The organism is Pseudomonas sp. BIGb0558, assembly GCF_024807515.1.
Taxonomy (GTDB): Bacteria; Pseudomonadota; Gammaproteobacteria; order Pseudomonadales; family Pseudomonadaceae; genus Aquipseudomonas; species Aquipseudomonas yamanorum_A.
This window is the reverse complement of record NZ_JANUEW010000023.1, coordinates 1-96,993: the sequence shown is the minus strand read 5'-3', so window position 1 is coordinate 96,993 and position 96,993 is coordinate 1. Positions and strand designations below refer to the sequence as shown.

The window sequence follows — 96,993 nt, the reverse complement described above, 5'->3', positions numbered from 1 at the left end:
GTCGACATGGTTTCAACAATCAGCTGTCACCGATAGAGTTTGAAAAGCGTCACGCAATGAGCTTGCAAGGTGTCTAGAGAACCCGGGGCGATTCAATCTGCCAGGTTGTCCTCTACCTCTCTAAACGCCACCAATACTTGCTCCCGATACTTCGCAACCTGCTCGTCGTATCGAGCCCTTGCAGAGGCGAGATCTGCTTTCCTCCGACCACCATCAAATATCGGTAACGTCAGCGCCGTTCCCGCAAGGGGGCCTAGTAGAAAAGACCGAGTCGACCAGTCGAACAGATTCCCCAGCGATGACGACTCGAAGCCGGCGGCGGCATTTATGTTAAGCCGCGGGAAAAATGCTGATTTCGCCAATCCGATTTGTGCGTTAGCCGCGGCCATAGCTCTCTCGGCGGCAGCAATATCTGGACGGCGCTCCAGTAGGGCTGATGGTAACCCGATAGGCACCTGGGTCGCGATGGGCTCTATGGGTGAGTCAGGGAAGTCGAAGTCGGCAGGAGACTTACCCAACAACACTGCAAGACTATGTTCTGACGTCGCACGCAGCCGTGCGATCCCTACCGAGTCCGCCCTCGCGGTCGATAGTTCGTTGCGCGCTCGCGAGAGGTCAAGTTCGCTTATGTCGCCCTCTTTGAATCGCCCCTCTACTAATTTCAAGGTGTTTTCACGCAGGGTGACCGTACGACGAAATAGTCGAAGTTGGTTGTCGTACTCACGCAACTCGAAATAATTTTTAGCCACGTCAGCTTGGAGGGCTAACAGCACAGAACGATACAGCGCCTCGTTCTGTGCTTGATTAGCGAGCGCGGTGTTCACTTGTGAAGCCACCTTCCCGAACAGGTCTACCTCGTAAGAGGCTGTCGCCTGCGCCCGCCAAAGAGTCTGCGTGGACCCACTCGCATCGTCAGACAACAATTGTGAGGCAGGAGACAGGCGTTCACGCGTAGGACCAAATCCCGCATCTAGGGACGGGAACCATCCCGCTCGGGCTGATTGGGTCAAGGCTCTCGATTGCTGGACTCGTGCGGCAGCCGCCTTCAGATTCTGATTAGCCTCTGCGGCTTGCCGCTCCAGGTCGTTTAGCACCGAATCGCCAAAGACTAGCCACCATTCCCCACGATGCTCGGCATCGGCTGGTTCAGCGTTTTTCCAGGCGCTATCTTTGGGCAATGATGCTTGCTTCTGTTCAGTCGAAGCTTCCTTGAACGCCTGCGGAGTCGGGACGTCGGGGCGGTTGTATGTCGGCTCCACAGAGCATGCTGATAGAAGCGATAGCAGCGCTGAGGAAGTTAGCAGTCCAAAAATAGACTTTTTGGGTAATTGGATCATTCGTTTGGCTCCGATCATGCGTCCAATGCTTCCGTTGTCAGGTGAGGCGCGTCTTTTTGAGCCACGTGTACTTTGCCACCTGCCAGCGTACGCAGGACCACGTAGAAGACAGGTGTCAGTGCGAGACCGAACAGGGTCACGCCCAACATGCCGAAAAACACCGAGACCCCCATGGCTTGGCGCATTTCTGAGCCCGCCCCAGTGGAAAACACGAGTGGAACAACGCCCATGATGAAGGCGATCGAAGTCATGAGAATCGGCCGGAGACGCAAGCGGCTCGCTTCAATGGCAGCCTTCAGCGGCGTGTACCCGTCGTGCTCTAGTTCTCTGGCGAACTCGACGATCAAGATGGCGTTTTTGGAAGCCAAAGCGACCAATACCATCAACCCGATCTGGGTAAAGATGTTGTTGTCTCCTTGCGTGAGCCACACCCCCGTGAGTGCGCACAAGATACTCATGGGAACGATCAGGATTACCGCCAAAGGGAGGGTCAAGCTTTCGTACAGTGCGGCCAGTACGAGGAATACGAGCAGGACGCTGACAGGGAAGACCCACATACCGGCATTACCTGCCAAAACCTTTTGGTAAGTCAGCTCAGTCCACTCGAATTTTACGCCTTGAGGCAACACCTCGGCTGCAATGCGCTCTGCTGCTGCTTGGGCCTGGCCAGACGAATAGCCCGGCGCTGGGCCGCCGTTAATATCCGCTGCGGTGTAGCCGTTATACCGAACCACCATGTCCGGACCGTAGGTTGGGGTGATACGAACCAGAGACGATAGGGGCACCATTTCTCCACGGTCGTTTCTGGTTTTCAGCTGAAGGATGTCATCTGCTCGCTGACGAAACGGTGCGTCGGCCTGTACTCGTACCTGATATACACGGCCGAAACTGTTGAAGTCATTCACATACAAGGAGCCAAGGTATACCTGCATGGTCTTGAATACATCGGTAACAGACACGCCCAGCTGTTTGGCTTTCACACGGTCTAGCTCGACGTTTAGCTGCGGGAAGTTGATCTGATAGTTTGTCAGTGACCCACCAAGCTCCGGGGTCACTGCAGCCTTGGCCATGAATGCTTGAGCGGCTTTGTTAAGCTCCTCATACCCGAGGCTACCTTGGTCTTCCAGCTGCATTTTGAAGCCACCCAGTGTGCCAAGCCCAAGTATTGGAGGCGGTGGAAAGGCTGCGACATAGGCTCCTTTGATACTGGCGAACTTTTGGTTAAGGGATGCGACGATGGCCGCGGCGGACTCATCTTTCGATGTACGCTCGCTGAGAGGCTTGAGGGGGACAAAGACAATCCCTGCGCTAGAACTGTTCATGAATCCGTTAACGGACATGCCAGGGAAGCCGACTGCGTGAGCGGCGCCCGGCTGCTTCATGACTATTTCGCTCATCTGGCGAATCACTTCTTCCGTTCGGTCAAGAGAAGCGCCATTGGGAAGCTGGGCGATGGTGACCAAGTACTCCTTGTCCTGCATGGGAATAAACCCAGCAGGCACAACGTTCCCCATAACCGCCGTGAGACCCAGAAGAACCACATAAACAACCAGCATGCTGCCCTTGCGCTTAAGGATGCCTGTTACGCCTTTCGAGTATTGCTCCGAGCCACGATTAAACACCTTGTTGAATGCTCGAAAAAAACCGCCCAGTAGCTTATTCATCACCCGCGTTAAGGCGTCTTGCTTAGCGTCGTGGCTACGCAAAAGTAGTGCGCTGAGGGCTGGAGAGAGCGTGAGTGAGTTGAAAGCAGAGATCACTGTAGAGATCGCAATGGTCATCGCGAACTGCTTGTAGAACTGGCCCGTGAGACCGCTCATAAATGCCAACGGTACAAACACAGCAACCAACGTGAGTGCGATGGCAATGATGGGGCCGCTGACCTCTCGCATGGCTTTATACGTGGCGTCCCTCGGAGTCAGACCGCTGGCTATGTTCCTCTCCACGTTTTCAACCACAACGATGGCATCGTCAACGACGATACCAATGGCTAACACCATTCCGAAAAGCGACAGGGCATTGATCGAGAAGCCGAAGGCCAGCAATAACGCAAAGGTACCGATGATGGACACCGGTACAGCGATTAAAGGGATGATCGCTGTACGCCATGATTGGAGGAACACAATGACGACCACGACCACCAGCGCGATGGCTTCGAGCAGTGTTTCTATAACCGCCTGAATGCTCGATTTCACGAAGCGAGTGGGGTCGTAGATAAGCCTGTAATCCAGGCCTGGAGGGAAATCAGCGCTGAGATCTTTGAGTGCAGCGCGGATTTGATCAGAGATCTCCAGCGCGTTAGCGCCAGGCAATTGGTAGATGGCGAGGGAGACGGCGGGTTTGTTGTCCAGTAGCGCACGCAATCCGTATTCAGCCGCAGAGAGTTCGACTCGGGCGACATCCCGCAGATGAGTAACTGCGCCATTCGGGCTAGTTTTGAGAACGATGTTGCGGAACTCGTCGACGGTCTTCAAGCGACCCTGGGCATTGATTGTCAGCTGTACTGCAGTACCCGGCGAAGAAGGCGCAGCACCAACGGCACCCGCAGCAACCTGAATATTCTGTTCTTGAATGGAAGTGACAATCTCCGAGGCGGTGAGATTACGCTGTGCCACCTTCTGCGGATCAAGCCACACACGCATTGCGTAGTCACCTGCCCCCCACATATCGACACGGCCAACGCCAGGTATCCGCTCAAAGCGCGTTTTGACGTTCCGTAGGCCATAGTTTCTCAAATACGTTGTGTCGTACCGATCATTCGGCGACACGAGGTGCAGAAAAAGAACTAATGAGGAAGAGCTTTTGAGCGTAGTAACACCCAATCGTTGTACATCTTCGGGCAATCGTGGCAATGCTTGATTGACTCGGTTCTGTACCAACTGGGTAGCCAAGTCCGGGTCAGTTCCTAATGCGAAAGTTACAGTGATGGTCAGGTTACCGTCACTGTTCGCTTGGGACTGCATATACAGCATATTCTCAACGCCGTTAATTTTTTCCTCAAGCGGCGCAGCAACTGTCTCGGCAATGACTTTTGGGTTCGCTCCAGGATACTGTGCGCTGATTGTGACCGAGGGCGGAACGACCTCTGGGTACTCAGAAATCGGCAATTTAAATATTGCTATCAACCCTGCAAGCAGGATCACCACGGATAGTACGCCCGCAAAGATCGGACGATCAATGAAGAACTTTGATATGTTCATTACATGACTCTTTAAGTGAGGCGGCTACTTTCTCTCAGCGCTGCTTGAGGGTTAAAAAAGACAACAGGACGCTTAAGGATGCACTAGGATTTATAATCAATGCACGGACCAATAAATCCTAAGTGCCTGAGGGGCATTCATTGTTTATTGGTAAATTTTAGTTAGTGCTGTCGTGGGTCAGTGAGCGTTTCTAGCCTGAGCGTCACTTTGGGGAATTATCTTTCCTAGAACCTGCTCCCCTGGACGGACTCGCTGAATACCGCCTACCACCACCCGTTCGCCCTCTTCGAGTCCGGACGTGATAATGCGATCATTGCCTTGTAGATTTCCCAGCGCTACCGGGCGATAAACAATATGGTCATCCTTTCCCACGACCAAGACAAATCGCTTGTCTTGATCGGTGCCAATTGCCGCATCATCAATAAGAAGGGCCGCGTATGGTTCACTGCCGCCCACTTTTACACGCGCATATAGCCCCGGGACCATGGCGCCATCAGTGTTGTCAAACCGTGCACGCATGCGGATAGTGCCTGAGGTAGTGTCGAGTTCATTGTCTACGGATTGGATGACTCCTCGGCGCGAATACCCTGTCTCATCTGCAAGCCCTAGATCAACCGGAACAATAGCCTTATTGCCGAGTCTGTTGATGTACTTAAGATAAGTCTGCTCATCAGCGTTGAACTCTGCATAAATGGGGTTCACAGAGACAAGCATTGTTAAAGGCGCCGCGCCTGCCCCGGCGTTTACGATGTTTCCAAGTGTTATTTCTGCCCGCGATACGCGACCAGAAATTGGAGCTGTAATCTGGGTATGGCCGAGATCAATTTTAGCTGCATCCAGCGCCGCTTCAGCAGTCTTAAGATTGGCACTGGCCTCCAATGCTGCGTTGTTTTTTTCATCGTAGTCACGTTTCGCTATTGCATTTTCGGCAATTAGGCGCTGTGCCCTCTCCCAGTCGCTTTTCGTGTACGCGGCGCGAGCCTGAGCTGCTGCAACCTGCCCCTTAGCTCGTTCGACTTGTGCTTGGTAAGGTCGTGGATCGATGACGAACAGAGTGTCCCCTTTTTTTACCAATTGGCCGTCATGTATGTTGACGTCCGTTATGGTTCCTGCCACCAGCGGCCTAACCTCAACTTTTTCCACCGCTGCTAATCGGCCAGAGTAAGTTTGCCAGTCGGTAACCGTTTCTTTTTTAACGACCACGACATCTACCTCTTGGACTGGGGGCGGGCCGTCCTGTGCTACAGCTTTCTCTGAGTTATCGACCACGCCAAAGGCAACGACTCCGAAAATAATAAGTATACCTGCGGAATAAAGTGCCAGCCTAGTGCGGGGTTTAGAATTAGCGCTCATCATGACTCCAAGATTAACTCTGTTCTAGCTTAACTGTTGTGTGAATACCAAGTTCCGATGGCTCATTCACAGCAACATGAGGTGGCGTTTCTTAAAGCGCCAAGCTTTTTGGATCTCCAGCGATACCGATTTTAAAAGGTGTGCGGCACGATCGGATAATTATGTCGCCGATCGGTTTTCGCTGCCCGAGACGTGTTCACTGGTTGCGTTTTTTATTCTGCGTTCGATACAGACCCACCACAAGGTAATAACAGCGCATACCGCTAATAGTGGGAAAATCATATTGTTCATACCCTTCCAGCCAAGTGATTGCAATAGAGGGCCGGCGGCCAAAGTTGCAAATGCAGTGAACGTGTATCGAATAAACTCTGCCACTCCCTGCACCCTAGCCTTCTCGGAGGGATGATGCGAAGCAGTCAGTAAGACTGTGCCGCCCACAAACATAAAATTCCATCCCACGCCTAAAAAAAGAAGTGCAATATAGAATGCCGCCAAGCTGTCCGAACAATGTGCAATCAATCCGCAAGCTGCACTAAGTGCAATTCCCAAGAACAACATCGAAGGCAATCCGAATCGGGAAATCAGGCGTCCAGCAAATAGTGACGGCGCGTACATACCTACTAAATGCCATTGAATAATGCTGGCGCCATCATTTATTGAGTGATTGCTGGCGACAGCCGCCAGCGGTGTTGCAGTCATGATGAACATCATCACCACGCCGCCTATGACGTTATTCGCGAGTGCCGCTAGTGAAACTGGCTGTCGAAATATTGTAAGTAACTTGCGTGGCGGCTGTTCGTGGCCATGCAGCTCCAATGATTCTGGAAGTGAATCTTCATAGCCTAACCAAAGTAATGCTGCCGAGGCAATGCCGAGCAGGCATACCATCAAATAAGAACCGGCGAATAGGGTAGCGAATAAATGCGTGCTCCAACTCGCTAACAAAGGCCCAAGAATAGCGGCGATCACTCCGCCCGCAAGCACCAACGAGATTGCGCGTGCTTTGCGGTCGTCAGGTTCCGAATCTGTCGCCGCCAAACGGTAATACTGGGCGAAAGCTTGAAAGATACCGACGGCCGCTGTCCCGATGCAGAATAGCCAGAAAGAGTTCAGGAAGACCGCCCATACGGAAATCGATCCGCCTATTGCGCAGGTGAAGGCACCTAGCACAAATCCACGCCGTCTTCCGATCTTCTGCATCAGAGTAGAAGCGAAATATGTCGCAATGGCGCCTGCTACGGTGATCAGTGCAAAAGGCAGAGTCGCGAGCGATTTATCAGGGGCAAGCTGATATCCCGTCAAACCGGTCAATGTGAGATCGATCGCGATGGCCGCCGTGAATAATCCTTGGGCTATGGCCAACACAGCCACATTCGAGCGACTTGACGATTTTTCTGGCGCTGGAATGTCTTCCGACGACTTTGATGTACTCATTGCACCCGCCTCCAGCCAAGAAGATTTGAGGTGACAGCCCTTACAGCCATGACGACTCTCCCGTTGAGAAACGGGAGCATTCTCTATGTCACTTATGGCGGGAGAAAGGACTTACTTCCCTCCTTTTTGGCCGTCATGCTGCATTGGCCAGCGGATGTCACAGACAGGAACGCAAATAGCGAAGCGGGACTACAAGGCGAAAAATTAGGATGACGTTTTTTGAGGGTTTTTTGCTCTTTTCGCCATACGACTTTTAGAGGATCATCCGAGGCAAGCAGTACGAAAATCGCCAACAGGAGGCTGGCAGGGAATAGTAATTGTGAACAGGATCAATGATTTTTGGAGAAGGTAATTCCATGCGTGACATCGCTTTCCTGGTCTTTCCCGAGTTTCAGATTCTGGACCTTAGTGGTCCGCTGGCCGCCTTTGAAATCGCTAAAGAGATCGGGGTATCAGATCCCTACTGCTGTTCGGTAGTCTCGTTGTCGGGCGGTCCCGTTATGAGTTCGTCTGGTCTGGAAGTAAGGAGTCAGAAGATCAGATCAAGCCCGTACGATACGTTGATAGTGGTTGGCGGTAAGGCTTTTTCCAAACCCTATGACCTTCCCATGGTGTCGGACCACCTCGCTAATGCGGCCGCGAAAGGTACCAGGCGAGTTGCGAGTGTTTGCACCGGGGCTTTTCTATTGGCCTCGGCGGGCCTGTTAGACGGTCGCAGGGCTACTACACACTGGAGGCAGACCGCGCGACTGCAACGCAATTTTCCGAAGGTGCGGGTACAGCCCAATCATATATTTACGAAGGATGGTGGCATCTGGACGTCTGCTGGCATCTCTGCGGGAATCGATCTGGCGCTGGCCATGATTGAGGAGGATCTGGGAAATGCTGTTTCCCATGAGGTCGCCCGCGCCATGGTCGTGTACCACCGTCGGCCAGGAGGGCAGTCACAATTTTCGGCCATGGCCGATATGGAGCCGACGACGGATCGCATGAGGGAGGTGCTTTCCTACATGCGAGAGCATCTAAACGAACAGCTATCAACAGAGCATCTGGCATCAATTGCTTGCCTCAGCTTGCGCCAATTTGGTCGAGCCTTTCTGCTGGAAACGGGGGAAACACCCGCTAAAGCTGTGGAGCGTTTGCGTGTCGAGGTCGCGAGGCTGCGCGTTGAACGTGGGGCGGAACCGATCGAACTGATAGCACACTCGGTTGGCTTCAAGGATCCGGAGCGGATGCGCAGAGCCTTCATCAGAGTTATCGGGCACCCTCCTCAAAGCATCAGACGGCTGGCCGCACATCAGGGTGTTAGCGCTTATGAGGTTGCGGTTGAGGCTGAAGTGTCTTAACTGCACGCTCAGGGTTCATTGCGCTCGGCGCAATCCCCTTTGCAACGGCGTATTTGAGCGCTGTACCGAAAGTCTATTCCTCTTAAAGCCGCCTCATCAGTAGATTCTAATTTCGGAAGGAGAAACAAGTTCGACTAAACCGTATGGCGTAAATCGAGGGGACTAAGTCGTTTTGCAAAGCGCTAGTGACGCTTAAGCTTCAGCTTCTGGGTTTAGTGACCCCGAATGGTCGCGGTAAATCTCAAATCTACTAATGGGACAGTTATGAAAGAACTTTCAGGCAAACGTGCATTCATCACTGGCGCTGCACGTGGTATTGGCGCAGCTATCGCTATCGAGTTGGCAAAAAAAGGAGCTGATATTGCTTTCAGCTATGTTCGCTCTGGGGATGCGGCGGAGGAACTGGCCAGAGAAATTGAGGGATTGGGTGTTAAAGCCTTCCCTATCCAGGCCGATAGTGCGGATCCCCAAGCAGCTACGCGTTCTGTACATGAGGCAGCTAGGCTTTTAGGAGGGTTGGACATACTAGTAAACAATGCGGGGGTCGCTTTTATTTGCCCGCTAGAGACAATGCCGCTGGATCAGATAGACCAGATCATCGCCGTAAACATTAGAGCAGTGATCTTGGCTTCTCAAGCAGCCATTACCTATCTTGGAGAGGGCGGAAGAATCATCAATATCGGTTCCTGTCTGGCGGAGCGTGTGGCCTTTGAATCGGTCACAGTCTATTCCATGTCCAAGTCCTCCCTACTTTCCTTTACACGAGGACTTGCTCGTGAGCTAGGACCGCGTGGCATCACCGTTAATACTGTGCATCCTGGACCTACGGACACTGATATGAACCCAGCCGATGGTGATGGTGCCGATGCGATGAGGGCTCATTCAGCATTAGGCCGATACGGTACTGGGAAGGATGTCGCAGTGGCGGTCGCGTTCATCGCAAGCCCAAGCGCTAAACACATCACCGGCACCGGGTTAAGCGTGGACGGGGGCGTAAACGCGTAGTCCTGATTTATCTACCTACAGACTCTCTGACTAGTTACCCCAGGCACCTTGCTAGTAAGACTTAACGCCATTACGAGGCTAAAGAACTTGGTAGTTCGGGCTGATTTCCAGCAGTCATTCTAGTAAGGTGATTGGGGAACTTACATCTTCTTTGCGCGAGTACTTAGTTAGACGACCCACGTTTACGGTTGTTGAGGCGCCGTTAAAAGTATGAGAGACAAAACCCTCATTTCAATCGCACTAGTGATCAGCTCGGCCTTGAACCGATGTATCTATCGATAAGCACATGATCAATGCATGAAGTAATAATTTAAAAGATGAGCTAATCCAATTTATGGTTTCCGTATAAAGAGGCTTGAATCAATGAGCGTTTTGTTGACTCGCCGTAAGGTGATTTCAGGTATGGGACTTCTAGGTATCGGCATCCTGGCAGGCTGCGATACCCGAGGTGAGCTATCGCCCACAGGCAGCGAGATGATCACCATTTCTTCTGATACGCGTCTTGGTACTGCTTTTACGGAAACTAAAGCCGGCAGGATCGCAGGTGGTTGATCCCGGTACCGGTTTCTGATCCAGCATACTGAGGTGCACTGAATACCATCCACCGCCCTGCTGTAGTCCGTGAGAAATCGCTATTCGCGAGCGCTCACACACCCGGTGCGAATGGGGGCACGATTAGTTTTTTAGGCTGAAACTACCGTCCTAGATCCCAGGAAAAATGTTTTTGCCCCCCCCAAACGCGGAATTTTCTCAATACGCCGCTCTGAGTGACCTATTCTGGCGCCTTTTAAAATGTGCGCCGCCAAGCTGAGATTTCCCCACATCGGCTCAGGGTACCTCTAGCGGCGCTAATCGCCCCAACCTAGCGGACTTAGCTACACGGTGGCGACGTAATCGACTTGATGCCGCGCAATCCGACAGTCCCCCAACTCCCGCTTCACCCGCAAATGCTCCGGGTGCGTTGCATAGGCTGCCAAGGCCTCCTGCGAGTCGAACTCGCTGTACAACACAACATCACAGGCATAGTCGATGCGACTGAAATCCACCCCCACCTCGATTTTCAACAACCCGGGTATCCGCCCTGCCAGCCCTTCGAATTGCTCCTTGAGAAACAGACACGCCTGTTGGTTGCGCTCCGGCGTGTCGCCGGCCAGGTTCCACATCACAATGTGCTTGATCATCGTTGTCCCCTGCCGTTGTCTTCCTTGGGCGACATATCAACCTCTGGTCTTTTGATAAACATCCACGAACACGGCCGCCAACAGCACCGCCCCCTTGATCATCTGCTGGTAGTCGATGCCGATCCCCATGATGGACATGCCGTTGTTCAGCACGCCCATGATGAATGCACCGATCACCACGCCCACCACTTTGCCGACGCCACCGGAGGCTGACGCTCCGCCGATGAACACCGCGGCGATCACGTCCAGCTCGAAACCGGTGCCGCCTCGCGGGGTGGCACTGTTCAGGCGGGCCACGAAGATCAGCCCGGCCACCGCCGCCAGCACACCCATGTTGACGAAGGCAAAGAAGGTCACTCGCGCCGTATTGATGCCCGACAGCCGCGCAGCCTTGAGGTTGCCGCCCACCGCGTATACCCAACGGCCGATCACCGTGCGGTTCATGATGAACGTGTATACCCCGATCAAAATGCTCATGATCACCAGCACTGTGGGGATGCCACGGTAGGTGGACAGCAGGTAGCAGAAGTACACGATCAGCGCGGTGACCACGCCGTTTTTCAGGGCGAACACCACCATGGGCACGACGCTGCCACCGCTTTTCAGGGTGCGCAGGCGGCTGCGGTATTCAATCACCCAGAAGGCTATAGCGACGGCGATGCCCAACAACAGCGATGTGATGCGCAGGTGTTCGTTGCTGAACAGGTCAGGCACAAAACCGGAGCTGATGGCCGAGAACGCCGGCGGGAACGGTCCAATGGACTGCCCTTGGGAGATAGCAATGGTGGCGCCGCGGAAAATCAGCATGCCGGCCAGGGTCACGATGAACGACGGCATGCCCCACACCGCCACCCAATAGCCCTGAGCCGCGCCGATCAAGGCACCCGCCAGCAGGCAGATCAGGGTCACGGTGAAGAAGTCCAGACGGTACTGCACCATCAGCACCGCGGCGATCGAGCCGACCACGCCCACCACCGAACCGACCGACAGGTCGATATGGCCGCAGACAATGACCATCAACATGCCCAGGGCCATCACCACGATGTAACTGTTCTGCAGCAGCAGGTTGGTGAGGTTGAGCGGTTGCATCAGCGCCCCGCCGGTGGCCACCTGGAAAAACACCATGATGACGATCAGCGACACCAGCAGGCCGTATTCGCGCGCACCGCGCTTGAATAACGTCAGGTGGCCGGGTTTGGAAGAGAGAGGCAGGCTGGCTTCGCTCATTGGATCACCTCATTTTTCATGATTGCGTGCATGATTTTTTCCTGGGACGCCTCGGCGATAGCAAACTCGCCCACGAAGCGGCCTTCGTTCATCACATAGATGCGGTCACAGGTACCCAGCAGCTCGGGCATTTCCGAGGAGATCATGACCACCCCGCGCCCTTCGCTGACCACCTGGTTGACCACGCCGTAGATCTCGTACTTGGCGCCCACGTCGATACCGCGAGTGGGTTCGTCGAGGATCAGCACCTTGGGGTTGGAGAACAGCCATTTGCCCAGCACGACTTTCTGCTGGTTGCCACCCGAGAGCTTCTCCACCGACTGGGTCACGTCCGGGCTGCGAATGCGCAGCCGCGCGCGGAAGCCGTCGGCCACGGCGGTCTCGCCCAGCTCGTTCATCACCCAGCGTTTGGACACCGCGCCCAGGTTGGCCATGGAGGTGTTGTGGGTAATGCTGTCACCCAGCACCAGGCCGGCGCCCTTGCGGTCTTCGGTGGCATAGGCCAGGCCCTGCTTGATCGCCTTGCGCACGGTACCCAGGTCCACGACCTGGCCTTCCAGGTGCGCGGTGCCGCGCACATTGACGCCGTAGGAACGGCCAAACATGCTCATGGCGAACTCGGTACGGCCGGCGCCCATCAACCCGGCGATGCCCACCACTTCACCGCGGCGCACGTGAAAGTTGAGGTTGCGCACCCGGTCGCGGTCCGGCCGCTCGGGGTCACCCACCGACCAGTCGCGCACCTCGAACAAGGTCTCGCCAATGTTGGGCACCCGCGCGGGGTAACGGTCGGACAGCTCGCGGCCGACCATGGAACGCACAACCCGGCCCTCATCAATGCCGTCGGCGCGGCAGTCGATGACGTCAACCGTGCTGCCGTCGCGAATTACCGTGATCTCATCGGCCACCCGGCCAATTTCGTTGAGCTTATGGGAGATGATGATCGAGGTAATGCCCCGCCCCTTGAGCTCCAGCATCAGCTTGAGCAGGGTGTCGCTGTCCCTTTCGTTGAGGCTGGCGGTGGGCTCGTCGAGAATCAGCAGGCGCACGTCCTTGGCCAGCGCCTTGGCGATCTCGACCATCTGCTGCTGGCCAACACCCAGGTTGCCCACCAGCGTCTGCGGGCGGGCATCGAGGCCGACGCGGGCCAGCAGTTCACGGGCACGCAAGTGCGCCTGATCCCAGTCGATCACCCCGTGGCGGGCGATCTCGTTGCCCAGGAAAAGGTTTTCGGTGATCGACAGCATCGGCACGAGTGCCAGTTCCTGGTGAATGATGCAGATGCCCAGCGCCTCGCTGTCACGCAGGTTATGGAAGGTGCGCGGCGCGCCGTCGAACTGGATCTCGCCCTCGAAGCTGCCATGGGGGTAGACGCCGCTGAGGATCTTCATCAGCGTCGACTTGCCCGCACCGTTTTCACCGCAGATGGCATGAATCTCACCATCGCCCACCTTGAGGTTGACGCCGCTCAGCGCCTTGACCGGGCCAAACGCCTTGCGGATGTCGCGCATGTCGAGAATCGTTTTTGTCATTTTTTCTCTCCCGTGCAAGGGGCCGCCACCGGGGCGGCGGCCACGCCGCGTCGGCTATTGTTGCAACTGCGCCTGGGTGTAGAACTTGGTGTCATCGACCAGCACTTTCTGCCAGTTCTTGCCGTCGACCAGCTGCGGGGTGAGCAGTTGGGTAGGCACCACCATCGAACCGTTATCGTAGGACGTGGTGTCGTTGACGCTGACTGCCTTGCCGGTCAGTTCGGCGTCCATCATCTGGGCGGCCGCACCGGCCAGCGCACGGGTGTCCTTGAAGATGGTGGACGACTGGTCACCGCGGATAATCGACTTGACGCTGGAGACCTCTGCGTCCTGGCCGGTCACGATCGGCATCGCCGACTTGCCGCTGCCATACCCCACGCCCTTGAGCGACGACACCACGCCGTTGGCAATCTGGTCATTCATGGCCAACACAGCGTCCAGGTGGGTGGTGCTGTAGAACGCGCTGAGCAGGTTGTCCATGCGCGCCTGGGCCTGGGCGCCGTCCCAGTTCGGGGTGGCAACCTTGTCCATGGCCACCTGGCCGCTGCGCACCACCAGCTTGCCGTTGTCAATGTAAGGCTTGATCTGCGACATCACGCCCGAGTACACCACATGGGCATTGTTGTCATCGGTGGAGCCGGCGAAGATCTCCAGGTTGAACGGGCCCTTGCCATCCTTGAGGTCCAGCGCATCGACGATGGACTGGCCCTGCAGTACGCCGGTGCGGTAGTTGTCGAAGGTGACGTAGTAATCGAAGTCCTTGGAATTGCGGATCAGTCGGTCATAGGAGATGACCTTGATGCCCTTCTCTTTCGCCTGTTTGAGCACATCGGCCATGGTGGTGCCGTCGATCGGCGCCACGATCAGGCCCTTGATGCCTTTGACCATCATGTTCTCGATCTGCGAGAGCTGGGTGGGTGCCTCGTACTGGGCGTACTGCAGGTCGGTGTCGTAGCCCATTTTTTTCAGCGAGTCGACGATATTGGCACCGTCCGACACCCAGCGCGCCTCGGTCTTGGAGGGCATGGCGACGCCTATGGTGCCCTTGCTGCTGGTCTCGCTTTTGCCGCAGGCGCTCAGGGCGATGCCCAGTGCGAGTGCGGCGGCAATCTTGATAATCGTCTGCATGATGTCCTCTGCCTTGTTGTTTTTGTGTTTTAACAGGGACGCAAAGGCCCATCCGGCTCGACAACGGTCGAGCCGACGGGGTGTTTCGCGTACCGGGACTGTGGTGCGGGTTAGAACGCCAGGACTGTTTCCTGGCCGTTGGCATCAGCGGACTCGAACAGCGCTTCGAGGATCACGTTGATGTCGTGGGCCTGGGTGGCCGGCACGTTGGAAGGCGCGCCGGTGTACAGCGAGTGCATGAATGCGGCGGCCTCGCGGTCGAAGTACACCGGGTTGCCGATTTCGGCGATTTCCGGGGAGTAGACGGTTTTGCGCACCGCCCAGATCTCCGGAAAGCTGTTCTCGTTCCAGTGCGTCCAGCCCTGCTGGTGGCCGTTATTGCCATCGTGGTACAGCTTGTACGACGCCGGCATAGGCGTTGAATGCATTACGCCATGGGTACCGTAGGCGGTGATGTCCCAGCTCTCGGTCCAGGGCATCGGGTCCCAGGACATGAAGTCGATGGTCACCAGTTTGTCGTCGTAGTTGAGCACCGCGCCCACTGCGTCCTCGCGGGCCGAATCGCTCATCTGCCCGGCGAACTTGGTGATGCGCGCGTTCACCGACTTCGGCTTGCCGAAGTGCAGCAGAATGCGGTCGATGGTGTGGCAGCCAATCACGTAGAACGCGCCGCCACGGTCGCCCGGCTGTTTCATGTGGTTGGTGTCGGCCTCATCATGGGAGCAGCCGGCGTGGGCACGTACTTGCAGCACCTTGCCGATCTCGCCGCTTTGCAGCACCTGCTGCATTTTTTCCACCGACGGCGCGTAGCGCCAGCAGTAACCGACCTGGAACAGGCCACCGGTGCGTTCCACCGCGTCGACGATGCGCTGGGTGTCCTGGGTGCCACGCCCTGCCGGCTTCTCGCACAGCACGGCCTTGCCGGCTTCCAGCGCTTCGATGGCCCAGTCGGCCATCAGGTAACTCTTGGGGTGCACCAGTACCACGTGCACGTTCGGGTCGGCGAGGATCTCTTCCTTGCTGCGCGGTTGCAACTCCATGGCGTCGCAGAACGGCTGCAGCAGCGGGCTGTCATCGAAGGCACCCTGGAACTGCACATTGGCCAGGCGTTTGAAGGCCTTGACCCGGCCCGAGGTGTGCGGGTGGGTAATACCCAGGCAGGCGACGCCAATGGGGGTACCGCGCTCACGTTGATAAGACATGATGATTCTCCTTGGGGCGGCGACTCAGAGCTTGATGGTACGGCCGGTGGCCACCGACTCCACGGCGGCATCGGCCAGTTTCAGGGCCTTGAGGCCATCCTGCACGGTGGTCGGCAGCGGCTTTTTGTTTACCAGGGCATCGATGTAGGCATCCAGTTCCGACTTGTAGGCTTGCTGGTAGCGTTCCAGGAAGAAGTTCAGCAAAGGCTCGCGGGCGTCGGTGACGTCCTGGCTCCAGCGGCGAATGGTGGTGGGACGCAGGTTGTCCATCTGCAACATGCCTTTGGAGCCGAACACTTCAATGCGCTGGTCGTAGCCGTACACCGCGTTGCGGCAGTTGTTGATGTGGCACTGCTTGCCGGAAGCGGTCTGCATCTGCACCATCGCGGTGTCGTAGTCGTCGTACTTTTCCATCATCGCCGGGTCGATCAGGCGGCTGCCGATGGCGTTGATTTCCACCGGCTCCTCGCCCAGCAGCCAGCGACCGATGTCCAGGTCGTGAATGGTCATATCGCGGAAAATGCCGCCCGAGTGTTGGATGTAGTCCTCCGGGGCCAGGCCCGGGTCGCGGCTGGTGATGATCACCTGGCGCACGTCACCGATGTCGCCGGCTTCGATGGCCGCACGCATTTCGGCGAAGGTGCTTTCAAAGCGGCGGTTGAACGCCAGCATCACGCGGCCATTCAGGCGCTCCACTTCTTCCACCGCTGCCAGGCTCTTGGCCATGTCCAGGTCGATGGGTTTTTCACACAGCACCGCCTTGCCCTGGCGCACGGCGCGCAGCATCAGATTGATGTGGGTGTGGGTCGGGGTGCCGATGACAATGGCATCGACGTCGGGGCGGTCAATGGCCGCCTCGCAGTCGGTCATGGATTCGGCGCCCAGTTCGTCGGCCAGGCGCGAGGCGGCTTCGGCAAAGGGGTCGGCGACTACCACCAGGGTGGCGAACTTGCTGGCTGCCACGTTGGCGGCGTGGATTTTGCCGATGCGACCGGCGCCAAGCACTGCGATACCTACCATTTTTGTCTCTCCGCAAATGTTGTTGTTCGTTGTTGTGGCAAAGGTTGTCGCCATTTAGAAACGGATGTTCTCGAACTGGGCCATGGTGGTGTCGAAGGCACGCTTGGCCGCCACGTCCAGGGGTAACTTGCGCAGCTCGGCGCTGATCAGTTCCACGCCCCACGGGCCGCGGTAGCCGACATTGACCACCTGCTGAATGAACTCCGGCACGTCCAGTTGCCCTTCGCCGCACAGCTTGCGATGGTGGGTGGAGTCGTTGAAGAACGACTCGACCACTGCATGGTTGGCGTCGTCCAGCTCGATGGACTTGATCAGCTCAAGCGGGATCTTGCTGATTTCATCAAAGCTCATGCCGCCGCGAGCCACGTGCCAGGTGTCCACCAGCAGACCACCGTTGGGGCGCACGCCGTCGGTGACGGCGATGGCGCGGTCGATGGTGTTGACGCTGGAAAACGGCAGGAACTCAATCACCACGTTGGTGCCGTAGGGCGCGGCGCGGTCGCACAGGATGGCGAAGGCATCACGCATGCGCGCCACGTCCGGCGGGCCTTCTTCAAACAGGCCGCCAGCCACCTTCAGGCTGCGGGCGCCCAGTTCACCGGCGATTTCCAGCAGCTCGTCGCGAATCACGTGGGACGCGGCCAGCAGGTCGCCTTCCAGGTGCCAGTCGGTGAGGAACTCGACTTCCACGTGCTTGATGCCATTGTCCTTGAGGATATTGCGCACGGTGGAAATACCCAGCTTGGCGACGTTGTGCACCAGGTCCGCGTGCACCAGGCCCATGCCGCGCCAGCCGGCCTTGGCCGCAGCCTCTGCCCGCGCCTGCAGGGAAAACGGGCTGATCTCGCTGGCCGCGCCGGGGTAGGTGTCACCGGCCAGGGTCCAGTAGGCTGCAAGCAGTTCAACATTTTTATCGGGCATGTCGATCACTTTTGTTTGTCGTTGAAGATCGGGTCGGTCATTCAGGCCGGGGTCAGGACAAAGTCCCAGTTCACGGCCAGGTAAGGCACTTGCAGGTCGTAGCGCCGGGCGGTGGCCGCGTCGGTCTGCGTGGTGAATTCGGCAATCAGTTCTTTCTTCACGCCAAACACCGTGTCCTCGTGCAGGTACGGGCAGTCGGGCGTGAAGATGTGGGTAATGACCTGGTCAAAGCCGGGGGCGGTGACGATGAAATGCAAGTGCGCGGCGCGGTTAGGGTGACGCCCCAACTGGCCCAGCAGCTTGCCCACCGGGCCGTCGGCCGGGATCGGGTAGTGGCGTGGCTTGACCGTGCGGAAGGCGTAGCAGCCGTCGGCATCGGTGGTGAACAGGCCGCGCAGGTTGTATTCGGGCTGCAGGCCTTTTTGCTGCACGTCGTAGAAGCCATCGTCGTTGGTCTGCCAGATGTCCAGGGTGGCGCCGACAATGGGGTTGCCGTCGGTGTCCAGCACGCGGCCGCTGACCAGGGTGGGCTCGCCCTTGCCGTCCAGGCAAATATTGGCGCCGTTCTCGTAGCGCGGGGCGTCGGCCACGTAGAACGGGCCGAGGATAGTGTTGGGCGTGGCGCCGCTGGGGCGACGGTGGTTGATGGCGTCCACCAGCATGGTCACGCCCAGCACGTCAGACAGCAGGATGTATTCCTGGCGCCAGTCGGTGCACATGTGCCCGGTCCTGGTCAGGAACTCGATGGCCGTGAACCACTCTTCGTGGGTAGGCTCGATCTCCTTGACGGCGGCGTGCAGGTGACGGGTCAGCACCGACATCACTTCGCGCAGGCGTGGGCTCGCGGCGTCGGTGATGCGGGCGTTGACGATCTCGGCGGAACGTTCTTCCTCGAACAGTCCCCCCACCGGGCTCTCGGTGTTCAGGTGCGCAGTCATGGCTTGGTGTCCTTGATCAATATTGTGGAAGGCCGGCGGCTGTCATCAGCAGGCATTGGCTTGGGCAGTACGCCATTTGCTGCCGCCCAGGCGGTGTTGCATGAATTGTTCGATCTCTTCCAGGGTCATGCCCTTGGTTTCCGGCAGCCACAGGGTGCAGAACACGATCGAACCGATGTTGATCACAGCGAACAGGAAGAACGTCATGCCACCCATCACGCTGAGCATCACCGGGAAGGCAAAGGCGACGATGGCGTTGAAAATCCAGAACACGCCGACGCTGATGCCATTCATCAGGCCCCGCACGTGGGTGGGGAACAGCTCGGACATCAGCAGCCAGTAGATGGGGCCGATGCACATCTGCATGAAGAACAGAAACACCAGCACGCCGCCCAGGGCCAGGTAGCTTTGCAGCGGCGAGTGGGGCATGAAGTTCATGACCACGCCGAGGAAAATCTGCGCCAGCACCACCACGGTCAGGCCCATGAGCAGAATCGTGCGCCGGCCCATGCGATTGATCAACCACATGCCGATCAGTGTCGCGACCACGGCCACCACCCCGTTGCCGATGGTGGCAATCAGGGCCGCGCTGGTGCCCAGGCCGGTTTCCTTCAGGATCATGGGGGTGTAGTACATGAAGGCATTGACGCCGGTGAACTGGATGACGAAGCCCAGGGCGATGCCGATGCCCAGCAGCTTGAGCAACCAGGGCTCGTTGAGCTTGGACAGGGCGCTACCATGGCGGCGCTCCACTTCACATTGGGCGATGATTTCCTTGAGCTCGCGGTCCACCTCACGCTGAGTGTCACGGATGCCCAGCAGCGTGGCCTTGGCCTCGTCAATGCGGCCCTTGCTGACCAGCCAACGCGGCGAGGACGGTACGAAGTGCATGCCTACATAGAGCAGTGCCGCCGGAATCAGCGCGATGGCCAGCATATAGCGCCACACCAACGGGCTTTCGAACAGGTGCACCAGGCCGGCACTGGCAATGTAGGCCAGACACTGGCCGGACACGATCATCAACTCGCTCTGGCAGACCAGTCGGCCGCGATGCTTGGGCGCCGCCAATTCGGCGATCAGGACCGGCACCGCCGATGAGGCGCCGCCCACGGCGATGCCCAGCACGAAACGGGTGGCGACCATGGTCCACAGGGTTGGCGACAGGGCGGTGCCCAGCGCGCCCAGGGCGAACAGCACGGCCAGGGCCTTGAGCACGCCGAGGCGGCCATAACGATCGGACAGTTGGCCGGCGAACAGCGCGCCAAATGCGCCGCCGAAGATCAGGGCCGAGGCCACCAGGCCTTCAGACACGGGCGTCAGGCCCAGGCCGCCCTGGCTTGGGGCCAGTGACATGAATGGCAATGCGCCGGAGATGACCCCGGTGTCGTAACCGAACCCCAACGAGCCCATGGTAGTGATGGCGGCGATGCGCCAGAGGATTTTCGCGGACGCGCCAACAGCGGCGGTTTGGTTACTGGACATGAGGTCAACCTTTATTGAATTTATGTGTACGCTCAGTGGGGCAAAGAGTACTGCGATTGAATTGGAAAAAACATGCCGGTATGGCAAATGTGTTTTCCATCTAGTGGAAAACTGCGCCGCCCTCCTCCGGCGGCGCGAATCGCACCGCAAGCGCTCTAAAACCGGGCTTGCACCTTAAGGCCGGCAATCAGCGCGGCGTCCACCTCACGCACGCCCCCCGGGTTTTTCACGTATTGCAGGTTCGGCCGTACGGTGAGCCAGTTGGTCACGTGCACGCCGTAGTAGATCTCGCTGCTGGTCTCGTTGTGCTGCAGCGGGATATAGCCCGGATCGTCGTAATCGCTGACGCCGTTGGCCTGGTTCTGCAGGCGTGCGCGCTCGCGGTAATCGGCGTTGGTGTGTACCTGTGCGATACCGATGCCCAGGTCATCCAGGGGGCGGCTGTCTAACAGACCCTTGTAGACGATGCCGGCCTGAATGAAGTGGTCGACCTGGCTGGTGGCCTTGTCGTGGTGGGTAAAGTTGGCGAACACCGACAGGCCGCGGCTGCTGTCGCCGTCACGCGAAGTCAACTGCTGCTGCACCACCAGCCAGTAGCCATGGCGGCTGCCGTGCTCCTGGAAAGCATCCCCGGTCAGCGGCTGCGGATTGCCATTGCGGTCATCCAGCACGTCGTTGGCGTTGGCGCTGCTCTTGTAATAACCCAGTCGGTATTCGCCCGGCAGGCCGTTGAATTTCGGGCTCCACACCAGCTCGACCGGAATCAGCGCGCCTTGGGTGCCGCTGCCACTGAGCTTGAAGCCATTGCCCACTTCCAGGTTGGACGGGTTCTGCTCAAACATACCGATTTGCGCATACCACTCAGGGGCAAACTGATAGCGGGTCCGAATGGCCCACTGGCTGACCGGCCAGTTGTACCAGATGTCGCCGATCCAGTTGGCCGCCTGTGCGCCGCAAAATGGCGTGCTCTGGAAGTCGCACGGGAAGGTGTTGAAGTCCGAACCTTCGTCGAAGCGACCGGCCTTGATGTCCAGCGCCCCGTCGAACCAGGCCTTGCTCATCCACATCTCGGTCAGGCGCCAGGTCTGGCCGCGTCCGTACACTTCCTGAGACGAGGAATACCCGCCGACGCGGGGGTCAGCCACGCGGTCATTGGTGAGGTTGCGGCCGTCGCGTTCGGTGATGGTCAACTGGAAGCGGGTATTGTCCCAGCCCAGCAGCTTTTGCAGGTCGGTCTTGAGGCCCACGGCGTATTGCTCGGTCCAGCGTGCGGTGTGGTCCTTGTCGTAACCGCCGTGTGCGTTGGCGGCCATCTCCCCGGTGTAATTGAGCTGGACGTCCACTCCCTGTTCCAGCCAGTTGCTGCGTGCCCCGCCCCAGTCACCGGTCATCCAGTGGGAGTCGGCAGCGAATGGTTGATTATCGGCACAGGCCAGCCCGGAAATCAGCAGGCAAAGGCTGGCCGCAACCGTGCTCTTGGCAAAGTTTTTCATGCGTGACGTTTCCTTGTTGTTGGTTTTGTTGTTCAACGTGCAGGCGAAACAATGCCGGGCCCGGCAGCCAGGGCCTGCCCGGCCTTGGCGCCACGGATCATAGGGGGGTGAAGTGCAGGTGAATACCCGGCGAAAACTCAAATCTGAATTCCGCCAAGCGGAAAACTGTCTATCTAGTCCAATAGCGCTCGTATTCGTGTTTATTAAAATCGGCCAACAGGAATTCGATGAACACCCGCAACTTCGCCGGCATGTAACGCCGGCTCTGGAACGCCATGTTGATGGTAAGCCTTGGCAAATCCCAATCGTCCAGCACCGGGATCAACCGCCCCGCCACCAGGTCGGCGTTGATGATGTACTTGGGCTGCACCAATATGCCGCCCCCGGCCAGCGCCGCGGCGCGCACGATCTGGCCGTCGTTGGTTTCCAGAATCGGCTCGGTCTTGAACGCCGCCTCTTCCTTTCCACGGGTGAAGCGCATGGTGCGCGGCTGGTTGGCGTGGCTGTAGATCAGCAGGTCGTGGCCGGCCAGGTCTTCGATGCTCTTGGGTGTACCCATGCGCTGCAGATAGCCGGGTGACGCCGCCAGTACCCGACGGGTCTCGGCCAGGCGGCGAATGGTGATGTTGGAGTCCGGCTCGTATTCCTTGGTGCGAATGGCCAGGTCGATCTCGCTGTCGATGATGTCAAAGTAGCGGTTCTCCCCCAGCAGCTTCACCGTGATGTGCGGGTAAAGCTTGCGGAACGCCGGGATCAGCGGTGCGATGTGCAACATGCAAAAGGAGATGGATGAGGTGATCGTCAGTGTGCCCACCGGCTGCACCAGCGATTCAGTGAGCGACGCTTCGGCTTCCTTCAACTCACCCAGCAGGCTTTTGCAACTGGCATAGAACTGGTGGCCGGAATTGGTCAGCGCCAGGCGCCGGGTGTTGCGGTCGATCAGGCGGGTATTCAGGCGCTGCTCGAGCGCCACCAGGTGACGACTGGCCGCGGCGTTGGACAAGCCCAGTATTTCCGCCGCCTTGCTCAGGGTTCCCACTTCCGCGGTGAGTACGAACAGCTCCAGTTCGGTAAGACGATCCACTGTGTGCTTCCTTTTTATTTTTTCACAGGTGAAATAAAGAATTCCGCAAGCGGCCTTTTCTTACATCCTGCGGAACTATAACGTGCGGCGCAACAGGCTGAGAAGTGTGTCGCCCCTGAAGATGATGGCGGCGCCATCGCCACGACCGTTCAGGAGTGACCATGCGCAATTTGGACGAAATGACCATTACCCAGGCAGTGCTGGCCTATAACCGCGGTGCCAGCGATGCCCGATTGTACGAGGTGATGACCAGTCTGGTGCAGCATCTGCACGCGTTCGCCCGGGACATCAAGCTTACCGAGGGTGAGTGGCGCCAGGGCATGGCCTTCCTCGGCGACGTGGGCCAGGTGGCACCGGCCAGTGAAGAATTCGCGCTGCTGTCCAACGTGCTGGGCCTGTCCACCCTGGTGCTGGTACAGAACGAGCGCAAGCCGGCAGTCTGCACCCAGGCCACGGCCTTTTACACCGCCCCCGGGCCGCACGCCGAACTGCGCGACCTGGGCGCCGACATCAACCCACAGCTTGGCGGGCCCAAGGGCTACGTACAGGGCGTGGTGCGCGACGAAAAAGGCGGGCCGGTGCCCAATGCGCAGCTTCACCTGCGTGTGGCCGGGGTCGAGGCCCTGTTGCAGGCCGATGACCAGGGCCGCTACCACTTCAGCACGTCGTTGCCCGGCAGCCACCAGGTGCGTCATGACGGCCCGGTGAAGCAGCTGCTGGCGGTGCTCAACCGTCATGCATGGCGCCCGGCCCACCTGGCGTTTTCGGTGAGCGCCGCGGGTCATCAGCCGCTGACCACCCATGTGTATCGCGAAGGCGACCCCTACCTCGACTCCGACGCCCTGTTTGCCGTGCGGCCATCCCTGATTACCCAGTGGCAATGCCAACCGGCAGGCGCCACGCCCGATGGCGGGCACAGTGACGAGGTGTTCTACACCCTGACGTTCGATTTTGTCCTGGCCAAACAACCGCTCGGTTGATCACCGCCGCCCTGCCCGTCGAGGATCCCATGCACGACGACCATACCGTTATCGCCGCCCTGGAAGACCAGCGCTACCAGGCCATGCGCTTGGGCGATCTGGAGGCATTTGCCCGCCTTGCCCATGACGATCTTGTCTACGTCCATTCCAATGGCGTCAAGGACAGCCTGGCCAGTTACCTGGAAAAATGCCGCCAGGGCCTTTACCTCTATCACCGCATCGATCACCAGGTGCACGAGGTGCGTCGATCAGGCGACACCGCCCTGGCGTTTGGTGAAATGCGCGCCGACATCACCTCCCATGGTGTCGCCAAGACCCTGCACAACCGCACGCTGAGCGTCTGGCTCAAGACGGGCGAACGCTGGGGGCTGGTTGCCTATCAACCGACCCCTGTCGCTGCGCGCCCGGCCCCGGCACCTGTTGCCTCTACTCAAGGAGACCTGCCCCATGTCCACGCCCCCATTCGTCTATAACGGCCAGCCGTCGCGCGTCATTTTCGGCCAGGGTTCGCTGCAACAGCTGGAGGCGGAGATCGATCGCCTGGGCGCCAAGCGCGCGCTGGTGCTGTGCACCCCCGAACAGCGTGCCCAGGCCGAACACATTGCCCGGCTGCTAGGCGAGCGCGCCGCCGACATCTTCGACAAGGCGGTGATGCACGTGCCTATCGAGACCGCCCGTGAGGCGCGGGAAGTGGCGCGCAAGCTGGGTGCCGACTGCGCCGTGGCCATTGGCGGTGGCTCCACCACCGGCCTGGGCAAGGCCATCGCCATGGACTCGGGGCTGCCGATATTGGCCATTCCCACCACCTATGCCGGCTCGGAAATGACCCCGGTATACGGCCTCACCGAAAACGGTCTCAAGCGCACCGGCAAGGACCCCCGCGTGCTGCCCAAAACCGTGATCTACGACCCGGAGCTGACGGTCAGCCTGCCCGTGGACATGTCCATCACCAGCGGCATGAACGCCATCGCCCACGCCGCCGAAGGGCTCTACGCCCAGGATGGCAATCCGGTGATGTCGCTGATGGCCGAGGAAGGCATCCGCGCCCTGGCCGAAGGGATGAAGAGCATTTACAAAGACCCGGCCGACCTGGCCGCGCGTGGCGATTGCCTGTATGGCGCCTGGCTGTGCGGCACCGTGCTGGGCAATGTCGGCATGGCGTTGCACCACAAGCTGTGCCATACCCTGGGCGGCAGCTTCAACCTGCCCCATGCACAGACCCACACCATCGTGCTGCCTCATGCCATCGCCTATAACCAGTCGGCGGCACCGGCGCTGTCGCGCATCAGCCGCGCACTGGGGGTGGACAGCAGCCCGGCGGCGGCGCTGTTCGACTTGGCCAGTTCGCTGGGCGCCCCTACCCGCCTCAAAGACCTGGGGCTGACCGAGGCCGACCTGGACCGCGCCACCGACATCGCCCTCTCCAACCCCTACTGGAACCCGCGCCCTATCGAGGCCACGGCCATTCGCCAACTACTGCAGGACGCCTATGACGGCGTGCGCCCGCAGTAAGTCGGCGCATCAGTAAGGCATATTGAACGGGGTCACGATCTGCACCTGCGAGGGTGCGATCGGCCCCGTTTTCCATACCCGGTGGTACTGCAAAATGTGCAGGAACACATGGCGCGCATCCACCTGCAAGTTGTGGTCGATGATCGCGGCCATTTTCTCCTCTTGCAGCAGTTGGCGGTTTTCCTCGTCCAGGTCATGGCCGATGAACACGTCCAGCGGCCGGCCGGATTCGGCAAACGCATCGACGATCGCCTGATTTCCCCCACCCACGCTGTACACCGCCCGCAGCGCGGGGTGTTGCTTGAGTGCTGCACTGACCTTCTCGCGCGTGCGCTCGTAGACCCCATAGCCACCGCTGACATCCACCACACGCACATGCGTGGCATGCCCGCGCAGCCACATGCGAAAGCCCATCTCGCGTTCCTCCTCGCCGCGGAACAGTTCGCTGCCGATGACCACCGCCACCTCCTGGGCCTGCCGTGGCAACCAGCGCGACAGCAGATAGGCCGCCGTCTGCCCCGCCATGCGGTTGTCCATGCCGACGTAGCCAAGGCGCTCGCTATGGGGCAGGTCCGTCACCAAGGTCACCACGGGAATACCGGCAGCCATGAGCTGATTGACCGCCTGGTTCACCGCAGGCTCGTCGGCCGCCTTGAGCACCACGCCCTGGCTGCCGGTGTGCAGGCAGCGCAGCAATTGGTCATGCATGGCTTGGGGTTCGATTTCCTCGAACAGGTGGAAGCGCGGCGCGATGCGAAATGGCGCCAGGCTGCCCAACTGCTGGGTGATGGCCGCCTGCACGGCGGCGCTGAAGCGCTGGGGAGTGTGCATGATCACGTCGACATGGAAGGTGCGGCCCACGGCCAGGCCGCTCTGCTCCTGTGCCTCCAGTTCGCCCAGCGCCTGCTCGATGCGCCGCTGGGTCTGGTAATGCACGCTGCCGCGCTGGTGCAGCACGCGGTCGACGGTGGCCTTGCTGACACCGGCCTGGGCGGACAGTTGCTTGATGGAGAAGTGTCTGGCGCGTTGGAGGAGGCTCATGACGTGAGGTTTTCTTGAGGTCTTTTTGGGCATTGGAGAGGTTGTCGCAATGCTAGTCTCAGTTTCGCCGGGCGTCGAGCCACTGCACTCACAACAACAAAAACCAGGAGAACACCCCCATGCCAGAAGCTGACCTCAACCGCCCTTTCCAAGGCCAATATTTCGTGGTCACCGGCAGCACCCAAGGCCTGGGCGCTGCCGTGGCGCACACCCTGGCCAAGCGTGGCGCCGCCGGCTTGATCATCTGCGGCCGTCGCCAGGCCGAAGGCCAGGCCCAGGTGCAGGCGCTGGCCGCGCTCGATTGCCAGGCCCACTTCGTCCAGGCCGACCTGGAACGGGTGGAGGACTGCCGCGCCATCATCGAGGCGGCGCGCACCCACTTCGGCACGCTGCACGGGCTGGTCAACTGCGCCGGCATGTCCGACCGCGGCACCATCCTCGACACCTCCCCCGAACTGTTCGATCGCCTGTACGCGGTCAACGTGCGCGCGCCCTTCTTCCTCATCCAGGAGGCGATCACGCTGATGATCAGCCGGGGCGTGGCGGGCTCCATCGTCAATATCCAGAGCATCGTCGGCCACGGTGGCCCGGCCTACCTGTGCCCTTACTCCATTTCCAAGGGCGCGCTGGCGGTGCTGACCAAGAACGTGGCGTACAGCGCCTTGCGCAACCGCATCCGGGTCAATGGCCTGAACATCGGCTGGATGGACACGCCCCACGAGGACGAAATCCAGCGCCGCTACCACGGCGCCCAGGACGGCTGGCTGGAAAAGGCCGAACAGGCACTGCCCTTTGGCCGCCTGCTCAAGCCCGAGGAAGTGGCCCGCAGCGTGGCGTACCTATTGTCTGCCGAGTCCGGGATGATGACCGGCACCGTGCTGGATCTGGAACAGGGCGTGGTCGGCTGCGGTGACGATACCGCGCCGCGCCCCCAGGCTGCGCTGACCTTGCCGGGGGGTGCCTGATGAACAGTCCCTCTGCCTTTGTGCGCGCCGATGCCGTGCACCTGCCGGACTTCAGCCGCCTGTGCGAACAACAGGCACTGCCCGAGCACTACCCGCTGTGCGCCGAGGTGCAGGCCAACGTGCCGATTTACCACGCGCAGACCCTGCGCGACGCCGATCGCGGTGCTGCGCTCAACGAGTTGCACCAGCTGTTCAGCGCAGGCCCCGGGGTGATGGTGGTGCGCCAGGGTTACACCGACCTGGACGTGGTGGATCGCCACAGCCAGGTGTTCGAGGCTATCTTCGCCCAAGAGGCAGCCCAAGGCGCGGGGGCCGACCACTTTGCCAAGGCCGGCAGCAATGGACGCATCTGGAACGCCTTGCAAAAGGCCGCCCTGCATACACCGGCTTCATTCATCGAGTACTACGCCAATCCGCTGCTGGGGCTGATCGCCGAGGCATGGCTGGGCCCGGACTTCCAAGTCACGGCGCAGGTCAACGTGGTGCGCCCCGGCGGCCAGGCGCAGCAACCACACCGCGATTATCACCTGGGCTTCCAGGTAACGGAGATGATTGAGCGCTTCCCGCTGCCGTTGCATGTGCTGTCCCAGTACCTGACGCTGCAAGGCGCCGTTGCCCATTCGGACATGCCGCTGGAAAGCGGGCCGACCCAGTTGCTGCCCTTCTCTCACCAGTATCCGCTGGGCTACCTGGCCTGGCGTCGCCCCGAGTTCATCGAGTACTTCCAGGCGCACGCCGTGCAGTTGCCCCTGAACAAAGGCGACCTGCTGTTCTTCAACCCGGCGTTGTTCCACGCCGCCGGCACCAACCGCACCGCCGACCACCAACGCATGGCCAACCTGCTGCAGATTTCCTCAGCCTTCGGCAAACCCATGGAGAGCCTGGACCGCGAGCGCATGATGCTGGCGCTGTACCCAGGCCTGCTCGAGCGCGTCAACGACCAGGTACTGAACGCCGAACAGGTAGCTGCCGTGGTGGCCTGCACCGCCGACGGCTATTCCTTCCCCACCAACCTGGACACCGACCCACCGCTGCACGGCCTGGCACCGCAAACCGGGCAGCAACTGATGCTGGCGGCGCTGGCCGAGCGTTGCAGCGTTACTGCCTTTGCCGAACGGGTTGACCAGTTTCGCCACAAACGTCAGGCCTGAAAGGCTGGCCAGATCACACCAACAATAACGACAAACGGATCGACACCATGAAAAAGCAACTGCTCACCTTGCTGTTCAGTGTTTTGTTGTCCCCCCTGGCCCTGGCCGATGTGCGCATCGGCGTCAGCATCGCCCAGGTGGACGATGTGTTCCTGGCGCAGATGCGTGATTACATGGCGGCCCATGCCAAGCAGTTGGAAGGGGTCACCCTGCAGTTCGAGGACGCCCAGGGCGACGTGGTGCGCCAGCTGAACCAGGTGCTCAACTTCACCTCCCAGGGCGTGGAGGCGATCATCATCAACCCGGTGGACACCGCCGCCACCGCCAAGATCACCGATGACGCGCAAAACGCCCATATCCCGCTGGTATACGTCAACCGTCGGCCAGACGTGAAACACTTCCCCGAAGGCGTCGCGTATGTGGGCTCGGATGAGATCAAGGCCGGCGAGATGCAGATGCGCTACCTGGCGGACAAAATGGGTGGCAAGGGCAACCTGGCGATCATGCTCGGGCTGCTCTCCAACGACGCCACCCGCAACCGCACGTTGGGGGTCAAGACGGTGCTCAAGGACTACCCCAACATTCACGTGGTGGCGGAGCAGACCGCCGATTGGCAGCGCAGCAAAGGCATGGACCTGATGAACAACTGGATCGTGTCGGGCCAGAAGATCGATGCCGTGGCGGCCAACGCCGACGAGATGGCCATAGGCGCCGCCATGGCCATCCGCCAGGCAGGGTTGCAGCCGGGCAAGGACATTCTGGTGGGCGGCAGTGATGGCGGCCCAGCGGGTCTGGAAGCGATCAAGCGCGATGATCTGCTGGTCACCGTCTACCAGGACAACAAGGCCCAGGCAAACGGTTCGATCGACCTGGCCCTGCAGATGATCCGCAAGCAGCCGTACCAGACCGAACTGACTATTCCATACCAGTTGATCACCAAGGCCAATTACGAGCACTTCCTGAACCCTTGAGCCGCAGAGGCGATGGGGCAAGCACAGGCTTGCCGTGTGCGCCGGTGCCTGGGTCAGGCGATTGCCATCGTCGGTGGGTCGTCGAGGATTTCAATGTGGTCATACGCGCAGATGCCGATCATGTCCCAGTGCTCGGCGATGCGTCCGGTTACTTCAAGCTCCATACCGAAACCCAATTTTTCCGCCGTTTCACTGATGCTTTCGACATTCACAGTCGAGGTGGTGAGCACATTCTTCTTGGTGATGCCGTACACCCCAGTATCCGCTCTTGGCCGACAGCGTTCTGTCATGAATAGTTGCTGTGGCCAAGAGCTACCTTTCAGGAAGGGCAGCTAACGAGCTGTTACTCGGAAAATAATTCCGTGCCCTTTCCTACAGCGATGGCTCCATCATTACCCGTCACATTGGATCTTTCTTTATCAAAGTGCCGCTCTAGACTGGCTCCTACCGCTTGGCCAATCGGAAACAAACCCATGTCCGCCCCCGACTTCGACTGCCAACCCGATCTGTGCGGAAGTACCCTGAGGCTTAAACCTCTGGCAGGCAGTGATTTTGAAGGTATGTTTCAGGCCGCGGCTGATCCAGACATCTGGGGCGGCCATCCCGCCAGGGATCGCTATAAACGCGAGGTGTTCGAGGCGTACTTCGCCTCTCTACTCGCCACGAAGAAGGCGCTCGCCGTCATTGATATTGCCTCGGGGGATATCGTTGGCACATCAAGCTACTACACGCCGCCGGATCTACCGAACAGCATTGCCATCGGTTTTACATTTCTGGTGCGTGCGAAGTGGGGTGGCAATTCCAACCGCGAGCTTAAGCAGTTGATGCTGGAGCATGCATTCATGGCTTACGACATTGTCTATTTCCACATAGCGACTACGAACATTCGTTCGCAAACGGCCACGATGAAGTTGGGTGCGGTGCACTTGTATGACGCCGAACTGAAAATATCCGCCGCGCCTGCCTTGGCGAAGTGTTACGGACTAACGTGCGCTCAATGGAAGACGTCGCGGGGGTGAAAGGGGCGGTCACTCATCTATGGATGTTCCAACCCAAAACCTGCGGCTCGATGCCACTGGCGACTGTCCTTGCCCCCCCAGCCCCCCACGGCCGATGCCGACTTGTGGGAGAAACCCGGCGCCAGTCACCAGGATGTGGTTGCTTCCATGTTGGCGTGTGGTGAAAAAAATGGCTCCGGCGTTGATCCCAAGGCCAGTTTCCAAGAAATGGCCCAGCGATTTGTATGTATGAAGCGCGCGGGCTATATCCGGCGTGACGGTTTCGACATCTGTGCATTGCACCCCAAGGAGCCGTTGAAGGCCTGTGAGTCGGCGCAATGACGCCTATTGAAAACCCCGTAGGCTGAATTGCCCCCGGTATCTATAGGTACATCCAGCTGAATGCTTTCGACCAAGGATGTGTGCGCACATTGCCGATGAATCAAATAGCGTAGACAAACAACCTCAGGTCTTTCACATTCCATCTAAAACGGCTCAGGAAAAAGACATGCCTTCACGTTTGGCCTCCAGCTACCCAGATCTTCAACATGCATTGGACGCGATCATTCCAAGCAAAAAAATGGACGTGGCTACTCGTATTGTCCTCTGGACGGCAAGTGACGCCGGGCTAGATCCAGCCGAAATCATGGTCACGCTATCAAAGCTGGATCCAGTGCTGTTCGACAACCTTTGTGCTGAAATGGAGTTGCAGTATTTCAGACTCGCCGAGCTCGGAGATGAGATGCATCGACTGTTTTTCTGTAAGGCTCGAGCCTACAGCGCCAGCGCCTGGCTAGCTCGTGAGACGCCCTGCGAAGCCATTTACGAGTCGATCTTTACCACCGATAGACCGGTTGTTATTGCTGATTTTTTGTAAAAAAAGAACCTCCCAATCCTGTCCAATGGCGTCGTCTACATCGATTTAACCGATACCACATCCACGTACTTGTACTTCTTCCTGGCAGCTTTCACAGCCTCCTGCTCAGCAAGCAACGAGCTCAACGTATCGGCCTTGTGAATCAACTCGATCATTTTCCCCTCAAACTCGTTTCCAACACGCAACGTGACGCTCAGCCTGGGCGTAAATGCCTTCGCCACCTTCTTCTTGGCTGCTGGAACGACCACGGGTTTCGCAGGCACAACGTCTTCCACAGGCGCCTTTACTAGAGGGGCAGACACCTGCTCTTCGGGCTGAGGCGTACCAAATAGAGCACGACGCATTTCTTCTTCAGTTAATTCAGCGTTCATAGAACATCTCAAAGGGGACGATAATCAGCTCGATGTATTCTACTAGGATGGCTGCTCCAGCGTGTGCTCTGGAAGCCTGTGTGACCACTGTGAGTTCGGGCTACGCGCTCGCAATATTTCAGCGTGGTAACGGGCGTGCAGCCTATATTGCGCCCGCACGGACGGTAGCTTTAAGCTTGTCACAGCGATGAGGGGTAATTGTGCGCATCTTTTCCCGTCGGAGGTTCCCTGACAAGCTGCTCCTCCACCTATCGTCAGGTACGATCCTGACGACTCATCCACAACCGAGATCGTGTCATGCAAGATGGCTGCTGGCCCTTTCATCTCTTCGGAGCCAGTTTCGCCACGGAAGCCGAGGCGCAGAAATTTGTGTTTGAACATTGGGAGCCAGAGCCGCCTGAAGGCGCGAGCGAAGCCGAGTACGATGCGTGGGAAGAACGCAATCCAACCTGGCGACTAGCGGAAGATCTTCGGTTCTACATGGATTCAGACTTCGTTGAGCTCGCAGGCACTCCGGAGGACGTCATAGCGCAAATCCGCAGTCAATCCCAAAGACTGCGGCATGGCGTTCGTGGTGATTCTGCACCTGTCCCCCGATCATCAGAGTGTGGCGGACAAGATCATCCAGGAATCGACCCGTATGCCGGTGTCGCAGGTCAATGGCACTACGCCCATCGAAAAGAATCACGTGTATGTCATCTCACCAGCCCACCTTTTGACGATGAATGATGGCTATCTAGCAGTATCGCCATCCGTGCGCGAAGGCGGCTCGCATATTGCCATCGACCTGTTTTTCCGCGATCTGGCCGACGACAGCCTGGAGAAGATCTTTGACCTGTTCGGGCAGGCAGAAAACCAGCACCTGACGCATCAACGCGAGGGCCTCGGGATAGGCTTGTCCTTGGTTCGCCAACTGGTTGAGGCTCACGAAGGCTCGGTCAGTGTCCATTCCGAAGGGCCGGGTTTTGGCTGCACCTTCTCGATATGGCTACCGCTGTGCGAACAACAGGATCATCTGCCACCTGCTGACGCTGGACAAGATGACAATGACCGCCTGCACGGCGTCAAGGTATTGCTGGTGGATGACTCTGCCGAAGTGCTCGAAGTGCTAAATTTGTTGTTGGAGATGGAAGGCGCTCAGGTTAGCGCCTTCAATGACCCACAGACTGCGCTGGAAACAGCCCGCGATGCACAGTACGACTTGATCATCTCTGATATTGGCATGCCGAAAATGAACGGCCATGAGCTGATGCAGAAGCTGCGTACGCTAGGTCATTTGCGCCAGGTGCCCGCCATCGCCCTCACAGGCTACGGGGCCGGCAGTGACCAGAAAAAGGCGGCTGAGTCGGGCTTCAGCCCCCATGTCAGCAAACCGGTCGCCCACGACTCCTTGATTGATCTCATCGAAAAACTCTGTCGCTTACGGCGTTAAGCTGGGGCTATTCAGAAGGAATGACGGAAATTTTGCCGTTGCGCTCAAGGATCGCGAATTTGATCTGATGGATATCCACGATGCCTTGAGCGGATCGGGCGGCTTCGAGAATATCGCTTTCATCCAGACGCGCATGCTTGAGTCGCTCATGGAGCACCTTGCCATGCTCGACGACGATCGTCGGGCCGCCATCAAGCAGGCGGGAAAACCAACGTGAACGCTGTTTGACCAGCGACAAACCAATGTCTATCGCAATCAGCGTTGCGATCACCAGCACTGCATTGGTCAGCGAAAAGTCGTCGCCGAGCAATGCCTGTTGGGTCGCCTCGCCGATGACCATCAACAGCACCAGGTCGAAGGTGGTCAGCTCTGCAAGCGAACGCCGGCCAGCGATCTTGAACAGGATCATCAACACCATGTAGATAGCCGCTGCCCGTAACACCGAATCCATGATGCCCCCTAGGGATAGATGAACTGTGAGAAACCCAATGAGGCACCGGTTGGCAGCGAAACGCGCGTGGTAAAACTGCCCACACCGTCGCTGCGCACCGTCAGGTGCACGATCGCTTGTCCCGCGTTGTCACTGAGCACCCACAGCCTTACGCCCTCGCCTGCGGCACTTGCCTTGAGCGGCTGCGGTTGCAGCATTTCAACTTCAAAGCCGCGCAGCAATTCGCCGCTGATTTCCACTTCCAAGGGCTCGCGGGGTTTGCCTTCTAGATGGACGATCAACTTATCGGAAGAACCATTGCGCAGGAACCGCTGATACTCGACCCGCAGTTGCCCATCGGCACTGCGTGCCTCTGCGCTGCTCAGCGGCCCTTTGGAGAACAACCCTGCCAAGGTGAGCCCGATCAGCACAACCAAGCCGTACCAGCCCAATCGCTCGAAGCGCCAGACCTTGCGTTGCAAGACCATGTCTTCATCGACCGGGTAATTGCGGCTGTGCAGATCCCGATGAACAGGCTCCTTCATACGGTTCCTCTGACTCAGCCTTTACTGTGTTCTGGAGAGGACGGGCCTTTGGTGACGCCGCGCGGCCCCGCGATGCTCCAAATAGCCAACCCAACAAACGGCAAGACCACGACCACCGCCGTCCAACCCGCCTTGCTGCCTGTGCTGTTATCGCTGCGCCAAACGCTATTGATGACCCAAAGGTCCAGCAACAGCAGAACAATTATCAGGCCAATCCAGAAATAGGTTACTTGCATGACGCACCTCACTGCTACCGGTTATAGATCGTTAGGTTCGAGGGGCGGCGATGAGGTTCAGATTATTTGAAATGGCGGAACGTCGATCTAAAAAGGCGATAAGTCAAGCGCAAATGAATCGTTGAATTAATCGATATTTCAGAGAAAACCAATTTGATACGACGGCTTTGCAAGCGGGTCACACCACTATAGAGACCTGCTGATGAAGGATTTAAGCCATGCAATACAACAACACCCACACAAAAATGACGGCCTGCCGTCAGTTGGCCATGGAGCAGAATCAAAAGCTTTTCAATGAGGCCAATGCCCTAAGCAACAGTGCATTCGACTTGCTGGAGCATCCTGACTTCGACAGTGAAATGTTTGATGAATATCTGCGCCTTCGCGGCAAAGCCGAAGCGCTTTTCGGTGAGGCGATTGAACACCTTGGCGTGCTCAATGAGCATTTTCCAGCGCCCACGGCAAGCGTGGCGGCCGAGGGTGGAACAGTTGCCAGCCGCGAGAAGGAGGTTGCGTGATGAAAGATTCTCAGCGCGCGTGGGACCTGGCGATGGTGCTGATCGCAAACGGTAAAATCCCCTTCGATCCCGCCAATCCGAGCGGATCGGTAAAAATACTGTCGCGGCATTTGGACGCGCTGGAAACGGCACTTCACGAGGAGGCGATTCTGGCAGATACACCGTTGGCCCGAACGTTGGGCCACGAACACTTGCACATGCTCGGTGGTGGCAGGCCTGCGTTGGTGACTTCCTCCCGACCAAGCAGCGACGCTCGCCATACGAAAGATGCCACAATCCCATGACCGGGCATACCTAAGAGCAGGCGCGAACACGCTAAATCGACATCGCAAAGTTGTCCCTCTAGGGAGAGGAGATAGGGAGGAACTTTGCCGGTGTCATAAGCGAGCCATCCAGCACAGCTTTGAACTTAAGCTGAGCGCCATGATGTGACTGATATGGCGACAATATCCAAAGTGCATTGCAAAAGATCGGGGAGAACGCCGGATAGAACAAACAAGGCTTGTCCAATTGAAGGCACAAAGCACGCACTAACCAAACTGTCTCCTACATCCCGCCGCCAGTAGCTTTTTTGGATTTTGTCCGCGCGGTTCGGGTTCAGTACGCGCTGGACGACGCAAAGAATGAACTCCATACCACACAGTTCGTCAGATACAAATCCAAAACTATGCGTTCGCAGGTAAAATGGCATAATACGCCAATGATCGAAAAACCCTGTTTGCCGAAAGCTGGAGCTACTTATGGCGACGCGAAACGTTGTACTGACCCCTCACCAGGAACAGGTTATCCATGACCTGGTTCAGTCCGGCCGTTATCAGAATGCCAGCGAGGTAATGCGGGAAGGCTTACGACTATTGGAACAGCGCGTCGCCGAAGACACCGCCAAAATTGAGGCCCTACGTCAGGCGACCTCGATCGGCATCATGGACCTTGAGCACGGGTGCTTCACTCAGTTGAACGAAGGGGATCTGGAACACTACCTCGAGGGTTTGAGCCAGGACGCCACCCTCCCCGCGCGTGAAAAACACTGAGCGTGCCGCAGTATCGGATTTCCAACGCGGCGCGCGCCGACATTGTCGACATCCTCAGGCTCTCCCAAACGCAGTTCGGCGATCAAGCACGCCATCGCTACCAGGCGCTGATCCTCTCCGCGCTGCAAGCGATTGCCGACACGCCCTATCGCATTGGCAGCCACGACCGCGATGAGCTTGCACCGGGCCTTCGCAGCTATCACCTCATGTATTCACGCCAGCAGGCTAAACACCCCCGCGGGACGGTCAAAAACCCGCGCCATATCGTGTTCTATCGTATGGCAAACGACGACGTGATCGAAGTGATCGACGTCGTCAGACTCCTGCATGACGCCATGGACGTGCAACTGCACCTGCCCAACGACTGATCACCGACCTGGCGCCTACGGCTTAACCGGCCATGAACAACGAAGGTTAGGTGCTCGACCCCACATCACAACCTAAGTGCACTCGCTGTCAGCCGATTCGCTGGCCAATTGAAGCGGGAGGTTTTGGGTCTGACCGGACTATCGAGATCCCCGCTCTGAAACACGATATCCAACGTTGCGTACCACTTCCAATGCTGAATAGCAGCTTCTTAGGCGTTTTTCGTGGCCAGGCGCCTGGCATTACGCTCCATCTGCATATAAACACGTGGGTCGATGCCCCTGGCGACAAGTGCCCTGGCGACATCACGCAGAGCGCAAGCATCACGCAGGCTAATCTCAGGATAAGTATGGAGAGAAATACGAGGTTGCTTATAAGTGGATAAATCGCTAAATCACGTCTCACGAAACACTTCAACAAGATGATAATCAGCGGCAGCCCTATCTGTTATTCGTGGAAAATGACAGGGCAGTTGAAAGGGGATAAAAGGTGTGGGCAGTAGTGGGGTTACGTACGTAGTCGTCCACTGCGAAAGTTTGATGTCGAGCGTTACCAATCCCAGATTGGACCACAGCGCTTTTTAACGCTCTGGGCCAAGAGCAGACGTTCGATCCTAGTCGGGACGCGGCCCCTAGGAAATACCCACCGAGAAGAAGGCGTTTGTATCAGCCACACAAATCTCCTACCTCATGTTGTGGATCACCAAGATGAAGGTGTAATTCTTCTTCAAGACGACCACCAACTCCTCAACCCAACGCGATGCTACCGGGTCGAGCGCCGAACAGGGTTCATCCAGCAATTGCCCCCCCGTTCGGCGGCGATCGCCAATGAGATACACAGCCGTAGCTGCTGGCGACCGGAGATGGACAGGCCGCAGACCTTTAGCTTGCCCCTGACTTTATCCCACAGCGCGTCGCCGTGCGGGGGGGCTTGAGGCGGTCGCCCAGATCTCCCTAGTAACGATCAAGGCGCAGGCGACGGCAAGGTTGTCGAAAACACTCATAGACAACAAGTTCGGTGGTTGATACACCAGCATGTCCCAGGCCATTACCGACCCATTGTGGTCTTACCAGCCAGAACGAGCCGATCACGATCACCGGCACCATGACCGTGTACGGCCCATCAGAGCCAGCCTATACCTCGTAACCACAGTATGTTTTCTCGTCAGTGCGACCAAACAACGCCGGGGCACTATGCGACTCCCTAAATGAATTCCATGCAATTGCAGGATTTTTAAGCACACCGGCGGCCAATGCCGTAGCTGGTCAGGAAGCTGGTTGTTTGACCTTGATTACTACTCGATAGCTGAAATAAAATGGCAAGATAGTCCTGTTTTATTGAAAAATAAGGGTTTCCCGCCATGATTGAGCAACAGCTATCTGTCTCTGGCAAAGTCCCGGTATCGGGCTTGGCCCGGGAGTATCTGCCGGGCGCTCTCGAACCTCATATACACGACAATCATGCGCAAATCATGTACGCCGTCAAAGGCGCGATGACAGTGTTGACAGCCGAAGGCATTTGGGTGCTGCCGCCGCAACGGGCACTGTGGATACCTGCCGGGGTAAGCCATACTTTCAAGCATGCCCGCCCCGTTTCGCTACGAACAGTGTATGTACGCCATAACGCACCAAGTATCCCGAACTGGGCTCATTGTTCAGTATTGAACGTAGACACACTGGTGCGCGAGCTGATCCTGGCCTGCGCGCAATTGCCCAGTGAATATCTCGATGACAGCCGTGAAGCCCGCTTGGGGATAGTGCTGCTGGATCACTTGGCGTTACTGCAGCAGGATGCGTTTTACTTGCCTGAGCCCAGCGACAAACGAGCAGTGCGCGCCGCCAATATAATCAAGGAAAACCCTAACGACACCCGGCCGATTAAGGATATTGCTTCTGAGGTTGGCGCCAGTGCACGTACTCTGGAACGCTTGTTTTCAGTGCAAACCCGAATGGGGTTTGGGGCCTGGCGCCAACGTCTTCGGATGATGGTGGCGTTAGAAAACCTGGCAGCCGGCGAGTCCGTCAGCAGCACCGCCGCCACCATTGGCTATGAGAGTTCCAGCAGCTTTATCGCCGTGTTCCGTTCGGTATTCGGCTGCAGCCCGGCCAAGTACTTCGCCAAGCGTTGAGCCCGCGCTTACAGCAACGGAATGCTGTAGCTGACCATCAGGCGGGTCTCGTCCTTGTCGGCGCTGTCGTTGCCCCTGAACACAGCGCCACGCCACATGAACCCCAGGCCCTTGAAGGTGCCGGTAGGGATCACATAATCGATGCGCAAATCACGTTCCCACTCTGAGTTGCCGCGGCCTGCCGTGCGGATATTGGTGCCGTGCATGTAGGTCACGCTGGACTTCAAGCCCGTCAAGCCTAGGCTGCCAAAGTCGTAGGAATAGCTGCCGACAGTGGTCTGCTCCCCAGCGTTGACGAACTTCAGTGACTGCGAGTTGGTGATCAGATAGACCGACCGGCCTTGGCCTTGGTTGATGTGCGGGAAGTCACTTTCACCGGTGGTGCTCTGATACCCCAGGCTCACCGAGTGGCCTTGCAGCGAGTAGGTGAACATGGCGCTCCACAGACGGTTGTCGACCTTGCCGTTGTTGACGCCAGGGCCGTAGTACCCCGCCGAGACATAACCCTCGTCGCGCCCCGCCGCGCTGGAGTTCTTGCCATCAGAGGTACTGATGAATCCGCGCAGGTCCGTCTTGAGGTGGCCCACCGGCAGCTGCCAGTTGTGCACTAGGCCAAAGAAGTGCTGCTGGTAGAAGTTTTCCAAACTGCCGTAGTAGTACTGCAATAGCAGTTGCTTGTTGACGTTGTAATCCACGCCACCGTAGTAGAACTGATTGCTGAACTTGCCCTTGACCGGATCGTTGGCCCCGGCGATGGACATGCTCTGACCATTGCTGGAGTTACGGTCGAGTACCTGCTCGATTTTACCCGCGACGAAGCTGAAGTCCTGCAGGTCCTTGGAGTCCACCTGATAGCCACGGAAGGTCTCGGGCAACAGCCGACCATCTTCGTAGACCAGCACCGGCAATTTGGGCATCAAGTTACCGACTCTCAACGTGGTCTGGGAAATACGCAGCTTGCCGGTGACCCCGGTCTTGCTGAAATCATCGGCGGCATGGCCATCGTCCAGCGGGAAGACACTGCCCGGCGTGTTGTCCGAGTTTGCCTTGCCGGTACGGCCAGAAGCGTCCAGCCGCACGCCATACAGCTCCTGCAAATCCAGACCCAGGCCTACCACGCCTTCGGTAAATCCGGACTGGAAATTGAACATGAAGGCCTGGCCCCATTCCTGGTCCGTAGCGGCCTTGGCATTGCGAGTGTCCTGGTTGAAATAAAAGTTGCGCAGGTCGAGGGTGGCCTTACTGTCATCAATAAAACCCGATGCGGCCGCCTGTTGCGCAACGCCCAGTGAAACGGCCAAGGTCAGGTAAAGTTTGTTGTTCATGAAGGCTCCGGAAAGTGAACTAGGCTGCCCGTCGACCCTGTGATGCCAGCCGTTTTTTTGTTGTAGGCAAAGTGGTACTTATTCGACGGGAGCGCGCACGGTATCGACTTGGGAACCTTGAAAACAGCCGCCAAAACGGACAATCACCTTTTCACCTCCCGCAACAATATCCACTTTACGCACACGAGAATTTCCCACGCTCGTCATTCACCCAGCGCGATCATCCCGCCAATCCCAAAAATGCATTCGCAGCCTTACGCCCTCTTTGCCCACCCCGCCCGCTTCCAGGTAAAACGGCCAATAACGCGTGCGCCGAACCACATCGCACGCGCCACAGGCCTCGCAACTTCGCCCTCTTGCAGGGCTCGGTAAAAGATCCGATCAGCCTCGGTTTTGCTGAATACCTGGGCAAGATGCGCATAGAGATACCGATGCAAAATGACAGCCCGTACTATCGGCGCAGGGCCTACTATGGAAGCCGGGTACCCAGCAGGCACAACGGCCCAACGATTGTCGCGGGTCAGGTAGCGCAACGACTCGGCAAGCTCCCAGCGTCGACTGGTAGGCGATTGCCGCAGTACTAAGTCACTATGAAAAGCCATCAGGCTGATTCTCCGAAACCAAAGCGCCAGCGACCCCTTGCAGGCGATCGCTGTCTGTTTTGAGGGGCGAGCGTGCGCTACAGCACGCCGAACTGATGTTCTTCACGGTTGAACAACGGCCGCGACTTGAGGCGCACGCGGGCCTCTGCGAGGATTTGGCCACACGCCTCAATCAACGGATCCAGCATCTCGGGTAAGCGCCGTTGCAATGGCAGATGTCCGGCTTTGGATTTGCGCGAAATCTGCGCCAACGCCGCCAGCAGGTCCAGCTCATCGGGACTGATGAAGGGGGACCCGGGGCCCAGCAGATCGAAGGCCGGCGAGAGTTGCCCGGCCGCCTGCACCAGTGCCTCGAATACCGCGATTCGCGCAGGCTCGATCCCGATCCGCTCCAATAGCGCCTCGGCCTTTGCCGGCTCTCGCCAGCCCATGGCCCTGAGGCCTTTCAACAGACACTGCTCCACCGGCGAGCAATGGTTGGCACACACGATCACTCGCTTCACAGCACACTCCCGTCACGTTCCGACAACCAACTGAGTTTCTCCAACATCGGGTCGAACATCACCCGCACCGCGGCAACCGCAGCGTCCTCATCGCCATAAATAATGGCCTGGACCACGCGGGCATGGGCTTCAAGCCCCGGCTCATACAACTCGTTGTCGGCGAAGATCGCCAGGTACTGGCTATGGAACGAGGAACTGAACGAGCGGTACATCGACTGCAACACCACGTTGTGTGAAGCCACCGCCACCGCGCCGTGCAAGGCCTGGTCGCGGTCGACAAAATCATCCAGCTCATCGCTGATGCTGTACTCGCCACGCAGAGCCAAGGTGCGCCACAGCCGGCGAATGTCCTCCAGGGTGCGACGGCGAGCGGCGAGCCGGGCGGTCTCGGCTTCCAGCAGGTATTGCGCCTCCAGATGGTCACGGATGGCGATGCGGTTCCGGGTGCGGAAACTGTCGACGCGGTCCATCCGCGAGCGCACAAAAATGCCTTCACCGGCACGCAGTTCCAACACCTGCCAATTGATCAGGAACTTCACTGCCTCGCGCACGGCGAAGCGGCTGCCGCCAAACTGATCGGCCAACTCGCCCTCCGAAGGCAGGCGGTCGCCACGCCGCAAGGTTGCGTTGGATACCTGCTCGCGAATGCCATCGATGATCGAAGCGACCCAGGAGTGATTGCATAGACTGGCGTACATATCGTGCCTCCTGCGTTTTCACGCACGGTAAGACATCAGGACTTGTTCCTGATGTTGTAAAGCTCTGCGGCCACGGGAAATGCGCCGCTCCTGACGTCGCTGGCGTAGGCCACCACTGCCGCCTGGATCAATTCACGTTGCTGGCCATAACGCCGGACAAACCTGGGGGTCCACTCGAACATGCCGAGCATGTCATCCACCACCAGGATCTGCCCGTCGCAGGCCCGGGACGCGCCGATGCCAATCGTAGGTATGGCGACACCCTCGGTTATCTCCCGGGCAGCCTCTTCCACCACCCCCTCGATCACGATGGCAAAGGCGCCAGCATCGGCTGCTTCGCGCGCCTGGCGCAGCATCAACTGACGCTCCTCGAGGGTATGGCCACGAGTCTTGAAGCCGCCGGCGACGTTGACGGCCTGCGGCAGCAAACCGATATGGGCCATCACCGGAATGCCGCGTTGTACCAGGAACGCGATGGTGCGGGCCATGCCGTCGCACCACTCGACCTTGACCGCCTGGCAACCGGTTTGCTGCATCACCTGCACCGCTGCTTCATAGGCTGGACTCACGCCTCCTTCGTAGCGGCCAAAAGGCAAATCCACCACCACCAGCGCCCGCCGTGAACCGCGCATGACGGCCTGCCCATGCAGGATCATCATCTCCAGCGTCACCGCCACGGTGTTCGGCAAGCCGTGCACCACCATGCCCAACGAATCTCCTACCAGCAGGACGTCCACTTGGGCATCCAGCAACGCCGCGACAGGTGTGCTGTAGGCGGTCAGGCAGACGATTTTCTCCTGGCCCTTGCGGCGGACGATGTCGGGAACAGTGATACGTGTAGGGTGATCGTGATGGGACATGGTGTGGCCTTTGTAGGAGCGAGCTTGCTCGCGATGGAGGTTAACGATGACGCTGGCTGCCTGATTGACCGCGACGCCCCCTATAGGGGTTCGCTCCACTGGCTGACGAACTCGCTGGGAGACTGGCGTCGCTTGGCGGGCCGCTCTTTGGTTGGCGTACCGACGTAAATGAAACCGAGCAACTGATCCGCCTCGCCCTTGAGCCCCAATGCACTGCGCACATCCGGGTCATAAGCGTTCGGACCGGTCGCCCAGTAGCCGGCGAATCCAAGGGCATGCAAGGCATTTAACAGGTTCATGGCTGCCGCGGCGGTGGCCAGCATCTGCTCGATCGCCGGCACTTTGCTGGCGCTGGAAATATGCGCACCGACCGCAATGATCATCGGCGCGGCCGTGGCCTGGGCCCGAGACGCCTTGCCACTGTCCAAGGGTTTAGCCTTTAGGGCCGCGCGGGCAAATACCTCACCCAGCGCATGCAGTGCCTGATCCTGGATAGTGATAAACCGCCATGGCCGCTGCTGGGAGTGATCCGGCGCGCAAACCGCCGCCTCGAACGCCCGATTCAGCGTGTGGGCGTCCGGTGCCGGCAATCCGAGCGGCCAGTGGGACTGACGACTGAGCAGCAGTTGCAGCCCATCGTGTTGAGTGTCGGTGTGGAGCAGTAAGGAACCCATCTTGGCAACTCCTGAGAAGATAATGCCCAGGCAGTATGGAGATTGATTCTCATCTAGACTCATCACGTCACGCCAATTAGTCTCTCGATTGCGCCACGTTGCTGCCAGCCGTGCCGGGCTTGACGATCACCGTGACGGTGATCCCTGCCGCCAGCAACACCCCGGCCGGCAAGGGATCCAGGTGAATGCGTACAGGCACTCTCTGGGCCAGGCGCACCCAATTGAAGGTCGGGTTGACGTCGGCGATCAGCTCGCGGCTTTGCGGATTGTCCCGGTCGTAGATACCCCGGGCGATGCTTTCGACATAACCGCTCAGGTCTTCACCGCTCATCAGTTGCAGGTCTGCCCGATCGCCGACATGGATATGGGGCAGCTTGGTCTCCTCGAAAAAGCCGTAGACCCAGAACGAGTGCATATCCACCACGGCCATTTTCGCCTCGCCGATTTTTGCGTAGTCGCCGGGATGCACGTTGAGGTTGGTCACGTAGCCATCCGCCGCCGCCACCACTTGGGTGCGCGAGAGGTTGAGTTCTGCCGCCGCCAACTGCGCTTGCGCCAGTTGGTAATCGGCCAGCGCGGAATTGGCGAGGTTGCTGGCGTCTTCGCGGCTTTCACTGGAAATCACAAGGTTGTCCATGTCGGCACGACGCCGGGCATTGACTGCGCGCATCTCCCACAGCGCCTTGCGGGATGCGACTTGCGCCTGGGCCTGCTTGACCGCCCATTGGTAATGTTCGGGGTCGATCTGCATCAGCAGTTGGCCTTTGTGCACTTGCTGGTTATCCAGCACCGGGACCTTGACCACCACTCCCGACACATCGGCCGCGACGTTGATCACATCGGCGCGCACTCGCCCGTCTCGCGTCCACGGCGTGTCCATGTAGTGCAGCCACAACAGGCGTCCCAGCCACAGGGCGACGGCCAGTACGAGCAAGGTTGCGAGCAGACTGAGTAACTTCTTCATACGGGACTCTCAACGGTAAACGGTCAGCGCCAGCGCGCCGAAAATGCAGGTAAAGACACTCAGGCGCAGCAGCGCCGGGTGCCAAAAAAATCGGTACAGGTCGACCCCGGAACAGAGCATGCCGAGGGCCCAGGCCAGCGCCGCAGCAATGAAGAAAATCAAGGTCATGGTCGGCACATAGACGCCGTGGAAAGCGATCTCACGAAGCATGGGAGACTCCTGATGGCGCATGCAGGGCCAATGGCGATTGAGGGTCCAGTAACGAAGTACGGATGAAATGCAGGTAGCTTTCCACCCGGCGCAAGGCCGAGGTCTCGAAGTGCGCGGCAAAGGGTTCGCGGGTCTGATGCACGCACTCGATAGCGTGTTCGACGCTGGCCAGCGCCCGCTGCAAATGCTGCGGGCCGGGCTTGACGAACAAACGGATCAACGCCCGGCCCATGGCACGGATGGCCTGGCGCCAGGGCATGGATTCGGCATAGCAGGGATCGTCGGGCAACTGCGCTTGCTCGCGGCGCAACTCGATGATCGCGTGGCCCACGGCCAGCACCACGAACATCCAGCGCAGCAGGCGGTGCTGCACTAGTGGCTTGCCCGCCGAGAAGTTGTAGGCCTGGTTCAGCAGATCGCGGGTACCGCTTTCAAAACCGGATCCCAACGCCTGCAACGGCGCACTGATGGCGAATACCACCTGGCGGCGCAGGTCCTGCTCCAGTCGGCGCCACAGCCAGGGGCTATTGGGCGGCAATACGATGGCCCCCGCCGCCGCACAGACCAACATGCCAAAGATCATTGCGATGTAGTCATTGATCAGCCCATAGGGGTTGTAGATCGTCAAGTTGCCGGGCACCGAACTGGTGCCGAAAAACACCAGCATGCCCAGGCCATAACCGGCCCATTGCGGCCTTGCCAGCCAGAACGAGCCGACCACGATCACCGGCGCCATGACCAGGCACAGCAAGGCAAAACCATCGATCAGCGGGTAGACGAAAAACACTTCGAAAATCCCGATCACGGCCGCCAGCACGGTACCGCAGGCAATTTGAAACGACATGCGCTTGGGGTTGACGGAGAACGCCGACAGGCCAACGGTAAGCGCCGACACCAACGTCATTGCCGCACCACTGGGCCAACTGGTGCCGATCCACAAGGTGCTGAGCACCAGCAGCACCACCGCCGAACGCAACCCGGCAGCAATGGCTGCCAGCCAGTTGGTCTGTGGCTGGAAAGACTCGTCCCACTGCTCGCGTACATGGTTATGGTCGGCCAGGGACGCGTGGGTCTGGGCGTAACTGTGCAGTTCATCGACGAAGCGATAGAGCAGTTCGTAGGCGGTATGAAAATCCAGCAGGTCATCCGCCCCCGGCATCGTCTGCTCCAGTGCGGCACGCAAGCGGCGGACATGGGCCGGCAAGCCGCCTTTGTAAAGGTGCAGGTTGGCTGACAACTGCACGGCATCGCGGTCAGTCAAGGCATGCCCGGCGAAGGGTTTGAGCACCTCGACCAAATCGCTCAAGCCAGGGTCGATGGCCTGGACCACGGCCGCTCCACCGCGCAGATGTACCCGCTCAAGCAGTTGATGCAACGCGTTGAAACGGGTGGTGATCGCCATGAACTCGCTGTTGAGACGATTGAGCCGGCCATTGCGCCGCCGCATGTCCGGGTCCTCGAACACGGTGACGCTGCGCATCACTTCCAGGCCAACGGCTTCGGCGATAAAGCGCAGGTTGGCGCTTTCAAATGCCGCCTGGTCGGTGGTGTTGCGCAGGCCGCTGAGCACAAAGCCGGCGAAGCGGCCAAAGCGCTGGTACAGGGTATTGCGCATGGCGGCGCTGGCGGTATTGGGAAATACCGTGGCGCTGATCAGGCTCGCACACAGGATGCCCAAAGTGATTTCCAGCACCCGCCAGATGGCAGCCATGAACACTTGCTCCGGGTGCCCGACCACTGGCAGCCCCACCATCACCGCCGTGTAGCCGGCCAGTACAAAACCATAGGCGCGAAAATTGCGATTGCGCGCCGCCCCGGTGGAGCACACGCCCACCCACAACGCCAGGCCGGCCAGGAACAGCTCGGTGCTCTGGGCGAACACGGCCATCAACAGCACCATGAAGGATGAGCCCACCAAGGTGCCAATAAAGCGATAAATACTTTTGGCTAACACATGCCCGCTGTGAGGCTGCATCACGATAAATACCGTGGTCATCGCGGTACTCGGTTGCGGCAACTCCAGGCGCATCGACAACCACAGGGTCAGGTAGGACGCAATCAACACCTTGCCCAAGTAGAGCCACATCAGCCCGTCAGTGCGCGCCCAGTCCAGCATGCCACCGCGCCAGGGCAAGGCGACAAGCCAGCGGGCCAAGAGTATTGGGCGGCTCATCGATGCAATGCCTCAAGCCAGGCCGGGGTCTTGGCGGGTAGGGTTTTGCCGGCCGGTGGAGAGTCGGCGTCCGTCAACAATCCACCTCCCAGCGCCACCGCCAGAGCGGCGTGCGCCGTCAATTGAGCCGCTTGCAGACGTTGCTGGATCTGTTGCTGTTGGAACAACAAGGTCTGGGCATTGAGTACGCTTAGATAGTCGGTCAGCCCCCTGGTGTAGGCGATCATGGCGATGTCATAGGTTTGCTGGGCGCTGGCGATCGACTCGCCGACCGAACGCTGCTGTGCGTCCAGGGAACGGCGCCGAATCAACTGGTCGCTGATGTCCTTGAACGCATGGATTAAGGTCTGGTTGTACTCGGTGATGGCGATGTCATACCCGGCACTGGCTTGCCCCAACTCCGAGCGCAAGCGGCCGCCGTCAAAGATCGGCAAGGACAACGCGGGGCCCGCGCTGTAGTTGAATTTTTGAGCGGAAAAGAACGTCAGCATCCCGCCGCCGCTGGCCATGTAGCCGAGGCTCCCCGCCAGGTTGACATTGGGGTAGAAACCGGCGTGGGCCACGTCAATGCCACGGGCCTGGGCAGCGACAGCCCAGCGGCTAGCGACCACATCCGGGCGATGCCCCAGCAGTTGCGCTGGCAATGCGACGGGCAACGGGATGGCGTGTTGCAACGACAACGTCGGACGCAACAAGCGGGCGCCCTGCCCCGGACCCTTGCCTGCCAGGGCCGACAACTGGTTGTCGTCCAGGGCAATCGCCTCATCCAGCGCCTGGCGTTGCCGGCGGGTTTCACTCAGCGGCGAGCGCGCCTGGCTGACGTCCAGTTGAGTACCGATGCCACCCTTGAGCCGGCGCTGGGCCAGTTCGAAAATCTGCTCTTGCTGGGCCAGGGTCTCCAGCACGATATCGCGCTGGGCGTAGTGCAGGGACAGTTGGATATAGGCCCGCACGATGTTGCTTTGCAGTTCCAGCCGGGCCAGTTGAGCCTGCGCCGCACTGCGGTGCGCCAGGTCGACGAACTGCTCTGCGCGATTACGGTCCTGGCCCCACAGGTCCAGCGGGTAGCTGAAGCCGAGGGAGGCGCTGTTGTCCCAGGTGTGGCTGTCGGACAAACCGCCGGGGCCGTAGAACTGGTCGTCTGGCCAGCCTCGGCGCTTGAGTGCCATGTCACCGTCCACCTGCAATGACTCTTGCGACTCGGCAAGCCCGGCCAGCGCTCGGGCCTGACGCACTCGCGCCGCCGCCATGGCCAGGCTGGGGCTGCTGACCGTGGCCTGCTTGATCCAGCGGTTGAGTTGCCCGTCACCGTAGGCGCGCCACCATTGCGTCGCCGGCCAGCCGGCGTCGCTGTTGGCCGCAGCGATAGCCGCGCCGGAGGCCAATTCACTGACAGTGCGGGGGTGTTCCAAAGGTGCGATGCCGTGGGTGGAGATGCAGCCTGCCATCACGGCGCAGAGACACAGGGTGCAGCAGAAACAGAAGGTGGATCGAGGCACGCGGACTGACTCCCGAACGGCTGGGACATGAGGTCGGTGACTCTAGGGGCTTGCGTCCGGGTCAGTAAGTCATCACGAACGTGAATAATTGTTACGTAAATCAGGACAATAAATATCGTTTACAGCGATGTGTTACTTCATGTCACACTAAAAAACGTTCCCGCTGGAGAATAACGATGGACATTTTGCAAAATATGCGAACCTTCCGCTGCGTGGCCGAGACCGGTAGCTTCACCGGCGCAGCAGTGCAGTTGAATACCACCACTACCAACATTTCCCGGTCCATTTCCCACCTGGAAGCACACCTCAGGACGCGCCTGTTCAACCGCACCACGCGGCGCACCGCCCTCACCGAGTCCGGCAAGCGGTACCTGCTGCGCTGCGAGCAAATCCTGCAATCGGTGCTGGAAGCCGAACTGGAGGCCGGCGATGCCCACACCCGACCGACCGGCCAGCTCAAGGTGCATTCGATGACCGGCATCGGCCAGCACTACGTTGTGGATGCGATTGCCCGATACCGCAAGAACTACCCGGACGTGACCTTCAACTTGAGCATGAGCAACCGCACGCCAAACTTGGTGCACGAAGGGTTTGACGTGTCGATCGTACTGGCCATCGATCTGCCAGATTCCAGCCACGTGTCGCAAAAACTGGGAGCCACCTACAGCATCGTCTGCGCGTCACCCTCCTACGTGAAAACCCACGGCGCGGCGCAAAGACCCCAGGACCTGCTCAACCATGCCTGCCTGCGGCTGGTCAGCCCCGTCATTCCCCTGGAGGACTGGACATTCGACGGTCCCAACGGCAAGGAAAACGTCAGCATCGGCAGCTCCCCATTCCTGGTGGACTCCGTCGACGCCATGAAGGCAGCGATCAGCAACGACATGGGCGTGGGGATCCTGCCGGTGCACGCGGCGATCAAAGGGCTGCGCAACGGCACCCTGGTGCGAGTATTGCCAAAGTACCGCCTGGAAGAACTAAGCCTGTATGCCATTTATCCTTCCCGACAATACCTCGATGCTAAGATCAGGACGTGGGTTGAATACCTGAGAAGTTCATTGCCTGAAGTGCTGGCAGACCATAAAGCAGTGTTAAAAATACGCGACATGGTCAGTTTCGGTTGATGCTTAGGCATAAATGCATTTTTTGAAAAAGTATATGGACAACACTGATATTTCTTATCTCCAGCATTCTTTCTAGACTTGTTTATCGCCAGCGCAGGATGCGTGGCGACAAAGCTTTTTCCTCTAAAACTCACTGCCGGCAGCGCCCTGAACACCTCTTTACAGACCGTGAAGCCAGTCGCTGCTGCCTGTAGGAACAGGTCGGTACCATGAAAAACATAATGATGTTTTCACTGATGGCTTTTTCCACGCTGACACTTGCCCAACAGTCTTCCATCACACTTGAACCCACTAATCACACCACGACCCTAGATACACAAGAGTACACTTACGCAACCCCGCTCGATATTGCCAAAGTCATTAGTATGGAGGCGGTGCCGAATGTGTGTGAAGTAGTGCCGATGACCATGACGTATGAAGACAGTGCGGGCCGCAGGCATGTCTTGAACTATCGAGTGATGGGCACCGGATGCACCAACTGACCGATATTCAAAGACATGAAGCCAAGTAACCGCTAGCCGCGCCCGGCACATTGCACCAGGGTTCGACAGCCACTACGGGAACCTTGGCTTGTCCTAAAGGTGGTTTTCCCTGAGCCACCGCTTGCCCCACCTGCGCGCGTTCGCGTCCGCCTCCATCACGCCATACAGATCCCTGACTTGCCCAACCGGCTCATTGTCCAGCACATGGCGGATGCAATCGGCGATTTGGGTAAAGCCAATCTGGTTAGCCAGGAACGCCTGCACCGCCACTTCGTTGGCCGCATTGAGCAATGCCGGTGCCGTCCCACCCGAGTTGGCGACTTGGCGTGCCAAGGCCAAGCATGGAAAGCGCGTCTCGTCCGGCACTTCGAAATCCAGCCGCGCCACCTTGAACAAGTCCAGCGGTTCCACCCCTGAATCAATCCGCTGTGGCCACGCCAAGGCATGGCTGATGGGCGTACGCATGTCCGGGTTGCCCAGTTGCGCAAGCATAGAGCCGTCGACGTAATCCACCAGGGAATGAATGACGCTCTGCGGGTGAATCACTACCTCGACCTGAGAAGGTTTGGCGTCGAACAGCCAACAGGCTTCGATCAACTCCAGGCCCTTGTTCATCAGTGTGGCCGAGTCGACCGAAATCTTGCGGCCCATGGACCATTTGGGATGGGCACAAGCTTGGTCTGGCGTGACGCCCTGAAGCTGATCCATGGGCGTTTGTCGAAACGGCCCGCCCGAGCCGGTCAGCATGATCCGGCGTACGCCAGCGCTGGCCAGCCCCTGGCGCGAGTGCGACGGCAGGCACTGGAAAATCGCGTTGTGCTCGCTGTCGATGGGTAACAGCACGGCGCCACTGGTGCGCACCGCTTGCATGAACAGCGCACCGGACATCACCAGCGCCTCCTTGTTGGCCAGGAGGATTTTCTTGCCGGACTCGACTGCGGCCAGCGTCGCGTTCAAGCCCGCCGCACCGACGATGGCTGCAACGACCGTGTCCACGTCGCGGTGGCTGGCAACGAACTTCAAGCCGCTCTCGCCGCCCACGACCTGGGTCAACGAGCCGGCGTCGATCAGTTGCTGCTGAAGCACTTTCACCGCTTCCGGGGTAGGCACTACCGCATAGTCCGGACAGTGCAGCAGGCATTGTTTTTTCAAGTGGTCTAGTTGGCTGAAACCAGTGAGTGCGAACACTTTGTAGCGCTCAGGATGGCGTGCGATGACATCCAGCACATTGACCCCCACTGAGCCGGTGGCACCCAGCACGCTGATGGTTTGCAGGCGGTGGCAAGCGCCTTCGAGGGTCGCGGAAAAGCGCTCATGGCTGTACATCCCGTGTGTACTCCGGTTCGTGGCGATCACTTGCCGAATAACAGTTTTCGGAGCGGTAGCGATTTTTTTATCCGGTTTAGGCGACATAACTGGCAAAGCCCGATGTGAAGGAAACAAGTCGCCATTAACCAAGGAAAACCTGTGCCCCGTCATCGCCATCACGTCAACAAACATCGCAAAGGTGCCAAGCCTTTGCTCCCCCCTTCCCAGCACGGCACCAGAAGGCCTACACCCTGTTATTACGACTACAGGAAGAGCGAGTCAAAACGACTATTAAAATTTCAACTGATTAATTTTTAACCGATTAATAACTGGCACGATTTCTGGTCAGTGCACGCTGCCTCCCCATACACAACCTACGAAGAGATCCCTATGAGTAATGAATTCAACCATCGCCTGGCTGTTGTCACCGGCGCCAGTTCGGGCATTGGTCTGGCTGTCACTCAACGACTGCTTGAGCGTGGAGCCCAGGTGATTGCGATGTCGCGGCAAATTGGCGAACTGGGCCAGTTGGCAGAGCGTTTCGGCGACAAACTGGTCTGGCTGGCGGGGGACGTTACTCAGGCAGCCGATCAGGCACGCCTGGCACAAATGGCGGCATCCTTCGGCCCAGTGGATTTCCTGGTGCCCAATGCAGGGATTGTACAACTGGCCGACGGCCTCGACCTTACGGCCTTTGACCACCAATGGGCGGTCAATGGTGCGGGAGCGCTCAACACCTTGGGAAGCCTTCGCGGGCAGTTTTCCGCACAGGCATCGGTAGTGTTTATCGGAACCTTTCTGGAACAAGTGACCTTCCCTGGGCTGGCCGCCTACATTGCCTCAAAGGCGGCGCTGCGGGCTCAGGTGCGGACCCTGGCGGTGGAATTGGCGCCCCACGGTATTCGCCTGAACATGGTTTCGCCCGGCCCCACCGCCACACCCATCTGGGGCACCTTGGGGCTCAACGCCGAGGCCCTGGACTCTGTCGCTACCACCGTCAACCAGCGCCTGCTCAGCGGCCAGTTCCTTGAGGTAGGCGCGGTGGCCGATGTCATCCTGTTCCAGTTGAGCCAGGGCGCACGCAGTGTGTTTGGCCAGGACTGGGTGGTCGATGGTGGCTACACCCTGCGTTGAGGTTTCGTACGCAATGCGCGGCACGGGCCTGTGCCGCGCTCAGGCTACGGCGACGGGATCAACCCGCCCGTGGGTAGGTCAGGAACGCGTGGATGGCATCCACGATTGCCGCCTCAATGCGGACTGTATCTAGGTCATGGGGAGGATGAAGCACCGCCGTATGAACCAGTGATTCCGTCATACGCATCGTCATCCATGCCGCCAGCGCCAAGTCTGAATGTGCAACAGCATCCGGATGCTCTTGTAGCAGGCGTAGGATATGCCGATGAATATCCCCGCTCAAACCGGGCTCATCAGTGGGCCTTTCAAAAAAAGGTCGTTCCTTCTCCAATTGACGGTGCAATTCTGGCTCCATTTCATGTGCGGCCATGGCTGCCCGCACCAAACGAACCACCTCACCGCGTAAACCGTGCCCACCAGGTGCGGCGAGAATCGCCTCAATAGACTGCGCCATTTGTTCAGCATGACGGTTATGCAGCGCGATCAGTATCGACGCCTTGTTAGGGAAATACTGGTAGAGCGACCCGATGCTGACGCCTGCCTGCTGCGCAACCACATTTGTGCTCATGCCGGCGTAGCCGTGCTTGAGCAAAACACGAGCACTGGCTTGCAAAATGGCATCGACCATTGCCACAGAACGGCTCTGGCGAGGGAGTTTTCGAGGCTTTGTCAGGTGGGATTCAGGCATGGTCTGGCGCGAGTTGAGAACACGAGTGATGACTCGTATTGTTGATACTCCAGTGTCCCGCGTCAACAAGCAGACCTGACTTAAAGAGGAATACCATGAAAAGCATTTTGATTATTGGTGGCGGCTTCGCCGGTCTCTGGAGCGCCGCGTCCGCCGCTCGACAGCTTGAAGCACTGGGTGAAGCGGCTGACATCACCCTGATTAACCCTGATCCTTGGCACAGCATCCGCGTACGCAATTACGAAAGTGATTTATCCGATACCCAAGTCGATCTGGCGTCCGTATTAGCACCGATTGACGTAACGCTTTTAATTGGCAAAGCGACGTTTATTGATCACCGTAGTCAGGTTGTCCACACCGATGTGGAGGGCGACTCTCAAAGGCTGCACTACGACAAACTGATTTTGGCAAGCGGCAGTCACTTGATGCGCCCAGATACTGCCGGCGTGAACAAATTCACCTTCGATGTCGACTCTTATCGTGCAGCATTACGGCTTCAGCAACACATTGACAACCTGTCAACCATCTCTGTTAGAACCGGCCGCTATACCGCTTTGGTGATAGGTTCCGGGGCTACAGGCGTAGAGCTGGCTTGCGAGCTGCCCGCCCGCCTTCGCGCCTCAGCTCTCGCCAGTAATGACCCTTCGGCTGTAGAACAGGTGCGGGTAATACTCGCTGATCGGGGACCGACGATCGCAGGACGACTGGGCGGCGGACAACCTGTAATCGAGCGCGCTTGCCGTGAACTGGGTATTGAATTGATGACGAGTTTTGCACTGAGCAGCGTGGACAGAGAAGGTGCGCTTCTCACCGACGGCACCCGACTGCCAGCTGCGACTGTGATCTGGTGTGCCGGCATGCAGGCGAATGAACTGACCGAATGTATCGATGCCGATCGTGACACTCAAGGTCGATTGAAAGTCGACGACTGCATGCGAGTGATTGGCTCAGACAATGTGTTTGCCGCCGGCGATGTCGCACACGCTTTGATCGATGGCGAGCGCCCTTCAGTGATGTCCTGCCAGCACGCGCGTCCCATGGGCCGTTTTGCCGGTCATAACGCCGTCAATGAACTATTCGGTCTTCCCTTGGAGCCATTGAACATTGACTGGTACACCAACATCATCGACCTCGGCCCCTGGGGGGCTGTGTATACCCAAGGCTGGAGTCGCGTGGCTGTTGCTCAGGGCATGGAGGCTAAGAACACCAAATCCTTGATCAATCGCGAGCGCATTTACCCGCCTCGCTCAGGTACACGCGAACAGATCTTGGCAGCAGCGGCGCTGGACCTACAGCGACCTCCCCAGCTCAAACCAATCGGCTAAGCCGAGACGAGAGCCTGGTCGATTAATATCGTCAATGCCCTGCAGGTTCTGCAGGGATCCCCACTCCCTATCCAGCGCCAGCAAGTCCAAGTTGATCGTCCAAAAGCAGATCCTCGAACAGGTCTAGAAACTGAGGTGCCTATAAAGTCAGTGACGATTTAGTGAGTCTAAAGTTGTAAGGGCTCTACTACACGAAAATTGTCAGAGGGCCACCTTATCTGCGCAACTGAGTGACCAGCGCTAAAGCATCTGCGCCCGCCGCAAAACGCAGTTGTCCGGACGTATCGTTTGCCGCACGCCATACGCCTTCGGCTACGTCCTGCTCGGTGGTGTATTGACCGCTGCCCAACTCGGCGAAAATCGCCTGGGCCACTGGCGCGTAGTCTGCAGGAATCATCCCTGCCATGCGCTCGCCGGCGTTTTCGCTGAAGCGGGTAGTGGGGGCGTAGCCGGGTTCCACCAGCTTGGCGCCCACATTGAAGGCAGCCAGTTCCAGGGCCAATGAGCCGGTAAACCCTTCAATCGCCTGCTTGCTGGCGGTGTAGGCGGCGACCAGTGGCATGGGCGCCAGGGTGGCGCTGCTGGTGACGTTAATCACCACCCCAGAACGACGGGCGCGCATTTGCGGGATCACCGCCTGGGTCATGGCCATCGATCCGAAGGTGTTGGTTTCAAAAATCTCCCGCACTGTAGTCATAGGCGTGGCCTCCAGCGCGCCGAACAGGCCGATACCGGCGTTGTTGACCAACACATCAATCGTCCCGCTGGCCTCAATGGCGGCGGCGATGCTGTGGGGCTTGGTCACATCCAGCGCCAGGATGCGCAGGCGCTGCGAGACAGGCAACAGCGTGGCGTGTGGCGTGCGCATGGTGGCGATCACGTTCCAGCCTTGGGCGAGGAAGTAGCGTGCGGTTTCAAGGCCGTAGCCGGAGGAACAGCCAGTGATCAGGACGGTTTTCATGGGGTATTCCAGGCAGTGAATGTGGTGAAAACGATAACCCTACCCGGCTGGACTCACTATAATCAGCTGTCCACATTTCATTCGCATGAGTCCTTTTATGAGCGACCCACTGTCCGACGTCATCGCACTGCTAAAGCCGCGTGCGGTGTTTTCCAAAGGCATCAGCGGCGCCGGGACCTGGGGCGTGCGCTACTCCGAATTCGGCTTGCCAAGCTTTTGTGCGGTGCTGGAAGGCAGTTGCCGGCTGGCCGTTGACGGCCAGCCGGAACTGATCCTGGAAGCGGGGGATTTTTTGCTGCTGTCCAAGACACCCGCGTTCACCCTCTCGGGGTTCGCGCCAGTAGAGCCAATGCCGATGGTACCGGTGTATGGCAACGCCCAGCCCGATGAACTGCGCCACGGCGACCCCGACGCACCGGCCGATGTGCGCCTTTTGGGCGGACATTTCGACTTCGAGTCCCCCGACGCTTCCACGTTGGTAGCGATGTTGCCGGCGCGGGTGCATGTGCGCGGTGTCGAACGCTTGACGACGTTGGTGCGCCTGCTGCGGGAAGAGTCCACGGCACAGGCGGTCGGGCGCGAGTTGATCCTCACGCGGCTGGTGGAAGTGTTGCTGATCGAGGCCCTGCGCTCGATTCCGCCGGAGCAAACGCCCCAAGGCTTACTGCGCGGCCTGGCCGACCCTCGGCTGGCCAAGGCCCTGCGCCAGATGCATGGCGACCTTGCCTACGGCTGGACAGTCCCGCAATTGGCCCAGGTGGCCACGCTTTCCCGTTCGGCGTTTTTCAAACGCTTCATGACCACCCTGGGCCAGGCGCCGATGGCGTACCTGCTGGGCTGGCGCATGACTGTGGCCAAGGACCTGCTGCGCCGCACGCAATTGGGGATGATTGAGGTGGCTGAGGGCGTGGGGTATCGGTCCGCCAGTGCGTTCAGCACGGCGTTTACCCGGCATGTGGGGATGCCGCCGAGTCAATACGCAAGAGGCGTCAGCCGCTAGTTGTCAGGAACGACTCTCAAGCTCAGTCATTTGAAATACAGCAGCCTGAATCGAGTCCTTTGCCTGGACAGATCCGGCCGGCAGCATGTGGCCGTTTCTAAATCAGCATCAACCGATACCTGCTGCCAGTGTTGAACAGATCGAAGATACTGCGCGTCGAGTGAGGATATTTCTTAACCACGAAAACGCTTAAGGGATCGCGTTTATTGGTTTCGAGAACCTCGCTGTGCCCCTCGCCCGCTCATCGAAATGCCACCTACCGGGAAGGTTTGCCCACACAGCTCTTCAGTGCTGCAGATAAAGCGTCATCCATGCTGGAGCGGCGGGAAGGAACAGGGGTAAGCAGCACAATTTCCCGGTCGTAACTTCGATCGCCAACAGGCGTCATCGAGCAATAATGGGCGAGGTGCTCAAGACCACCCCATCGAGGAACAAGGCTTACACCTGCACCTTGCGCTACCAGCATTGCAATAGCCTCCAGCCCGTCGAGTTCCAGCAACGAGTCCAGGTGCAGGCCCTTGTCTTTCAAATACTGTTCCCCTCGCATCCCTCCCCAGGACAGTGGGTCATAACGTACATAGGGATTGCGCAGCAAGCACTCTTCGATTCCCTGCAATGGCGGTTCCGCCGAGAGCAGGACCAGTTCCTCTTTGAACAGCGATTGACTGCGCACGGTTTTCGGAAGCGCAAACGCAGGAGCCACCAGGATGGCAGCGTCCAGCTCATCTGCCAGCAGTTGTTGAAACACGGCGCTGGATGTTCCAGGACGAATGATGGGTTTGATGCGTGAAGCCTCTTGGGTCAACGAACGCAGAACCTGCGGTAAAAGCCCGGTCAGCACGGTTGAAATTGCGCCAATACGATAGGGGCCGGTCAACCCCGACGCATCGGCATCCCCCGCGAGCGCGCCGACCTCCAGCAGAATTCTTTTGGCGCGTGGCAGCAACGCCAGGCACGCCTCAGTCGGAGTCGCGGTATTGCCGATGCGTAACAGCAAGGTCACGCCCAATTGGCGCTCAAGAGCCTTGATCCGTTGACTAACGGCTGCTGCGGTCAAACCCTCCACTCGCGCAGCATCAACGATAGAGCCCCGTTCCACGGCGGTAACAAGGCTTTTGAGGTAACGGCTGTCCATAAAAATCTCTTTCGAACTGAGCAAAAACTATAGGTTTTAAATTGCACGGGCCGCTACACCATCATGGTGTTTTCTAAAACGGAGAAACCGTATGCAATCGCTCTTTCACTTGGCATTTCATGTACGCGACCTGAAAAAGGCAAAGGAATTTTACTGCGGGATGCTGGCGTGCGCCGAAGGCAGAAGCACCGAAACCTGGCTGGATGTCAGCCTGTACGGTCACCAATTGTCTTTGCACCTTGGCGAACCGTTCCCCGTCACTAATACGGGCCGAGTCGGTGAGCACATGGTACCGATGCCCCACATGGGCATCATCTTGCAGATGGCCGACTGGAACGCCCTCGCAGAGCGCCTGACAGCGCTCGATATGCAGTTTGTGATCAAACCCACTGTACGCTTTCCCGGTGAACCGGGTGAACAGGCAACGATGTTTTTCGTCGACCCGTTCGGCAATCCTATCGAGGTAAAAGGCTTTGCCGACTGGAGTAGCGTTTACGCAAAATAAACGTAGTGTTGTAGGCCAAAAAGAAACGCCGCCTTCCAAGGCGGCGTTTCTTTTGCGCTGAGTTTTACTTTATTGCATGGCTGAAGATTACGGGATCGACGTTTCCGCCGGAGATTACCACTGCAATATTTTTGCCTCGGAACGATTCCGGCGCGTTGAACAACAGGCTGGCAAACGCAACGGCTCCACCAGGCTCAACGACGACCCTGAACTCATCGAACAAAAAGCGCATCGCAGCCAGAACCTCTTCATCACTGGCAACCAGGACGCCAGCCAACCGATGCCGATTGATCGAAAATGGCAGCTCCGCAGGTATCGGCGCGAGTAACGCATCACAGATCGAAGTGGCTGAGCGGTCATTGGTTTCGCGCACGCCGGATTCGAGCGAGCGTAAGGTATCGTTAAATCGCGCCGGCTCCGCAGCCCACACCTGGGCGTGGGAGCCCAAAGCCTCGACCGCAAGACACGTACCCGCCGACAAACCTCCGCCCCCACAAGGCGCCAGAATAATATCCACTGCCTGGCTGCCAAGTGCCTCCAGCACCTCGAACGCGACAGTCCCCTGCCCTGCTATGACATGGACGTTATCACCGGGCGGCACGACGCAAAATTGGCCTTTTTGAGCGAGGCTCGCGGCGACCTCTTCGCGACTTTGGGTTTCCCGGTCGTACAAAATGATAGTCGCGTCCTGCTTTCTGGCCTTTTCGATCTTGTTCGCAGGCGCATCCACCGGCATGACAACAATGGCCGGGATATCGAGCATACGTCCGACCGTGGCGATGGCCTGCCCATGGTTGCCGGTGGAGTACGCGACCACACCGTCCGGGTACTGTTTCAAATCCAGTTGTGACAGGCAGTTGTACGCCCCGCGAAACTTGAACGCGCCGGTGTACTGCAGGTTTTCAAGCTTGAGGTGAACCCGGGCACCGACGCGCTCATCGAGCGCATCTGAACGTACCAGAGGCGTATTGCGAACAACGGTGCGCAGCCGGGCGGCGGCATCGATGACGTCTTGGGGGGTCGCTATAAATGACTGGCTCATCTTTAAACTCACTCTCTTCGTAACACTGCGTACGGCTGTTTAGTTATGAATCACTTTCGACAGAAACTCTTTGGCCCGCTCTGATTTGGGGTCAGAGAAAAACTGGCCGGAGGGTGAGTCCTCCACAATCCTGCCCGCGTCCATGAACACCACCCGGTTCGAAACTTTGCGAGCGAATCCCATCTCGTGAGTCACGATCATCATGGTCATGCCTTCAGCGGCAAGGTCCGCCATGATGTCCAGCACCTCGTTGACCATTTCCGGATCAAGCGCAGACGTTGGCTCGTCAAACAGCATGACCTCAGGGTCCATTGTTAACGCACGGGCGATGGCGACGCGCTGCTGCTGACCGCCGGACAGTTGCCTCGGGTACTTCCTCGCATGGTTGGCAAGACCCACGCGTTGCAGCAGCGCAATGGCTTTTTTCTCGGCAGGTTCGGGCTTGTGATGGAGCACATGAATTTGTGCCAAGGTCAGGTTTTCCAGAATTGTAAGATGAGGAAACAACTCGAAGTGTTGGAAGACCATGCCAACCCGCGCGCGAAGTTTCGGCAAGTCGGTCTTACGATCCCCTACCGACTGCTCACCCAGATAAATACTGCCTTGGTCAAAGGGTTCAAGCGCATTCACGCACTTGATCAAGGTCGATTTGCCGGAACCCGATGGCCCGCACAACACAATCACCTCGCCTTTTTCGACACTCAGGGAGCAGTCATGCAGTACTTTGACCGCACCGTAGGACTTGCTGACAGAATTGATGCGCAACATGGTCACCTCCAGAGTGAATTAACGGGTTATTTGGCGTCGTTGAATAAGCGCCACAGCACGGGTAGCCAAAAAACAAATCGCAAAGTAAACAAGCGCGACAAACAGGTACACCTCGACCAATCGGTTCTGCTGTTGGCCTATCTGCGTGGCAGCATGCACAAAGTCGGTGAGCGAAAGTACGTAAACTAGAGAGATGTCCTGAAACAGGACTATGGCCTGCAGTAACAATATCGGCAGTACGTTCTTTATGGCTTGAGGAATAATGACCAGTCGCAGTGTTTGCACGTACGTCAATCCCATTGCCTTCGCGGCGGCTTGCTGCCCTTTGGGGACGGCTGAAATACCGGCCCTCAGGATTTCACAGTAATAACACGCTTCAAAAATTGTGAAGGTGATAAGTGCCGATGTGAATGCATTGATTTGTACCGGGTTAGTTGCTCCCGTCACCCACGCTATAAAGTAAGGCGCCAGGAAGTAAAACCAGAAGATCACAAGTATCAGTGGAATCGATCGGATAAAATTGATGTATGCCCCGACAACGTTTCGTAGCCAGCGGTAGCCATACAGCCTGACGAGCGCGAGCGGTATGCCTAATAACAAACCCATTATGGCGCATGCAACAGTGAGCTGAAGCGTCAGGCCGAGTCCGTCCAGCAAGAGATAGCGCCAATTGTTCCAGATCATCGAAAAGTCTAGGGTTGCCATGGCAGGGCCTCCCCTTTTACCGCTTTAACCACGATGGGTGTGCTTTCACGGTCAAGACTTTTTTCGATAAACCGCATCACCCCTACCACGGTGAAATTGACGATCAAATACCCTACGGTAGCGGCCCCAAAGGCTTCGAAGGTATGGAACGACATTTCCTGCATTTCGCGGGAACGGGCAGTTAACTCCATCAAACCAATGGTCATGCCCACCGACGTATTTTTGACAATGTTGATCAGTTCGGAAGTGAGCGGTGGCATGACGACCCTGATGGCCTGGGGCAGCAAAACCAGCTGATAGGCTCTCCTTGTGTTTAAGCCAAGGGCTAAACCAGCACCGGATTGCCCGGGTGGCAAGCTATTGATACTGGCGCGTACTTGCTCGGCTATTCGGGCGGCGGCATAAAAACCCAGCGAGATCGCGGCAGTAATGAACGGCCCCCACGCCAGCGACTTTATCCATGACCCCATTGGCGCCGGAAGCAATTCCGGGACCACAAAGAACCACACGAACATCTGCACAAGTAAGGGAATGTCGCGAAAAATCTCGACGTAGATAGCACTGATAACGCGACAGGTGCCGGAAGGCAACGTGCGCATTACACCGAGGGTTGCACCCAGCGACAGGGCGATCAGCGCAGCGACAAGCGCTGTGACTATCGTCCAGTAAACGCCGGAGACGAGTCCGTTCAAGTAAGTAGCTGATCCATCAGGCCCAACGGCCTCAAAGATGGACCAGGCCCAAGGCAAGTTCATGTTTTTGTCCTCTTTATATTGAACTTCGGAACGCTGCCCAACGAAACGCGAGCTATCAGGCAGCGCTTATTTACCTTTGACTAATGGGGAATCGAGTTAAGTGTGTAAATGGCCTTCGCTTGATCATCGAATGACATACCAATACCGCCGAACCATTGTTTATACAGCGCTTCGGAACGGCCCGACTGATTAGAAAGCGCCAACGTCTCATTGATGGCCGACAACAGGCCTGAGTTATTGGGCGCTACCACAATCCCGTAAGGTAAATAAGAGAGTTGACGCCCGGTTACTCGATAAGCATCCGGCGTCGTGGCCCTTTGTTTAAGCCCATAAAGGATTACATTATCGGTAACGTAAGCATCTACCCGACCGGTAGAAACAGCGAGGAAACCCTCAGCCTGATCCTTGACCATCACAATCCGCATATTCAACTTTTTACTGGCGTTGATCGACTGAACGAGCGCCGCATTGGTTGAGCCTGCTGGCACTGCCACCGCCCTATTCGCCAAGTCTTCGATTTCGTGAATGGGCGATTCACTTTTCACCAGCAACTGATCGGACGAGGCCGCTGTTGCGAATGAAAAATCAACCTGAGCCGCACGCCTTAAGGTATGGACCATTGATCCACACTCCATGTCGATACTGCCGTTCTGTAACAACGGGATCGCCGTTGACAGGTCAACTGCGACCATCTTGATGTTCAAGTTCGGTAGCTGCAGTTTTTCCTTCAACGTGTCGACGACGGCGCGACAAAGATCGATCGTATAACCCACTGGTTTTTGCGATTGATCCAGATAGGAAAACGGAACACTCGACTGGCGATAACCAATGACCACTTCGCCGTTTTTCTTGATTCGCTCTAAAGCGGAGTCAGTGGTTTGAGCCTGGGTAACTGCTGGCAGGGCCAAACAAGACGCCAGTGTGATCGTGGCACACATAAAACGAGAATTACGCAACAGGCTCATGACGACCTCCTCTAGCCGCGGGACTGCGACGACAGTTGATGTTTATGGAAATCGGCCAGCTCTTGCATGCTGTCCAATTCCAGATCTGCTTTGGCGCCAACCGCATCTTCCGCACGGGAACCCAGGCTGCGGCCAGGACGGCGGATCCATACGCTGCTGATACCCAACTGGTTGGCCGGAATCACATCGGCGCGCAGGCTTTGCCCAACGTGCAGGATTCGCGAGCGCGGAATGCCCATGGCTTCAAAGTCGGCGAACGCAGCATCGAAATGGTGATGGTCAGGCTTGTAGGCTTTCACGCTTTCGGCGGTTGCGACCACGTCGGCTTTGAGACCCAGCTTGCGCGTGGAAAACGCCAGCGAGTGGTTATCGATATTGCTCAGCAAGCCAATTTTGAAGTGTTTGCTCAGGTAATCGAGCGAGTGTTTGGCGTCTGCAAAGCCTGGCCACAGCATTACCGAATTCGAAAACACAGCGCGTTCGGCATCGTTGGGTGGAATGGCGTAGCGCTCACAAAACTCCAAGTAGGCACGGCTCAGCACCTCTGGATAAAGCAGCGCTGGGCGAATGCGCTGCAACGACGCACGAGCACGATCGAATTCTAGAAGCAGTTGCTCCTCCGAAAGTTCGACTTGGTACTGGTCGGCGATGCTTTTGAACATCGCGATAATGGTCGGCTCCCAATCAATCAGGGTGCCGTACACGTCAAAGGTCAGGGCATCAAATTGCGTCATGTCGATCATTTTTTGTCTCCGGTTATTATCGATAATCGCTTAACAGCTATCGATAAGCTACTAAACCAGATTTTTTGTGTCAACATACAAATTCATTCACCGCCAAATGGACGCACCATGGACAAGCTGGCCGCCTTCGCTATCTCCGCTCAAGACCGGAGACAATCTGCATCGAGCGTGGTCGCCGATGCGCTGCGCGAGGCTATTTTTCGAGGGGTACTCAAGCGCGGCACCCCGCTACGTCAGGACGCCATCGCCAAACAATTTGCGGTAAGCCAGGTAACCGTGAGGGAAGCATTCAGGCTCCTCGGGGAGGAAGGCGTCGTCGACATAGTCCCGCGCAAAGGCACGGTGGTGTCTTCGCTGTCGGCGGAGGACATCGAGGAAATTGTCGAACTTAGGATCACCCTAGAAACACTGCTGATTGCGCGCGCGATTCCCCGTTTGACCTACGAGGATTTTGCCGCCGCAGAGGCAATCGTCAGTCAGTTAGAAGCGGCTCTCACCCTTGAAGACCAATTAGCACTCAACCTGGATTTTCACAGGCGGCTTTACGAAAAGGCTGAACGTCCACGCACGCTTGCCGTGCTGGATAAACTGCGTCTGGCGCTGGAGCCTTATCTGCGTTTGTTGTGGACGAAAAGCACGTACAAGGCCAACTCTCAGGCAGATCATCTGGAACTGTTGGCCTTGTGCAAAACACAGCAAGTAGGTGCAGCGATCGAAGTTTTGAAACGTCACATCTCAAAAACCGCCGAGGAAATAGGAATGTTGCTTCGGGCTGAGTGATTCAGTAGCGGATCGCCAGCATGATCAGATGGCTGCTTGTTTTACACGGACTACCCCAAGGTGTTTTCTATGAGTACTTTCGACATTCGTGTGCTGAGCGGTATCAGCGTATTTTCGGCAATTGTTGAGTCAGGTACCTTTGCCGCCGCCGGCGAGCGTATGGGAATGTCCCAGCCTGGCGTCAGTAGAACCATCTCACGTCTGGAAAGCCGTTTGAAATTGCGTCTGTTCGATCGGACTACTCGGGTCGTTTCGCTCACAGAAGATGGTCGGAATTTCTACGAGCAGGTCATGCCGCACTTGATTGGCCTTGAGAAAGCGACAACTATCGCGCAAAGCAGGACCACTTCGGTGCAGGGAAGGTTGCGAGTCAATATTGATGCCATCCTGTCACGTCAAATTCCCGGACCGCGGTTGGAACACTTTCTCAGTGTGCACCCCGATTTACGAGTAGAACTCATCACAAGGGACAAACTTGGCGACATCATCAGTGATGGGTTTGACTTGGCTGTGCGGTTCGGCAAGCCTCGCAACTCAACCCTTGTGGCACGAAAGATCCTGGACACACAAGTCCTGACGGTAGCCTCAACTTCTTACATTCAGCGCCGGGGCCGTCCAGCCAGACCGGAAGCAATCGCTTCAGATGGCCATACCTGCATTGAGTTCCGCGACCCGGATACAGGCAAGCCCTTTCCATGGGAGTTTCTGTGCGAAAAAAAGAAGATCTGCGTCGATGTTAAAAGCCAGTTGACGGTGAACGACTCCGGAACGTTACTAAAAGCCTGCCTAGCGGGGTATGGAATTGCCCAAATCTTAAAGTTCGGCCACGAGGACCTTATAGATGGCAACTCGCTGGTGAATTTGTTTCCAGATTGGCCGGATGAGCGATTTCCTTTGTATGCACTACACCCCTCAAAACGTCATCCGCCTGCAAAGACGATTGCTTTCCTAGACTTTCTGAAGTCACTGGACGTCGCGGAAACGAGTTGAATCACCGTGTGTCCGATCTATTCATAACTTTTGAGCATAGGTTTTATACGCCAAGGGCTATGGCGTAGACCCTTCTGGTTACCGAGACTGTGAGTTCAAACGCATAAAAACATGCGCAATTCAAAGTGACGCTCCTTCAATGAATAAAGCACAAACAATCGCCTTGGACCCTCGTATCTGGCTCCTCGCACTGGGTACATTTGCCATCGGAACGGATGTATTTGTCGTTTCTGGCATTCTTTCCCTTATGGCACACGATTTGAACGTCAGTCTAGAGTCCGCGGGTCTTAGCGTTACTGCTTATGCCCTTACCTACGCGCTTGCCGCTCCCTTTATCGTTCCGCTAACGGTGTCACTCAACCAGAGAAGCGTCTGTGTCGCAACGCTGAGTTTATTCGCCGCCGGAAACATCCTCTGCGCGCTGGCCCAATCTTATGAAGTGCTCATCGCAGCACGGGTATTGGCCGGTCTCGCTGCTGCTTTGTATACGTCCACTGCCTATGCGCTGGCTACATCACTCGCTCCAGCTAATCGTAAAGGCGCAGCTCTATCCGCAGTTGCATTAGGACTGACAGCCTCCGCCGTTTTTGGCGTTCCGATCGGCGCAGCCATTGGCCAAACGATAGGATGGAGAGCAACATTCTGGCTCGTCGCGGTCATTTCGGGTGCAGCCATGCTCGCCCTTTCCATGCGTCCACTTGCGGATCAAAGGGTGCAGGTATTCACTCGACTAAATTACATGGAACGATATGCGCCGCTGTTTCAGCGCAGAGTCCTATTTGCGTTGCTCCCCAGTATGTTCTGGAACACGGCAAACCTGACCAGTTATACTTATTTGGGCGCACGATTAGCAGAACAACACAGTCCTAAGACCGTTATTTTTTTATTTTTCGTGTATGGAGTTGGCGGCCTAACCGGTAGCCAAATAGGCGGCCGCGTTCTGGATCGTTTTGGTGCAACCATTCCTCTCGTAACATGTCTGGCAGTCGCTGCCATCAACCAAGCACTGATGGAAGTAAGCAGTTTATCAACGATTACTACAGCATTTGCGCTTGCCCTTTGGTCCATAAGCGGATGGGCTACCTTTGCTCCTCAACAGGCGCGCTTGATAAGTTTGTCTCCGCACAACAGCGCCCTGCTCATCGCGGTGAATCATTCGATCATTTACATTGGATTTGCAACGGGCGCTGCCATCGGCGGTGCCGCAATCGCTCATGGAGTGAATGTCTCCCAACTCCACTGGGTCACCACCATTCTTCTAGTGGCAGCGCTTTTGATATTTTTGCTTGGAGTCAAACGGGAAAAAGCCTTTTGCTTTTCGTCTCCAGATTAGGCTCAGACATTAATTTTTACCCCGTTTAACAGGGATCAAAACTGCCCCTTTTCTCTCAACCCAGTGCTGCTTATTTATAGGCATAATATGCCAATCATCGAAATAATCTGTTGCCGAAAGCTGGAGCTCATTATGGCGACGCGAAACGTTGTACTCACCCTTCACCCAGAACAGGTTATCCATGACTTGGTTCAGTCCGGCCGTTATCATAATGCCAGCGAAGTGATGCGAGGAGGTTTGCGGCTACTGCAACAGCGCGTCGCCGAAGACACCGCAAAAAAAAAGGCCCCGCGTCAGGCGACCTTGATCGGCATCATGGAACTTGAGCACGGGCGCTTTAGTCAGTTGAACGAAGGGAATCTGGAGCACTACCTCGAGGGTTTGAGCCTGGAGGCAACCCTCCACGCACGCCAGAAACACTGAACATGCCGCAGTATCGGATTTCCAACGCGGCGCGCGCCGACATTGTCGACATCCTCAGGCTCTCCCAGACGCAGTTCGGCGATCAAGCACGCCAACGGTATCAGGCGCTGATCCTCGCGGCGCTGCAGGCGATTGCCGACACGCCTTGTCGCATTGGCAGCTACGAACGCGATGAGCTGGCACCGAGCCTTCGCAGCTATCACCTCATCTATTCACGCCAGCAGGCCAAACACCCCCGTGGGGCGGTCAAAAGCCCACGCCATATCGTGTTTTATCGTGTAGCAAGCGACGATGTAATCGAGGTCGTCAGACTCCTTCATGATGCCATGGAAGTTCAACTGCACCTGCCCAACGACTGATCACCGACCTGGCCCAAAGCCTAACTGGCAATGAACAGCAAAGGCGAGGCACGCCCCCTACATCTCCACCTGAGCGCCTATCACCCAGTTCGGTGGCCAATTGAGGCTGGAGATTGGTCTCGAGCCCCACCTCCACCATTGCGTAACGGAAAGTTGATTTAACACGGTTCGACACTTCTCCGCTGCCTTCAATGCACCACGACGTTCAATTTTGCGCACCGCCTCCAATACATCCTCAGACTCAACGCCTTGAATTACGTCAACGCGGAAAGATCGCTTCGAAGGTGTTTTCCGTGGACAGGCGCACGGCATTGCGCTCCCGTCGTCGACAAGTGCGCGGATCGATGCCCCTGGCGGCCAGTGCCCTCGCAACATCACGCAGAGCACGAGCATCTCGTAAACTAATTTCAGGATAGATGCCGAGCGAAATACGGGGCTGCTTGCCCGCCCAAGAAAAGCGGAATTGCCAGCTCTTGGTGCCTTTCGTATTCACGAAAAGCGCAAGGCCATCAAAGTCAGGAAGTGTGTAGTTTTTGGCGCGAGGTTTGGCGTGCCGGATCGCCGTATTGGTAAGGACCATCGTACTAACTCCGCTCATATGAATGAAGGAGTGTTGTACAGTTTTCAGAGTGCCCAGCAGCTCTAAAAACCGATTTACCAAGCGTCGAATTGATATACTAAAAAATGTACTAAAAAATGTACTAAAAAATCGTGGATACTAATGTATCAGAGTAGACTTTACTGGAATTAAAAAAGAGGCCGAAGCCTCTTTCTTTCATTTCTAAATACTTCAATGGAAGTCTATAGAAAAATAATTGGAGCGGGAAACGAGACTCGAACTCGCGACCCCGACCTTGGCAAGGTCGTGCTCTACCAACTGAGCTATTCCCGCGTCTTGGTGATGCGCATTCTATAGAATCCTCATCACCCGTCAACCCCTTGATTCAAAAAAGTTTTATTTCTTTTCAACCTCGGTGCGCAGATGCGGCCAGGCGGCGCGCAAATATTGCAGCATGGACCACAAGGTCAGGCCTGCGGCGATCAGCAGCAAGGCGTAGCCCAGCAATACCCAGAAGGAGAAGTCCGACGGGTTGGCCAGCAGGATCACCAGCGCCAGCATCTGCGCCGCGGTTTTCCATTTACCCATGTTGGACACGGCCACATGGGCTCGGGCGCCGATTTCGGCCATCCATTCCCGCAGGGCCGAGACGACGATCTCGCGCCCAATGATCACGGCCGCCGGCAAGGTCAGCCAGAGGTTGCCGTGTTCCTGCACCAGCAGCACCAAGGCCACCGCTACCATCAATTTGTCGGCCACCGGGTCGAGGAACGCGCCAAACGGCGTGCTCTGCTCCAGGCGGCGGGCCAGGTAGCCGTCCAGCCAGTCGGTGGCGGCCGCAAAGGCAAACACCGAACTGGATGCCATGTAGCTCCATTCGTACGGCAGGTAAAACAGCAAAATGAAAATCGGGATGAGCAGGACGCGTAGTACGGTGATCAGATTAGGGATATTCATCGGCACAACTGGCTACGAGGTGAGAAGGCATTCTACTCGCTGTGCAGATTTGCATAAATCAACTCTGCGAGCTTTTTACTGATACCGGGAGCTTTGGCTATTTCTTCGATGCTGGCACGGGACAGCTCCTGCAAGCCACCAAAATGTTTTAACAAGTCGCGCCGCCGTGTCGGCCCGACCCCCGCCACCCCTTCCAGGGTTGAGGTACGCCGGGTTTTGCCACGCCGGGCACGGTGGCCGGTAATGGCGAAACGGTGGGCTTCGTCGCGGATCTGCTGGATAAGGTGCAACGCCGGGGAGTCGCCCTTCAAGGTGAACTCATGGGCCGCATCATTCAAGTACAAGGTTTCAAAACCGGCCTTGCGGGTGGCGCCCTTGGCCACGCCGAGCAGGATCAGGTCGGGCACCGCCAATTCGTTGAGCACATCGCGGGCCATGGACAGCTGCCCCTTGCCGCCGTCCACCAGCAGGATGTCCGGCAGCTTGCCCTCGCCGTCCTTCAGCTTGCTGAAGCGGCGGGTCAGGGCCTGGTGCATGGCGGCGTAGTCATCACCCGGGGTGACGCCTTCGATGTTGTAGCGCCGGTAATCGGACTTGATCGGCCCTTCCGGCCCGAACACCACGCAGGAGGCCACGGTGGCCTCGCCGCTGGAGTGGCTGATGTCGTAACACTCGAGGCGCTGGGGCGGCTCGTCGAGCTTGAGCACTTCGGCCAGCGCGTCAAACCGTGCAGCAACGTGTTGCCGGTTGGCAAGGCGCGCGCCCAGGGCCTGTTCGGCATTGGTCACGGCCAGTTGCTGCCAGCGCGCACGGGTGCCGCGCACGCGGTGGCTGATGTCCAGCTCGCGGCCACGCAGTTCGTGAATCGCTTCGATCAGCGCCGGGAAGTCCTCGTGCACCACGTTGACGATCAGCTCGCTCGGCAGGTCGCGCTCGGGGCTGCTGACGTAGTACTGGCCGAGGAACGCCGCCATGACTTCGGCGACCTCCTCTTCTATACCGGTCTGGGGGAAGAAGTTCTTGCTGCCCAGCACCCGGCCGCCGCGCACGCTGATCAGGTGCACACAGGCGCCGCCCGGGTTGACGAAGGCAGCGATGACGTCGACGTCGCCGGTGCCGCCTTCCATGCTCTGCTGGTCCTGGACGCGGCGCAGCAGGGAGATCTGGTCACGCAGCTCGGCAGCACGCTCGAAATCCAGGGTGCTGGCCGCTTGCTCCATGGCACCGGACAATTCATCGGCCAGGGCGTTACTGCGGCCTTCGAGGAACATCACCGAGTGACGCACGTCCTCGGCGTATTCCGCCGGCTCAACCAGGCCCACGCACGGCGCCTTGCAGCGCTTGATCTGGTATTGCAGGCACGGGCGGTTGCGGTTCTTGTAGAAGCTGTCTTCGCACTGGCGCACGAAAAATGCCTTTTGCAGCAGGCTCAGGCTTTCGCGGATAGCGCCGGCGCTGGGGTAAGGCCCGAAATACTTGCCCTTCTGCTTCTTGGCCCCGCGATGGATGCTCAGGCGCGGGAAGTCGCCGTCCGAGAGAAACACGTACGGGTAGGACTTATCGTCACGCAGCAGGATGTTGTAGGGCGGCCGCCATTCCTTGATCAACGTCTGCTCAAGCAGCAGCGCCTCGGTTTCATTGGCGGTGATGGTGGTTTCGACTTGGGCGATACGCGCCACCAGCGCCGCAGTCTTCGGCGCCAGGCCCGTCTTGCGGAAGTAACTCGCCAGGCGGCTCTTCAGGTTCTTGGCTTTACCGACGTAGAGCAGGCGCGCTTCGCTGTCGAACATGCGATACACGCCGGGGCGGCCACTGCAGGTTGCAAGAAACGCACTCGGATCGAACAGGAATTTTATTTCAGGGGCTGTCATTTCAGGCGCTGGCGTCAACCATGCCGTGGCGTACCGCCAGCAGGGTCAGTTCAACATCACTGCTGATGGAAAGCTTCTCGAAAATCCGATAACGGTAGGTGTTCACGGTTTTCGGCGACAGGCACAGCTTGTCGGAGATCGACTGGACTTTTTGACAGCCGACGATCATCAAGGCGATCTGGATTTCCCGCTCCGACAGCGCGTCGAACGGCGAGTCGCTGGTGGGCTGGAACGACTTGATCGCCAACTGCTGGGCAATCTGCGGGCTGATGTAGCGTTGGCCGGCAAACACCAGGCGAATGGCCTGGACCATTTCCGCCAGGCCGGCACCTTTTGTCAGATAGCCGGCAGCGCCCGCCTGTAGAAGCCGTGTAGGAAACGGATCTTCCTCACACACGGTGACTACGACGACTTTGATATCCGGATGGCTGCGCAACAACTTCGTAGTGGCGCCAAGACCGCCGATCCCGGGCATCTTGACGTCCATCAAAACCACGTCGGGCTTCAACTCCCGGGCCTTGATCAGGGATTCCTCCCCTGATTCGGCCTGGCCGACTACTTGCAGGCCATCGATGTCAGCCAGCATTCGTGTAATGCCTGTACGAACGAGATCATGGTCATCGACTACTAGCACCCTAATCAAGCAGACACCTCGCGATATGGTCTTATAGGTTGCTGAACACCTTAGCAAAAAACCAAGGCGCAGACCTAGCTGCAAGCGTCATATATATAGAGTTTCAATGCACGACAGACCGTCGCCGAGCGGCTGGCGGCTTAGTTTCCTGGGTAAAAGGTCAGGAATCCTGGGCTGACGACCTGTTTTTCCCGTTGCTCAAGGTTGAATGCTCGGCGAGCGTAGAGGTTAAACGATGGATTGCATCCTGGTCTTCCTTGAACATCGCCCGGTAGTTGCCCAGCACTTTCTCTTCGACCTGACTCAGGTTTTCAAGTTGAGTCGGCGTTGGTGTGCCGGTCAACACGTACAGGATATCGACACCTCTTTCTGCTACGCGAGACAGGTAATCAGCCTTGGGCGCGCGGCCGCCATTTTCATATTTACCCTGTGCGTTTGCCTCTACTCCTCCTATTTCACCAAAATTTTTCTGCGACAGGCCGAGCCGCTCTCTTTCTTGCCTTAACCGGAAACCGATTCCACTCATTTGGATGTATGATCCTATTTGGCACACCTCAAGAGGTGACACACTCATCTCGTTTTACACAAACTTGAACGGTTTTGAACTATGCCCGGTATTCGCACTGCTGCACAAGCCAAGGCCTGGCTGGAACATCAAGGTAAGTCTGTTCAAGCGTTCGCCCGGGAACATGGCGTGGACCCGGCAACCACTTATCAAGTGCTCGCTGGGCGCAAAAAAGGACGGCGCGGAGAAGCCCACAAGGTGGCGGTCCTGTTGGGCATGAAGGACGGCATCATTCCAAATGATGATGAAGTCGTGAGGCAAGAGCAGGAAGTCACTCCGTGAAGTCAGTATGCGCTTATTAAAACCACGTGCCTGTTTTCCTGAAATCAGACAAATCCGCACCTGATCACGGCTGGCAATTGCGCTCCATGCGCCAGAAGCAATCCTCCGCATCCACGATGTCCAGGCCCTTGCGCTGATAGAGCCTTCGCGCCGGGTTGGTCTTGAAAACGGTCAACCGTAAAAGACCCAGCCCTTCGGCGCGCGCCTTGTACACCATCTGCTCGATGACCCAACCGCCCGCCCCTTGATGACGAAATGCCTCTAGGATGTGCAATTCGCGGATATACAGCGCCTTGGGGTCACGACTGAGACTGACAAACCCCAGCACTTCGTTATCGCGACACACCAGCCAATTCTCCCGACCGGCCCAGGCGGTATCGAACCCGGCGTCGGACCACGACAAGTCGTATCGGCGATAGTAGTTGCCCATGGCCTGATGGGTCAGGGTTCGGGCGAACGCCAGATGTTGGCTGGTTGCGGCCTGCAGTTGAAACGCCATGAGCCTGCGCTCCCTAAATCGCCAGCTGTTCCCCGTGCCACTGGCCGGCCGTGTTGCGGCGTGCAATCACCAGCGTATCGCCCACACCCGGGGCAACTGTGATCAAACCGCCATCAGCGCCCCAGATTGCGCTGCGCCCGGCGCACGTCCAGCCACCGGTTGGACCGCCATGGTTGGCCATCAGCACCACCATGTGATGCTCGGCGGCGTAGCCCTGTAGCAAGGTGGTATCAGGAGCGTAGCCGCCTTCGCTGATCAGCACACCGGCGGCGTAGATATTCGCCCCGGCCTCGGCAGCCTGCCGTGGATGACTGGCGTGGGAGAAATCTGCGCATACCGCCAGGGCGATGCGGTCGTCACCCCACTCAAGGGCCTCGCCGCCCTGCCCTGCCGCAAACGCCGCCTCTTCGCCGGGATGCAGATGCTGCTTGGTATAGACAGCCACCGAGCCATCCGGCCCCAGCACCAGCGCGCCGATCAGCACCTGACTGGCCGCCCCCAGGCGAATTGGCATACCCACCACGGCAGTGATGCGCAGCTCACGGGCCATCTCCCGCAGCGGCGCCAGCACGCCATCGTCCGGCGCGATCGCCAACCCGGCGGCCAGCGACGGCTCATAGCCGGTCAGGGACAGCTCAGGAAACACCAGCAACTGCACGCCGTGCTCCGCCGCCTTGCGCATGAATGCCAGGTGACGGGCGATATTGCCCGGCACGTCGCCCGCAATAGAGATGGATTGGGCAGCAGCAATGGTCAAGGCAGTCATGGTCGCATCCTGGCAATCATTGGGAAGTCCGTGCAGCATATCGACACTTGGGTCATAGCCGTAAGTACCCAGCCGCGATAGAAATTACTGATTGAATCCACCCGCTCGCCTCAGTTAAGCTCCCTCCCATCATTTGGAGAAACACCATGTTGCAACTCACCCACACTCAGGTTTGCCCTGCTGCCAGCGCCCAGCGGTCGGTCGTGGCTACCCGTGTGAGCGGTTTGAGCGCACTGGTCAGCTTTTATTTTGGGTATTGGTTTAGCCACTGGCGCGCCTGATACCTGAAATCGGCGCCCACTACTCAAGGGGTCGCCTACCAGAGAAATCTAACCCCCGGTCGGCTCCCCGACCGGGGGTTTTGTTTTTTCAGCCCTTATTACTTTTGCCACACACCGAACACTTAAAGGACTCACGACATGAACTACGCCACCTATTACCGCTACGACACCTCCACCGCCTGGCGATTTAGCAAGCTCCGTTCGGGACAGCCTGCCGCCTCCGATCGGTCACCTATTGGTGGCAAGCCAACACACGTAGCCAATACGGCCAATTGTCGAACACCCCAGTAGGGCAGAGCGTGCGGGAACAGCCCGCCGCTTGCCCAGGAAGCCCGAATATGAACTCCTCGATCGCCGCTCTGCCTGTTTCTACCCTGTCCTGCGCCAATGAAGCGCTGACCCAGCGTTTGCCCAGTTCCCTTGAGCTCAAGCACCAACTGCCCCTGAGCCCGTTCCTCAACGAACAGATCCACGCCCATCGCCAAGCCGTGCGCGCCATCCTCAAGGGTGAAGACTCACGCCTGCTGGTGATCGTCGGCCCGTGCTCGATCCACGACCCGGAATCGGCCATGGACTACGCGCGCAACCTGAAGAAACTGGCCCATGAAGTCAGTGACCAGATGCTGCTGGTAATCCGCGCCTACGTCGAAAAACCCCGCACCACCATCGGTTGGAAAGGCCTGGCCTACGACCCGCGCCTGGACGGCAGCGACGACATGGCCGCCGGCCTGAGCCTGTCCCGGGAACTGATGCGTGAAATGCTGCGCCTGGGTTTGCCGGTCGCCACCGAACTGCTGCAACCCATGGCTGCCGGCTACTTCGATGACCTGCTGAGCTGGGTCGCGATTGGCGCACGTACCACCGAATCGCAGATCCACCGCGAAATGGCCAGCGGCCTGGGCATGCCCGTGGGCTTCAAGAACGGCACCGACGGCGGCGTCGCCATCGCCTGTGACGCCATGCGCTCCGCGGCTCACCCACACCGCCACTTCGGTGTCGACAGCCAGGGCCATCCGGCGATCATTCAGACCCCCGGCAACCCCGACACGCACCTGGTGTTGCGCGGCGGCCACCGTGGGCCGAACTACGATCGCCAGAGCGTGGCCCAGGTTCACGCCGACCTGGCCAAGAGCAAAGTCGCGCCACGGATCATGGTCGATTGCAGCCACGCCAACAGCGGCAAAGACCCGCTGCGTCAACCGGCGGTGTTCAACGATGTGCTGGAGCAGCGCTTGCAGGGCGACACGTCGCTGATCGGCATGATGATCGAAAGCCACCTGTTCGAAGGCTGCCAGCCGCTCGGCCCGTCGATGAAATACGGCGTGTCGATCACCGATGGCTGCCTGGGCTGGGACGGTACCGAGCAGTTGCTGCGCAGCGCTGCCGAGCGGTTGCGGGCACACAACCCCGGCGGACAATGAAGATCAATGTGGGAGCTGGCTTGCCTGCGATAGCGGTGTATCAGTGACCTGATAGGCTGACTGATGCACCGCCATCGCGGGCAAGCCCGGCTCCCACAGTAGATCTTCACTGAGTTCAAGGCAGTGGATACAGCCCCTCATCAAACTGCGCCAACTTGGGAAACACCAACGGCTGGTCATCCGCCAGCCCTTCCAGCCGCCGCTGGTAACTTTGCAGAAACTCCTCCCGGGCCTCGGCGCTGATATACGGCACGTGCCACGCCACAAACGGCTCCAGCACCTCAAACCCGACATACGCCAGCGTGCCTCGCAGAATCGGCCGCAGCATATCTTCCAGCGGTCCATGAATTGCCCCCTCGCCGAACATATGCTCGCGCCCGCCGAGGGTGACCGTGACCAGCGCCTTCTTGCCCGCGAGCCCACCCTGATCATAAAACCGCTTGCCGCCATAGCACACGCCCGACACCAGCACCCGGTCAATCCAGCCCTTGAGCATGGCCGGCGCCGAGAACCAGAAGATCGGGAAGTTGAGGATCAGCAAATCGGCCCACAGCAGCGTGTCCAACTCCTGCTGGATATCCGCCGCGATGGATTGGCTTTTCACCCCCAGTCGCTGCTCCAGGGCATACACCAGGTACTCGGGATTCTCCCGCGCGGTGAAGTCCGAGGCGCTGGCCACCGGGTTCCAGTTCATCGCATAAAGATCACTGACCTGCACCTCATGCCCCTGCGCCTGCAGGGTGGAAATCGCCTGGTCGCGCAAGGCCGCGGTAAACGACTGCGGCTCGGGATGGGCGTGGACAATCAACACCTTCATAAAAACTCCTCAGGAAGTAAGCGCGGCCCGTTCGGCCAGCAAATGGTCGAGCCAGTCGGGGTCCATTTCCGGCTCCGATGAAAACAGCAGGCCGGTGTAGTCCTGATACGGCGGGGTGAAGATCGCGCTGCGGCTGCCCTGGTCCACCACCCTTCCGCGCTGCATCACCACCACTTCGTCGGCGATGGCGCGCACGGTCGCCACGTCATGGGTGATAAACAGATAGGCCACGCCCAACTGCTGCTGGATACGGTTGAGCAGCTTCAGCACGCCTTCGGCCACCAGTTGGTCCAGGGCCGAGGTCACTTCGTCGCAGATAATCAGTTGAGGGTCAGCCGCCAGGGCGCGGGCGATGCAAATCCGCTGCTTCTGGCCGCCGGACAGTTCACGGGGCTGACGCTCCATGAAGGTGGCCGGGTCCAGTTCGATCATCTCCAGCAACTCGGCGACCCGGGCGCGCATGGCTTTGCCCTTGAGGCCGAGGTAGAAGGTCAGCGGCCGACCGATGATGTCGACGATGCGCTGGCGCGGATTCAGGGCCGTGTCGGGGATCTGGTAGATCATCTGGATCCGCCGCAATTGCTCCTTGCTGCGCCGCCGGAAGTCCGCCGGCAACGCTTCACCGTCATACAACACCTGCCCCGCCGTGGCCGGCAGCAATCCGGTGATCAGCCGCGCCGTGGAGCTTTTGCCGCTGCCGGATTCCCCGATCACCGCCAGCGTCTGGCCGCGATACAGGCTCATCGACACGTCGTGCAGCACCGGCTGATGCCCATAGCTGGCACACACCTGGCGCACTTCCAGCAGCGGCACTTGCTGCTGCGGACAGGCCTTGGGCTCAGTGCGAAAGCTGCGCACCGCCCACAGGGATTTGGTGTAGTCCTGCTGCGGTGCGCTGAGCATGGTGCGGGTCTCGGCCTCCTCCACCAGCTTGCCGTGACGCAGCACCATGATGCGGTCGGCCATTTGCGCGACCACCGCCAGGTCATGGCTGATATACAGCGCGGCGCTGCCGAAGGTTTTTATCGCATCACGAATCGCCGCCAGCACTTCGATCTGGGTAGTGACGTCGAGGGCGGTGGTGGGTTCATCGAAAATGATCAGGTCGGGGTGACAGGCCATCGCCATGGCGGTCATCACCCGTTGCAGTTGCCCGCCGGACACCTGGTGCGGATAACGTTGGCCGATGGTTTCCGGATTCGGCAGGCGCAGCACACGGTACAACTCCACCGCCTCGCGTTCGGCCTGGGCGCGGCTGATGCCACCGTTGATCACGGCAGTTTCCACATGCTGGTCAATCAGCCGGTGGGCCGGGTTGAACGACGCGGCAGCGCTTTGCGCAACATAGGCAATGCGCAGGCCGCGTAGCTTGCGCAAGGCTTCGGGCTTGGCCTGCAACAGCTGGATGCCGTCAAAGCACACCGAGCCCCCGGTGATGCGGCAACCATCGCGGGCAAAGCCCATGGCTGCCAGGCCAAGCGTTGACTTACCGGCACCAGACTCACCAATCAGCCCCAACACCTCGCCCCGTTGCAAGGTCAGGTCGATGCCCTTAATCAGCGGATGCCAGGCGTCTTCGTAATGCCCTTCAATCTGCAGGTTGCGGATTTCCAGCAGTGGCTTGTCCATCCTCAACACTCCTTCAGGCCGCTGGATTTGTGCAGCATCCAGTCGACGACAAAATTCACGCTGACGGTGATCAACGCCACCGCCAGGGCCGGCAGCAACGGGCTGATGTCGCCGAAGGTAATCAGCACTGCGTTGTCACGGACCATGCTGCCCCAATCGGCGGTGGGCGGTTGAATGCCCAGGCCAAGGAACGACAGCGCGCTGATAAACAGGAACACGAAACAGAACCGCAGGCCGAACTCGGCAATCAACGGCGCCGCGGCGTTGGGCAACACTTCGCGGGTGACCAGCCACCACAGCCCTTCCCCGCGCAGCCGCGCGGCTTCGACGAAATCCTGCACCACCACAGTCATCGCCACGGCCCGTGACAGGCGAAACACCCGGGTCGAATCCAGCAGGGCAATCACCAGCACCAGCGAAGTGGCATTGGTACCCACCACGCTGAGAATCAACAAGGCGAAGATCAGTTGCGGGATCGCCATCAGGATGTCCACCACCCGCGACAATCCCTGGTCGACCCAGCCACCCTTGATCGCCGCAACCAGGCCGCTCAAGCCCCCCAGCAAAAACGCCAGCACCGTGGTCAGGAACGCGATGCCCAGGGTGTTGCGCGCGCCATACACCAGGCGGCTGAACATATCCCGCCCGAGGTTATCGGTGCCCAGCAAAAACTGGCCGCTCCAGGGCGCAAACCCGTCGCCCACCACCTGGGTTTCCCCATAAGGCGCGAGCACCGGTGCAAACAGCGCCACCAGCACGTACAGCACAATGATCAGCAGGCCGAACTTCGCGCTCAATGGCGCCCGGGCCAGTTGTGTGAGAAGGCTCATGGTCTACCCCTTGGGATGCATCAGGCGTGGGTTGGTGGCGATGGACAGCACATCGGCGCCGGTGTTGAGCAGGATGTAGGTGGCGGCGAAGATCAGGCTGCAGGCCTGCACCACCGGGATATCGCGCTTGGACACCGAGTCCACCAGCAACTGCCCGAGCCCCGGGTAGACAAACACCACCTCGACCACCACCACGCCCACCACCAGGTACGCCAGGTTCAGCGCGATCACGTTGACGATCGGCGCCAGGGCATTGGGCAGCGCGTGCCGCCAGATAATCCGCGACTGGCTGATACCCTTGAGCCGGGCCATTTCGATGTAGGGGCTGGCCAACAGGTTGATCAGCGAGGCGCGGGTCATGCGCATCATTTGCGCGATCACCACCAGGCTCAGGGTGGCGACCGGCAGGACCGAGCGTTCGAGGATGGTGCCGAATGAGGCGTCCGGTGCCAGGTTGGACAGGCTGGGAAACCAGCCCAGCTTCACCGAAAACACCAGGATCAGCAGGTAGGCAACAAAGAACTCCGGGAACGACACCGCACTCAAGGCCGAGGTATTGAGCAGGCGGTCGAACCAACTGTTGCGGTACAACGCGGCGAGCATCCCCAGCACCAGCGCCAGGGGCACCGAGACCAGCGCGGCCAGTGCCGCCAGGCGCAAGGTGTTGCCCAGGCGTGCGCCGATCAGTTCGGCGATGGGCCGCTGGTTGGCCAGGGAGGCGCCGAGGTCGCCGTGCAGCAGGCGCAGCAACCATTGCACGAAGCGACTCAGGGGCGGCAGGTCGAGGCCCAGTTGGGCGCGAAACGCTGCGATGGTTTCCGGCGTGGCGGACTGACCGAGCATGGCCTGGGCGATATCGCCGGGGAGCATGCCCACGGCCAGGAAGATGATCACCGAGACGGCGAACAAGGACAGCAGGCCGAGGGCCAGGCGTTGGAGCACCAGTTTGAACAGGCTATTCATCGTGCAGTTCCTTGAGTCGGGCACGCTTGTGTAGGCGCTGGCTTGCCGGCGATGGCATCGCCTGGATATTCCTGAAACACCGAGGTGCCCGCATCGCTGGCAAGCCAGCTCCTACAGTTGAGCTTCATTGCCTGAGCCATAGCGCCCGGCACAAGAATCACGCCTGCCACCACCGCTCGATCAGCCGCAACCCATCCAGTTCCCCATACGGCGCCGTCAGCGGTCCATGGCTGACGCGGTTCGAGCGTGCCGCCACGGAGCTTGCGAACAGCGGCACAATCGCCCCGCCATCGTCCCGGCACAGGCTCTGCATTTCGTTGTACATCTCCTGGCGCAGCGGCGCGTTCATCTCGCCCCGCGCGGCGTTGAGCAACTGGTTGAAGCGGGCGTTATCCCAATGGGTTTCGTTCCACGCCGCGCCCTTGGCGTAGCCGATGCTGAACATGCGGTCGGCGGTCAGGCTGCTGTACCAGAACGAGGTGGTAAACGGCTGTTTCATCCAGACATTGGAGAAGAACCCGTCCGCCGGCTCGCGCACCACGTCGATATCAATCCCGGCCTGGCGCGCCTGCTCCTTGAACAGCACCGAGGCGTCCACCGCGCCGGTGTAGGCGGCGTCGGAGGCTTGCAGGCGTACCTTGAGCGAATCCACACCGGCCTTGCGCAGGTAGAAGCGCGACTTGTCCGGATCGTAGGTGCGCTGCTCCAGCGCGGCATTGATAAAACGGCTGCCGGGCTGGATCGGGTGGTCATTGCCCACCAGGCCATAGCCATGCAGCACCGAGGCCAGCAGGGTTTCACGGTTGACCGCATGCTTCATTGCCATGCGAATGTCGTTGTTCTTGAACTCGTTGCTGTCGCACAGCATCGGGAAGGTGTAGTGCTGGGCGCCCTTGGTTTCTTCGATGACCAGCGTGGGGTTGCGCTTGAGCAGGGCCACGGTTTTCAGGTCGACCTTGTTGATCACATCCACTTGCCCGGTGACCAGCGCGTTGACCCGCGCCGCGCCGTCGGCAATCGCGATCAGCTCGGCACTGGCGAAATGTGCCCTTCCCTGTTTCCAGTAATCGGGGTTGCGTTCCAGGTCCATGCGCACGCCGGGCTCGAAGCTTTTCAGGCGATAACCGCTGGTGCCGATCCCGGCCTGCCAGTCGGCGGCGCCGTCCTTGGCGGGCATGATCACCAGGTGGTAATCGGCGACCACATAGGCGAAATCGGCATTGCCCGAGTGCAACTCGAACACCACCGCATCGCTGCCCTTGGCGCTGACACTGGCCACATCGCCGATCACCGTCTTGGCCGCCGAGGTGGAGTTGGCGGCCAGGTGGTGGTTGATCGAGGCCACCACGTCTTCGGCGGTCAGGCTCTTGCCGTTATGGAAGGTCACGCCCTGGCGCAACTTGAAGGTCCAGATACGCGCGTCGGGGGTTGACTCAAAACTTTCGGCCAGTTCGGGGATGGCGCTGCCGTCCACTGCGATTTCAGTGAGGGTGTTGTACACCGCCGAAAAGCCGACGAAGGTGAAAGTGTCGACCCACGAACCCGGGTCGCGAGAGTCAGTGGTGCTGCCCCCGGCCAGGCCCATGCGCAGCACGCCACCCGGCTTGGGCACGGCCTCTTCGGCGAAGGCCTGCAACGGCAGGCCCATGGAAAACGCGGCGGCCACCGCACCGGCGACGGCGCTGTGTTTGAGGAAGTCCCGTCGGTGCATCGCTTGAGTCATTTTGTTGTTGTTTTCGCTCATGGTGTCGCTCCTCTAAAGGTTCACACAGGCATGCTTCAACTCGATCAAGGTCACGCCGTTGCGCTTGAAACCGTTACGCAAATCCGTCTGCAGCTCATCCAGGTTCTGTGGCTCGCTGACCGTGCAACCGAAGGCCCGCGCCAGGGCGGCAAAGTCCGGGTTGCGCGGCAGCACGCCGATGGGTTCGATGCCCAGGTTCAGCATGTCGTCGCGAATCTGCCCCAGGGCGTCGTTGTTCCACAGCAACACCACCAGCGCGCTGTCCAGTTCTTCCACCGCCGTGGCCAGTTCCTGGGCGGTGTAGAGAAACCCGCCGTCGCCCACCAGCACCAGGCCCGGGCGTTCAGGCGCGCCGAACTTGGCGCCGATACCCGCCGGCAGGCCATAGCCCAAGGTGCCGTAGCCGGTGGGATGCAACCAACTGCGGGTGGCGTTGCTGGCGAAGGCATAGTTGCCGGTGTAGGCCAGTTGGGTCATGTCGCTGCTGATGAAAGCATTGGCCGGCAGCTCGGCGGCCACGCGGTCGAGAATCGCCTGGTGAATGCGCTGCAACGGACCATGCCCGGTGCTGACTGCCTGGCGTAAGGCTGCGACTGCTTCGGCCGCTGCATCAGCATTGCGCGGCGTGGCCGGCAGGCGCTCCAGCAAGGCCAGTGCGGTTTGTTGGGCGTCACCGTGCAAGGCCACGGCGCAGGGATAAAAGTCGTTGAACTTGCGCGGGTCAATATCCACTCGCAGCAGCTCGCCATTAATCGGCAGGCGTTCTCGCCAGAAGTCGGTATCGGCCATTTCGGTACCGATGGCCAACACCACATCCGCCTCGGCGATCAACCGCCAGCCGGGTTCGACACACAAGGTCGAACCGGCATTCAACGGGTGCTCCACCGGCAGCAACCCCTTGCCGGCCACACTGCTGAAAAACGGCGCCGCCAATTGCGTGCTCAAGCGTTGCAAGGCATCCGCCGCCAATAATGCGCCGCCACCGGCGATGATCATCGGGCGCTTGGCCGCAGCCAGTTTCGCCACCGCCTGATCGAGGCGTTCAGCCGATGGCAAACCACGTCCGGGACGGCGCACCACTTCATTGCTCCAGTCCCGCGTGATCGGTGCCGACAGCACATCCAGCGGCACCGAAATATGCACCGGCCGTGGCCGCTCACTGTCGAATACCGCGTAGGCCCGCGCGATCAATTCCGGCAGGTCCTCGGCACTCAACGCCACCGCCGAGAACGCGGTGATGGGCGCAGTCATCGCCCGCTGGTCCTGGGTTTCATGCAGGCAGCCCCAACCCTTGCCGAGGCTGGCGGTATGGTTGACGCTGGAAATCACCAGTAGCGGAATCGAATCGGCATAGGCCTGGCCGATGGCGGTCGCGGCATTGGTCACGCCAGGCCCGGTGATGATGAAGCACACCCCCGGTTTGCCGCTGACCCGCGCATAACCGTCAGCCATGAAGCCGGCGCCCTGTTCGTGGCGCGTCAGGACGTGACGAATGCCGCTGCCGGGCAAGCCGCGATACAGCTCCAGGGTATGCACGCCGGGAATCCCGAACACGGTGTCGACGCCATAGTTGGCCAGCAATCGCACCAGGGCCTGGCCGCCCGTCAAGGTTTTGCTTTGCATCGTCATCTCCTTCACGCGTGGGCGAGACGGATCAATGCATCGACCGCCGTGGCGCCCCGGGCATTGACCAGCAATGGGTTCACATCCAGTTCCAGCAACTGCCCGGCATTGGCGCAGGCGTAGTCGGCCACGGCACGAATCGCCGCCACCAGCGCTTCCATGTCGGCCACTTCACGCCCACGAAAGCCTTGCAGCAATGCCGCGCTGCGCAGGCTGAGCAAGGCATTGCGGATCGCGTCGTCGGTGGTCGGCAGCAACAGGCTGCGGCTGTCCTTGAGCAATTCCACGAGGATTCCACCAGCGCCGATCACCAGCGCCAGGCCGAAGTCGTTTTCGCGCTTGATGCCCACAATCAACTCGGCCAGGGGTGGTGTGGCCATGGATTCCAGCAACAGGTGATCGAACGGCACATCCGGCGCATAGGCGGCGATTTGCTCGCGCATATGCGCCAGGGCGGCAGTCAAGGCGAAGCCGTCTCGTAGGTTGAGCGCGACAGCGCCGGCTTCGGTTTTATGCGGTAGATCGGCGCTGACGGCTTTGAGGACCAACGGGTAGCCCAGCAGTTTTGCATCGGCAATGGCTCGCTCGGGCGTGCTCAACACACCTGCCGGCGTGGTCAGCCCGAAAGCCCGTAGCGCCTGCTTGGAATCCCATTCATTCAGCGGCTGCCCGAGGTCTGCAAGCGCTGGTGGACACAGCGGAACCAGTATCGATTCACCCCGCGCCAGGAGCGCCCGGCGATTGTCCTGGTAATCGGCAATCCGGCCCCAGGCCGCCAGCGCATCTTCCACGCCCTGCAACGCTGCAACACCCTGGGCATGCAGGCGCTCGCGGGCGTGGGCCGGCAGCAATTCCGGGAATGCCGAGGTGACAAAACCGGTCTTGCCGTGGCGCGCCAGCGCGCTGCAAAACAGCTCCAGCAGCAAGTCGCATTCCTTGCGCTCGCCGGTAAATTCCGCCGGGTAGTCGAGCACCAGCATCGCCGCATCCGCTTCGGTGCGCAGCGCCGTGTCGAGCATGCTGTTGAGGGCTTCGCGGTTGCCCCAGATGGCCGTGGTGAAATCCAGCGGGTTGACCAGGTTGGCGTAGCTGGGCAGTACCTGCGCCAGTTCCGAACGCTGGCCTTCATCGAGTTTCGGCAGGCTTAAATGGTTGCGCTCGGCATAGTCGGCAATCAACCCGGCATCGCCACCGGAACAGGCCAGGGCAATCAGGCTGTTGCCTGCCGGCAAGTTACCGCAGGCCGCGGCTTTCAGGGTTTCGACAAAACTCACCGGCCCGCTCACCCGAATAACGCCGAGGCGTGCAAACAGGCTGTCGTACAGCGCATCGGAACCCGACAACGAACTGGTATGACTCAAGGCCAACTCGGCGCCGATCTGCGACACGCCGGTTTTCAGCGCGATGATCGGAATGCCTTTTTCCAGCGCCTTGTGGGCCGCCCGGGCGAACCCCGGCACATTCTTCAAGCCTTCCAGGTGCAAGCCGATGGCCGTTACGCGCGGCTCATCCAGCAGCACGTCCATCAATTCGGCCACGCCCAATTGCGCCTGGTTGCCCACCGACGCCATATAGGCCACCGGCAGCGAGCGGTCGCTCATGGACAGGTTGTAGGCGAAGTTGCCGCTCTGGGTCAGCACCGCAACGCCCTTCTCCACCGGCTTGCCGCCATGGGCTACCGGCCACAACGCGCAGCTGTGCAAATAGTCCAGCAGCCCGTAGCAATTGGGGCCGAGCAACGCCATCTCGCCTGCCGCCTTGAGCAGTTGTTGTTGCAAGGCCTGGCCCTCGGCGCCGGTTTCGGCAAACCCGGAGGCGTAGCAGATGGCGCCGCCGGTGCCGATGGCCGCCAGTTCGGCGACGCAGGTCAGGGTCAGCTCGCGGTTGGTGGCGATAAATACCGCGTCCGGGCCGCACGGCAAGTCGGCCACGCGGCGCACGCAGGGAATGCCGTCGAGGCTGTCATGCTGTGGGTTGACCAGCCACATCTGGCCGGCAAAACCACCCTCGGCACAGCGCTTGAGGGCACGAGCCATGCTGCGCCCGCCAACAAACGCCAGGTGCCGGGGCGCCAGCAGGCGCTTGAGATTGTCGCGAATAGCCTGGGACATAAGCGTTCTCCCGCCCGATCAGCGCAACAGCGGCCGCAACAGTTCGCGGGCAATAATGTGGCGCTGGATTTCCGAAGTGCCTTCCCAGATCCGCTCGATCCGCGCGTTGCGCCAGATGCGCTCCACCGGCCCTTCGTCCATCAAGCCCATGCCGCCGTAAATCTGCACCGCCTCGTCGGCGACCTTGCCCAGCACTTCACTGGCAAACAGCTTGGCCATGCCGGCCTCGCCATCGGTCATGGTGCCCTGGTCCATCTTCCAGGCGGTGTTCAGGGTCAGCAGCTCGGCCGCGCGGATTTGCGTGGCCATGTCGGCGAGCTTGAACGAGATGCCTTGATAGGTGCCGATGGGCTGGCCGAACTGTTTGCGGTCCGCCGCCCATTGCAGGGACACGTCCAGCGCACGCTGGGCCTGGCCGACGCAGTTGGCGGCGACCATCACGCGGCCTGCGGTCAGCCAGGCGTTGGCGACATCCCAGCCCTTGCCGACTTCACCGAGGACCTTGGAGGCCGGTACGCGGCAGTCGTCGAAGAACATTTCATAGGTGTGGTAGCCGCGGTTGCTGACGCACTTGGGGCCCCGGCGAATGGTCATGCCCGGCGTGCCACGGTCCACCAGGAACGAGGTCACGGCGTTGCGCTGGCGGCCGTTGTGTTCGTAGGTGTCGGTGACGGCAAACACGATGGCGAAATCCGCGTGGCCGGCGTGGCTGATGAAGTGCTTGCTGCCGTTGAGTACAAAGTCATCACCACTGCGCACGGCGCGGGTCTTGATGGCATTGGCGTCGGAACCGGCGCCCGGTTCGGTCAGGGCGAAACAGTCGATTTTCTTGCCCTGCACACACGGCAACAGGTACTCGCCAATCTGTTCGCCGGTGCAGGCCATGAGGATTTTCGACGGCCGGGCGACAAACACATGCAGCGCCCAGGACACCTTCGACAACTCCCGCTCGATCAACGCCTGGGACAGGTAATCCAGGCCCCCACCGCCAACCTCTTCCGGCATGTTGAAGGCATAGAAGCCGGCGGCGATGGCCTTGTCACGGATCTGCGCGGCGAGTTCCGGCGAGACCTCATCGGCGCGGTCCACCGCCTCCTCGTGGGGCAACAACTCCTTGGCAACAAAACTGCGTACCGCGTCCACCAACATGTCTTGTTCTTGGCTGGGCTGGAAATTCATGGCGCTACCTGTCGATCGTTCGAGGGTGTTTTGAGGAGGGGCTATTTGCCGGAGAATTTGCCGGAGAAATTCGCAGGGCGCTTTTCCATCGAGGCGCGCAAGGCTTCGGCACCGTCGGCGCTGCGGCCACACAGCAAACCGGCGGCGAGTTCCGCCTGAAGCTGCTCGGGCAGGCTGCGCCCGGCGCCTTCGCGCATCAGGATTTTGGTCTGGGCAAAGGCGAAGGTCGGGCCGTTGGCCAAGCGAGTCGCCAGGTCGGTGACGTGGGCGTGCAGTTGTTCATCGGCGACCACTTCGCCCACCAGGCCGGCGGCCAGGGCGCGGTCGGCGCTCCACAGCTCATCGAGGAACAGCAGGCGCTTGGCCTGTTCGCTGCCGATCAGGCGCGGCAGATGCCAGCTGGCACCGGCGTCCGGCGAGTAAGCCATGCTGGTGTAGCCGGCCTTGAAGCGAGCCGATTGCGCGGCCACACGCAGGTCGCAGCACAGGGTCAGGTCCATGCCGGCACCGACTGCCGTGCCGTTGATGGCGGCGAGGGTGGGTTTGTCGAGGGTGTGCAAGCGGGTCATCAGGGCATGGGCGGTTTCGGTCCAGCCGTAGGTTTCGAGGGCGCCACGGGCTTCGGCGTCGGCCCATTCAGCCAGGTCGGCACCGGCACAGAAGCTGCGACCGCTGCCGGTCAATACCACCACGCGTACGGCCGGGTCGCTGTTGAAACCGTCCAGCAAGGCATGCAGGTGCTTGAGGGTCGGGATGTCCAGGGCATTGCGCTGGGCGCCGCGATTGAGGGTGATCCAGGCAACGCCTGCTTGCACTTGAGTGAGCACGGACGGATCTGTAGTCATGGAATCCTCGAATTATTTTAATTGGCTTGAGGGGTGCGACATGGGGCGATACTAAACGAGTGTTCAGTAAGGAGGCAATCGGGTAGCTGCAAATATTTTTCGAGGGAGGAATGCCGGCCTGGACATTGCGTCCAGGCGGCGAGAAATCGTCAGTTCAGGGTGTGATCTGGAAGCGCTGGCCGCCGCCAGACTGCAAGCCATCGACCCAGGCCTCGCAGATCTGGACGCCCTGCTCCGGGGTGAAGGTGCCGGGATTAAGCCCCGATTCCAGCCACAAACCGTCGAGCAAGGCGCTCAAGGCAATCGCGGCCAGGTCGGCGTCGAAACGCTTCCAGCCTTCTTCTGCAGCCATGTCCACCAGGGCCGACCGCATGATGGTGCGGTACTCGCCATAGGAATGTTCGTGGGCCTGATTGATCGCCGGGGCCGTCTTGACCGCGCCCCAGAACACCAGCCAGGCATCCAGCAGTTGCGGGTCCAGCAACTCGGGGGAAAACGAGCCGCGAAAGAACGCCGACAGCCGTTCCCGTGGGCTGGGCGGCGCCTTGGCCATGGCATCACGCAGCAGGTCCATCACCTGCCGGGTAATCGAACGATAAGCCTCGGCCACCAGTTCATCCTTGCCCGAATAGTGGTGACTGATCAGCCCCACCGACACCCCGGCCTCGGCGCTGATCTTGCGGATCGACGCGCCCTGGAAGCCGTCTCGCTTGAGGCAGGCCAATGTCGCCTGGACCAGATTGGCCTTGCGCAACTCCGGTTCCATGCGGGAGAAACGGGATTCCTGAGTCATGAGGCGGTGTCCTTGGGTTGAGTCGGCTGGACGACTCTACCTCACTCCCGGAACCCCGGCGACACCCGATCCAGCAAGCGCAGCAATGCCGCCCACGCCAACTGCATCGCGTCCAGGTCGGCCAGTTCGCCCTCTTCCAGCGGTCGGCCCGGTTCGTTGAACTGGCGCTCGGTGTATTCGCACACATCCGCAGGCGGCAGGATCAGCTTGCCGCAGGCCTGGGCGGCGATCTGGATATCGCAGGCCTTTTCCAGGTAGTACATGCGCAGGAACGCCTGGCTGACCGTCTCCCCCACCGTCAACAGGCCATGGTTGCGCAGCATCAACACCGGCTTGTCGCCCAGGTCGCGAACCAGTCGCTGCTGCTCGTCCATGTCCAGCGCCACGCCTTCGTAGTCGTGGTAGGCGACCTTGCCGTAGAACTCCATCGAGATCTGGTTCACCGGCAACAGCCCGCATTCCAGTGCCGCCACCGCACAGCCGGCGCGGGTGTGGGTGTGCAGCACGCACTGGGCGTCTTCGCGAGCCCCGTGAATCGCGCTGTGGATCACAAACCCCGCCGGGTTGACGCCATGGGCCGAAGCCTCAACGGCGCGCCCGTCCAGGCCGATTTTCACCAGGCTGGACGCGGTGATCTCCTCGAACATCAGCCCATAAGGGTTGATCAAAAAGTGATGCTCGGGCCCCGGGATGCGCACCGAGATATGGGTGAAAATCAAATCGCTCATACGAAAATGCGCGATCAGCCGGTAGCAGGCGGCAAGCTCTTCGCGCAGGTGTTGTTCGGTGGCCGCAGTCATTTTTATTCTCCAGGCGGGTGGGTGATGTGGCTGACGCTAATCCAGTCGCCAGTAAAAAAACAAGTTGATTTTTTACTGGAGCTGACCTCCTATAGAAAAATAATAACAACAGCGCCTGGAGTATCCGCACCATGTCGCCCCATGCCTTCCCGCATCTTTTTGAACCGTTGACGCTGCGCGGCAAACGCCTGAAAAACCGCATCATGTCCAGCGGGCACGACACCTCGATGCCCACCGACAACCGGGTCAACGAGCAGTTGATCGCCTACCACCGAGCCCGCGCCGAGGGCGGCGTGGGGCTGATTGTGTTGCAGGTGGCCGGGGTGCACGACAGCGCCCGCTACACCTCCCATGTGCTGATGGCCACCGATGACAGCTGCATCGACGGCTACCGCCGACTGGCCGACACCTGCCATGCCCACGGCACCGTGGTGCTGTCGCAGATCTTCCATCCGGGGCGGGAAATCATGGAGTCGGCCGACGGCCTGCTGGCGGTGGCCTACTCGGCGTCCGGGGTGCCCAACGAGCGGTTCCGGGTGATGCCGCGTGCGCTTGACCAGGCGATGATCGACGAGATTGTGGCGGGCTACGGTGCTGCGGCGAGGCGCCTGCATCAGGCGGGGATTGACGGCGTGGAAGTGGTCGCCAGCCATGGTTATCTGCCGGCGCAATTTCTCAATCCGCGGGTGAATCGCCGCACCGATGGCTACAACGGCGAGCTTGAACAACGCCTGCGCTTCCTGCGGGAAATCATCGCGGCTGTGCGGGCCGCAACCGACGAACAGTTCATCATCGGCCTGCGCATTTCTGCCGATGAACGCGACCCCGAAGGCTTGACCGAAGAGGACTCCCTGACCGCCGTGCAACAGCTGCAATCCGCGCTGGACTATGTGCACATCGTCGCCGGCACCTCGGCCTCCCTAGGCGGCGCAATCCATATCGTCCCGCCCATGGCCATCGCCCCGGCGTACCTGGCGGCAGAAGCCGCGACGTTCAAGGCCAGCCTGTCGATTCCACTGTTCGTCACCGGCCGCATCAACCAGCCCCAGGAGGCCGAACTGATGCTGCAACGGGGCCAGGCCGATGTGTGCGGCATGACCCGCGCGCTGATCTGCGACCCACGAATGCCGACCAAAACCTCAAGCGGCCATGCCGAGGATGTGCGGGCGTGCATCGCCTGCAATCAGGCGTGTATCGGCCACTTCCACAAGGGCTTGCCCATCTCCTGCATCCAGCACCCCGAGACCGGCCGCGAACTGCAATTCGGCCAGTTGCAACCGGCACTGCAACGCAAGCGGATCATGGTGGTCGGTGGCGGCCCGGCGGGGATGAAAGCGGCTGCGGTGGCGGCGCAACGCGGGCACGAGGTGACCCTGTATGAAGCCAGTGCCCAACTGGGCGGCCAGGTGCTGCTCGCGCAGTTGCTGCCACGGCGCAGCGAGTTCGGCGGCGCCAGTACCAACCTGCAGCGCGAGATGGAACTGGCCCGCGTGCGGGTGATGCGCAACACCCGCGTCGACCGTGGGTTGGTGGAGCGCGAACAACCTGATCGGGTGATTATCGCCACCGGTGCCGAACCCTATTGGCCCGCCTTCGAGCGCGGCGGCGAATTGCAGGTGGTGGATGCCTGGCAAGTGCTGCGCGATGAGGTTCCGCTGGGCCGTTCGGTGGTGGTGGTGGATTGGCGTTGCGACTGGATCGGGCCGGGCATCGCCGAGCGCCTGACCCGCGCCGGCCATCAGGTGCAACTGGCGGTGAACGGCACCCATTGCGGGGAAAACCTGCCGCTGTACGTGCGTGACCAACTGGCCGGTGAACTGCATCGGCTGGGCATCCCGATCATCCCCTACGCCCGGTTGTACGGCTGCGACGACACCACCGTCTACCTGCAACACACCGCCAGCGGCGAGCCGATGTTGCTGGAAAATATCGACACCCTGGTGTTGTGCCAGGGCCACCAGCCGGTGGACACTCTGGGCGCAGAACTGGAAGGCCTGGTGGCGTTCACGCGCATCGGCGATTGCCTGGCGCCGCGTACCGCCGAAGAGGCGATTTATGAAGGATTGAAGGTAGCGTGGGACATTTGAACGACCAACCACCCCAGCTGTTTCTCGGCACGCGCATCCGTGGCTTGCGCAAGGCCCGCGGCATGACCCTCACGGCGCTGGCTGAACTCAGTGAACTGACCGCCGGCTACATCAGCCAATTGGAAAGGAACCTCGCGTACCCGTCGATTCCGGCACTGTTCAATATCGCCCGCAGCCTGGGGGTGACGATACAGTGGTTTTTTGCCAGTGAAACCACCCCGGCAGCGGAGGATGAAGGTTTTGTGGTGCGCAAGAACAATCGGCAGAGCATTCATTACGAAGACGGCATCGTCGACCAGTTGCTGACGCCCCTGCCCAATCATCAATTGGAAATGCTGCATTCGCGCTTTCCTCCGGGCAGCTACAGCCAGCAGAGCTATAGCCATGAGGGTGAAGAAGCGGGTTATGTGCTGAGTGGGAAATTCGAGCTGTGGGTGGGTGAGCGGCATTTTCAGCTGGATGAAGGGGACAGTTTCAGCTTCCCCAGCAGTGAGCCCCATCGGTATGGCAACCCTGGGAAAGTGGATGCGGTAGTGATCTGGGTGATTACGCCGCCGACGTTTTAGACCGCTGGAGCAACTGAGGACGTTTCCTACGATACGTGGAGAATTCTGAATGGGGGCCATCAGTAGTCTGTAAAAACGACTCTTGCTATAAAACCGACTACTTCTTTTCTAGGGTGCCGGTCATGTTTGAGTCGTTTGCGTGGTTCAAGAAACCCACTGAGGAAGATCTGGAAAATATCAGGGCTATCAAGCGATACAAAACCATGAGGATAGTGGGTGACTGGGGCATTGCGGTTGATCCTGAAGAAATTGCCAATTCGCCCGAATTCAAGGAGCACAAGCGCAAGATACGTGAGCTGATATTCAAATAACCCATGGGACTACTACTGATACTGCCATTGCTGGTGAGTGGCTATCTGGTGTGCCTGAAACACCCGGGCCATTACTGCCGCCTTCACCGCTTTGAGGGCCAGTTACTCTATCTACAGGTCGCAAGATTAGGCTGGACCTGCCTCGTACTGTCATTCGTACTGACTACCCTGATTCTTTGCCTGTCGAAACAGCCGCTGCAACTGGCTGGTCAGGCAATCCCAATGGATTACAGTGCTTATCTGGGCAAGCTGCTGGTAGAGCTGGATATTGCCACCGAGAGAAATCATGGCCTCTGGGTATTTTTGCTCCAGGTAGGCCTGACAGCCATGATTATTCCCTACTGCTGGGCCCGATTATTTGTGCGTTGGCGTCTGCGGCGACTGCAACTTGCTTCAGAGGAGGAACTGAACCAGCAATTGATGCTTGAGCTTCTAACGGGCCGCCCCCTCAGAACACTGCTCAGGGAGTCTATTGCGCGCGGCTCTCAATGTATGTTCACGCTGAACGATCGAAACGTTTATGTGGGCGTCGTTTCGTCCATCTGCGAGCCAAATGAGTCCGAAGGTATAGATCACGCCTTCAGTCTGATTCCGACCTGTAGCGGGTATCGAGACAAGGACACCCTGGAAATCGTCCTCAATACTGAATACCCGGATGCGTCAGACGCCATTTCCATCATGCTGCTCCAGGAAGCGGTGGTATCAGCGACCTGCTTTGACCCTGCGACGTGGATGTCTTTCCAATCCCGCACAAGGGCAAAACCCCAGCCTATCCGGAGCTATCGTCGTACGTCGGCACACAAGAAAAAGACCCCAGGCGCCTGTGCCTGAGGCCCTCCTGCCGAGCAGTACAACTTCCAGCCATATCCCGTATCTACCCACCGGTCTCAGTGCACACAAAAACGCAACACTGAACTGCACCGATTGTGATGGCCGCGCCACACTCGGGTTTATATAGTCAGCCCCACTGCAACCCGCCATGAGCCACCCGGCCCATCCCAAGGAAGCGTTCGATGACTGACCTGCACACCCTTACGGCCGCCGAACTGCTGGCGCAATTCGCCAGCCGGCAACTCGCGCCCATCGACTATTACGACCAGCTCCTGGCCCATATCGACCGCTGGGAGCCGCGGATCAACGCGCTCTACGCCTTCGACCCGCAACAGGTACGCCAGCAGGCCCAGGCCTCCACCGAACGCTGGAACAAGGGCCAACCCAACGGCGCTCTCGACGGCATACCGGTGACCCTCAAGGAATTGATCGCCACCGAAGGCGTGCCCATTCCCCTCGGCAGCGCCGCCACCCGCCTGACCCCGGCCCTCAAGGACGCACCACCCGCCGCCCGTATGCGTGAAGCCGGCGCAATCATCCTGGCCAAGACCACCAATCCGGATTTCGGCATGCTGTCTTCCGGGCTGTCGAGCTTCCATGGCGTCACCCGCAACCCCTGGAACACCGCCAACAACACCGGCGGCTCCAGCTCCGGTGCTGCGGCAGCGGCCGCCGCCGGTTACGGCCCGCTGCACGTGGGCACCGACATCGGTGGCTCGGTGCGCCTGCCCGCTGCCTGGTGTGGCCTGGTGGGATTCAAGCCGACCCTGGGGCGCATCCCCATCGACCCGTATTACACCGGCCGCGCCGCCGGCCCCATGACCCGTACCGTCGACGACTGCGTGGTACTGATGCAACACCTGGCCCGCCCCGATGCCCGCGACGCCACCAGTCTGCCGCCGCTCACCACACCGTGGAGCAACCAGCCGCTGTCGGTGAAAGGCCTGCGCGTGGGCCTGATGCTCGAGCCCGGGGTGGGCATGCAGCCGGAAGGCTTCGTGTGTGAAGCCGTGGAGCAAGCCGCGCGGCTGTTCGAAGCCCATGGCGCCAAGGTCACGTTGATCCCGCCGATCATGGACCGTGCACAACTCGACGGCCTCGACCACTTCTGGCGCGCCCGCCAGTGGGGCGATTTGTCGGGCTTGAGCAGCGAACAGTTCGAAAAGGTCTTGCCGTACATTCGCGACTGGGCCGCGCCGGGCGCCGAAATCAGTGGTGTACAGGCCGTGAAGGGCTTCAACCAGACCTTCGAAATGCGCCGCCGCGCCGCCCAGGTATTCACCGAACTCGACCTGGTGCTCTCCCCCACCAACCAGGTCAACGCCTTCCCGGCCGAGTGGCCGTCACCGAGCAACGACCCGCAATTGCCGTTCGAGCACATCGTGTTCACGGTGCCCTGGAACATGGGTGAACAGCCGGCGCTGTCGATCAACTGCGGTTTCGCCGACGATGGCATGCCCATCGGCCTGCAGATGATCGCCCCGCGCTTTGCCGATCAATGGCTGCTGCAAATCGCTAAAACCTACGAGAGCTGGCGTGGCGCAATCCACCACTGGCCGAATCCTTCCTGACTTTGACGCTGTAAGAACTGCCCACCCACACGCCAGCTCCGGGCCACATCGGCCGGGAGCTCGGACGACCTATAACTAAAATCGAGGGGCTGGTATGCACACTGAGCAATTGACACGATCCGATCCTGATCACGCACCCGAAACACCGTCCCCGGACGCCGGCAAAAAGAGCATCTTCGCCGTGGTCCTGGGTAACGCCGTGGAGTTTTTCGACTTTGGTGTATACGCAACCTTTGCGGTGATGATCGGCCACACGTTTTTCCCGTCCGACAGCGCCTTCGTCAGCTTGATGCTGTCGGTCACCGCGTTCGGAATCGGCTTTATCGTCAGGCCCTTGGGCGCGGTGTTGATCGGCGCCTACGCCGACCGCGTCGGGCGTAAACCGGCGATGCTGCTGACCCTGGTGATGATGGCCGTGGGCACCGGCAGTATCGCGATACTGCCCGGCTACGAGACCATCGGCATCGCCGCGCCGATCCTGCTGGTGGTCACCCGCATGATCCAGGGCCTGGCGTGGGGCGGTGAAGCCGGCCCCGCCACCACCTACATCCTGGAAGCGGCGCCACCCCACAAACGCGGGACCTATGCCTGCTGGCAAGTGGTCGCCCAGGGCGTCGCGGCCATGGTGGCCGGGCTGGTGGGTTTCACCCTGACCAAGGTCATGTCCCCGGAAGACCTCAACAGCTGGGGCTGGCGCGTGCCGTTCGTGTTCGGCCTGCTGGTGCTGCCGATCGGCATCTACATCCGCCGCAACCTCGCCGAAACCTTTCACGGCCACGGCGAAAAGACCAGCACCGGCGACCTGGTGCGGGAAGTCTGCGGCAAACACCGGCGCGCACTGGTGCTGGGGCTGCTGATCCTTTCCGGCAGCACCATCACCCAATACTTCCTCAACTACATGACCACTTTCGCCCTTACCGAGCTGAAGCTGCCCACCAGCATCTCCATGCTCTCGACCCTGGTGGCCGGCGCGGCGATGGCCGTGTGCGCGGTGGCCGGCGGCATGCTCTGCGACCGTTTCGGGCGCCGGATGATCCTGATGACACCCCGGGTGGTGTTGCTGTTGATCCTGTTCCCGGCCCTGCAACTGATGACCGAGCATCCAAGCCCGGCGACTTTCCTGCTGACCCTCGCCGTACTCTCGGGCCTGCACGGCATGAGCGGCGCGGCGTTGATCGTCCTGCTGGTGGAAAGCTTCCCGAAATCCGTGCGCTCCACCGGCTTCTCCATCGTCTACGCCTTCGGTGTGGCGGCGTTTGGCGGCACTGCGCAAATCATCATCACCTGGCTGATCGGCACCACGGGCGACCCGATGTCGCCGGTCTGGTACCTGCTGATCGCTAACCTGGTGTGCCTCACCGCCGCCTGGTTCGCCAAGGAAACCCGCCCGCCGCTGCCCGGCAGCCCGGCCCGCGAAACCCGGCTCACAGAAGCCACGGTTCGCTGATACACGCTTCCCACTGTCCCGCGTCTTTTCGCCACCGACCGGCAGCGCCTGAGGGCCTGCCGGGACGGTCGCCTTACGTCTGATTTGTATGGGGATTTACCATGTATCCACGTCTTTTGCTGGCCGTCACTCTGGCGTCCAGCACCCAGGCTTTTGCCCAGGACAACGCTCAAGCCAGCGCACCGGGTTTCCTCGAAGGCAGCACCCTGGACCTGAACCTGCGTCATTACTATTCCAACCAGCACACCCAACGCACCACTCACTTGAGCATCAAGAAAGCCGGCGGCATCGAGCCCACACGTGTGCGGGAAACCTGGGTTCAGACCAGCATGCTCAAGTACAGCTCCGGCTATACCCAGGGCCTGATTGGCGTGGGTGTGGACGCGGGGATCTTCAGCGCGGTCAACCTGGAACGCGGCCACGGCAAGGTGGCCAATGGCGGCGACCGGGTGCTGGTGGACGGTGACGGCGACGCGATTCCTACCTGGAGCCGCCTGGGCGTGGGCGATGTGCGCTTTCGCCTGTCGAGCACGGAGGTCAAGGCCGGCCGGCTGATGACCGACAACCCGATCCTGCGCTACAAGGACAACCGCGCCCTGCCCTCCAGCTTCCAGGGCGTGGGCCTGTTCAGCAACGAATTCGACTGGCTGTCGGTGCAGGGCGGCAGCTTCGAACGGGCGATCCCGCGCACCGGCACCGGCGCCGAAAAACTCACCACCACCTTCGGCAACCGCGCCTACACCGGTGCACGCATCAGTTACCTGGGGGCCACGGTCAAGCCGGGTTACGGGCTGGAAGCCAGCGTCTACGCCTCACGCTTCGAAGACATGTGGGACCAGACCTACGTCGGCCTGACCCACCGTATCGGCGACAAAAGCGACGTGGCCCTGAAGACCGCCTTCAACTACTACCACACCAGCGATTCGGGCGATAAAAACCTCGGCTACATCGACAACAACGCCGCCAGCCTGGCCTTCACCGCCACGCACCTGGCCCACAGCCTGACCCTGGCCTGGCAGCAAGTGTTCGGCAACGAGTACTTCGACTACGTGTGGGAGTCCACCGGCAACTACATGGCCAACTCGCTGTACTCGGACTACAACGGCCCCAACGAAAAATCCTGGCAACTGCGCTACGACCTGGACTTCGCCGCCTACGGCGTGCCCGGCCTCACCGCCAGCCTGTGGCACGCCAAGGGCTGGGACATCGACGGCACCCACTACGACGGCGACCGCAACGGCCACAACACCGGCTACAACGTGCGCAGCCTGGATGGCGCCAAGCACAACGAAAACGGCTTGATGCTGGCGTACGTGATCCAGTCGGGAACCCTCAAGAACACCGTGCTGCGCACCATCGTCTACAACCACCGCGCCAGCGGCGGGCAGATCGACGGCAGCTACGACGAGTTCCGCCTGGTCGCCAACGTGCCGATCAATATCTTCTGAGGCTCAGTTCAACGAACAACGCTGCATCGCCCCCGCCAGCATCTCCTGGCACTTGAGCACCGCCACCGAGCGGGGGCGGTTGCGGTATACGCAGAGATCGATGCGGATGCGGCCGAGGTCTTCATCGGCGATCGGCACGGCGACCAGGCCGTCACCCAGGTCCCGCACGTCTGCCTCTACCTGGGGCAAAATCAGCACGGCTGCCCGTTGTCGGGCCAGGCTCTTCTGCACTTCCAGGGAGCTGGTGGTGAACACTGGCTCGAGGGTCACTCCGCGTTTTTTCGCGGCCACTTCCAGGGCCTGGCGCACGCCGTAGGCCGAGTCGGGAATCGCCAGGGGTTGGCCTTCCAGTTCGCTCAATTCGATGCTTTCGCGCTGGGCGAAGGGGTGTTCGGCGCTGACCAGTACCCGGTGCCATAACTGGCAGTGGGCGGTGACTTCGACGTCGGCGCGCTCTTGCAGGTAGAAGGCCAGGCCCAGGTCGGCTTCGCCGCTGCACAGGGCGTCGAGGGTGGCGGAGGCGCTGGCGATCACGATGTTGAAGGTGACTTTGGGGTGAGCGCGGTAGAAGGTGGCGAGTACCGGGGCGAGCACGGTGGAAACGATACTTTCTGACACATGGATGCTGATGTTACCGGCCACCTGGCTTTGGCGGCTGGCGATGACCTCGCGTACCTGGTCGAGGCCGCGCAGGGTTGAGGTGACTTGTTCGGCGAGGCATTCGCCTTCGGCGGTGAGGCGGATGCCTCGGGGGCCGCGCTCAATCAGGGCGGCGCCGAAGAAGTGTTCCAGGTGTTCGATCTGGCGGCTTACGGCGGTTGGGGTGACGTATAGACGCTCCGCCGCTTTACGCAACGAAGCGCAGCGGGCGACCTCGTGGAAATAGCGCAAGGCGCGTAGTTGCATGGCGGGGTGCTCCTTTTTTTGGGGCTGGGGTTGGGGGGGACGCAATTACTGCGCCATGCATGTGTACATATCCGTTTCTTCGGTAACGGCCGCCTATGGTTTCGCTCTTACAGCGAGTCACTTTGCAAAAGCGGCAAAGTAACCAAAACGCTCTGCCCCGCCTGTCGGCACCTCGCCTAGGCTCGGTGT

General features: G+C 59.2%; 96 protein-coding genes, 1 tRNA gene and 3 pseudogenes. 37 read left to right on the top strand and 63 right to left on the bottom strand.

The window, feature by feature from the left end; all coding sequences use genetic code 11:
* Positions 1–92: 92 nt before the first annotated feature.
* The 4 genes from M2400_RS23440 to M2400_RS23425 all read right to left on the bottom strand — a co-directional run bounded on the left by M2400_RS23440 (position 93) and on the right by M2400_RS23425 (position 7,324).
* The gene (locus M2400_RS23440) at positions 93–1,337 is read right to left on the bottom strand and encodes an efflux transporter outer membrane subunit (protein WP_310503555.1); all 1,245 of its coding nucleotides are present in this window, start codon (positions 1,335–1,337) and stop codon (positions 93–95) included.
* A 14-nt stretch (positions 1,338–1,351) separates the two neighbouring features.
* A complete protein-coding gene (locus M2400_RS23435) occupies positions 1,352–4,537 on the bottom strand; it encodes an efflux RND transporter permease subunit (protein ID WP_177130856.1) in 3,186 nt (1,061 codons plus the stop codon).
* A 177-nt stretch (positions 4,538–4,714) separates the two neighbouring features.
* Entirely contained in the window at positions 4,715–5,890 is a 1,176-nt protein-coding gene (locus M2400_RS23430) for an efflux RND transporter periplasmic adaptor subunit (protein ID WP_177130857.1), read from the bottom strand.
* A gap of 159 nt (positions 5,891–6,049) precedes the next feature.
* Entirely contained in the window at positions 6,050–7,324 is a 1,275-nt protein-coding gene (locus tag M2400_RS23425; RefSeq protein WP_259197552.1) for an MFS transporter, read from the bottom strand.
* 356 nt (positions 7,325–7,680) lie between these two features.
* On the opposite strand from M2400_RS23425, the gene M2400_RS23420 reads away from it, so the two are divergent.
* From M2400_RS23420 to M2400_RS33425, 3 genes and pseudogenes are all read left to right on the top strand, one after another.
* The gene (locus M2400_RS23420) at positions 7,681–8,670 is read left to right on the top strand and encodes a GlxA family transcriptional regulator (RefSeq protein WP_177130859.1); all 990 of its coding nucleotides are present in this window, start codon (positions 7,681–7,683) and stop codon (positions 8,668–8,670) included.
* 264 nt (positions 8,671–8,934) lie between these two features.
* Positions 8,935–9,675 carry an SDR family oxidoreductase gene (locus M2400_RS23415; RefSeq protein ID WP_177130860.1) on the top strand — a complete coding sequence of 247 codons (741 nt, stop codon included), beginning with the start codon at positions 8,935–8,937 and terminating at the stop codon, positions 9,673–9,675.
* Positions 9,676–10,038: 363 nt separating this feature from the next.
* Positions 10,039–10,134: pseudogene (locus M2400_RS33425) on the top strand (SCO family protein); the annotation flags it as partial.
* Between the two features lie 416 nt (positions 10,135–10,550).
* On the opposite strand, the gene M2400_RS23405 reads toward M2400_RS33425, so the two are convergent.
* The 11 genes from M2400_RS23405 to M2400_RS23355 form a co-directional block, all read right to left on the bottom strand.
* A complete protein-coding gene (locus tag M2400_RS23405; RefSeq protein WP_103695839.1) occupies positions 10,551–10,856 on the bottom strand; it encodes a Dabb family protein in 306 nt (101 codons plus the stop codon).
* Positions 10,857–10,892: 36 nt separating this feature from the next.
* The gene (gene mmsB, locus M2400_RS23400) at positions 10,893–12,083 is read right to left on the bottom strand and encodes a multiple monosaccharide ABC transporter permease (protein ID WP_177130861.1); all 1,191 of its coding nucleotides are present in this window, start codon (positions 12,081–12,083) and stop codon (positions 10,893–10,895) included.
* Entirely contained in the window at positions 12,080–13,615 is a 1,536-nt protein-coding gene (gene mmsA / locus M2400_RS23395) for a multiple monosaccharide ABC transporter ATP-binding protein (RefSeq protein ID WP_177130862.1), read from the bottom strand. Before mmsA ends, mmsB begins: the two co-directional genes overlap by 4 nt.
* Positions 13,616–13,669: 54 nt before the next feature.
* On the bottom strand, positions 13,670–14,743 hold the full coding sequence (gene chvE, locus M2400_RS23390) for a multiple monosaccharide ABC transporter substrate-binding protein (RefSeq protein WP_126589305.1): 1,074 nt from the start codon (positions 14,741–14,743) through the stop codon (positions 13,670–13,672).
* 110 nt (positions 14,744–14,853) lie between these two features.
* Positions 14,854–15,945 (bottom strand): Gfo/Idh/MocA family protein, encoded by a 1,092-nt coding sequence (locus M2400_RS23385; RefSeq protein ID WP_177130863.1) that lies wholly within the window; start codon positions 15,943–15,945, stop codon positions 14,854–14,856.
* A 24-nt stretch (positions 15,946–15,969) separates the two neighbouring features.
* Entirely contained in the window at positions 15,970–16,965 is a 996-nt protein-coding gene (gene iolG / locus M2400_RS23380) for an inositol 2-dehydrogenase (protein WP_126589304.1), read from the bottom strand.
* A gap of 54 nt (positions 16,966–17,019) precedes the next feature.
* Entirely contained in the window at positions 17,020–17,886 is an 867-nt protein-coding gene (locus tag M2400_RS23375; protein WP_126589303.1) for a sugar phosphate isomerase/epimerase, read from the bottom strand.
* Positions 17,887–17,927: 41 nt separating this feature from the next.
* Positions 17,928–18,824, bottom strand: coding sequence for an intradiol ring-cleavage dioxygenase (locus M2400_RS23370; RefSeq protein WP_126589302.1), 897 nt, complete (start codon positions 18,822–18,824; stop codon positions 17,928–17,930).
* A gap of 45 nt (positions 18,825–18,869) precedes the next feature.
* Positions 18,870–20,306: a sugar porter family MFS transporter gene (locus M2400_RS23365; RefSeq protein ID WP_096116137.1), complete on the bottom strand. Its 1,437-nt coding sequence runs from the start codon at positions 20,304–20,306 to the stop codon at positions 18,870–18,872.
* A gap of 155 nt (positions 20,307–20,461) precedes the next feature.
* Positions 20,462–21,799 (bottom strand): carbohydrate porin, encoded by a 1,338-nt coding sequence (locus tag M2400_RS23360; protein WP_259197553.1) that lies wholly within the window; start codon positions 21,797–21,799, stop codon positions 20,462–20,464.
* A gap of 169 nt (positions 21,800–21,968) precedes the next feature.
* Entirely contained in the window at positions 21,969–22,883 is a 915-nt protein-coding gene (locus M2400_RS23355) for a LysR family transcriptional regulator (RefSeq protein ID WP_126589299.1), read from the bottom strand.
* 161 nt (positions 22,884–23,044) lie between these two features.
* Here M2400_RS23355 and M2400_RS23350 point away from each other — a divergent pair, with 161 nt between their 5' ends.
* From M2400_RS23350 to M2400_RS23340, 3 genes are read left to right on the top strand one after another with little or no spacing between them, the layout of a single operon-like run.
* On the top strand, positions 23,045–23,863 hold the full coding sequence (locus M2400_RS23350; protein ID WP_126589298.1) for a dioxygenase: 819 nt from the start codon (positions 23,045–23,047) through the stop codon (positions 23,861–23,863).
* Positions 23,864–23,892: 29 nt separating this feature from the next.
* Entirely contained in the window at positions 23,893–24,336 is a 444-nt protein-coding gene (locus M2400_RS23345) for a nuclear transport factor 2 family protein (RefSeq protein WP_126589297.1), read from the top strand.
* Complete coding sequence (locus tag M2400_RS23340; protein WP_103695848.1) at positions 24,311–25,375, top strand: maleylacetate reductase; 1,065 nt, start codon at positions 24,311–24,313, stop codon at positions 25,373–25,375. The genes M2400_RS23345 and M2400_RS23340 overlap by 26 nt, the downstream gene beginning before the upstream one ends.
* Before the next feature lie 9 nt (positions 25,376–25,384).
* On the opposite strand, the gene M2400_RS23335 is transcribed toward M2400_RS23340, so the two are convergent.
* A complete protein-coding gene (locus M2400_RS23335; protein WP_242200190.1) occupies positions 25,385–26,416 on the bottom strand; it encodes a LacI family DNA-binding transcriptional regulator in 1,032 nt (343 codons plus the stop codon).
* A gap of 119 nt (positions 26,417–26,535) precedes the next feature.
* Here M2400_RS23335 and M2400_RS23330 point away from each other — a divergent pair, with 119 nt between their 5' ends.
* Genes M2400_RS23330 through M2400_RS23320 form a run of 3 tightly spaced genes read left to right on the top strand, consistent with a single transcriptional unit; the run spans position 26,536 to position 29,503 of the window.
* On the top strand, positions 26,536–27,381 hold the full coding sequence (locus M2400_RS23330; protein ID WP_242200192.1) for an SDR family oxidoreductase: 846 nt from the start codon (positions 26,536–26,538) through the stop codon (positions 27,379–27,381).
* Complete coding sequence (locus M2400_RS23325) at positions 27,381–28,532, top strand: phytanoyl-CoA dioxygenase family protein (RefSeq protein WP_259197554.1); 1,152 nt, start codon at positions 27,381–27,383, stop codon at positions 28,530–28,532. Before M2400_RS23330 ends, M2400_RS23325 begins: the two co-directional genes overlap by 1 nt.
* A gap of 47 nt (positions 28,533–28,579) precedes the next feature.
* Complete coding sequence (locus M2400_RS23320) at positions 28,580–29,503, top strand: sugar ABC transporter substrate-binding protein (protein ID WP_259197555.1); 924 nt, start codon at positions 28,580–28,582, stop codon at positions 29,501–29,503.
* 53 nt (positions 29,504–29,556) lie between these two features.
* Here M2400_RS23320 and M2400_RS23315 read toward each other — a convergent pair whose 3' ends face one another.
* Positions 29,557–29,757, bottom strand: a complete 201-nt coding sequence (locus M2400_RS23315; protein WP_259197556.1) for a hypothetical protein — start codon at positions 29,755–29,757, stop codon at positions 29,557–29,559.
* Positions 29,758–29,976: 219 nt separating this feature from the next.
* Here M2400_RS23315 and M2400_RS23310 point away from each other — a divergent pair, with 219 nt between their 5' ends.
* Both M2400_RS23310 and M2400_RS23305 read left to right on the top strand, forming a co-directional pair.
* Complete coding sequence (locus M2400_RS23310) at positions 29,977–30,522, top strand: GNAT family N-acetyltransferase (protein ID WP_259197557.1); 546 nt, start codon at positions 29,977–29,979, stop codon at positions 30,520–30,522.
* A 487-nt stretch (positions 30,523–31,009) separates the two neighbouring features.
* Positions 31,010–31,378 carry a hypothetical protein gene (locus M2400_RS23305; RefSeq protein WP_259197558.1) on the top strand — a complete coding sequence of 123 codons (369 nt, stop codon included), beginning with the start codon at positions 31,010–31,012 and terminating at the stop codon, positions 31,376–31,378.
* Positions 31,379–31,413: 35 nt separating this feature from the next.
* On the opposite strand, the gene M2400_RS23300 is transcribed toward M2400_RS23305, so the two are convergent.
* Positions 31,414–31,749 (bottom strand): hypothetical protein, encoded by a 336-nt coding sequence (locus M2400_RS23300; protein WP_177130880.1) that lies wholly within the window; start codon positions 31,747–31,749, stop codon positions 31,414–31,416.
* 559 nt (positions 31,750–32,308) lie between these two features.
* Here M2400_RS23300 and M2400_RS23290 point away from each other — a divergent pair.
* Positions 32,309–33,181, top strand: a pseudogene (locus M2400_RS23290) (response regulator); the annotation flags it as partial.
* 7 nt (positions 33,182–33,188) lie between these two features.
* On the opposite strand, the gene M2400_RS23285 reads toward M2400_RS23290, so the two are convergent.
* Genes M2400_RS23285 through M2400_RS23275 form a run of 3 tightly spaced genes read right to left on the bottom strand, consistent with a single transcriptional unit; the run spans position 33,189 to position 34,392 of the window.
* A complete protein-coding gene (locus M2400_RS23285) occupies positions 33,189–33,632 on the bottom strand; it encodes a DUF421 domain-containing protein (RefSeq protein ID WP_177130884.1) in 444 nt (147 codons plus the stop codon).
* A gap of 8 nt (positions 33,633–33,640) precedes the next feature.
* Positions 33,641–34,156: a hypothetical protein gene (locus M2400_RS23280; RefSeq protein WP_177130886.1), complete on the bottom strand. Its 516-nt coding sequence runs from the start codon at positions 34,154–34,156 to the stop codon at positions 33,641–33,643.
* Positions 34,157–34,170: 14 nt separating this feature from the next.
* Complete coding sequence (locus M2400_RS23275; RefSeq protein WP_177130889.1) at positions 34,171–34,392, bottom strand: PLDc N-terminal domain-containing protein; 222 nt, start codon at positions 34,390–34,392, stop codon at positions 34,171–34,173.
* A gap of 218 nt (positions 34,393–34,610) precedes the next feature.
* Here M2400_RS23275 and M2400_RS23270 point away from each other — a divergent pair, with 218 nt between their 5' ends.
* From M2400_RS23270 to M2400_RS23255, 4 genes are all read left to right on the top strand, one after another.
* Entirely contained in the window at positions 34,611–34,910 is a 300-nt protein-coding gene (locus tag M2400_RS23270; RefSeq protein ID WP_177130890.1) for a hypothetical protein, read from the top strand.
* A complete protein-coding gene (locus M2400_RS23265; RefSeq protein ID WP_177130892.1) occupies positions 34,910–35,194 on the top strand; it encodes a hypothetical protein in 285 nt (94 codons plus the stop codon). The genes M2400_RS23270 and M2400_RS23265 overlap by 1 nt, the downstream gene beginning before the upstream one ends.
* A gap of 456 nt (positions 35,195–35,650) precedes the next feature.
* The gene (locus tag M2400_RS23260; RefSeq protein WP_177130894.1) at positions 35,651–35,941 is read left to right on the top strand and encodes a type II toxin-antitoxin system ParD family antitoxin; all 291 of its coding nucleotides are present in this window, start codon (positions 35,651–35,653) and stop codon (positions 35,939–35,941) included.
* Between the two features lie 2 nt (positions 35,942–35,943).
* Positions 35,944–36,309: a type II toxin-antitoxin system RelE/ParE family toxin gene (locus tag M2400_RS23255; protein ID WP_177130896.1), complete on the top strand. Its 366-nt coding sequence runs from the start codon at positions 35,944–35,946 to the stop codon at positions 36,307–36,309.
* Positions 36,310–36,518: 209 nt separating this feature from the next.
* On the opposite strand, the gene M2400_RS33645 is transcribed toward M2400_RS23255, so the two are convergent.
* On the bottom strand, positions 36,519–36,668 hold the full coding sequence (locus tag M2400_RS33645; protein WP_371131992.1) for an integrase arm-type DNA-binding domain-containing protein: 150 nt from the start codon (positions 36,666–36,668) through the stop codon (positions 36,519–36,521).
* 324 nt (positions 36,669–36,992) lie between these two features.
* A pseudogene (locus M2400_RS23250) lies at positions 36,993–37,340 on the bottom strand (phosphate ABC transporter ATP-binding protein); the annotation flags it as partial.
* A gap of 327 nt (positions 37,341–37,667) precedes the next feature.
* On the opposite strand from M2400_RS23250, the gene M2400_RS23245 reads away from it, so the two are divergent.
* Positions 37,668–38,435 carry a helix-turn-helix transcriptional regulator gene (locus M2400_RS23245; RefSeq protein ID WP_177130898.1) on the top strand — a complete coding sequence of 256 codons (768 nt, stop codon included), beginning with the start codon at positions 37,668–37,670 and terminating at the stop codon, positions 38,433–38,435.
* An 8-nt stretch (positions 38,436–38,443) separates the two neighbouring features.
* On the opposite strand, the gene M2400_RS23240 is transcribed toward M2400_RS23245, so the two are convergent.
* The 10 genes from M2400_RS23240 to M2400_RS23200 form a co-directional block, all read right to left on the bottom strand.
* The gene (locus tag M2400_RS23240; protein WP_259197559.1) at positions 38,444–39,760 is read right to left on the bottom strand and encodes an OprD family porin; all 1,317 of its coding nucleotides are present in this window, start codon (positions 39,758–39,760) and stop codon (positions 38,444–38,446) included.
* A 254-nt stretch (positions 39,761–40,014) separates the two neighbouring features.
* Entirely contained in the window at positions 40,015–40,362 is a 348-nt protein-coding gene (locus M2400_RS33640; protein ID WP_405046197.1) for a DUF1353 domain-containing protein, read from the bottom strand.
* 77 nt (positions 40,363–40,439) lie between these two features.
* Positions 40,440–40,865: a hypothetical protein gene (locus M2400_RS23235; RefSeq protein ID WP_259197560.1), complete on the bottom strand. Its 426-nt coding sequence runs from the start codon at positions 40,863–40,865 to the stop codon at positions 40,440–40,442.
* Positions 40,862–41,563 (bottom strand): FadR/GntR family transcriptional regulator, encoded by a 702-nt coding sequence (locus tag M2400_RS23230; RefSeq protein WP_259197561.1) that lies wholly within the window; start codon positions 41,561–41,563, stop codon positions 40,862–40,864. The genes M2400_RS23235 and M2400_RS23230 overlap by 4 nt, the downstream gene beginning before the upstream one ends.
* A 35-nt stretch (positions 41,564–41,598) precedes the next feature.
* The gene (gene panB, locus M2400_RS23225) at positions 41,599–42,423 is read right to left on the bottom strand and encodes a 3-methyl-2-oxobutanoate hydroxymethyltransferase (RefSeq protein WP_259197562.1); all 825 of its coding nucleotides are present in this window, start codon (positions 42,421–42,423) and stop codon (positions 41,599–41,601) included.
* A gap of 80 nt (positions 42,424–42,503) precedes the next feature.
* On the bottom strand, positions 42,504–43,097 hold the full coding sequence (locus tag M2400_RS23220) for a nitroreductase (protein ID WP_177130909.1): 594 nt from the start codon (positions 43,095–43,097) through the stop codon (positions 42,504–42,506).
* A 76-nt stretch (positions 43,098–43,173) separates the two neighbouring features.
* A complete protein-coding gene (locus tag M2400_RS23215) occupies positions 43,174–44,061 on the bottom strand; it encodes an HlyD family secretion protein (protein WP_259197563.1) in 888 nt (295 codons plus the stop codon).
* Between the two features lie 9 nt (positions 44,062–44,070).
* Positions 44,071–44,271, bottom strand: a complete 201-nt coding sequence (locus M2400_RS23210; RefSeq protein WP_177130913.1) for a DUF1656 domain-containing protein — start codon at positions 44,269–44,271, stop codon at positions 44,071–44,073.
* A complete protein-coding gene (locus M2400_RS23205; RefSeq protein WP_259197564.1) occupies positions 44,261–46,444 on the bottom strand; it encodes an FUSC family protein in 2,184 nt (727 codons plus the stop codon). The genes M2400_RS23210 and M2400_RS23205 overlap by 11 nt, the downstream gene beginning before the upstream one ends.
* The gene (locus M2400_RS23200; protein WP_259197565.1) at positions 46,441–47,943 is read right to left on the bottom strand and encodes an efflux transporter outer membrane subunit; all 1,503 of its coding nucleotides are present in this window, start codon (positions 47,941–47,943) and stop codon (positions 46,441–46,443) included. Before M2400_RS23200 ends, M2400_RS23205 begins: the two co-directional genes overlap by 4 nt.
* 176 nt (positions 47,944–48,119) lie before the next feature.
* Between M2400_RS23200 and M2400_RS23195 the strand changes: the two genes are divergently transcribed.
* Positions 48,120–49,067: a LysR family transcriptional regulator gene (locus M2400_RS23195; RefSeq protein ID WP_177007525.1), complete on the top strand. Its 948-nt coding sequence runs from the start codon at positions 48,120–48,122 to the stop codon at positions 49,065–49,067.
* Between the two features lie 209 nt (positions 49,068–49,276).
* Positions 49,277–49,549 carry a DUF2790 domain-containing protein gene (locus M2400_RS23190; protein WP_177130917.1) on the top strand — a complete coding sequence of 91 codons (273 nt, stop codon included), beginning with the start codon at positions 49,277–49,279 and terminating at the stop codon, positions 49,547–49,549.
* Between the two features lie 93 nt (positions 49,550–49,642).
* Here M2400_RS23190 and ispC read toward each other — a convergent pair whose 3' ends face one another.
* Positions 49,643–50,875 carry a 1-deoxy-D-xylulose-5-phosphate reductoisomerase gene (gene ispC / locus M2400_RS23185; RefSeq protein ID WP_177007799.1) on the bottom strand — a complete coding sequence of 411 codons (1,233 nt, stop codon included), beginning with the start codon at positions 50,873–50,875 and terminating at the stop codon, positions 49,643–49,645.
* Positions 50,876–51,247: 372 nt separating this feature from the next.
* Here ispC and M2400_RS23180 point away from each other — a divergent pair, with 372 nt between their 5' ends.
* Complete coding sequence (locus tag M2400_RS23180) at positions 51,248–51,991, top strand: SDR family NAD(P)-dependent oxidoreductase (RefSeq protein WP_177130919.1); 744 nt, start codon at positions 51,248–51,250, stop codon at positions 51,989–51,991.
* Positions 51,992–52,049: 58 nt separating this feature from the next.
* On the opposite strand, the gene M2400_RS23175 is transcribed toward M2400_RS23180, so the two are convergent.
* Positions 52,050–52,679 carry a TetR/AcrR family transcriptional regulator gene (locus M2400_RS23175; protein WP_177130920.1) on the bottom strand — a complete coding sequence of 210 codons (630 nt, stop codon included), beginning with the start codon at positions 52,677–52,679 and terminating at the stop codon, positions 52,050–52,052.
* 95 nt (positions 52,680–52,774) lie between these two features.
* Between M2400_RS23175 and M2400_RS23170 the strand changes: the two genes are divergently transcribed.
* The gene (locus tag M2400_RS23170; protein ID WP_259197566.1) at positions 52,775–54,004 is read left to right on the top strand and encodes an NAD(P)/FAD-dependent oxidoreductase; all 1,230 of its coding nucleotides are present in this window, start codon (positions 52,775–52,777) and stop codon (positions 54,002–54,004) included.
* Between the two features lie 214 nt (positions 54,005–54,218).
* Here the strand turns inward: M2400_RS23170 and M2400_RS23165 are convergent, their stop codons facing one another.
* On the bottom strand, positions 54,219–54,965 hold the full coding sequence (locus M2400_RS23165; protein ID WP_177130924.1) for an SDR family oxidoreductase: 747 nt from the start codon (positions 54,963–54,965) through the stop codon (positions 54,219–54,221).
* 97 nt (positions 54,966–55,062) lie between these two features.
* Between M2400_RS23165 and M2400_RS23160 the strand changes: the two genes are divergently transcribed.
* Positions 55,063–55,965 carry an AraC family transcriptional regulator gene (locus tag M2400_RS23160; RefSeq protein ID WP_259197567.1) on the top strand — a complete coding sequence of 301 codons (903 nt, stop codon included), beginning with the start codon at positions 55,063–55,065 and terminating at the stop codon, positions 55,963–55,965.
* A gap of 256 nt (positions 55,966–56,221) precedes the next feature.
* Here the strand turns inward: M2400_RS23160 and M2400_RS23155 are convergent, their stop codons facing one another.
* Positions 56,222–57,100, bottom strand: coding sequence for a LysR family transcriptional regulator (locus M2400_RS23155; protein ID WP_177130927.1), 879 nt, complete (start codon positions 57,098–57,100; stop codon positions 56,222–56,224).
* A 91-nt stretch (positions 57,101–57,191) separates the two neighbouring features.
* Between M2400_RS23155 and M2400_RS23150 the strand changes: the two genes are divergently transcribed.
* The gene (locus M2400_RS23150) at positions 57,192–57,605 is read left to right on the top strand and encodes a VOC family protein (RefSeq protein ID WP_177130929.1); all 414 of its coding nucleotides are present in this window, start codon (positions 57,192–57,194) and stop codon (positions 57,603–57,605) included.
* Between the two features lie 64 nt (positions 57,606–57,669).
* Here M2400_RS23150 and M2400_RS23145 read toward each other — a convergent pair whose 3' ends face one another.
* The 6 genes from M2400_RS23145 to M2400_RS23120 form a co-directional block, all read right to left on the bottom strand.
* Positions 57,670–58,647, bottom strand: coding sequence for a threonine/serine dehydratase (locus M2400_RS23145; protein ID WP_177130931.1), 978 nt, complete (start codon positions 58,645–58,647; stop codon positions 57,670–57,672).
* 39 nt (positions 58,648–58,686) lie between these two features.
* Positions 58,687–59,415 carry an amino acid ABC transporter ATP-binding protein gene (locus M2400_RS23140; RefSeq protein WP_259197568.1) on the bottom strand — a complete coding sequence of 243 codons (729 nt, stop codon included), beginning with the start codon at positions 59,413–59,415 and terminating at the stop codon, positions 58,687–58,689.
* Positions 59,416–59,433: 18 nt separating this feature from the next.
* Positions 59,434–60,120 carry an amino acid ABC transporter permease gene (locus tag M2400_RS23135; protein ID WP_177130935.1) on the bottom strand — a complete coding sequence of 229 codons (687 nt, stop codon included), beginning with the start codon at positions 60,118–60,120 and terminating at the stop codon, positions 59,434–59,436.
* The gene (locus tag M2400_RS23130) at positions 60,108–60,875 is read right to left on the bottom strand and encodes an amino acid ABC transporter permease (protein ID WP_259197569.1); all 768 of its coding nucleotides are present in this window, start codon (positions 60,873–60,875) and stop codon (positions 60,108–60,110) included. The genes M2400_RS23135 and M2400_RS23130 overlap by 13 nt, the downstream gene beginning before the upstream one ends.
* Before the next feature lie 80 nt (positions 60,876–60,955).
* Positions 60,956–61,840 (bottom strand): amino acid ABC transporter substrate-binding protein, encoded by an 885-nt coding sequence (locus M2400_RS23125; RefSeq protein WP_259197570.1) that lies wholly within the window; start codon positions 61,838–61,840, stop codon positions 60,956–60,958.
* Between the two features lie 11 nt (positions 61,841–61,851).
* Positions 61,852–62,583: an HAD hydrolase-like protein gene (locus tag M2400_RS23120; protein WP_259197571.1), complete on the bottom strand. Its 732-nt coding sequence runs from the start codon at positions 62,581–62,583 to the stop codon at positions 61,852–61,854.
* A 108-nt stretch (positions 62,584–62,691) separates the two neighbouring features.
* Between M2400_RS23120 and M2400_RS23115 the strand changes: the two genes are divergently transcribed.
* The 5 genes from M2400_RS23115 (at position 62,692) to M2400_RS23095 (ending at position 66,468) form a co-directional block, all read left to right on the top strand.
* Positions 62,692–63,363, top strand: coding sequence for a GntR family transcriptional regulator (locus M2400_RS23115; protein ID WP_259197572.1), 672 nt, complete (start codon positions 62,692–62,694; stop codon positions 63,361–63,363).
* Between the two features lie 69 nt (positions 63,364–63,432).
* On the top strand, positions 63,433–64,353 hold the full coding sequence (locus M2400_RS23110) for a LysR family transcriptional regulator (RefSeq protein ID WP_259197573.1): 921 nt from the start codon (positions 63,433–63,435) through the stop codon (positions 64,351–64,353).
* A 139-nt stretch (positions 64,354–64,492) separates the two neighbouring features.
* Positions 64,493–65,686, top strand: coding sequence for an MFS transporter (locus M2400_RS23105; RefSeq protein ID WP_259197574.1), 1,194 nt, complete (start codon positions 64,493–64,495; stop codon positions 65,684–65,686).
* A gap of 132 nt (positions 65,687–65,818) precedes the next feature.
* Positions 65,819–66,109: a type II toxin-antitoxin system ParD family antitoxin gene (locus M2400_RS23100; RefSeq protein WP_259197575.1), complete on the top strand. Its 291-nt coding sequence runs from the start codon at positions 65,819–65,821 to the stop codon at positions 66,107–66,109.
* 2 nt (positions 66,110–66,111) lie between these two features.
* Positions 66,112–66,468, top strand: coding sequence for a type II toxin-antitoxin system RelE/ParE family toxin (locus tag M2400_RS23095; RefSeq protein WP_259197576.1), 357 nt, complete (start codon positions 66,112–66,114; stop codon positions 66,466–66,468).
* A gap of 259 nt (positions 66,469–66,727) precedes the next feature.
* Here the strand turns inward: M2400_RS23095 and M2400_RS23090 are convergent, their stop codons facing one another.
* The 6 genes from M2400_RS23090 to M2400_RS23065 form a co-directional block, all read right to left on the bottom strand.
* Positions 66,728–67,048 (bottom strand): Arm DNA-binding domain-containing protein, encoded by a 321-nt coding sequence (locus tag M2400_RS23090; protein WP_259197577.1) that lies wholly within the window; start codon positions 67,046–67,048, stop codon positions 66,728–66,730.
* Positions 67,049–67,284: 236 nt separating this feature from the next.
* Positions 67,285–67,360 (bottom strand) — tRNA-Gly (locus M2400_RS23085).
* A gap of 63 nt (positions 67,361–67,423) precedes the next feature.
* Positions 67,424–67,984: a CDP-diacylglycerol--glycerol-3-phosphate 3-phosphatidyltransferase gene (pgsA, locus tag M2400_RS23080; RefSeq protein ID WP_003208929.1), complete on the bottom strand. Its 561-nt coding sequence runs from the start codon at positions 67,982–67,984 to the stop codon at positions 67,424–67,426.
* A 32-nt stretch (positions 67,985–68,016) separates the two neighbouring features.
* Positions 68,017–69,855 (bottom strand): excinuclease ABC subunit UvrC, encoded by a 1,839-nt coding sequence (gene uvrC / locus M2400_RS23075; protein WP_029616035.1) that lies wholly within the window; start codon positions 69,853–69,855, stop codon positions 68,017–68,019.
* Between the two features lies 1 nt (position 69,856).
* Positions 69,857–70,498 carry a UvrY/SirA/GacA family response regulator transcription factor gene (gene uvrY, locus M2400_RS23070; protein WP_008436066.1) on the bottom strand — a complete coding sequence of 214 codons (642 nt, stop codon included), beginning with the start codon at positions 70,496–70,498 and terminating at the stop codon, positions 69,857–69,859.
* A gap of 151 nt (positions 70,499–70,649) precedes the next feature.
* Positions 70,650–71,015 (bottom strand): helix-turn-helix domain-containing protein, encoded by a 366-nt coding sequence (locus tag M2400_RS23065; protein ID WP_177047481.1) that lies wholly within the window; start codon positions 71,013–71,015, stop codon positions 70,650–70,652.
* Between the two features lie 81 nt (positions 71,016–71,096).
* Between M2400_RS23065 and M2400_RS23060 the strand changes: the two genes are divergently transcribed.
* On the top strand, positions 71,097–71,336 hold the full coding sequence (locus tag M2400_RS23060) for a DNA-binding protein (RefSeq protein WP_177047483.1): 240 nt from the start codon (positions 71,097–71,099) through the stop codon (positions 71,334–71,336).
* 64 nt (positions 71,337–71,400) lie between these two features.
* On the opposite strand, the gene M2400_RS23055 is transcribed toward M2400_RS23060, so the two are convergent.
* Together M2400_RS23055 and M2400_RS23050 are read right to left on the bottom strand one after the other, a co-directional pair.
* Positions 71,401–71,835 (bottom strand): GNAT family N-acetyltransferase, encoded by a 435-nt coding sequence (locus M2400_RS23055; RefSeq protein ID WP_259197578.1) that lies wholly within the window; start codon positions 71,833–71,835, stop codon positions 71,401–71,403.
* Between the two features lie 13 nt (positions 71,836–71,848).
* Positions 71,849–72,601: a carbon-nitrogen hydrolase family protein gene (locus tag M2400_RS23050; RefSeq protein WP_259197579.1), complete on the bottom strand. Its 753-nt coding sequence runs from the start codon at positions 72,599–72,601 to the stop codon at positions 71,849–71,851.
* Between the two features lie 619 nt (positions 72,602–73,220).
* On the opposite strand from M2400_RS23050, the gene M2400_RS23045 reads away from it, so the two are divergent.
* Positions 73,221–74,303, top strand: a complete 1,083-nt coding sequence (locus M2400_RS23045; RefSeq protein WP_177047487.1) for a 3-deoxy-7-phosphoheptulonate synthase — start codon at positions 73,221–73,223, stop codon at positions 74,301–74,303.
* A gap of 115 nt (positions 74,304–74,418) precedes the next feature.
* On the opposite strand, the gene M2400_RS23040 is transcribed toward M2400_RS23045, so the two are convergent.
* From M2400_RS23040 to M2400_RS22990, 11 genes are all read right to left on the bottom strand, one after another.
* Entirely contained in the window at positions 74,419–75,120 is a 702-nt protein-coding gene (locus tag M2400_RS23040) for an NAD(P)H-dependent oxidoreductase (RefSeq protein WP_259197580.1), read from the bottom strand.
* Positions 75,121–75,129: 9 nt separating this feature from the next.
* On the bottom strand, positions 75,130–76,749 hold the full coding sequence (locus M2400_RS23035; protein WP_177047491.1) for an ABC transporter ATP-binding protein: 1,620 nt from the start codon (positions 76,747–76,749) through the stop codon (positions 75,130–75,132).
* A 2-nt stretch (positions 76,750–76,751) separates the two neighbouring features.
* Positions 76,752–77,579 (bottom strand): ABC transporter permease, encoded by an 828-nt coding sequence (locus M2400_RS23030; protein WP_177047493.1) that lies wholly within the window; start codon positions 77,577–77,579, stop codon positions 76,752–76,754.
* A 3-nt stretch (positions 77,580–77,582) separates the two neighbouring features.
* Positions 77,583–78,542, bottom strand: a complete 960-nt coding sequence (locus M2400_RS23025; RefSeq protein WP_017475430.1) for an ABC transporter permease — start codon at positions 78,540–78,542, stop codon at positions 77,583–77,585.
* Positions 78,543–78,699: 157 nt separating this feature from the next.
* Entirely contained in the window at positions 78,700–80,286 is a 1,587-nt protein-coding gene (locus M2400_RS23020; RefSeq protein ID WP_177047495.1) for an ABC transporter substrate-binding protein, read from the bottom strand.
* 12 nt (positions 80,287–80,298) lie between these two features.
* On the bottom strand, positions 80,299–81,909 hold the full coding sequence (locus tag M2400_RS23015; RefSeq protein ID WP_259197581.1) for a 5-guanidino-2-oxopentanoate decarboxylase: 1,611 nt from the start codon (positions 81,907–81,909) through the stop codon (positions 80,299–80,301).
* An 11-nt stretch (positions 81,910–81,920) separates the two neighbouring features.
* Positions 81,921–84,020: an acetate--CoA ligase family protein gene (locus tag M2400_RS23010; protein WP_259197582.1), complete on the bottom strand. Its 2,100-nt coding sequence runs from the start codon at positions 84,018–84,020 to the stop codon at positions 81,921–81,923.
* An 18-nt stretch (positions 84,021–84,038) separates the two neighbouring features.
* Positions 84,039–85,199 carry an acyl-CoA dehydrogenase family protein gene (locus M2400_RS23005; protein WP_177047499.1) on the bottom strand — a complete coding sequence of 387 codons (1,161 nt, stop codon included), beginning with the start codon at positions 85,197–85,199 and terminating at the stop codon, positions 84,039–84,041.
* Positions 85,200–85,240: 41 nt separating this feature from the next.
* Positions 85,241–86,044, bottom strand: a complete 804-nt coding sequence (locus M2400_RS23000; protein WP_259197583.1) for an enoyl-CoA hydratase/isomerase family protein — start codon at positions 86,042–86,044, stop codon at positions 85,241–85,243.
* Positions 86,045–86,198: 154 nt separating this feature from the next.
* A complete protein-coding gene (locus M2400_RS22995; RefSeq protein WP_259197584.1) occupies positions 86,199–86,837 on the bottom strand; it encodes a TetR family transcriptional regulator C-terminal domain-containing protein in 639 nt (212 codons plus the stop codon).
* A 41-nt stretch (positions 86,838–86,878) separates the two neighbouring features.
* Entirely contained in the window at positions 86,879–87,637 is a 759-nt protein-coding gene (locus M2400_RS22990) for a class II aldolase/adducin family protein (protein WP_259197585.1), read from the bottom strand.
* A 131-nt stretch (positions 87,638–87,768) separates the two neighbouring features.
* On the opposite strand from M2400_RS22990, the gene M2400_RS22985 reads away from it, so the two are divergent.
* The 7 genes from M2400_RS22985 to M2400_RS22955 all read left to right on the top strand — a co-directional run bounded on the left by M2400_RS22985 (position 87,769) and on the right by M2400_RS22955 (position 95,898).
* The gene (locus M2400_RS22985) at positions 87,769–89,724 is read left to right on the top strand and encodes an FAD-dependent oxidoreductase (RefSeq protein WP_259197586.1); all 1,956 of its coding nucleotides are present in this window, start codon (positions 87,769–87,771) and stop codon (positions 89,722–89,724) included.
* Positions 89,700–90,290 (top strand): helix-turn-helix domain-containing protein, encoded by a 591-nt coding sequence (locus M2400_RS22980; protein ID WP_177047515.1) that lies wholly within the window; start codon positions 89,700–89,702, stop codon positions 90,288–90,290. The genes M2400_RS22985 and M2400_RS22980 overlap by 25 nt, the downstream gene beginning before the upstream one ends.
* 122 nt (positions 90,291–90,412) lie before the next feature.
* Positions 90,413–90,601 (top strand): hypothetical protein, encoded by a 189-nt coding sequence (locus M2400_RS22975; RefSeq protein ID WP_177047505.1) that lies wholly within the window; start codon positions 90,413–90,415, stop codon positions 90,599–90,601.
* A 3-nt stretch (positions 90,602–90,604) separates the two neighbouring features.
* Positions 90,605–91,432, top strand: a complete 828-nt coding sequence (locus M2400_RS22970; protein WP_259197587.1) for a hypothetical protein — start codon at positions 90,605–90,607, stop codon at positions 91,430–91,432.
* A gap of 182 nt (positions 91,433–91,614) precedes the next feature.
* Positions 91,615–93,003, top strand: a complete 1,389-nt coding sequence (locus M2400_RS22965; protein ID WP_259197588.1) for an amidase — start codon at positions 91,615–91,617, stop codon at positions 93,001–93,003.
* 94 nt (positions 93,004–93,097) lie between these two features.
* Positions 93,098–94,450, top strand: coding sequence for a citrate-proton symporter (locus tag M2400_RS22960; RefSeq protein ID WP_256348185.1), 1,353 nt, complete (start codon positions 93,098–93,100; stop codon positions 94,448–94,450).
* A 101-nt stretch (positions 94,451–94,551) separates the two neighbouring features.
* The gene (locus M2400_RS22955) at positions 94,552–95,898 is read left to right on the top strand and encodes an OprD family porin (RefSeq protein ID WP_259197589.1); all 1,347 of its coding nucleotides are present in this window, start codon (positions 94,552–94,554) and stop codon (positions 95,896–95,898) included.
* Positions 95,899–95,901: 3 nt separating this feature from the next.
* Here M2400_RS22955 and M2400_RS22950 read toward each other — a convergent pair whose 3' ends face one another.
* On the bottom strand, positions 95,902–96,804 hold the full coding sequence (locus M2400_RS22950) for a LysR family transcriptional regulator (RefSeq protein ID WP_017475444.1): 903 nt from the start codon (positions 96,802–96,804) through the stop codon (positions 95,902–95,904).
* Positions 96,805–96,993: the final 189 nt, after the last annotated feature.

Excerpts from the sequence above, each read along its gene's own strand:
- M2400_RS22965 (WP_259197588.1), top strand. The coding sequence starts at position 91,615 with ATGACTGACCTGCACACCCTTACGGCCGCCGAACTGCTGGCGCAATTC.
- M2400_RS23005 (WP_177047499.1), bottom strand. The coding sequence starts at position 85,199 with ATGAATTTCCAGCCCAGCCAAGAACAAGACATGTTGGTGGACGCGGTA.
- M2400_RS23300 (WP_177130880.1), bottom strand. The coding sequence starts at position 31,749 with ATGAACGCTGAATTAACTGAAGAAGAAATGCGTCGTGCTCTATTTGGT.
- M2400_RS22950 (WP_017475444.1), bottom strand. The coding sequence starts at position 96,804 with ATGCAACTACGCGCCTTGCGCTATTTCCACGAGGTCGCCCGCTGCGCT.
- M2400_RS23360 (WP_259197553.1), bottom strand. The coding sequence starts at position 21,799 with ATGAAAAACTTTGCCAAGAGCACGGTTGCGGCCAGCCTTTGCCTGCTG.
- mmsB (WP_177130861.1), bottom strand. The coding sequence starts at position 12,083 with ATGAGCGAAGCCAGCCTGCCTCTCTCTTCCAAACCCGGCCACCTGACG.
- M2400_RS23110 (WP_259197573.1), top strand. The coding sequence starts at position 63,433 with ATGAGTACTTTCGACATTCGTGTGCTGAGCGGTATCAGCGTATTTTCG.
- M2400_RS23330 (WP_242200192.1), top strand. The coding sequence starts at position 26,536 with ATGCCAGAAGCTGACCTCAACCGCCCTTTCCAAGGCCAATATTTCGTG.
- M2400_RS23435 (WP_177130856.1), bottom strand. The coding sequence starts at position 4,537 with ATGAACATATCAAAGTTCTTCATTGATCGTCCGATCTTTGCGGGCGTA.
- M2400_RS22960 (WP_256348185.1), top strand. The coding sequence starts at position 93,098 with ATGCACACTGAGCAATTGACACGATCCGATCCTGATCACGCACCCGAA.
- M2400_RS23265 (WP_177130892.1), top strand. The coding sequence starts at position 34,910 with ATGAAAGATTCTCAGCGCGCGTGGGACCTGGCGATGGTGCTGATCGCA.
- M2400_RS22995 (WP_259197584.1), bottom strand. The coding sequence starts at position 86,837 with ATGACTCAGGAATCCCGTTTCTCCCGCATGGAACCGGAGTTGCGCAAG.
- M2400_RS23120 (WP_259197571.1), bottom strand. The coding sequence starts at position 62,583 with ATGATCGACATGACGCAATTTGATGCCCTGACCTTTGACGTGTACGGC.
- M2400_RS23440 (WP_310503555.1), bottom strand. The coding sequence starts at position 1,337 with ATGATCCAATTACCCAAAAAGTCTATTTTTGGACTGCTAACTTCCTCA.
- M2400_RS23170 (WP_259197566.1), top strand. The coding sequence starts at position 52,775 with ATGAAAAGCATTTTGATTATTGGTGGCGGCTTCGCCGGTCTCTGGAGC.
- M2400_RS22985 (WP_259197586.1), top strand. The coding sequence starts at position 87,769 with ATGTCGCCCCATGCCTTCCCGCATCTTTTTGAACCGTTGACGCTGCGC.
- M2400_RS23095 (WP_259197576.1), top strand. The coding sequence starts at position 66,112 with ATGCCGCAGTATCGGATTTCCAACGCGGCGCGCGCCGACATTGTCGAC.
- M2400_RS23025 (WP_017475430.1), bottom strand. The coding sequence starts at position 78,542 with ATGAATAGCCTGTTCAAACTGGTGCTCCAACGCCTGGCCCTCGGCCTG.
- M2400_RS23350 (WP_126589298.1), top strand. The coding sequence starts at position 23,045 with ATGCGCAATTTGGACGAAATGACCATTACCCAGGCAGTGCTGGCCTAT.
- M2400_RS23215 (WP_259197563.1), bottom strand. The coding sequence starts at position 44,061 with ATGAAGAAGTTACTCAGTCTGCTCGCAACCTTGCTCGTACTGGCCGTC.
- M2400_RS23000 (WP_259197583.1), bottom strand. The coding sequence starts at position 86,044 with ATGACTACAGATCCGTCCGTGCTCACTCAAGTGCAAGCAGGCGTTGCC.
- M2400_RS23230 (WP_259197561.1), bottom strand. The coding sequence starts at position 41,563 with ATGTACGCCAGTCTATGCAATCACTCCTGGGTCGCTTCGATCATCGAT.
- M2400_RS23010 (WP_259197582.1), bottom strand. The coding sequence starts at position 84,020 with ATGTCCCAGGCTATTCGCGACAATCTCAAGCGCCTGCTGGCGCCCCGG.
- M2400_RS23305 (WP_259197558.1), top strand. The coding sequence starts at position 31,010 with ATGCCTTCACGTTTGGCCTCCAGCTACCCAGATCTTCAACATGCATTG.
- M2400_RS23340 (WP_103695848.1), top strand. The coding sequence starts at position 24,311 with ATGTCCACGCCCCCATTCGTCTATAACGGCCAGCCGTCGCGCGTCATT.
- M2400_RS23060 (WP_177047483.1), top strand. The coding sequence starts at position 71,097 with ATGCCCGGTATTCGCACTGCTGCACAAGCCAAGGCCTGGCTGGAACAT.
- M2400_RS23325 (WP_259197554.1), top strand. The coding sequence starts at position 27,381 with ATGAACAGTCCCTCTGCCTTTGTGCGCGCCGATGCCGTGCACCTGCCG.
- M2400_RS23335 (WP_242200190.1), bottom strand. The coding sequence starts at position 26,416 with ATGAGCCTCCTCCAACGCGCCAGACACTTCTCCATCAAGCAACTGTCC.
- iolG (WP_126589304.1), bottom strand. The coding sequence starts at position 16,965 with ATGGTAGGTATCGCAGTGCTTGGCGCCGGTCGCATCGGCAAAATCCAC.
- M2400_RS23405 (WP_103695839.1), bottom strand. The coding sequence starts at position 10,856 with ATGATCAAGCACATTGTGATGTGGAACCTGGCCGGCGACACGCCGGAG.
- M2400_RS23430 (WP_177130857.1), bottom strand. The coding sequence starts at position 5,890 with ATGAGCGCTAATTCTAAACCCCGCACTAGGCTGGCACTTTATTCCGCA.
- M2400_RS23210 (WP_177130913.1), bottom strand. The coding sequence starts at position 44,271 with ATGCTTCGTGAGATCGCTTTCCACGGCGTCTATGTGCCGACCATGACC.
- M2400_RS23065 (WP_177047481.1), bottom strand. The coding sequence starts at position 71,015 with ATGAGTGGAATCGGTTTCCGGTTAAGGCAAGAAAGAGAGCGGCTCGGC.
- M2400_RS23020 (WP_177047495.1), bottom strand. The coding sequence starts at position 80,286 with ATGAGCGAAAACAACAACAAAATGACTCAAGCGATGCACCGACGGGAC.
- M2400_RS23270 (WP_177130890.1), top strand. The coding sequence starts at position 34,611 with ATGCAATACAACAACACCCACACAAAAATGACGGCCTGCCGTCAGTTG.
- M2400_RS23150 (WP_177130929.1), top strand. The coding sequence starts at position 57,192 with ATGCAATCGCTCTTTCACTTGGCATTTCATGTACGCGACCTGAAAAAG.
- M2400_RS23140 (WP_259197568.1), bottom strand. The coding sequence starts at position 59,415 with ATGTTGCGCATCAATTCTGTCAGCAAGTCCTACGGTGCGGTCAAAGTA.
- M2400_RS23275 (WP_177130889.1), bottom strand. The coding sequence starts at position 34,392 with ATGCAAGTAACCTATTTCTGGATTGGCCTGATAATTGTTCTGCTGTTG.
- M2400_RS23260 (WP_177130894.1), top strand. The coding sequence starts at position 35,651 with ATGGCGACGCGAAACGTTGTACTGACCCCTCACCAGGAACAGGTTATC.
- M2400_RS23385 (WP_177130863.1), bottom strand. The coding sequence starts at position 15,945 with ATGTCTTATCAACGTGAGCGCGGTACCCCCATTGGCGTCGCCTGCCTG.
- M2400_RS23160 (WP_259197567.1), top strand. The coding sequence starts at position 55,063 with ATGAGCGACCCACTGTCCGACGTCATCGCACTGCTAAAGCCGCGTGCG.
- pgsA (WP_003208929.1), bottom strand. The coding sequence starts at position 67,984 with ATGAATATCCCTAATCTGATCACCGTACTACGCGTCCTGCTCATCCCG.
- M2400_RS23370 (WP_126589302.1), bottom strand. The coding sequence starts at position 18,824 with ATGACTGCGCACCTGAACACCGAGAGCCCGGTGGGGGGACTGTTCGAG.
- M2400_RS23175 (WP_177130920.1), bottom strand. The coding sequence starts at position 52,679 with ATGCCTGAATCCCACCTGACAAAGCCTCGAAAACTCCCTCGCCAGAGC.
- M2400_RS23045 (WP_177047487.1), top strand. The coding sequence starts at position 73,221 with ATGAACTCCTCGATCGCCGCTCTGCCTGTTTCTACCCTGTCCTGCGCC.
- M2400_RS22990 (WP_259197585.1), bottom strand. The coding sequence starts at position 87,637 with ATGACTGCGGCCACCGAACAACACCTGCGCGAAGAGCTTGCCGCCTGC.
- mmsA (WP_177130862.1), bottom strand. The coding sequence starts at position 13,615 with ATGACAAAAACGATTCTCGACATGCGCGACATCCGCAAGGCGTTTGGC.
- M2400_RS23050 (WP_259197579.1), bottom strand. The coding sequence starts at position 72,601 with ATGACTGCCTTGACCATTGCTGCTGCCCAATCCATCTCTATTGCGGGC.
- M2400_RS23320 (WP_259197555.1), top strand. The coding sequence starts at position 28,580 with ATGAAAAAGCAACTGCTCACCTTGCTGTTCAGTGTTTTGTTGTCCCCC.
- M2400_RS23285 (WP_177130884.1), bottom strand. The coding sequence starts at position 33,632 with ATGGATTCGGTGTTACGGGCAGCGGCTATCTACATGGTGTTGATGATC.
- M2400_RS23375 (WP_126589303.1), bottom strand. The coding sequence starts at position 17,886 with ATGCCCGATAAAAATGTTGAACTGCTTGCAGCCTACTGGACCCTGGCC.
- M2400_RS23245 (WP_177130898.1), top strand. The coding sequence starts at position 37,668 with ATGATTGAGCAACAGCTATCTGTCTCTGGCAAAGTCCCGGTATCGGGC.
- M2400_RS23090 (WP_259197577.1), bottom strand. The coding sequence starts at position 67,048 with ATGGTCCTTACCAATACGGCGATCCGGCACGCCAAACCTCGCGCCAAA.
- M2400_RS22975 (WP_177047505.1), top strand. The coding sequence starts at position 90,413 with ATGTTTGAGTCGTTTGCGTGGTTCAAGAAACCCACTGAGGAAGATCTG.
- M2400_RS23125 (WP_259197570.1), bottom strand. The coding sequence starts at position 61,840 with ATGAGCCTGTTGCGTAATTCTCGTTTTATGTGTGCCACGATCACACTG.
- M2400_RS23130 (WP_259197569.1), bottom strand. The coding sequence starts at position 60,875 with ATGAACTTGCCTTGGGCCTGGTCCATCTTTGAGGCCGTTGGGCCTGAT.
- M2400_RS23035 (WP_177047491.1), bottom strand. The coding sequence starts at position 76,749 with ATGGACAAGCCACTGCTGGAAATCCGCAACCTGCAGATTGAAGGGCAT.
- M2400_RS23165 (WP_177130924.1), bottom strand. The coding sequence starts at position 54,965 with ATGAAAACCGTCCTGATCACTGGCTGTTCCTCCGGCTACGGCCTTGAA.
- M2400_RS23145 (WP_177130931.1), bottom strand. The coding sequence starts at position 58,647 with ATGAGCCAGTCATTTATAGCGACCCCCCAAGACGTCATCGATGCCGCC.
- ispC (WP_177007799.1), bottom strand. The coding sequence starts at position 50,875 with ATGTACAGCCATGAGCGCTTTTCCGCGACCCTCGAAGGCGCTTGCCAC.
- M2400_RS23040 (WP_259197580.1), bottom strand. The coding sequence starts at position 75,120 with ATGAAGGTGTTGATTGTCCACGCCCATCCCGAGCCGCAGTCGTTTACC.
- M2400_RS23345 (WP_126589297.1), top strand. The coding sequence starts at position 23,893 with ATGCACGACGACCATACCGTTATCGCCGCCCTGGAAGACCAGCGCTAC.
- M2400_RS22955 (WP_259197589.1), top strand. The coding sequence starts at position 94,552 with ATGTATCCACGTCTTTTGCTGGCCGTCACTCTGGCGTCCAGCACCCAG.
- M2400_RS23220 (WP_177130909.1), bottom strand. The coding sequence starts at position 43,097 with ATGGGTTCCTTACTGCTCCACACCGACACTCAACACGATGGGCTGCAA.
- M2400_RS33640 (WP_405046197.1), bottom strand. The coding sequence starts at position 40,362 with ATGGCTTTTCATAGTGACTTAGTACTGCGGCAATCGCCTACCAGTCGA.
- M2400_RS23100 (WP_259197575.1), top strand. The coding sequence starts at position 65,819 with ATGGCGACGCGAAACGTTGTACTCACCCTTCACCCAGAACAGGTTATC.
- M2400_RS23155 (WP_177130927.1), bottom strand. The coding sequence starts at position 57,100 with ATGGACAGCCGTTACCTCAAAAGCCTTGTTACCGCCGTGGAACGGGGC.
- M2400_RS23195 (WP_177007525.1), top strand. The coding sequence starts at position 48,120 with ATGGACATTTTGCAAAATATGCGAACCTTCCGCTGCGTGGCCGAGACC.
- M2400_RS23310 (WP_259197557.1), top strand. The coding sequence starts at position 29,977 with ATGTCCGCCCCCGACTTCGACTGCCAACCCGATCTGTGCGGAAGTACC.
- M2400_RS23240 (WP_259197559.1), bottom strand. The coding sequence starts at position 39,760 with ATGAACAACAAACTTTACCTGACCTTGGCCGTTTCACTGGGCGTTGCG.
- M2400_RS23015 (WP_259197581.1), bottom strand. The coding sequence starts at position 81,909 with ATGCAAAGCAAAACCTTGACGGGCGGCCAGGCCCTGGTGCGATTGCTG.
- M2400_RS23190 (WP_177130917.1), top strand. The coding sequence starts at position 49,277 with ATGAAAAACATAATGATGTTTTCACTGATGGCTTTTTCCACGCTGACA.
- M2400_RS23115 (WP_259197572.1), top strand. The coding sequence starts at position 62,692 with ATGGACAAGCTGGCCGCCTTCGCTATCTCCGCTCAAGACCGGAGACAA.
- panB (WP_259197562.1), bottom strand. The coding sequence starts at position 42,423 with ATGTCCCATCACGATCACCCTACACGTATCACTGTTCCCGACATCGTC.
- M2400_RS23415 (WP_177130860.1), top strand. The coding sequence starts at position 8,935 with ATGAAAGAACTTTCAGGCAAACGTGCATTCATCACTGGCGCTGCACGT.
- M2400_RS23055 (WP_259197578.1), bottom strand. The coding sequence starts at position 71,835 with ATGGCGTTTCAACTGCAGGCCGCAACCAGCCAACATCTGGCGTTCGCC.
- M2400_RS23425 (WP_259197552.1), bottom strand. The coding sequence starts at position 7,324 with ATGAGTACATCAAAGTCGTCGGAAGACATTCCAGCGCCAGAAAAATCG.
- chvE (WP_126589305.1), bottom strand. The coding sequence starts at position 14,743 with ATGCAGACGATTATCAAGATTGCCGCCGCACTCGCACTGGGCATCGCC.
- M2400_RS23280 (WP_177130886.1), bottom strand. The coding sequence starts at position 34,156 with ATGAAGGAGCCTGTTCATCGGGATCTGCACAGCCGCAATTACCCGGTC.
- M2400_RS23105 (WP_259197574.1), top strand. The coding sequence starts at position 64,493 with ATGAATAAAGCACAAACAATCGCCTTGGACCCTCGTATCTGGCTCCTC.
- M2400_RS23180 (WP_177130919.1), top strand. The coding sequence starts at position 51,248 with ATGAGTAATGAATTCAACCATCGCCTGGCTGTTGTCACCGGCGCCAGT.
- M2400_RS23205 (WP_259197564.1), bottom strand. The coding sequence starts at position 46,444 with ATGAGCCGCCCAATACTCTTGGCCCGCTGGCTTGTCGCCTTGCCCTGG.
- M2400_RS23420 (WP_177130859.1), top strand. The coding sequence starts at position 7,681 with ATGCGTGACATCGCTTTCCTGGTCTTTCCCGAGTTTCAGATTCTGGAC.
- M2400_RS23030 (WP_177047493.1), bottom strand. The coding sequence starts at position 77,579 with ATGAGCCTTCTCACACAACTGGCCCGGGCGCCATTGAGCGCGAAGTTC.
- M2400_RS23135 (WP_177130935.1), bottom strand. The coding sequence starts at position 60,120 with ATGGCAACCCTAGACTTTTCGATGATCTGGAACAATTGGCGCTATCTC.
- M2400_RS22970 (WP_259197587.1), top strand. The coding sequence starts at position 90,605 with ATGGGACTACTACTGATACTGCCATTGCTGGTGAGTGGCTATCTGGTG.
- M2400_RS23365 (WP_096116137.1), bottom strand. The coding sequence starts at position 20,306 with ATGTCCAGTAACCAAACCGCCGCTGTTGGCGCGTCCGCGAAAATCCTC.
- uvrC (WP_029616035.1), bottom strand. The coding sequence starts at position 69,855 with ATGACAGCCCCTGAAATAAAATTCCTGTTCGATCCGAGTGCGTTTCTT.